The sequence below is a fragment of the Paenibacillus alvei DSM 29 genome (assembly GCF_000293805.1).
Taxonomy (GTDB): domain Bacteria; phylum Bacillota; class Bacilli; order Paenibacillales; family Paenibacillaceae; genus Paenibacillus_B; species Paenibacillus_B alvei.
Genome location: NZ_AMBZ01000022.1, coordinates 1 through 110,849 on the forward strand (window position 1 = coordinate 1; position 110,849 = coordinate 110,849).

Sequence of the window (110,849 nt, forward strand, 5' to 3'; positions counted from 1 at the left end):
TGTTTTGAGTATTAAGCAATTGTCTGTGGAGAGTTACAACAAGGAAGCCATGTTGGTGGGTATCCTCTGGAACAATCCTGATATGTTCGATATTTACAACGAAGAGAAGCTTAACAAGAAGACTTTCGGGTCTGTGATATGGGCTTTTTATATGGGTATCGCAAGGAAGCTTTACAGAGATAACTATACGGTTTTTGATGATATCACAGTCCAACAGGCAGTCACAGAATTGAAGTTGAATGAGAAATATGAAAAGTACGGCGGCTACGCCATAATCGAAGAGTTGATGGAGGAAACGAAGGAGTCGTCTGAAAACTTCGAAGGTTACTACGATGAAGTGAAGAAGTACGCATTACTTCGAGAGTACTACAAACTTTTTGGAGATAAGGTTATCGAACAAAGAGACAACTATGATTACAGGAAGCTATCTCGAAATGAAATTTCGATGTACTGGAATGACAAGATAAATAATATCGATATTCAACACAATGAGACGAGCATCGTAGCCTATAATCTATTGGCTAACCTTGAAGATTTCATCAACAAGTTGGACATAAGTCCTGACTTGGGTATGCCATTTTATAAGGGTCGAAAGCTTACTGACATTATAAATGGTTGGGCAACAGGTACATTATCCATTATCGGAGCCTTCTCTGGTAATGGTAAGTCGTCATTCGTCATGGAGAAGCTGATTATGTCTTGCATCCAAGAAGGCGAAAAGCTTGCAATCATTGCAAACGAGATGGACTTAGAGCAGTATCAGAAGATGTTGCTTATTACCATCATGGGCACAGAAATGTACGAGACGTTTAAGGATTACTTTGGCGATAGGGTTCGATTTAATCGAAAATCTATCAATAAAGGTAACTTTACATCGGAAGAGAAGATGAAACTTGAACTTGCTGTTAAATGGGTTGGCGAGAAAATCGGTGACAATAACAGTTTGATTAAGTTGATCCCACTAGAAGAATATACGATGGATAACGTCGAGAAGGTTGTTAAAAAGTTCGCTCGTCGTGGATATCATCGTTGGATTGTTGATACAGCAAAGCCTTCTGAGGGTGGACGCAAAGAACGTTGGCAACAATTCGTAGAGGACTTTGACAGATTGTATAAGTTAGCACGCAAGGATGGTGGTGGTCTAAACCTTGCAATGTTCGCAACAGTTCAGCAAGCAGACAACTACGTAGGAAAGTACTGGCTTAATGAACAATGTCTTGCCGATGGAAAGAAAATTAAGAACGTTGCAGACCTTGTATGGCATTTACGTCCAGTGCATCCACAAGAATATGAAGGTGGAGCGCATGAACTTGAAGTCATCAACTGGATTCGTAAGAGTGAGGATATGTTCAATCAGGACGAAGGTGTTGATGATGATGTATCGTTCATAACGGATGATGGAACAACGCTCATGAAACAGAAGGTTACATTGAAGCAAGGCAAGGTGTATTACTTGCTATTCACCAGTAAAAATCGGCGTGGCATGACCAACCTTACTGGTCTTGATGTTTTAGTGTTGGAAGTTGATTTCAACAGCAACAGATGGAAGGAAGTAGGTTGGTGTAAGAATGTTAAGCGTGATGACTTCATGTAAAATGCTGAAAAAAGTATGGTGATGAAATAGTGAACGTAAACGACTTGCCGATAATCAAAGAAAGAATATATGAAGAAGGTTTGATAGAGCAGATTCTTGAAGCGCTAGAATGTGAATATGTCAAACCAATAGGGAACGTAAGATATGAAGCTATGTTGCCAGTTAGATTTATGAAAAGTAATAAGAGAGCTGTGCAAGTGAAAAACACACCCTCTTTAGGCTCTCATGTTTATAATACAGGAGTTAGTGGAGATATTTTTATTTTGGTTGGTTACATTCTTTATGGAGTAGAATCACAAGATGAGCTTTATGATTTTTTATTTCAATGTAAGGCTTTTATTTGTAATTTGTTCGGGTGGCATGAGTATATCACTCACGAGCAAGGAGACGACTTCGAAGAGATTGTTGAGAAGAAAGATTATCTAGCATTCCTAAGACCAACTCAAAAAGATAGGAAGAAGAGAAAAAGGCTTAAAGTAATGCGAGATAAAGAAAACCAAGTGTTGGACAAAAATTCTGTTTTCAGTTGGTATCGTGCGACTCCGCACGAACACTTCATCGAGGATGGAATCAGCGTCAAGACACAGCGGTTATTCGAGGTAATGTTCGATGAAACAACTATGAGGGTTGTATTTCCAATATACAACTCGCAAGGAGAGTTGGTTTCAATTAAAGGTCGATACGTTGGTACAGACGAATGGGTTCTTGACGAGATTAAGTATTTATACCTGTACAGTTTCGATAAGAGTATTGAACTATTCAACTATCATAGAGCACTACAATATATCAAAGAATCAGGTGAAGTAATTGTCTTTGAATCCGAAAAGTCCTGCATGAAAGCATATCAATATGGTTTCAAGAATTGCGTAGCAATTTGTGGCTCTGAATTGAGTCCAGTACAGGCACACATGCTCATAATGCTTGGTGTTTTTATAACCTTTGCATTCGACAATGATATGGATGAAGAGCATGTAAGAAAGCAAGCGAAGCAGATAAGAACACGAAAATGCTTCTGGATTAAAGACACCCTCGGACTTCTCGGTGAGAAGGACGCGCCTGTCGATAAGGGGAAGGTAACGTGGAAAAAACTAATAAGCGAGTGCCGAAGCGTCTTGTGACGATTCCTGCACTTGCCATTCTGTTAGCGACTCTTGCTACTACTGGAAGTAGTCATGGTCATGAAGCAAAGGCAAAAAATGTTGAGCCACAGTCAGTAATGTATTATAATCCTTTGATGGATAAGGCTCTGGAAGATATGAAGAAGAAGGTTGAAGAAGAGAGGAAGAGAGAAGAAGTAGTTATTGCGGCAGAGGCAAAGACAGTCGAAAACCCTTTAGTTAAACCAGTCATAAAAGAGAAGAAGAAAGAAGCTCCAAAGTCAAAGAAAGTTGATCCAGACGATGGAGATTGGGAAACTTATAGACTTACCTACTATGGTATGGACTGTAATGGATGTAGTGGTGTCACAGCGTCAGGAATCGATGTTGGTGATGCTACAGAATACGATGGATATAAAGTTCTATCCGTTGACCCGAAGAAAATCCCACTTGGATCAATTGTTAGAATCAATGATGGAGATAGCACATTTGAAGCAATCGCTATTGATACTGGCGGTGCGATCAAGGGAAACAAGCTTGATCTGCTTGTCGGTAGCGAGAAAGAGTCATATAAATATGGTGTTAAGAAAATTAAGTTAAAGGTTGTGAGAGAAGGATGGCAAGGAAAAAGAAAGTAGAAAATGAACCAAGTCAGGCAGAGACAGTAGTTGCTTTTCTAAAAAGATGCTTTAAAGATGGAGAAGTAATGTGCATTCATCCTATTTTCAATGAGACGTATACAATCAATGGTGTGGAGTATAAGTTCACAGAATCCGTCTTAAAAGATATGCTGGATAGCGGAAAGGTACGAGTAACATCTCGTTCAGATAAAGAGGTAAATATTATGGGAGTAATCTCATAATTCTCTCCTTTACACATGCCATAGAAAGTACTATAATAATGGAGTTGATTGAATGGCAAATTGGACTAAGAGAAACAAAATCAAGGTCAAAGATGATTTGTTATTGATTGAGAAGTTGGCGATGGTTAGAGGGATCAAGAATCTCGAAGAGTGGATGAATCCTCCTTCAAGTTTTGTGAACAGTCCTTATAGTCTCTTGAATATGGATACGGCAGTCGAGATGATCCTTAAAGCTATTCACAAGCAGATGAAAATTTGCATTGTTGCAGACATTGATACCGATGGCGTTTGCTCTACAGGGATTATGTACAATTATCTTCGCGAACTAACTCAAAACGTTGTCTACATTCATGCACAGCGCAGTCAAGGTCATGGTCTGGAAACGGTTCTCGACAAAATTGAAGATGATGTTGACTTGGTTATCATTGTTGACTCATCATCAAACTCTGTTGAAGCTTGCAAGGAGCTTCATGATAAGGGTCTGCCAATAGTAATCATTGACCATCATGAGGTCGATAGAGAGAATCCATATGCTACAATTGTCAACTGTCAGTTGGGCGACTATCCAAACAAACATTTGTCTGGTAGCGCGATGTGCTATAAGGTGTGTCAGGTTATTGATGAATATCTAAGCATTGAGCTAGCTGATGACTTCCGCGATCTATCTGCAATCGGAATCGTTGCGGACATGATGGATGTTAGAAATATGGAGAATCGATATCTTATCTATAACGGAATCAATAATATTAACAATCTTGGCATTAAAGAGATTTTAAAGCAAAGTAAAATCGACTTTAGTGAGGGGATTAATTCGACGAATATAAGTTTTAAGATTGCTCCAATCATCGGTGCATGTTCTCGTTTCGATAAAATTGAGTTAGCTCTTGAGCTGGTTACGTGCGACGACGAAGTTCGTGTGAAAGAACTGGTCAAAGAGATGATTTCAATGAATGAAGAACGAAAGGCAAATCAAAAAATATGTTGAAAATGCCATAGAAAGTATAGACGATTCTAACAATATCATTATCTATGTTGACAACAATATTGACTCTGGCTTTCGTGGATTGATTGCAACTGAGTTTGTTGAACGCTTTAGCAAACCTGTTCTTGTCTTAGCGGAGTTTAAGGATGATGAAGGAAATGTTATTGAATATAAAGGTAGTGCGAGAAGTGTTGGAGTACTTCCGTTGAAATCTATGTGCGAAAGTACAGAATTATTTAAGCTTACTCAGGGGCACGAAGGAGCATTTGGTGTAGGATTTACTGTTGAAAACCTACAAGCGATAATTTCCTACTTCAATGACACTTTAGATAGTACAGACCTCCAGAAGAGTATCGTATATGACTTGGAATTGGAAGCTAGTGACATTGAAGAGATGGACATTAAACAGGTGGAGAAGTTTTCTAAGATTGTTGGACAGGGATTCAAAGAGCCAAAATTCTTAGTAAAAGGCTTGATTGTAGAAGAAGAGGAAACAAAGAAGCTTGGCAAGTATGTACGAGCTGTCATGGGAAGTAACAACGATACAGTTAAGATCCCATGTGAAGATGGATTTGCTCTGATGAAATTCCGCACACAGGATACCTACGCAGAGGATATTGAAGCTCACTTCTATGGTAATTTCGCAACCGAGATTGACGCAATCGGAAGTCTTAACTTAAATCGATTCTATCATGGTGGTCATAAGCGGTGGATTACAACGAAACAAGTCTTCCTCGAAGACTATCGTATCGCTGATTAATGCTTATCGTTTATGCGTCTAAGACAGGGCAAGTTCAGCGTTTTGTAGATCGCCTTAATATGAAAGCTATCAAAATCGACGATACCATTGGTATCGTCGATGAGCCTTTCGTGCTGATTACTTATACAACTGGATTTGGTGAAGTTCCAGCGGAAGTATCGGAATTTCTCAGACACAACAAGAAGAATCTTGTAGCTGTCTGTGCCAGCGGGAATCGGAATTGGAAAGAGAATTTTGCAAGAGCCGCGAATAAAATTTCTTACCTGTACAATGTTCCCATCCTTCTCAAATTCGAGTTACAAGGAGACGATACAGACACAGAGAATTTCAAGGAAAGGGTGCATAAATTAAATGAAGTATATCGAGCTAAATAATAAGATGGCAAACCAATTTAAGGAGAACTTTGACTTTGAAGCATTGCTTCTTGACAAGATTGCAGTCGAAGAGTTTCTTAAAGAGGTGGAAAGCAAGTCTGTAAAATTCGCATCACTGAAAGAACGCATGGAGTTCCTTATCCATAACAGCTACTACATCGATTTCTACGAAATGTATAGCTATGAGCAAATCGAAGAGATTCATGATTTCTGCTATAGCTTCAACTTCGAGTTCCAATCCTTTATGGCAGTAAGTAAATTCTATCAAGATTATGCTCTGAAAAGTGACAATGGTCTTAACTGGTTAGAGAGTTATGAAGATCGTGTAGCGATTGTGGCTCTGTTCTTGGGTAACGGTGACTTCAAGAAGGCTAAACGAATCTGTCACGATATGATGTTGCAGAATCTACAACCAGCAACACCAACATTCAAGAATGCAGGACTTGTACGTGCAGGAGAGCTGGTTAGTTGCTTCTTGCTGTCACTCGATGATTCACTTAATTCTATCGCATACAACGCTAATTCTTCTATGCAATTGTCTAAGATCGGTGGCGGTGTAGCTACAAACTTCACTCGCTTGCGCGGTCGTAACGAAGAAATTAAAGGCATAGATAATTGCGCTTCTGGTATTGTTCCAGTATTGAAGATTTGGGAAGATATTTTCTCATATGTTGACCAATTAGGACAACGCAAGGGTGCAGGGGCAGGGTATTATCACATCATGGGATGGGATATTGAAGAGTTTCTTTCAACGAAGAAGATCAATGCCGATGAGAAAGCACGTCTTCAATCCCTTTCGATTGGCGTTATTGTTCCAGACGTATTCATGAAGAAGGCTTGGAAGGGCGAAGACTATTATGTATTTGCTCCGTACACAGTCTACAAGACATTCGGAATCCATCTGGACGATATGGATATGAATAAGTGGTATGACAAGCTTGTTGCTTCTAACACAGTCAAGAAGAGAAAGATTAACGCACGTAAGATGCTGGACTTGATTGCAGAACTGCAAATGGAATCTGGATATCCTTACATCATGTATGTTGACAATGCAAACAAGGTTCATGCTTTGAGACACATTGGCTCCATTAAGCAATCGAATCTCTGTACGGAAATCATGCAATTGCAGGAAGTGTCATATATTGACGATCCGAATGACTCCAACAGATTGAACGAATATAAGCGTGATATTTCTTGCAATCTTTCATCTGGTAATATCGTAAATATGATGAAAACAAATCGAATCAAGGAAACTTCGTATTCAGCAATGGATGGTCTAACGACTGTAGCGAAGTTGACTAATATTTCTCAGGTTCCTTCGGTTGCTCTGGCTAACGACACGATGAATAGTGTTGGATTCGGTGCAATGAACCTTCATGGATTCTTTGCGAAAAATCAGATTGACTATGAATCTGATGAAGCAAAAGACTTCGTAAACGTATTTTTCATGATGGTCAACTACTACACAATCGAGCGGTCGATGCAGATTGCACTCGAAGAAGGGAAGACATTCCAAGACTTCGAGAAGTCCGATTATGCCGATGGTTCTTACTTTAAGAGGTACATCGAGAAAGATTACCTTCCTAAATTTGAGAAGATCGCGAAACTGTTTGAAGGAATGCATATTCCTACGAGAGAAGACTGGAAAGGTCTTATGAATGCAGTAATGAAGAATGGTATGTATCACAGCTACCGATTGGCTATTGCTCCAACTCAATCTATTTCTTATGTGCAAAATGCAACACCAAGTATTTCACCAATTGTAAATGTGATTGAGTCTCGTATGTATGGGAAATCAAATACATACTACCCAATGCCATTCCTGTCTATGGATACTTATTTCTACTATAAGTCTGCATATGAGACTGACATGTACAAGATGATTGACCTGATAGCTGTCATGCAGGAGCACGTAGACCAAGGAATTTCTACTATCCTGTACGTAACGAGCAACACACCGTCTAACGAACTGGCAAGTATGTATGCATACGCATGGGCGAAGGGTCTAAAATCGTTGTACTACACTCGAACCAAGACATTAAAGATTGATGAATGCGAGTCCTGCGCTGTTTAATCAATATGCCAAAGAAAGTATAGGAAAGTTAAACTTTCTCTAATATCAATTAGGAGGTAATAGAATGGCAAGAAAGGCTGTAAACTGGAACGAATTGACAAAGGATAGTGTGGGGCTTAGATTTTGGAATCAGAACGTTCAACAGTTCTGGCTACCAGAAGAGTACCATCCAAACAATGATAAGGCGACATGGGACTTGTTGTCTAAGCAACAGAAAGATGCATATAAGAAAGCTTTGATTAAGCTTACACATCTCGATACCGAACAGTTCGGTCAGGGTATGCCATTGTTGGTACTTCATACAAAGAATCAGCACATTGCTTCCGTATTCTCATTTATGCAGATGATGGAAGCTGTACATGCCAAGTCTTACTCGAACATCTTCCAGTCTCTTATCACTGATAAGAACGAAGAAAGAGAGCTGTTCGCATGGCAGGAAGACAATCAATATCTGCAACGTATCGCTGAAATTATCGTCGACAGATATCACAAACTGTTTAATATGGAGCCAAGCAAAAAGGATTTGTATATGGCTATGGTCGCTTCTGTATTGCTTGAATCGTTCCTATTCTATTCTGGATTCTTCTATCCGCTTTATCTGGCTGTAGGGCAACAAAAAATGATTCATTCCGCTGAAATCATTTGGGCTATTATTCGTGACGAATCCATTCATGGTGTGCTTGTTGGTCTTGAAGCACAGAATGTTTTCAATGAATTAACACCAGAAGAAAAAGCAGAAGTGGATGCAGACGTTCGTGAACTGCTTATTGAATTGTTCAATAATGAAGTCGAGTTCACCAAAGAGGTATATGAGCAAGTTGGATTAGTTGATGAGGTTGTTGAGTTCGTTAAATATAACGCGAACAAGGCTCTAGCTAATCTTGGCATTGCACCTTACTTCGAGAATGTATCTGTTAATCCAATCATTCTGAATGGCATCGATACAGAGACAAAGAACCATGACTTCTTTAGCACTAAGGGTAATGGTTATGTTCGTTCGATCAATTTGGTTCCTATCGGAGATAACGACTTTGCAAAACTCGAAACTATGCTTGGAAAATCTATTATTTAATTGGAGGATGATTTTTAATGAAGATCGTTAAGTTTGTACAACCAGCTTGTGTTCAATGTCGTATGGTGGATGGTCTGTTGAGCCATCTTGGACTACAAGTAGATGAGGCATTGGATATCGCTATTGACGATAAAGCTTATGAATTTGCAGTAAGTCATGGTGTTCAGAGTACACCAACATTGATGTTGTTTGATGATGAAGGTAATGTTGTTGATCGCGTATCTGGCACGAATCAAGAAGCAATCAAAGCATTGTTCGCAAAGAAGAACTAAATAGACGATGTGGCTATGGAAACGTAGCCACAATATTTTTTTGGAGGGAGAGTGTGAAATATGTCACACAGCTTGATGGAGCAATTTGGGGAGATCGTATACAGTAGCAATAAAGATTTGATTCAGGAGAATGCGAATACTGATGGCATGAGTCCTATGGGGATGCAATCGCTTTTTGCATCTACCAGTTCAAAGTATTTTGCGGTTGAAAACTTATTGTCAGACGAAGCGAAAGAAGCTTATCTTGGTGGATACATACACATTCATGATCTTGATTTTTACGCAACTGGAACAACAACTTGTTGTCAAATACCTCTAGCAAAGCTACTAAAGGGTGGATTTAATACTGGTCATGGTCATATGCGTGAGCCAAACAATATTATGAGTGCAATGGGCTTAACTTCTATCATTTTACAAGCGAACCAGAACCAACAGCATGGTGGTCAATCAATACCAATGTTCGATTATGATCTGGCTCCATATGTGAAAAAGACATTCAACAATTTCTATTCGGAAGTCTCAGCAGAGATGCAAGAGGATGGAGTTATTGAATGGGAAGAAAAAGCAGAGGATAGAGCATGGAAGAAGACCGAAAGAGCAGTATACCAAGCATGTGAAGCATTTATTCACAATAGTAATTCTATGCATAGTCGTGGCGGTTCCCAAACTCCATTCGTCTCCATTAACTTGGGAACAGACACTTCAATTGAAGGTCGTATGATTACAAAGAATCTTCTACTGGCTACTCAGGCTGGATTAGGAGATGGTGAAACACCTATCTTTCCTATCATTGTGTTCAAGATCAAAGAAGGAATCAACTACAATCCTGATGACCCAAACCATGATTTATATCGTCTGTCACTAGAGACGACATCTAAGCGGCTTTTCCCGAACTATGTGTTCATCGATGCTCCATTTAATCTGAAATACTATGATGGAACACCTGAGAGCGAAATTGCAACTATGGGCTGTAGAACGAGAACAATCAGCAATGTTCATGGCAAAGAAACACCTATTGGCAGAGGAAACTTGTCGTTCACTACGATTAACCTTCCACTGTTGGCAATTGAATCAGAGGATGTATCAGACTTTTTCCGTAAGCTGGACAAGTATGTTGATATCTCAATTAGACAGCTTTATGACCGATACCTGTATCAAGCACAAAAGACTGTTGCCAATTTCAAATTCCTTTATGGTCAAGGACTTTGGGCGAATGGAGAAGATCTTGATATTAACGATCATCTGGCAGAAATATTGAAGCAAGGAACATTATCTGTTGGCTTTGTTGGATTGGCAGAAGCGCTTGTGGCTTTAATTGGAAAACACCATGGCGAAGATGAAACAGCATGGAGCCTTGGATTCGATATTATTAGATTCATTAGAGACAAAACTGATGTGGCTACGATGAAACATAACATGAATTACACGACACTTGCTACACCAGCAGAATCTTTCGCTGGTAAGGCTTTGCGTCAAACGAAAAAGAAGCATGGTGAAATCAGAGGGGTAACAGATAGAGAGTACTTCACGAATGGATTTCATGTTCCAGTTTACTATAAGATCAAAGCATTCGACAAAATAAAAAGGAAGCTCCATTCCATGAGCTGACCAATGCAGGGCATATTACCTACATTGAACTTGATGGTGATGCATCGAAGAATATTGACGCTCTTGATGCAATAGTGCGAACCATGAAAGAAAGTGGAATTGGTTATGGTTCTATCAACCACCCTGTAGATAGATGCTTGGAATGCAATCACAAGGGCATTATTAACAACGAGTGTCCTAAGTGTGGAAACGAAGATGAACACAGAATAGAGCGTATTCGTAGAATAACTGGATACCTTGTTGGCAGTATGGGTAAGTGGAATACTGCCAAGCAAGCAGAGGAACGAGATCGGGTGAAACACTCATGAAAGTAATGAACATCATCCATGACAGCATCGTTGATGGTGATGGTTTAAGGGCAGTCATATTCTTTGCTGGCTGTCCTCATCGTTGCCCTGGTTGTCACAATCCGCAATCTTGGAACATGATGAACGGCACAGAGATGAGTGTTGATGAGATATTTAATAATGTAATGAGCAACCCAATGAGTAACGTCACTTTTAGTGGTGGAGATCCATTTATGCAATCCAGCAGAGAACTTGCTGAGTTAGCAAGAAAAATTAAAGATGCTGAGAAAAGTATCTGGTGTTTTACTGGATACAGCTTCGACCAAGTTTGCGACTTAGAAGTAATTAAATATATTGATGTTCTTGTCGATGGGAAATTTGAAATAGATAAAAGAGATTTAGATTTAGCCTATAAAGGCAGTTCAAATCAAAGAATCATAGACGTACAACGAAGTCTGATTGAAGATAAGATTATCATATGGGGGTAATGAGATGAAGGGATATTTAGCAAATGGATTATTTACGATTGGTGATAGAATGGTCAACGAGGAAATTGCATTATCACTGAGAACAGCTTACGTTGAGACAACGGGAGGAGTCTTAGACTTGTTTGTTCCGCAGGAACAAGGTATCAACGATAAGTCTACGTATGCTGATAGCGTGTTGATTGCACAGCTTGATTCAGAAGCGCTTATGGCTAGTGATTTCTTAGTCGCTGTCATTGATGGTGTTGAGATTGATTCTGGTGTAGCCGCTGAGATTGGAATGTTTGCGACGACAGGCAAGCCTATCTTTACTCTCTATTCGGATATTAGGCAAGAGGGAAGATCAAATGATATGAAAATTCAAGCATTAGTTGAAGACGGGACAGAGAATCAATTTATGTATCGGAACCTATTTGTTTTAGGCTTAATCAAGAAGAACGGTTCTGTGTATTCGTCTATTAATTCACTTGTTGAAGATTTTGTAAAGCACATCAACGAAAAATAGGTGCAATCTTATCATAAATGAGCAATCAAAGTCAACTATTTTTTCTTGTCAAAACCTAAGCAACATGTTATATTGAATGTAGAATCTGGAATATGAAAATACACTTTACTTCTGAATAATAAATGCACTTTATACCGATGATGTATGTTGGGGGTGCATTTATTATGAAAAAAACGGAGAAAAAGAATACAAGGAGGCTGAGTAGAATGAGTACTGTAGCCGAAAAATTGGGCGGTAACATTGTAATAGATTTTAACGCATTTACCGACAAAAAGAAGATAATTAATGCACTCAATAAGAAGCCTGTTAAATTCAGCGAAATGTCCGAAAAAGATCGGTATGAAACTATGCAAGCTATGCGAGACGAAGATTAAACCAACTTTAGATAAGGGGTCAGCGAAATGAATGCATTTTCTGATTATGATAAGTGGTCTGAGATATGTAAACAAGGAATCTTTGAAGCATGGGTTCCATGGGTTTCGGACAGACCACTTGAATTTTTTATTCCTAAACATGACAATCCAAAAGAAGGCATTCTTACCGATGTTATTTCCGACAAGACCGAAGAGTCACAGCAAAAAATTATTACTGATTTAAAGAGAAGAAAGGTTGTTGTTTTAACGTCTGACGATCAATGTCAAGATACATATTTCTCTGATGTTTTGGTTGCAAAGATAGTTTCAATCAAAGACCATCATAGAACGCAAGATTGGTATAAAAATTATCTGCTAAATGACATACATCCATTCTATGTACATATTCCAGCTAATGGTGTGTTGAAGGAAAGTTACATAAATATTGCTCAACCGATGACGATTGGCAAGAAGATGCTGATTAAGAATCACAATATGATTCTTCCTGCTGATCGTATGGTTCTAGTTGAAAAAAGATTTACTGAAATGATTGATTTGGGAGTAATTAAAGTAAGTGGAAATAACCAAGTTGTCAATGAATAAAATACGGTGAAGGGCAAACGCCTTTCACCGTATTTTTTGTTTATTCAGTATAAAATATTACAGGCTGACTGTAACTGCCACTATGTACGATGGTGGTAACGTACCGTCCATGATGGGACATTACTTGAAATTCTTTAAAAGTATTATAAAAAGGTTGCTGATAAGTGTTGACAGATACTAAAGAAAGTATTATTATAGTAAATGTAAGGCGAACGCAAACAACGAAAACAACGAATGAGGTGAACGAAATGTTAGCAGTTACATGTGCCATGGAGGACAATAATAACACCAATGGCATTTACGATGGGAACAACAAAGTAGTTAAATCAGAGGTGATTGATGTTGGGCGTAACAGCTCTGGCGAAAAACACAACTAAAACTAAGTCAGTTGCCAAAGAAAGTATAACACTGATAATATCGAAGTTGAAGGAACGCATAAAGAGTTCTGGATACGAAGTGTACGAGGATTATGTAACTGAACGATATATGCCGACAGATAAGCTGGTTGGAACGATGTACATGGTCGAACGTATGGATTACGGTTTTCACATCTATTATATTCATGAGCCTAGCGAAACAAATAGGATCGCTGGCAAAGATGGAATTGTAACAGAAATGTACTATGACCTTAGAAACAAGGTGTATTGGATCAAGCGGAATACAAAAGATGTTAAGTTTAGTGAAAGAAACGTTGATAGTATTTTTCCGCAAGATCGTGTGAAGCGCAAGGAAGTGTTTAAATTCCTTTCGACAAAAGGAAATACTGGATTGTATGAGTCAGCATATCGGTATCTTGGAGCAATGGGGATGGAGCGAACAGAAATGTTCGGAAGATTCTTTCATAGGCTCATAACAGAATATAGCTACTACGAATTACTGCATAAAGCAGGGATTCCGGTAGATGGTAACTTGTTAATCAGAAACAGTGATGGCAAATCACCAATGGAGATTCTTGGATTGTCCAAAACACAATGGAAAATCGCAAATAAGTTCGGTGTTTCCGTTAATGAGTTACAGGGATACAGGAATAATGAAGCTGGCGACAATAGGCTGATAAACTATCTTAACTACATTAAGTCTCTTGATCTAGAGTATGGGGTTGAGAAGATAAGAGAGTTTGTTTATAGCGAAATATCGTACATATATTCTCAACATACGTACTATAACTCAGCACTATCAATTGCAAAGAGATACAACTTGCCTGAGAAATACTTAATTAAATACATCTACTTCGAGTGCGATGTTTCCCAAGGTCTTTCTTCTAGTACAGCCTTATCTCAATATAGCGACTATATCAGGATGGCTACTGAAATGGGGTATGAGCGGTTTGACAGATATCCTAAGTTTCTAAGAACATATCATGATATTGTTGCAAGAAACTATAAGGTAAAGCTCAATGAAGAAGAACAAAAGCAATGGGATGAGGTCTGCGAGGGTAATACGGTATTCAAATACGCTATGGATGGCTACAGGATTTTCACTCCAATGAAGACAGAAGAATTGGTTCGTGAAGGAAATGTCTTGGGTCATTGCGTAGGAAGCTATGTGGGTAAGGTGAGACAAGGAACATCAGTAATTGCATTCTTACGTGATGCCGATGATATTGAAAAGCCGCTTGTCACCATAGAAATACAAGGTAAATCTATTATTCAGGCAAAAGCGAAGATGAACAATCCTCCTACGAGGGAACAAAAAGACTTTATCGAAAAGTTTGCTAAGAAATTCGAATTAGAAATTAAATCATATTAAGGGTGATGTGTGAATGGTAGCAATCAAAGGTCAATCATACGAACAAACAAAGGCAATCGATGGATTTCCATACAATGCAGTAGGGGAAATATGGTGTGTCAATAACATGCAGGGGAAGTACACTATTCTAAAGCATGAAGGCATTGGATTGGGTGTTGATGAGAATGAGCTGAAAGAGCACTTCAAACTTGTTGGATACTCTTACTCTAACGACAATGGCGAGGAAGAGTGTGATGAGTATGAAGAAGAAGAGGAAGAAGAATACGATGATGAAGATCATCAAGATGAAGATGCTGACAACAAGCAAATAAGCAAATTCAAGTCGTTCTTGCGTAAAATAGGGTTTAAATAATACTTGACCTTATGCTAAAGAAAGTACTATAATATAGGGGGAAATAAAATGCTAAAAGACCTTCGTAGTAACCCAATTATGCTTACAGATGCTTATAATCTTTCTCACCAGCGGTTGAAGATCAATACCGATTGGGAAGTATCACACATGTACAATCGCTCGAAACCAATGTTATTGTTCGGACTGTTGGAAATCGCCAACAATATCTTGAAGACGCAAATCACAATCGAGATGATTGACCAAGCAGAAGCACAAGCAAACCGCATGGGATTGATCTTCCCTCGTGAATTGTGGGTACGAGTAGTAAACGAATGTGATGGATGGATTCCAATTGAAATCCAAACGCTTCCAGAAGGAACATGGTGTCCTGTAGGAACGCCATTTGCACAGATTCGTAATACAATCAGAGGTTTTGGTGAACTTGTAACTTGGTTCGAAGGCGAATGGATGCATGGTTACTTCCCATCAACTGCCGCAACACAAGCATATCGTATGCGAAAATATCTTGAACAGAAGCAACGCCAATACGGTTATGATGACAGCTTTATGCTTCGTCTTCACAGCTTCGGATTCCGAGGTCATCGTAGTCTTGAAGATGCGTATTGGGCAGGAATTTCGTGGAACTTGTTCTTGTATGGTACTGATGATTTCCACACAGCAGTCCATACTCCGAGTGCGAAAATTGTGAGTATCGCGGCTCTGGCACACAAGGTGACACAACAGTTCGATAACGAATATGAGGGCTACAAACATGCGATCAAGGCAACAGCAGATGCAGGAGAGAAGGTCGTTGCAATCGTAATTGATACATACGATGCACATCGTTTCCTTAATGAGTACCTGATTCCTCTCGCAAAATATGCCGCAGAACTTGGTGTTCACATCGTAATTCGTCCAGACAGTGGAGACACATGGGAGCAAGTAGTTATTGCTTACCGATTTATATCGCGTCACTATCTGCCAATCACGAATGTTTCGGCAATCATTGGCGAAGGAATGGATTTCGAGAATGTGAAGAAAGCAGATGCATACTTTGAGCAACATGGTGTACCGCTTAACTTTGTATCTTACGGTGTTGGTGGAGGATTCTACAACTACTCAAACCGCGATCTGCTTGGATGGGCAATGAAAACAGCGTTCTCAAACGGAAAGAGTCGCATGAAGTTCTCAGAGAATCCTATCAAGAGAAGCATTCCAGATGTTGTAGGACTTTATCGAAACTCCTATGGTGATTTGATTGTAGGAAAAGAGGACGATGTTCCAGAATCCGCAAATCTTTACCGCACGATTTACAGCTATACAGATGGTATGGATGTTCCATTCATGATCGAGTATGGTGACAGCGAATGGAAAGAAACTCAGGAACGTGCGCTAGCGGCGAATACAGAACAAGCGAATATTTATCTCAGTGATGAGATTCGCGCTGAAATTGGAGAGTTCCAAAGACGATACAGAAATCGGGTGTAAAAATGATAAGATGCCAGAGAAAGTACGACCTTGGATTCGTTATCGGAAGGTTTCAGATGTTACACGCTGGACATGAACACCTCATTAATTCCGCGAAAGAAAAGTGCGAGAACCTACTTGTATTAGTAGGTTCCGCACAAGAAAGTGGAACGACGAGAAACCCTTTTGATATTAAGAAACGAGTTGACATGATGGACAAGTTGTTTGGAGACAAACCAAACATTCATATCGGCTTTGTCGCTGATTACACCAATGAGAACGACCATTCGCACGAATGGGGAAGATATTTGCTTCGACAAGTTGATGGTTGGCGAAAGTTCCATGGTATAGACGCAAAGGTTGATTGCATGATCTATGGCAACGACGAGGAACGCAATGGTTGGTTTGACCCTAAAGATATTGAAGGAATCACACAGATTCAACTCGACAGGGCATACATTCCAATCAGCGCAACCCAAATGCGTGGATACATGGCGTGGAATCAAAAAGGTTTGTGGATGCAATATGCAAATCCAAAGCTTCATGTGTTTTATGAAGAACTAAGGCAAAAATTATTCGAGGTGAAACCATGACAGTAAAGCATGAATCTTTATATAAGACAAAATGGGTCGAACTGATGCAACGCACTTCGGATGAAGATGGTACATACATCTACATTCGTGAGCCATGGTTGATTAATGGCAAAGCTATCTCAGTTCTTCCACTCCGCAGGGACGAATCAGGATATATTCAATTCCTTCTTCGTGGCGAAATGGCTGAAAAACCTGTCTTTGGAACAGTTAAAGGCGGTATGGACAAAGAAAGCGAAACACCTCGCCAATGTGCAGTTCGTGAACTGCTTGAAGAGGCTGGATACATTGCAGATGAAACTCAAATGATTCCACTAGGAAAGGTTAGAACATCGAAGCTGAATACTACTGAAATGTATTTGTTTGCTGTTGATGTGACAGACCTTCCTTACGAGGAACCAAAAGGCGATGGCACAGCAAATGAAGCAAATGCTTACTGCCAATGGGTTTCTGAGCGTGACGCAATTGGATACGAAGACCCTGTGATTCATACATCGATGTTGCGCTTTTATAATTGGGTCAATGAAGAAGGAGAAATGTAAATGGGAATCGTGCTAGGTATTGTAGGTATCGTCGCAAGTATTCTGCTTGGTCTATACATGGGTGTTTATGTGTGTTTCGTTGGTGGAGCAGTTGATATTATTCATGAAATCGTTAATGCAGTCAATGGAGCAGATTTAAGTGTGTTAGCGATCTTGTGGGGAATTGTGAAGATGAGTATTTCTGGATTGGTTGGATGGATTTCCTTCTACGTGTTATTCATCCCATCAGCAGTTGTACTAGGACTCAAAAGCAAGTAATCGTAATCATACAAAAAATAACTAATCGAATGGGGAATGTAAAATGACAAAGGTATACGCTAACGAGGTAGGACACTTAATTATTGATGGTGAATTGGTAGATTTGATTTTGACGCTGAAACTCTTGCAACGCCAAAATGAAATGGTTTATCGTGCGGCTCTCAAAGAATTGAGCAATCAAGTGCGTGAAGAACTTGGAATCGACAATCTAATTAGCCTTATGATTGTTGACGAAGTTACTGTTGGAGTTCTTGTGTACAACATCATGGCTGGACACAACGATGTTTATATACAGGGGGAAGATGAGCGTGGAACGTATATGGCTTTCGGTGTAGAGGAAGTCGAAGAAGTCGAGTGCGGAGATTGCCTATGCTCATGCCTATGGGAGAATTAATCTGATTTTATAAAAATGCGGTATTGAAACACCTGAGAAAATCACATTTTAGAGGTGTGGTTTTCTCAATAAAACTGCGATTCTATTTAGAGTTAGAGGAGAGGTTTGATGAGAGTGGTAATCAGTCAAGCACATAATCAAAATGGTATCGTAATCAACGCAAATGATAAGGTTGTTTTCCGTAGTGGAAAAAAGATAGAAATTCCCTCGTATATCAGAGGAAACAATATCACTAATATTAACGGAAAAATTTATATTGATGGGTATGAGTTATTACCTAACGGGAAATGGAAAAGAACACTGAAAGCAATGTGGCACAAATTATTTTAGAATGGTGGGAGAAATAGAGTGAACAAAAATACTTGCCAATCATTCTGAAAGAGCAAGCAGAGATACTTGAAGCTAGTGGTTATACTGTAGCATTTATAGGTATCTATGGCTCTCAAAACTACGGATTGGATTTACATACAGAGGAATATCAGTCTGACATTGATATGAAAGCTATTATAGTTCCAACGTTAGACAATCTGATTCGAAATAGTAAGCCTGTTTCTACTGTGGTGGATACGAAGTGGGGTCAATGTGATGTGAAGGATATTAGAGTGTTTTTCGGAACTCTACTAAAAGCAAATCCATCGTTCATCGAAATTCTGTATACAGACTACTATTACGTAAATCCCAAATTTGAAGTGGAGTTTAATCAAATACTCTCGCTCAGAGATGAACTTATGGAAGCTTTGTCTCCACAATTCATGAAGGCAATGTATGGAATGATGTGCGAGAAGGCGAAAGCAATGTGTCATCCATATCCATCAATCGCACATAAGATTGAGAAGTATGGATACGATGGGAAACAATTATCACATGCGTATAGGTTGCTTGTGATGATTGATGAATATTTCAACAAGAAGAAGCCATTGAAAGAATGTTTCTGTCCTAGCGGTCATACAAAGGGCATCATCATAGAATTTAAGCTTAATAAAATTCCGCTAGAAATTGCTAAAGAAAGAATCGACGTATTTTTAGAAGATGGAAAGAAGGAAAGAGATAAATATCTCTCTAGCGTTGATATTAGCAAAATCGACTTTTCTATCAAAGATCGTTTCCTGATGTTATCGCAAGAAATTATCAAAAACAAAATCATTGAGGAAGTACAGAGAGGGCGATAAAACATGAATGAACAACAACTTCGTGAAATGCAGGAAAGCATAGTAAGACAGATTGGACACAAGGTTGATGTATATTACAACGAAAATAGTGGGGTTGTTGGGGTGTTTCATCATAACACGCCACCTACACCAGCAACGCTAATTCAACTAATTCATTGCTAGGAGAGTGGGAAACATGGCTGAACGTAAGTTATTGCTTGTTAAGGTTACTGAATCTGATGGTGTTACGGCGAAGGTAGCAAAACCAGAACAGAATTTTTCTTATGACGAAATTATCAATCAAACATTCGTTGAGTGCTATGAACCAGAATTGGGATATAGCGCGGCTTTTGCGCCTACATCTCCTAATGTTCTTAATGGACGAATCCTCAGTACATCAATCGTACATGGCATTGAATGCGATGAGGATGTTTGGATTGATACGCTTGTTATTACAACTATGAATACAATTTACTTCTTTGAAGTAATCGAATAGGAGCGAAAACAATGACAATCAAACAACGATTGACTGATGCAATGAAGGAAAGCTATGCGCAATAAAGATAAGGTAACTCTGACAACTGTTCGCATGGTCATTGACCGAGTTCAGAAGAAAGAGAAGGAAATGCTTCGTGAACTATCTGAGGAAGAAGTTATGCAAGTGCTTCAAACATTCAAGAAGCAGACTGACGAAGAGATGGATGCATTCAAGAGCGTGAACAACCATGAGAAGGTTGCAGAACTTCTTGTCAGCAAGAAGTTCGTTGAATCCTTCCTTCCTCAACAAATGAGCGAGATTGAAATTAGAAATCTTGTCATCAACGCAATTGAAAGCATGTATAGTGTCGGAAGAACACCGAATAAAGGATCGGTTATGAAAGAGGTCATGCCTTTGGTTAAAGGAAAGGCTGACAACAAGCTTGTCAATCAAATCGTCACTAATCTCTTGCAATCATGATGACATTGAGAGAACAATATCTCGCTGAAAGCAAGAGCGTGAAGGATTGTGTCAAATGGCTGAATAAGCGCATCAAGGAGAAAAAGGAAAACGTTTCTTATGATTACTATTCTCCCGATAATGCAATCATCGAAGAGATGGTGAATATAAAAATTGGCTTGGAGAAATACGCAAAGAAGCTGAAACATATGGCTAACGAGGTGTGAGCATGTTCTGGAAAAAGAAGAAGCCTTGTGAACATGAATGGACGATAGTTAAAGTCGGAAGTGGTTACTATTCTGAAATCTACTGTCCTAAATGCAACTGTAGCATGAACGTTCGGAAGAGTGAAGCAGATTCCTATGTAAAAAATCAAAGCTAAGAAAAGAATATCTCGAAAAAATCAAAGAAGAGAGTAGGGATACAACATGAGTATTCAAGTTCCTGTTGAAGTAACGAATTGTGACCAGTGTCCTTATGCAGAAGCTCGTAAGGTATGGACTGCTGATTCATGGGAAGATGTTCGGGCAATCAAGTGCAAACAGCTTGGAAGAGACGTTTACGAATACTTGGACTGGTATGATAAGTCACCTGTACCAGATGAATGTCCATTCAAAAGAAAGGGTTGATCGTATGAGTCAAGTAAGTCAAGCGGATATTGAGCAAGTTATTGAACGTATCAAGAGAGGTTATGACCCAGAGGTTTGCGGATTTACAGCAGAAAGATCGCGTGGTAATTCCAACGATGTATTTGAAGATGGACACGATGCAGGATATTCTATGGCTTTATATGAGATAGGTAAGATGCTTGGCATCGACCTACCAGAACCAGATGAACCAGAGTATTAATTAAAGTAAAGGGAGTTGGATTGCTTATGAGCGCATATGCAACGATTTATCTACGAATTGATGAAGGCAAGTATAAGACAAATGAGGGTATCTTTACTTTCCGCAATGACTTGAAGGAAGTATATGGATTACAAGCCAATCCGAAGTTTGATCTGTTGTTCAGCATATCTTGGGAACAAGGACACGCACATGGTTTGACAGATGTTCTTGGTGTGTTTAATGACCTTGTAGAACTGGTTCGATAAAACAAAAATGCTAAAGAAAGTATTGGAGGAAAATGGATGCAGAATATTATTGATGTATTCAAGCAAATCAAGGAAACATCGAGCAGAACAGGTAAAGAAGCCATCCTTAAAGCCAATAAGGATAATGAAGAGTTTCGTTTTATTCTCAAATTTCTTTATAACCCATTCGATCTGACTGGTATCGGAAAAAAGAAACTACAGAAGTTCGATGATTTTATTGCAGAGGAAGAAATTGTTGAAGAGTTTACAGATGTATTTGATCTTATCAGATGGTTACGTTGGAACAAAACTGGTTCAGATGAAGTTGTTAAGGCAGTTGCAAACTTTATAAATGAACATGATGGAGAGGTTCGTGACTTCCTGAAAGAAGTTATTACGAAGTCATATAAGTGCGGAATTACCGCTGGAACTATAAATAAAGTTTATAACAAAGGAACAATCCCTGATTTTGCTGTACTTCTAGCGAAGGCGTACAAAGATCATGGACACAAGCTTAAAGGACGATTCTTCATCACATTAAAGCTTGATGGCATCCGTTGTGTTGCTATCAAGAAAGATGGTGTTGTTCAGTTCTATACTCGACAAGGACAACCAATTGATGAACTGATTGACATCGAAGAAGAGATTGCGAAAAAGTTCCCTGACAACTTTGTTCTCGATGGAGAATTGTTGCTTGAAAATCCGAAAGGATTGCCAAGCGATGAGCTGTTCCGAGCTACACAGAAAGTTGTTCGTAAAGATGGCATAAAACAAAACTTGGAGTTTAATGTCTTTGATGGTCTTCCACTAGAAGAGTTTTTGGAAGGTAAATCCAAGTTGAAGTATGAAGCAAGACGTAATGAAATCGAAGACATATTCACTTATGCAAGACCACAGTTTATTCGTCAATTGCCTGTTCTCTATGTTGGCGAAGACAAAGAGCAAATCAGCATCATCCTGCAAGATGTGGTTGCTAAAGGTCATGAAGGACTCATGATTAACACCGCTAATGGTTTCTACGTAACTAAACGTTCTGATGTGCTGTTAAAGGTCAAGGAAATGCACTCAGTTGATCTGAAAGTCGTTGGTTATGAGGAAGGTAGCGGTAAATATACAGGCACTCTTGGGGCGCTTATTGTGGATTACAAGGGCTACGAAGTCAAAGTAGGATCTGGATTCACTGATGCAGATCGCAACATCATCTGGAATAAGATGTTGGATTCCATCGTTGGTCAAATCGTCGAAGTGCAGTACTTCGAGGAATCTACAAATCAGGATGGCGGTATCTCTCTACGATTCCCTGTATATTTGCGGATTAGAGATGATAAAGATGAGGTAAGTTTGCACTAATGAAAGCAGAGGTACGTAAAGAGCGTTTGAAACTACTGAGAGAGATTGACCGCATCGAGGAAGCATGTAACGGCTGTAGGACACGCGCACACTTCAATAACTTGAAGGATGCTACTGGTTTATGCAATGCTTGTAAGGCTTGTCCCGTTGGTCAAGAGTTGTCGCAATACGGTAATAAGCTGTTAAACCTGTTATAAAACTTCATACCTATGCTAAAGAAAGTATTTACTTTATATAGCAACAATGATAAGATAGTAAAGTAAGAAAGAAACACATCAGATAACGGCATAGATGCCAAAGAAAGTATAAATAATGGAGGAATGATTAATGCAGAAACGAACGACAGACAAGCGGTACTATAAGGTGGATGAAATGGTTTGGGTCAAATCTGAGAGCACCCTTGGGGTAATCAAGGAATTGAACATCAAGCCTGACGAAAACATCTACGAAGCAATCGTAGAAATCAAAACAGAAGAACAATGTACTTCGACTCTGAAAGTCAATCTATGGGAGATTGATAAGAATAAGAAGGCTCAGTTCAAAGGGAAGCCGAAGGCTGTTGCGACTACCGCAAAGAAACCAACGATTCTATTTGCGAAAGTAGCCGATGATGCAATCATTCCATCCAAGCTAGAAGAGAATGCTGGATATGATATCTACGCTAACTTCGAGCAAGAATTTATTACATTTGCTCCACATGAGACGAAATTAGTTCCTACAGGTATCGCGTCCAGCGTGACGAAAGAATATGCGCTAATCGCAAAGGAACGTGGCTCTACGGGTAGTAAGGGAATGGGATTACGAGCAGGAGTAGTTGACTCTGGTTATCGTGGTGAAATCTTCATTGGTCTGACCAATGAGAACGACAAGACTCTAGTTATCGCTAAGAATCCTGAACTGTTCAATGCAGAAAAGAGTATAGTGTATCCTTACACGAAGGCGATTGCTCAACTGCTTCTTGTACCAGTTATTGATGCAAACGTTAAGGAAATTCCTTATGAACAGCTTAAAGCAATCCCGTCCGTTCGCGGAAAAGGTAAAATCGGTTCTTCTGGAAAGTAAGCACCGATGCCAAAGAAAGTACTGCATAGGGGAGGAAACTCCCCTTCAAGATAAAGTATGAGGTGATTAAATTGTCCACAGCGACGATTACGAGAAAAACGCAAAGAGACTCGTATCACGTTATCAAGAAGACATTAGGTGAAAGACAATCACAAGTATTTAGTGAATTGTGTGAAGTGTCCAGCGAAGGGATTACTGCTAGTGAATTAGCGCTTCGTATGTGGGAAAAAGGATGCTTTGCTATGCCAGATCGCAACAATGTACATCCACGATTGACTGAACTTGTTGAACTTAGGCTGGTTGGAATTATTGGAAAGCGAAGATGTAAAGTTACCAATAAAACAGTCGCAATATATCGAGTTAGGGGAGATATTTAAAATGGCGAGAGTGACAAAGAAGTCCAGAGGAAACAGATATAAGATCGACTTGAACGAAAAGGAATTGAATACATTGACGATTTCACTTGCATTGCTTGACATCCCTACGATGGAACAAGAGTTGAAAGAGCAAGGTTTACCTTACGAAAAGGCTGAGTACGATCATTTAACTCTATTCAAGACATTGACTGATGTTAATGGATTATATCGGCAAGTACAACTACCTGACGAAAATCAACAGGAGGATGAGACAGCATGAAACTCTGTGGAGTATGTAAGGGCGAAGGTTACGTAAACTTTGAGGTCTGTGAAACCTGTGATGGCGAAGGAATCGACAATCGTGGAACTTTCACAGTAGGTAAGATTCAACGCCGAAGAAGCGCTGAATATGAAGTCGAACAGAAGAAAATCAAGTTCGATAAGAAGAATGCAAGCAGAAGCTTGTAGTTGAGGTGAAGGATATGGTGCTAGGTGCTTTATTTATCATCGCTCTTTTTCTGATCTGGTTGTTCTTGGTTGGTAGTGTGAAAGCACATGACAAGTTGGCAGATAAGGTTGAGAATTTTAAAGAAAATAACTTTAAAGACAAAAAGGAGAATGAAGAGAATGAATAACAACAAACGTATCGCTTGGGCAATTGGATTGGGTGCAGTAGTTTTGGTAGTAGGAAGTCTTTTGGTTGCTTCCGTTACAACGGTAAAGCAAGGTCATGTTGGGGTTGTGTTCTCGAAAAATGGTGGCGTGATTCAAGAGACATTGCATTCTGGATGGCACTTAAAAAATCCATTGCACGAGGTAACGCAATATCCTGTATCGTTGGATTCCGTTAGTTATGCAGGAATGGAATTGACGACAAAAGACGGTAAACCATTAAAGATGGACGTTGAATACGATTATCAAAACGATTTGCAAAAGGTTCCACACATCTTTGACACATGGAAAGGGCAAAAGCCTTCTGATATCGAAGATAATTTCCTTCGCTCCCGCGCAAAAGAGTCTGCAATGTCTGTAACATCTCGTTATACCATTCTTGAAATCTTCCAGAACTATGAGAAGATCAAAGATGAAATCGGAAACTCCTTTGCTGAAAATGTTAAGCCACATGGCTTCATGATCGAGAACTTCGTTCTTGGCGCACCGACTCCTGACGAAAGCACAAAGAAAGCTATTCAGGCTGTCGTAGACGCTCAACAGCAACTTGAAGCATTGAAGATCGAGAAGCAAAAGGCATCAGAAGTAGCCGAAAAGCAAAAGATCGAAGCAGAAGGTAAAGCGGCGGCGGCAATCGCAGAAGCGAAAGGTGAAGCAGAAGCTAACCGACTGATGCAACAATCCATCACTCCTGAACTTCTGAAAAAGATGGAAATGGAAGCACGTATGAAGCATGGTTGGGTTGAGATTAATGGTGCAGGTGCTGTAGTAACCAAATAAGGAAGGGTGATAAATATGGAAGAGAACGTACAAGAAGTGGTTGACCCGATTATTTTCCTCAGTATTGAAGGTGAAAATGGAGACGAATTAGGTATCTCCGTTGCCGAAGGAATTGACGATGAGACAGCAATTTTCTTACTACAACAAGCAATTGATGCTCTAAAATCAAACGCTTAACATATGCCAAAGAAAGTCCACATGCATATTGTATGTGGACTTTCGTAAATAGGAGGGTTTTTCTTATGAAGAGAAAGTGGAAGAAAAGAATATCGGAATTTATGTATTACATTATGGTTGTACAAATTTTTTGCGGAATACATTATCCTCCTGCAATTTTGGAGGAATCGAGAGACTATGCACCTCATCCAAAGGTTGTGAGACGTAAATGATTACTGTATCAAAGTCTTTACGTAATTACTGTATCTCATGCTGTGACAGAGAGCCAGTACAAGCTTATGAGATTCGTTTTGGCAATCCAAAGTTTACGAACACAAGTGTTATGACCATTTGTGAAGTTTGTCTTTTACAAATGAAGAAGGCGATTAGAGAGCTAAGTCCAAGTGAATAAAAACCGTCTAAGCAGGGGGAAATTCTCCTGCTTTTTCTTATATAATAGGTTGACTACTGCTAAAGAAAGTACTATAATAAGTACATCAAGCAAATACAACTGAAAGGGGCAACCAAGATGAGCAAAGATAAAATATATCGCTATGCAAAAAGTAAGGGAGAGTATGAGAAGCAAGTAAATATTCATATTCGCGAAATGATTGAAATGATAAAGTATGAAGAAGTGAAGAAAAATCTATACGTCAAAGGCATCAAGCTATCCACTCATGCATTTAAACGTATGAAACAACACTTCGATTTAGTTGATGTCGCTGTAGCGACACGAAAAGCTAAAGAGATGCTTCGACATGCTGTACGCCTTGGCACAGTCCTGTCTTATGATGGGCGTATCAATGTTCTTTATGCTTACCGTCAAACGGCATTCTTCTTGTCTCCTGACTTGAAGACAGTTGTTACTGTGAACAGATTCCACGAAATAAGCTACAAGCCAGTGCTAAAAAAAGTACATGATGGTCTTGATAGAGAAGAATTACTTGAACTACATATCAGTCATCTCCGTGAAATTGAGAGAAAAGAAGAAGAACAGATGCGCTTGATTCTCTCAATCGAACAGAAGGTGAGAGAAGCGACAGAACAATGCGCAACAATGCTCCGTCTAGTCAGAGGTGGAGGACGCAAGAAGGAAATTAAACATTTGATCTCCGAACAGAACCATCATCTAAAGATGGAAGGTAGAAAGCTTTTCGAATTGAAGGTTGAGAAGCGTCATTTGTGCAAGTCTCTTGTCTCATTATATTGATGCCAAAGAAAGTATTCTAAAGGAGAACAAACATGATGGACAAACGAAAAGAAATAAGATTGTCAAGGTTTATATCAAAAATACTTAGACACGATGCAAAGCGATTTGGTTTAGATCAGGACGATGATAACTTTGTCCAACTAAGCAACTTCATTAATGTTGTGTTAAGCGAATTTGAAGGAAGTATATCTCTGACTGATGTCGTTTATGTTCTGGAAAACAGCAAGAAAGATGGTCAAAACAGGTTCCAAATCGTTGGCGACAGGGTGAGAGCAACATACAATCACACTTGGAAAGCAAAAGGAGATGTATAAATGGAACACTTTTTGTTCTTCTTTGTAACGAACTTATCAGTATTCTTCCTTCTTTTCTGTGTATTTCAACTTGATGAGAAGTACGCAGATGGAACTTTGAGGGCAATTTTAGCAGACTGGTGGATTGGATATTTAATTCTCAACATCATACCTATTGTTAATCTTATTGTCTGCTTGTTAAGCATTGTTCTCTTCGTCATCACAGCAATTATTTATCAAATAGATGAGAGAAATCTCACTGGTGACGATATTTTCAAAAAATCTTCTTCATAAAGGATGGAAAGTAAAAATGACAACTTATAAACAAGAACGTATTGGCGATTATATTCAAGTGAACTCTGGACGACAATTCTATGTACTCGATCCTCGACCAGAAGATATCACGATTAATGACATCGCGCATTCGCTGGCTAACATTTGCCGATTCACTGGTCATGGCGACCGATTCTATTGTGTAGGAGAGCATTCAATCCAGTGTGCGCGTGTGGCACGAAAGCTTGGCTATTCCACACTTATGCAACTATATTGCTTACTTCACGATGGAAGCGAGAGCGTAGTCAACGACTTGGCTCGACCAGTAAAACAAAACATTCCACAGTACAAAGAAGTTGAAGATCGTATTATGGCTGTGATTTGGGAAGTCGCTGGACTGCCGAAGCCGACAGAGGAAGACTACAAAGTCGTTAAAATCATTGACAACACGCTACTTGTTAATGAGATGGAACAGTTGATGAAACGTAGCGACATTCCAGATGTTGAATGCGAAAGATTCTTTGTTGACCTTTCTATTGGATACAATGCAGGAGAGTCTAAAGCGCCATTTTTGACGATGTATAACGCTTTGATGGAGGAATTGAAAGATGAAAACAATCTATAAGTTTCCATTGTACACTGAGAAAGAAGTGATTAGCCTTCCTTTAAGAACAAAAATTCTTTCAGTAAAAGTGCAACGAGGACGAGCAGTTGTCTACGCTTTGATTGACACTAGCATCTTAGATAAGGAGGATTATGAGTTTGTTTCCATTCCAACTGGCAGAGATACAAGGGTGTATGCAGAAGGAATTGAGAACTACACCTTCCTTGATACTGTGCTTTTTGGAGAAAATCAAACATATGTAGATCATGTATTCTACAGAAAGGTTGCGAAATAATGAGCAAGCAAATGACAAAGAAGCAAGCTATTGATTTACTGGCGACACTTACATTCATCTCAGTTAGCAAGAATGGTGAACAGGTTATTGAGAAAATCGGTCTAACGGAAGAACAGACAGATAAGATGATGCGTGTCGTAGTAAGTCTGTTCAATAATGACGAAGTAGAAGCCAATAAGTTCATCATTAAAGAAATGAAAAAGCTTTTAAAGAAGCTCGATGAACATGATGATTCAGATGCCAAAGAAAGTACATTTAAAAGGACTGGTGATGGAAAATGAAAACATACACAACAGCAGAGATGATCGACAAGATTGATATCGCACAAAAGGCTGAGATGGTTGAGCCTTTGCAAGACATTGTTGTTCAGAAAAACCAATATGGAATTATCGTTTTGAAAGATGGGCTATCTACTAAACATATTGGACAACCATTACCGCTTGGAAATATAGCTCTAAATGCAAAATGGAAGTTTGTACGCAGACCAATTACATTCTTACAAGCTACAGACTATCTTCGTCAAGGAAAAGTTGTTTCTTGCGAAACAGATGGAATGCTACCAGTAAAATACGACAGTTTAGAAGATGTGATTCACATCTATGAAGTTGTCGATGGCAAATGGTACTTGGAGGACTCTAATCAATGACAAAAGAAATCCACCTTTGGGGCGATGGATCTAGCGTCAATAATGGCGAAGAAAAAGGTCTTGGCGGTTATGGTTACATTCTCTTATTCGGTGAGTTTGATGGTGCAGATACAAAGACCGAATATGGCGATAAAACAAAGATGCTTACTGGTTGGGATGGATTCGAAAATACGACCAATCAGAAGGAAGAAATCAAAGCAATCATCAATGGGTTGAAGCGAATCAAGCCAAATACAAACTATCCAATACAAGTATTCTCTGACTCAGCATACCTTATCAATTGCATGAAACAACGATGGTATGAAAACTGGCGAACAAATGGATGGAAAAACTCCAAGAAAGAACCTGTCGAGAGTCCAGAGTTGTGGAAAGAACTTCTCCAAGTGATTGAGGATGGTTTCTTTAAAATCACTTGGAATAAGGTGAAGGGTCACTCAGGCATCTTCTACAACGAGGAATGCGATAAACTGGCTCGTCAAGGGCTTGAAAAAATGAGAGCAATTAGAAGAGGAGAAGATTAAATGAAATTTACATCTGAGTTGAAGAAAAAACATGAGTTTGTTTTAGAGGTCGGAGATTTCTTCCAGTACGATGAATCAACATTCGTAATTGTACAACCTCTCATCAAGGACAATTATGACTATAAGAATGAAGGCTACACTTATGTAAATCTGACATACCATTCTCTAGTATATCCTAAGTTCGAAACTCTCGAAGAGTTGAAGGATTATCTTACAGAGAAGAAAGAAGTCAAGTTTTATAGAGGTGGTAATGTTGTCGTAAATCTTGGTTCACCTTTCTATGAAATTTTACAAGAGGGGTGACTTCTGATGTCAAAAGAGAATCCGCTATTTACACAGAAGCAACTCGAAGAATTTGATCGATTGACTGCACTCGAATCCTCTCCTATACAAATGGATAGGATTCGAGCAAGATGCGACTATCCCAAGTGGATTGCAGACAACAATCTGACAAAAGAAAATACTGATGCTATGAGAGACGAACTTATTCGTCAAGGGAAGTGGTAAACATATGAGAAAATGCACAATACATGAGGCGTATAACGCTGTTGATGTAAAAACAGGAATAGCGATACTTTATACAAATCAAAAGGGCTTGAAGCAAATGATGGAGGGAAACTCTTTTTACGTGTGGACTCATGAACATGCAACTATAAATGATGTGAAGCTTCGAGTATTTGAGAAAGACTTAGCAGAAGACAGCGAAGGGAATGTATATTGCGTGGATGGGTTGGATGTGATGGTCGTTGATTAAAAGCGACTTCTTCCCAATGCTTCTACTAATGATATTCGCAGTAATGATTTTAATACTTGGTGTGATAGGGCTATGTGCTTATGGCATTTAATAATCTTTGAGAGTGAGGAAAATTAATATGTGGTATAGCAAACCGAAACAACAGGCAGTCTCTGTTGATGAATACATTAATCGTTTTACCATCAGACATGCCGCATGTGACTCTACTAAAGTAATAGAAGTTGACAATATTCGATTCACAATGAAAGCGTACTATGGATACTCAGTGAAAATTCATCTAGTTGATGGCGAAGATGAATTATTGGTTTATGATGCAGATTACAGTGGAGTTAAGCGAGGTACATGGCATCACAAAGGCTCATGGTGCGATAAAATTCTTCAAATTGTTCTTGATGATTGCGAGAAATATGAGCGAATTGTACGAGCAAAAGAGAAGGCGATTGAAGATGAGTTAAGTAGATTGAAAGACAAATTTGGCAAGCTGTTCAGTGGTGATAAAGATGCCGCCAAAGTTTAGTGCGAAAGATGTTGTTGAAGTAACTTTATACGACACAAGTAATAATAACAAGCCAGTCTTATCATTAGGAACACTTAAACTTTCTTCCATTCAAAATGAAGGTGGAGTTTATGCATGTGGCGGTAATGGAAGTAAGACGATAAAAAGGATTGGTGATTCGAATGGCAAAGCTGATATTTAAGTATGGCTCCATGAATGCCAGTAAATCTGCAAACCTCATCATGGATTGCTATGGTCATAAAGCTAATGGAAAGAGTGTCCTAGTGTTTAAGCCTACACAGGACACTAGAGATTATGGCTATGTTAGTTCTAGGGCGACTGCGACAAGGATTCAAGCAAACCTAATATCTCCTGATATAGATGGTGCAATGTTCAACATGACACAGTTGTTCATGCCGCGCATGGTCTTTGTAGATGAGGTGCAATTCTTTACCGCTAAACAAATTGAGGAATTAGCAAGCATCGTGGACAAGCTTGGCGTTACAGTTCAAGCGTATGGGCTGATGACAGACTTCAAACGTGAATTGTTCGAAGGAAGTAAAAGACTTGTTGAACTTGCTGATGTTGTTGAGCGTATTCGATCTGAATGCACAGAATGCTCTAATGAAGGCGTTCTGAATGCACGACTTGTTGAAGGTGTATTACAGACCGATGGAGAGACAGTCGTTGTCGGCAAAGAACAAGACGACGATTCGAAGAAACCTGTTTACAAGGTATTATGTCGAAAATGCTATGGAGAACGCTTATGAATCGATGGCTATTGACAGAAGAAGTCAAGCAAAAGTATACACCGATTATACAGGGCTTCATTGATAAGCTTGAAGCAATGAATCCAGATGAGCAGGAAGACTTGCTAGAAATCAATTTGAGCGATACTGGACTCAATCCATACACATTGCAGGAGTTATTAGAGAGTCTTGGCTATGAGAAGACTGATTTCGACGATAACGGCTGGCAAATGGACTTTTGGATTACAATGGAAAAGAATGGATGCAAGTCGATTGTGATTGAAGGTACAGGCATCATTTTCGAGTTGAAGTTGAGGGAAAATGAATAATGACCGTCCGAAGGGGAGACAAAAGTCTCTCCTTTTTTGCCATATACACTTGACCATTGCCAAAGAAAGTACTATAATGAGTATATATCAAATGAAAGGGAGATGTCGATGAAAGCAGAAATTGAACAGATCATCAAAGACCTTGAATATGAGCGTGAGGAATATGGGGAACGTATTGTTTCACTGCACTATGGTTACGATAGCGCATTGGAAAAACTCTGCAAGCTAGTTGGGAAAGAGTTTACACCTTATGAATAGTGTTATATACGAACGGATCAAAGTTGTTGTCTTGGTAAAGAGCAAAAGAGATGTTGGTCTTTACTTTCGACTGTTCAAAATGATGTTGAAAGAAAAATTGTGAAAGAACAAGAAACTTCGGATTATGCTAAGTTCGCAACTGACAAATTCGAGATACGATTTGTGATTGCAGGAAAATCAATGCTTGGCAAGAGAGCGCATTATGTGATTAACATGTATCCTGATGAACAATACGACAACGAGGTCGCGATGCCAATGATGGTATTACACAATCACTTGAAAGAAGATCCTAAATGGAGTGAGTTGTTTGAGGATGGCAAACACAGTTGATTGCTATCAATGTGGAGTAAAGGTCAAACTGACAAAGCATATAAACAAATGTAAGTGCGGAGCTAGAATCAAGGTTCTGCAATACTAAAGGAGCGATATGATGAAGGCTTTCAGAGTAAGATACAATACTGGCGATATGGACAATGAAATGATTGTTCTTGCACAAAGCGAAGAACACATTGAGGAAGCATTAGCCAACAAAGAAGATGAGTTCTATGTTGATGATGAATGGTCAAAAATAATTCGAAAAAGAGAAGTTCCTTTGTCTAATGTGATGGTTTCCGACCTTTCTGTTACTGAATTATCAAAATTGCAGAGATGGATGGAGATAAATAAAGAAAAAGAAAAGCCTGTTCAAATGGAATGGGAAGAGTTTGCTTGGATTATGGAGAAAGTAAGTACTTTAGTTGAACGTGGTGATGGTTGGGCTTTTCAATTCCTCGATTCTTCAATTTTTGTATACAAAGGCGATAATATCATTCGCTTTTGTGACAACATACAAGAGTTTGCCGATTTCATCCAAAGTGTTTGCAGTGCATCATGAGTCAAACATTACGCGCTGTGAAGGCGACTTACGAAGAACAGATTCAAAGATTAAAGCAAGCTAAGAAAGATGGTAATGTTTGTAGCAAGCAGTATAAGATTCAATTGAGCATTTGGGAGAAAAGAGTCAAGCAATACGAACAAATGATTCGAGATACGGAAGGATTGTGATAGAAATGATGATACTGCCATCTTTAGACGATGAAGTCATCAACACGATTAAGTATGGGTTGCCAAGCAAACAAATAATAGCCTACGCAACAACATTAGTTGTACGTCACCCCAAAACTAATGACCTGATAATCTTGAAGTGGAGATTACCTTGGCATAAAACAGAAGCGTTAAAGGAAAGCGACTTCATAGAACTTAACAACGCGAGAACTTGGGATGCAGATTGGTCGGATTTAATGGGTAAGCATATCATTGTTAATCCAGTAATATTAAATCTGAATGCACGTAAGGCGTTAGCAAGTCTGTAATAACAAATCTTCAATTGGGAGTGATGAAATATGAGTCGTTGTTGTGGCAACTGCTTCAAGAACAATGTAGACGAAGCAAAACAGAACTTCTACTATCGCGATTGGATAGGAAACAAGTGGGATGCAAGTTGTCGTCCAGTATGTGACCAGTGCATTGAAGCAGGAGAGTACAAGGAAGAGGTTAAAGGAGAAGTAACTATCCACAGACTATATCTTGGGACTTCAAGATTGTATATTCCCGAAAACAATCATGGTTGGGGATGGTTCGATGAATAGTAATCATGAATTAGCTGAGTACATTGCAAGCCATTTGCCCATCAGCTTTGAGGATGCATTGGATTTTGTCGAAGGATCATTAAGCGGCGGTATGTTTACTGATAAAATCAACTTTACTATTGCACTGGGTAATAGGGACAGAGTTATCATGCAAATGAGTAATCAACTGAATGCTATTAGAAGCTTACTAGAAAAGTATAATATTTGAGCTTCAAGGCTAAACAAAACAAATCTTCTATTTAGAATGGGTGGTAAAGCAAATGGATACTGAAAATAACAAGATAAAGGTTCAGTGTGGCGTTGGTAGAAAGGATTCATTGACGTTTAATGATGATGACGATGGATATTATGTTGTTGACATGATTTATTGTGGTAAATTTGCGGGAACCATTATTGTCGATTACGATGAAGCAATAAAATTAAGGGATTTCTTGAATGATAATTTGGGTCAAGACTGAATAAAATAAACGTTCCATTTACAGTTAGGAGACGAGAGTATGCTGGTGAATCAAGACTTCACCTTCACCCTTGATTCAAGAGTCCAACCAAAATTCAACACAAAGATTTACAATCAAATTAAGATGTGGGAACTCTATGGGGATTATATGATGCTACAAATCGAAATCATGGAGATGATTTAAGGATGTACGTTTATGATGTAGAGATTAAGTTAATAGGTAAGCGCGAAGCGTTTGTAACCGTAACTCAAAGAGAGATGGACGTAAGTAGCAATGGAAGTATGATTGAAGGATTTCCGAAGCTTGGTGTGCAAAGAAGGGCGTATGTCACAGCTTTATTCAGAAACATTGAAACCAAAGCTGAGAAGTGTGCCGACAAGATTGTAAGAAAGTGGAGGAAAAAGAAACCACTAAGTCAATTAGTTATAGATGCTTGTAAATTTGAAGGAGGATTAACATGCTAAAGAAAGTACTTTTGTCGTTTTTATCTCTTGTGGTCATTGTTGGTTGTTCTGGTGCGACAGTTAAGGGAGACGAAGAAAAAGCAACATACATTGAGTCAGTAGATGAGTATAACACATTTACTGCCTTGAAGGTTGTCGATAAAGAAACAGGATGCAAGTACTTAATCATCAACACTCCACATAACAATAGCAATTATCCAATGGGTATGCAGATGTATGGTGCAGATGGGTTGCCAGTATGCAAATGAAGGAATATTTTCATTATTGCCCTGATTGTAAGGCAGAAGGTGTAAAGACAACCGAAAAGGAATTAAAGTGTAGCGTACTTGACACAGATGGATATGGTCAACCAGTCCAATTCACTGAATGCGAATGTGGAGGTATCCTGAACGGTTTCCTCTACCTTTCATTCTACAAACGTAAAGGTGAGACACTAGACGAAGGATTCTTTAGTTATCTCAAACATCGTATTAATTTTTACTATGAAGACTTCAAAGAGCATGAGGAAGACATTCGTGCAAAGTATTATAGAGTGCGACCTAAACCAACCAAGGAAATGATTGAACAACGATTAAAAGAATTGAGAGGGGAATGCTAATTGACAGACACTACACAGATGCCAAAGAAAGTATGTTACGAGGAACATCTCGAATTAATTGTTGCAGGATGCCCTATTCCTGCTGATACTCAGACCATCAAATTATTCAAGGGTAAGCAACTGTTTGCTTATCAGAAGCTGGCATTAGCCAAGCGCGATATGGAACAGTTCAAGATTTGTGTTGAAGAGATTGAGATTCGCCTTAACATATTCGATGGTCTGATGGAAAGAACAGCACTTCATTTTGGAGGTAATGCCTAATGTTTGTACATCTTACACACTCGCACTCAGGAGAGAAGATTTTGATTCGTGCTGATGAGATTCACACAATTCGAGTAAAAGAGGGTAGAACGCTTGTGATTGGCAAGCGTGGTTACTACGTCAATGAAGACCCTTATCTCGTTGAACAATTGGTCGAAGCTGTTGTTTCCAGTATGCATACAATCACTATCGGAGAAGGCGAACGAATCGAATAGAAAGGATGATGTTAAATGGAAAGAAATACAGACATTAATATTCCTAAACCACCACATGGGGGTTCGTCGATTATGCGTCCAGAAACACATTGCTGTCATTGCGATTTTATGGCGAAGCAAATGGCAAACGTAATACAGAACGTAGAGCAGTTGAAGATGAATCCTAACATCAACATCACGATCAATACTACTGCATCAGAATTTGATATGCAAGAGTTTAAGAAAAATCTTGATCTACTCATTTCTCAACACGCTAAAAGAGGTGTTACAAGTGTCTAAGAAGTCTAAGTCGAAGTATGGAAATCTTTCACCTGAATACTTGGAGAAGATTCGTGTAAAGCCAGAAGATACAGCCGCACGATTGGCTAGACTTCCTTACACGATCACACCAAGACCAGACGAGAAACCACCAAAAGGTATGATGTGGTGTCCGTATGAAGCAAAGTGGAGCAAGTTCATTTCGCCTAATCCACTATCTCCTATGTCAACATACCTTCGTTGCGAAACATGTGGCATCTCAATTGAGGATTACTACACAAAAACAGTCAATAAGCTTTGGGGAGACAAAGACGAGAGGAAGTAATGAACATGAAAGGCTGTATAGTCTGTGATGTGAAACATCAAGGGTTTTATGTGTCTTCTGATGAGGTCTACATGTGTCCTAGACACAAGAAGATTCTGTCGGAAGAAGATGAAGAACTGTCAAGAAAATTTAAGAAGAATCGTTTTGTAGTTGAAGGCAAGACAGCAAGAATGTCTGTTTACAACAAGCAGTTCAAAGAAAAACATTATAAATTCATCGTTGATACCGAAGATATACCACTTCTCGAAGATATCCGTTGGAGAGAAGACGAAGATGGTCACGCAGTTACAAGCGTAAAGAAAGGGAAGAAAGTACTTTCACTAAAGCTTATGGACTATCTAATGTATCTTCGACATGGCATAAAATCCCCATCATATCACCCTAATTGCAACAATTACGATTGCCGAAAGTTGAACATAAGAGTCATGAAAGACAAGCGAAGAGAGCGTTCAACTGTCAGGAATATCATTTAGGAGTTGATTATGAATTGTGTCTATCTTGCGGTAATGTCTTAATCAATCATGCTGTACCAAAGAGTTACGATGGATTTGTAAACCTTCATCTTCACACAGCTTACTCATTGCTTGATGGCATGAGTAAGCCCGAAGATGTAATTAAAAAGGTTGCAAGTCTCAATCAAACTGCTGTGGCTGTCACAGAGCATGGGAATGTTTTCTCTGCTGTGAAAGTCCATAAGCTTGCAAAGAAAGCGAATATCAAACACATCTATGGGGCAGAGTTCTACGTCACTGAGGACAGGTTCGTCCAAGATAAAACAAAGAAATACTATCACTTAACTGTTCTGGCTAAGAACGAACAGGGAAGACGAAACATCAATAAGCTTGCATCTCTTGGTTATCTTGAAGGATTCTACTTCAAGCCACGTATTGACCATGAATTGTTAAAGAAGTATGGCGAAGGATTGATTGTCCTCTCTGGTTGCATGGCAAGTGAAGTTCAGCAAGCACTTGCAGGAGGAAAAATCGGAGATGGTGACATTGAGATTACTGACGCTAATAGAGAAAATGCCAAGGCAATTATCAGAGCCTATCGTGAGATTTTTGGTCGTGATTATTATTTGGAGGTACAAGCCCATCGCGACTACAGGCAACAACAACTTAATAGGGCGATTGTTGATCTGTCTGTGGAATTGGGTATCGAATATGTAGCAACGACTGATTCTCATTTCGTAGAGGAAGATGACCTTGAACTGCATGGGATTTTCATTCAGATCGGTACGAACCGCGAAGCAGGGGAGACTTATCAGGACACTCATATCATGGATGCTGGTGAGGTAACGAAGAAGCTTCTTGGTTCCATGACATATGATGAAGCTGAACTAGCTGTACGTACATCTCTGATTATTGCAGATAAATGTAATGTTGATCTTCCGTTATCAGAGCCAATCATCCCTCACGTTGATATTCCAGATGGGTTCGACGATGAGATTGCATACTTGAAGGAATTGATTAATAAGGGATGGAAGCGTAGAGAAATTAGGAAGAAGAAAGATGTTCAGAAATACAAGGAGCGCCTTAACTACGAGTTTAATTCCATCACTAAGATGGGGTTCGAGGGATACTTCTTGCTTGTAGAGTCATATGTAAACTCTGTAAAACGTCGAGGTATTGCGCGTGGTTCTTCTGGTGGAAGCTTGATTGCTTACTTGTTAGGCATCACTGAGATTGACCCGATTCCATATGGCTTGTACTTCGAGCGATTCATCGACGTTGGCGCACTTGATCTGTTGGAGAATGGAACAATCACTCGTAAAGAGCTAAAGATTCCCGATGTCGATAGCGACTTTGGAACGACCGATAGAGACAAGGTTGTCGATGGTATCGTTAAGAAGTATGGCGAGGATAAGTTCGCGGCTATCGGACAATTCGGTTACATTTGGGACAAATCAGCAGTCAAAGACGTTGGTCGAGTGCTGAACATTCCTTTCTCTGTGACCAATCAGATGACTCAACAAATGGGCGACCTCACAATTACATACATGCGCGAAGCAGGATTGTTCCAGCATTGGTTTGAGGAATATCCAAAACTGTTCGAGTATGCAGAGAAGATTGCAGGATTGCCGAAAAGCTTTGGTGTTCATCCATGTGGAAAGATCATTTCCATCAAAGAGATTGACTACTACACAGCCATTGCATCGAACGATGGAACGATCGTTTTCCAAGGAGATATGGACGACACTGATGATCTTGGCTTGGTGAAGGTTGACTTGCTTGGTCTGAAATCCATTGACGTTATCTACGACACATTAGAGATGATTGGCAAGGATTACGACTACATCAATCCCGATAAGCTTGACTTCACTGACATAAATATTCTTCGACTCTTTCGAGAAGGAAGAACAGATGGAGTATTCCAGTTCGAATCAATCGGTATGAAGGAGACGCTTCGACAGGTTCATCCTGATGGCATTGAGGACTTGGGAGTGTGTAATGCGCTATTTCGTCCTGCATCCATGAAACATATCGAGCATTACGCTAAACGTAAGAAAGGCTTGGAGAAATACTCGTATTTGCATCCAGACCTTGAAGCAGTTCTCAAAGCAACAAAAGGTATTATGACGTTCCAAGAGCAATTGATCGAGATTGGCTGGATTGGCAAGATGAAAAATCCTGACAAAATCCGCAAAGCAACAGGCAAGAAGTCGATGCAATTAATGACCGAATGTAAGACAGAATTGTTTAAAGGATTGGGACGTAGGGGATGGACACAGGAACAGCTTGAAACACTGTGGGAAACGATGATCGACTTTGCTTCTTATTCCTTTAATAAATCACACGCAATGGCTTATGCAATTATCGCATGGCAAATGGCAAAACTTAAACATTATCACCCTGTCGAGTTCATGACTGCACTACTGAACAGCAAAATCGGAAAAATCGAAGAGTTGTCTCACTATCTTAGTGAGTGCAAACGCATGGGTATCCAAGTGAATGTTCCAGATATCAACGGAAGCCAAGGAAAGTTCTCAGTGAAAAATAGCGAGATTGTATTCGGACTTCTAGCGATTCGTGGTATTGGTGAGCCAACTGTTGAGTTGATCGATAGACTTCGGGAAGCACATGTTAAACCATTTACATCTTTCTCTCAGTTTTTAGACTTTAACACTATGTTGTACGAAGAGAGCAAAAAAGTGAGTGAGATTGTACAGCAAGACATTACAATCGACATGCTTCCATCTGATGCGATAATCAACCTCATCAAGTCTGGTGCATTTGGAACAAACAAGAATGAGTGTTTGACTGAATTTGCTAATGCGACATACATTCCATTGAAGTGGATTCCGAAAAAGCCTATCCCAAGCAAATCTGATTTTGCGAAGGCTGGATATCCGATTTCTGACGAGCAATTCGCAGACAAAATGGTACGTAGAGATGTGTTCAACGAGTACAAGTATCAGGACTACTTGAAGAAGGATACAGATCGTAGACAGAAGCACATCGACAACTTCTTCGAGAAATACGTTGGTGACATTGAGTTCTATGAGTTCGATACGATGGGTGCATACCTCACAATCAGTCCTTTCGACAAGTATATCAAGTCAATCAAAGACTTTTACACTTACGAGGATGGTACAGATAAGGTTTTGGTTGTTGGTACTATCATCGGCAAGGAAGTAAAGAAATCATCCAGAGGTGGGCAATACGCAAAGATTCAAGTGCTGACTCCACATGGAGTTGTACAAGCAAAAGCCTATTCTAATGCATATAGCGAGTACAAACACATGCTGGACAAAGGTTCTACTGTCGTCATGCTAACGAAGCGAAATAAAGATGAAGCAATCATTTCTAAGATGAAGACATTCCACGATTGGAAAACTCTCATCGACAGAAAGATGGCTAAGAAAATACAAGATAAAAATAAGGGAGTGTTGTAAGTGGAAAAGCAGACTTTTACACAATCAGAGATGAATATTATTACCGCAATTTTGCTAGATAATATGATGGAAGAATTGAACATTCCAAGTCCATTAACGGAACAGATGGTTGCTGAAAATTTGTCTATTCTTTTCGGCGCTTACTCTAAGCAAGAAATGAATGAATTTCTTATCAATACCATGAATGAATTGATTGAGAAGATCAAATTGGAGCAGTCAAATGAGCAAGCTGTACAGGATTAAATCAAACGAAAAGCTATTCAATGAGTGGATGAGGGTTTCTGCAAGCCCTCATTCCAAGCTTGGCATTGATACATGGGCAATCGTACAGAATGACGTTGAGATGACAGGCAACGAATTAAACGAGTGGTACAAACATGCAGGGAAGATGATCAAGGAAACTGAAAATCACTTCGCACAAGTCATTGAAGAGATGAAGAAGCTTCGCACTCGAACAGTAAATTACATCAAGCTTGAAAATGATTAGGAGTGGTTTTGTTGTCTAGGTTATGGAACTTCATTGCACATGCACTTTTACTTACATTCATCTATTGTGTCACATTTGTAGGCACACTCACACTATTATTCCATTTTGGAGGTCTGTTCAAATGAGAGAGTATTTCGTTGTCATCGTAAATGTTTCATGTGGGAATCGTCAATTGGACGTACAGCATGAAGGCTATCATCACTATCCTAGTACGGAAGAGATTCACAAAGCCATGAAATATTATGAAAACTACCAAGGCTTAACCGAAGTAGTAAAAGCTAATTATGCTAGAGTCGAAAAAAGATATACATTGGAGGAGATATAGAATGGGAGAACATATCGAGCAAGGGAGTATTGTTGCAGTGGTTGACACAGGGGAGACTTACACACAATTCACAGAATTGTTCAATCACGCAGTGAGTAAAAGTGGAGTCAAAGGTATTACACATGCATATAACAAAGTGCCTGAAAAACATGAGGCATTCATTGTTCTTGCTGTAGTAAGACATTTTGATTCAAATGCTCCAATTGCCTTGATTCAAAACGACAATCAGAAAGCTTACCTGATTGGAACCGCTGGACTCAAATTGAATTAGGTTTTACCTCCTAGTATTTTCTTGGCTTCTTACACTCCTACATAGCCAAATGAAAACTAGGAGTGGTTATAAATGGAACTGAAACTTGAATTGCCTGTACCAACATCAATCAATAAGCTTTACATTAATGAATATCAATGGGATGCGCGATTAAAACAGCGCGTACCATCTGGTCGAAGAATCCTTTCTAAAGATGGTCGCAATGTAAAGGCTCAAATTCAAGGTAGAGCAAGGGTACAGCTTAACGAACAGCCTGATTGGGATTATGAATGGACGAAGGAAAACTTCGTTTATCAAGACACAACGATCTACTTTGCTCGTCGGGGAAGTGACGACAACAATATCTACAAATTACTTAACGATTCGCTTGAAGGGATCACTTACGACAACGACTCTAGGGTGCTTGTGCGTACTCAGCGTATCGTATATGACTCAAAGAATCCTCGTATCGAGGTTACAATCAAGCCTGTTGCCTTCATTGGAATCTTTGAGAATCAAGATGTGCTTGAACGATTCCAAAACATTTGTGAAGGGTGTTCTAAGTATCGAAAGGGTAGCTGTTCAATATTGAAGGACTCCATAGCAGGAACAGTTCGCGAAGAAATCGGAAGCATCTACAGCCCAATCTGTGCGGCGTTTAAGGAAAAGAAATAAGGATTAGGACTACCGTCACTGGTAGTCCTTTATTACTATGTTTTGGTTTGACAAGCAATTAAACCAAAGGTATAATCTAGTTACTATAGTAACTATGATAACTATATATAATCTTTCGAGAATAGAGGTGAACCTGTCAATGATGGCAAAAACCGTGAAGAAAGATATTAAAACATTTCCTCTAAGATTAGAATATAATTTTTCAAAGGAAATAGATGCACTGGTCTTCTACACCGATTCGCCTTCTAAACATCAATACATTCTTGACGCTATTAACGAAAAGATGTCAAGAGACAGGAATAGCCAGAAGATGAGAGAAAGACAAGCTTAAAGGAGGTATGGAAGAGTCACATGAAGGAATCCGAAATTATGCGAATACTAGCAGAAGAGACAGAAGAAGACGAAAATTACGGTTCGCCTGTTCATCAAGACAAGGTGTTTATAATAATGTGGCAATCCTCCAAAAGCGGTGGAACTTACACCGAATTACGTAAGTCTCTGCGAGGTAAAAATCGCTTCTTGAAAGGTTTGAGTTTCCATGGTGTTGACCTAAGAGAAATTCAAGTCATTGAACAGCCAAAGATATGGGTTCCAGAACGTAAAACAAAAGTCAAGAAGAAGGGGAGTTATTAATGGCTCAATTCTACAATAAAGAAGAAGATGTTATAATTTTAAGTGTGGGACGAGAAGCAGAACAAGAAGGTACTCCGCTTAAAATTGCCTTCATGAAGATAGCAGATGAAATGAATCGCAAAGTGGATTCAGTTTATGGACGCTATAAGAGACTGTCAAAATCTTTAAAGAATGGTGACGTTAGCACCCTTTCTGATAGTGAAAAAGTAATTCTTAAACTTAAAGCTCTTAGTAGAGAGAAAGATAGAAATGCCGAAAAGGTTGATCTGTATAAGGATAAATTTGAAGCTCTGCAAAAAGAACACGACACTCTTAAACGTAAATACAGAAATCTTCAACTGGAACATCAGACACTTGTAGATACTGTGAACAAGGTTCTTGGCGATGACATTATTGTTGGAGATAACGAACTCGAAGTTGGGTAGACTACTTGTATGCAACAGGTTGCTAAACAAAGGGGATTAAGATGAACCAAGAAATAGAATTTGTAGACATAAGGGTTGGTAAGAAGTTTCCTCTTTTCTCAGAAAGTCTTGAAAAGATGAAAGGAATAGATGGAGCGTTTTTTGAAGCCATTGATTTCAACCAAGGATACTACTTTTGCATACATCTAACCAATATTGACTTTATGGACAAGCATACATTTCGTAATGAGAAGATTTCAGTGAGGGTTTTACAGGGTGATGGAGGTATGGTTTTGCCAATCATCAAATTCGGAAGGTCTATGATATTCGACATCAACTTCGACCCTACATTATATGGCGATCACAGAGCGTTCCAGCTTGTTGACACAAACAATATCCTTACTATCTTCCTAATAGAAAGTAACAACGGTGAACTTAAAGCGATTCGTCAATGTAATCTTCCTTTGAAGATGATTCAAATTTGTCGAGAAGCTTGGGGTAGAGCTGTGCTTGACGTTGGATTCTCCGATAAATTCAATGAGTGGATAAACCGTTTGAGCAGATACTCTCTTCAATCACTTTGGGATAGAGCGACTAAAGTGGGAGAGATGGGAGAGACTTTTGATTTACAGGAAATTAAGACACCAAACCAATACAAACCACAGGAAGATATCTTATGAAGAAAAAGAAAATACTTATTATAGCTTCTGCACTTTCGCTTCTCTTGATTTTTCCTGCTTGCGGTAAGGAAGAATCGTCTACTGGACAGACTCTTGATTCTAAAAGTGAAACGAGAAGTCTTCTTAGCAAAAAGGATGAGAGCAGTCAAGACCTGTTTGAATGGCTTGGATATGAGGAATTTGAAATCAAGCGCGAACTAAACAAAAGCGATAGAGCTACTGCTAAAATTACTAACCATTCCAGTTACGATCTTGAAGGTCATATTGCATTAGTTGTGTATGATGAAAATATGGCTATCCTCGACACACAGTATGTAGGTCTTCCTAAAGTTGGTCTTAAACCAAATGAGACATTTGTTGTTGATGAAATTATACATAAAGACAATTACAACACCGTTAAATTTGCTGATGTCAACATGCTTCGTCATAAATAATTTTAAATATTTTAAAATTATTTGATATTTGCTTAAAACTTTATAATGACTGTCCAATCATTGAGTAAAGAGGATGAATAAATATGAATAACAACCTGTATGTAATCCAAATACCAAGGTCAGAAGTTGAAAGCAAAGATATTGGAACTATCACGCACTACATATCTCAGTTAGAAAAAATAAAAGCTCCAAGTCAATGCGTAGAAATAACCTTCTCAGGATTTGACGATACGACAGAGGAAGTATTCGAAATCAAAGATATTCGAGACTGGACAACGATTGCTTTGAGAGAAGCACCAGAGATTCTGTACTATACGTCACTGCCAATTGGGACAACTACACGGTTATTATCTTGCGTTTATGATATTGAGACTGTTTCCTCAAAGCGGATGGATGCCTATGAAGCTGTTGAGTACGCCGCAATTCATGGTGACCTCCCACAGCAACCAGTTATCATAACTATCCCAGATGATGAACGTTCAAGATTGTATGGAGCTATTAAGAGTTACGGCATAAAGCGAAAAGATTCGTTCGGCGCAGGAGTGATCGTTAAATCGTTGAAGGAATTGTTTGGCGATTAAATCATTCTCAATTTACACACCCATAAATAACATGGTCAAATATAAAAGGAGTAACCACCAAACAGTAATTACTCCTTTTATTACTTATTTGTTTATTATCTTATCTAGTACAGCCGAAAATGAATTGTATTCTTCTAAATCGCCTCGCTCATTCTGTACACAGTAAATCACGCTTACATTATCAATGATCTCCAATCGTTTGCTTTCCTTTTCAATACTATTTTTCAGCTCGTTAATTTCTCTTTCAACTTTTGCAACCTCATCCTCAGACGATGAATAACAGGATACACCACCAATCAATCGTGCGCCACTTTCACGCAACATTATATTAACTTTTTTGCGATTTGCTTCGTCAAATAGCCCAAATACCGTGAAGCACCCCATGAAATTTAGTTTGGCATCTGGTACATCAAGAGTGAATTGTAGATTTTTGTATGATGACATATGTTTTACATTTGTATATGAGTTTCCATCATTATTCTCAACATATGAAGAAGAGGTCACATTGAAACCAAGCTCTTTAAAGAATCTCTCAAATTCGACAGCAGCTTCATTTCGTCGTTCCGAAACTTTCTTATCAATAACTGCATAACTCTTCTTTCTGATTCCCGATAGCTTTTCGGTCAGATCTTCTTTTTCCATCATCTTCTTCAACATTTTAAATGACCACCTTTGTCAATATATTGTATGTCTTATTAGTTTCACTACCTATATGTAGTTCCCTACTAAATCATAATATTCAGAACCGATGCTTGTCAAGATTTTTATCATAATAATTTCCTACATTAACAATTTTATTTTTTCTCATTTGAATACGGTAAATAAGTACTTCTTTGAATTTGCAAAAGTAGTATTTATATTAATTTATTTACATCGTATTATTCAACAACAATTTACATGCCCTTCACAACATGGTAAAATATAGGTGGTGAATGTTAGAAGGAGGGATGGTATTGGATGCAACAATCATTAAAACAATTGGAGAGCTAGTCCAAGACACAAGGCGCTCATTAAATATGACGATCACTCAATTATCAGAATTGTCAGGTGTCTCTAGAGGGATAATATCAAGAATCGAAAATGACGAAGTAAAGCGCCCTGAGTTTTCGTGTGTACATTCGTTAGCAACGGCATTGGAGATCCATTTTGAAACGTTGGTTAATTATTACGTCGAGATCGAGAAAAAGGCTGAGACATTGTTTAATATGCTCCAAACAACGATTGCAGAAGGCAGTAGTACTGAACTAATCAAGAAAGTAGCCACAAAATACCTCAACGCTCCGAATGAAGACAGCTTAGATTTAACCGAAAAGCTATATCACTATATCAACTCCTTAGAAGACACCTCCATTAAATTATCACTGTATAACCTCATCATTGACTATTCACGATCACATGGGATCATGCCCTATATTGCAAAAGGATTGTATCAACGATACCTAATTGAGCGGTACGACTTTTCCAAGTTAAAAGAAACCTATCAAAATGGGAAATACGTTCTCCAATATGTTGATTTCTTATCGTCCGAAGAGCGAGTATGTCTATATTACAAGTTAGCTATTCATGCATATACTCTAAATTATCACAATGAATGCATTGATTACTGTAAGAAAGTATTGAAAAACGGAGATAGTCATTTCAAAGCAGATGCACTTGGCGTCCTTATCGATGCGTATTTCAGCATTGGAGCATACACTGAATCAGAACTGTACCTACTGCAATATAAAGACTTTTCTTATCCGCATACAAAAGAAAATGTCGTTCTTATGGATGCGTTTTACATGGTTAGAAAGGGAGAAACGGCAAAAGCAGAGGAGCTACTGTTATCTTTTTTACAGACGTGCAGCAATGACTCAATTATTCCTGCATCTAAACAATTACTTCAATTGTACTTACAGCAGAATAATATTGAAGGAGCAAAAGCTATTCTGGAAAATGAAAGGGCAACAGCATCTCTCGTAGACAAAAGAAATGCATTAGTTTGTGCTACATATGCTGATTATCTTTGGATCAAGGCAGAGTATTATAAGACTGTGGGCGACGTAGACAAAAGTATTGAACACATGGTAGAATGTGCCTTATGGTACTCCAAAATAGATGATGCGTCAAAGGAAAAAGAAGCTTTGAATACCGCAATGCATCTCCATTTTATGAATAACGTTTCACCTCAGTCTACACTTGATAAATTAAGGGATTACTATCAGCGAAGCTCTAAATTGGAGGGATTGTCATGAAAAACAAATTTAGTAAATTGGTTTTTAACACCCTTCTGGTTGCGGTTCTTGTTTCCGAAGCAGTAGTCCAGTTTACTGGTGGCTCTGGAAGTGTTCATCCGTTTTAGGCAGTGAAGAGAGTAGCACCCAATATGGTGTTACTCTTTTTCATTTTTCGACAATGTGTTGAAGTGTAATATTTTCACATATCTTACTAGAACGTGCATTATACTCAGAAAGAAGAGATAGTGTACGCGAGGTGAGTGATTATAGACTCTTTAGAGAATAGAATTATTGAACTAAGGAAGAAACTTAAAGAAATTGTTCAGATTAAAGGTGGCTTTATAGACGAAGAAGTAGTTGAAATTAGCCGACAACTGGATGAATTAATACTAGAAATGCAGAAGAAACGATCAAGAAGTTAACACTTGTTACTAACAATATCCGAACGAACGTCTTCCTGGCACAGCTCTAATCTCTCTTTAATTACGAACGTTAGGGTTGTGCCGGCACAGATAACATACGTGTATTTAAGTAATTCCGACTGGCCGAGGTTGGGATTGTTTTTGTTTATATTGATAGAAAACAGCCTATTAGTCGGGCTGTTCTCTACAGGATACCAAGACATATGATATAATATAAATACCATGCTATTTCTAAAGTTGAAAAAGGGGATTATACAAATGGCATTTAAAATTACTAACAAAGAAGAATTTGATGCATTAAAAAATAAGCCAGATGTCAAAAAAGTAGAATATGGCGCACAGTTTGATACACTGCTAAGTGAAGGTGAATTAATCTTCTTTGAAATGTCAGATGGTTATGGATCGTTTAGAATTAAAAAAGGTTTTGGGCTTAGTAAGCCAAAGGGTGAAATTTATATGCTAAAATTTGAGGAAAAAATTCCTCAAATATATGAGAACAAAGATATCAAAAAACTTAAAGGTATCTTCGATAACTTTTTCAAAAAAGAAGTAGATATGTTCTACATAGAAGGATTAAGATAAATCATCAACAATACGTACAGCCTTATCATGATTTGGTGAGGCTGTACGCGGTGAATACCATTATATATGTATTTTTTACATATAGACTATTTCATCAAAGTCGTGTTTTGTACTAATGTCTTTGACCTTGACTATCTTTGACTTTAAGTCTCCTATCATGCGTTAATCGACACAAAGTTGCGCTTTTTAATAAAAAAACCCTTATTCTGAATAAGGGAAATAAATTTGGATTTTCCATCCTTATGTCAGCCAACTATACTAAAATCATGTTATGAGGTCAAGATGAAGAACTGGACTACGCCAAAAACAATTAAGAAGATGACAAGAATTAAAAGAACTGCAACGGTTCTAAGAATAAATTTCAAAATTTTCTTAGTGTCCTGATCCATAAATACCACCTCCTACATTAAATATATTAAATAACGGACAACATTATGAGTTGTCCGTTATTTATTTTACATTAATGACCAATAATTAACAACAACTAGCTAATTTGTACCCCAAAACATGTCGTGTTCGATTTCTTTTGTTAAAATGTCTCCGACTCCTCCAACTTCAATCCTTACAGTCAGGTCACCTTTGATTTGAGCACTTCCACCAGTTTTCTTGCTGTTGATTTGAACTGTCGATTTATTACTGCTGTGTTTGTATGTGTTCATTGGATGAAACCCATACAATCCACTGTCCGTGGTTGGAGTGCCGATTACTTTATCGTTTTTATCATACTTAGCGATGACAAAGGCTTTCATCCACCAGACTCCCCAGTCGTAAAATTTCGACTCATCTGTCTTTGTGTATTCCCCATCTGCCAGAATCTCGATTGTTGTTGTATTTTGTACTTGCATGGAAGTGTTATGTGTGGAAAACTCGCTGAAATAGTTAAGTAGGGCGGCGTATTCATCAACCGAATTGATTTTAATAGAGTTTGTGCCTACGTCTGAAAGCAATTGTGGCTCCCCGCCTCTTGTAAATCCTGTTGCTTGCTCAACTTCTGCATACGTGCTAAACTTCCCTGCATATTTCGCAAAATACTCTGTCGGAACAATATCACGTACTGTTACTGGTGACTGTGTTACGACTCTCTGATCAGGTGATTCAACTGGCTTTGGGCTTGCGGATACTGCCGACATGAACAAGCTGCAACTAAGAAGTAAAGTCAAAGATGCAATAGATACTTTTTTCATCTTCTAATTCCTCCTATAATTTGATACATTTAGGAAATACCCTAAATGTTGATCTTAATTTACCATATGCCAAAATACCTGTCTGTCGAAAATTGATGCTATAAAAAATATTTTTTAGAACTATGTAGTCAAATTGTCGTTTTATGTAATTCTTTTTAGTTCTTTATTATATCTAAAAAATAAAAAGATGCCTTATCGGGGCATCCAAATTTTTTATAACATCTATCTATTCTTTAAGTTTAAGCAAGGTTTGATTATGCATGACGCATGCTTCCTCTTCTGAACTCCAACGTCCAACCATTTCAGTGGAGCCGTCAGGAGGGAAGATTACAGTCTCAAAAACCTGTTTAGAATTATTTATGCTATTATCTATCCCCGTCCAAATTGTTGAGACAAGAGTTTTATCCTCTAAAGTAGTCTGTTCTACGACACGATAATTATCATCTTCGAGTAGATTTGCCCATTTCTCAAATTCCAAAGGATTTCCTTGGCGATCAAAGTGTAGATGCATGTGATATTACCTCTCTTGTACGTGTTTTTCTTAATTATACCACACGACAAAAAAATAAGCACCTTCTCAATAAGAAGGTGCTTATAGTCGTTGTGTTATTTTCGTCCGAAAATGTCTTCTACAATACCAATAGTGAATCCTACAATTTCAGCAATAGTTTTAGAATCTACCTTGTTTTTTATGTTGTCAGGAAGCTTGTTATACAGACCGTAAACAATCTCTCCTTCCTTGTTCCGAAGCGTCTCAATCAAGGAACTGATCACAACGTCATAAACCTTGTTCGGTTGTTTAAAATAAAGAATAACGATTAGAGCGACAACCAGTAAAGCGATTACGTATTCCATGGTATCATCTCCTTATTTCATTTGTACGAGGATTTTCTGCAACAATTGAACATAGTCACGCAAATCAGATTTGCTCATCGTATGAGCAATAGAGAACGCTACAGACTCATCGACGCTTTCTAGCTTGATAGTATTAGTATCAGGGTCAACGACGATGAGGTTGCGTCTATCTGCGTCAATAGGAATCTGAACCTCTTTGATTACTTCCGAAAAGTCGGAATAACGAACTACTACTTCCATTGACGTTCACCTACCTTATTAGATTTTCTGCAATAGCAAGAATAGCTTAGACACAAGACCTTTTTCTGTAAGCCATTCATCACCTTTGTCTTCGAGAATGCCAACCTTCTCGCCTTTTTCAATTGCTTCAAGGTTTGTAGTGGCGATGCCAAACATAATCGGCTTCGATTTTTCCTCAACAACTACTTTAGGTTCCACCTCAATAGAACCTTTACGTCTGTTCTGTACTTTCTCTGCCATTATAAGCCCTCCTTTATTTCTGTGTTCTACTCATGATAGTGAACGTTAAACTAGCCAATTCGCCAGCGGTGAGCGTACCAGATTCAACTTTCTTCACCCAAACTTCTGGACTATTGATGACTGGTTCGCCATTAGTACCAATGACTTTGTTGTACTTGCGTACACCATTAATGATTTCATTTTTCTGCCATGTTTCCATTTTCATAGGCTCATCATCCTCATCTTTCTTTTCAATATTTGACCAAACCCAACTACCATCACTAATCTTACGAATATTAGCATCAGTCCACTGTTCAGCGTATTTAACAGCATCAGCATACGCTATGAAGTCTTTAAGATACTTATTGCCCTGATATACAGCGTAAAGTGGTTTAGGCGGTTCTGTAGCTTGGCAATCTGCCAATTCATTAACAACATCTTGAATGAACTGCGCCTTACTGATACCCATGATCTTCAACGCATTCTTGAATGGGTCTACCTTACGATCAGGGTCAAGTTCATCATGACCAACAATTTTCTTGCGAGGGTCAATATTAAACTTGTAGCAGAGATACGCATGATACCAAACATAACGCTTGTATGCTTCTTTATTATTGATACTACCTTTTTTGTTTGAATAGCAAAGCTCAACACCAATAGCAACATCATTTGCATCTGCACCAAACAGCTTGTTATCTGTAGGTACGTTGTACAATACATGCCAAGCCTTCTCTGGTGCGCCTGTGGTTGCAGGAATGCATTCGATAATATCATTGTGGTCAATGAACGTATGTGCCGAAGCAGATATTTCATTACGAGAATTTTCGTAGTATCCTACATTTCCTTTGGCTGTACTTCCATCGTTCCCTGTGTCGTGAGACACAATAAACCCAACGTATGGCATCTTAATACCAGAGCGCCTTTTAGAATTGGGTGTAAGGTACTGCTTCTTGATATCGTATTTCATCTTGAATGACATACCATTACCTCCTTTAATATACTTTCTTTGGCTTCCGAAAAATACTTACGGAAGCCTTGGTTCTCGCCTGTCTTCTTGCTTGTGTTCATCATCTAACTGTGGTACATTCGGGTCATCGTCCTCGCCTTCACGCTTGTACGTGGTAATTTGCTCAACTACCTTCATGCCTGTAAATGCTCCCAATTCATAAGTGAGTAACATAAGCATATTTCCAGAAATATCACCAACTGCGATTGCTTGATACAAAGCAACACCTAACGTAATGAAGAAAGAGACGATGATTGCTGAGATTTTTGTTTCATCAAACGACAATCCATCCTTTACCCACTTCATCACCCATCACCCATCCCTATCCCTAAACAATTGAAGTTCTGTACGCAAATCGTCAACCTTAACTTGTAGACGCTTGTTCTCCAATGTCAATTCCAGATTGATTTTATGAAGTTGCGCCACTTCTTCGCTCAAAGTCCTGATTTCCTCTCTTGCTCCTTCGAGGTCTGTTTTGTATTCAGTGATTATCTCCCTTAGCTCCTGCCTAAAAATCTTTTCATCTTCTGATAATGCTTTTCTGTCGCTCATAGTTATGTCTTTTCTGTTGGTATTCTTTGTCGCCCATAGCGTGCCAAGAGATCCTATAATTGCAGTTATTGCAGGAACGACAATTTGCATAACCTCTGGTGTCATCGGGAATCACCCCTTTTCTACAAGAAAAATAGTGTCACTCCCTCTCTTTATATAAAGTGATGAGAGTTATCCAAGTTCGATAAATCGACAACTTACAAAAAATAAGGGAATGTCTTTTAGACATTCCCTTATGGTATTACAGAACTACTTCTGTAGAGCCTGTGAAGCCATCACTCTTCGCTTTGAGAGCGGTGATAGCTGTCTCGATGCGTTCTTGAACTGTGTCGGAGAAGGCATTCGCTACATCTTCTGCTTTCGCACCATACTGCGCTTGCGTAAATACGCGAGTAATTGGGAAATCAGTTGGCAAATACTTGAACGCATCACCAATAGTTGCTTCTGCCGTAGTGCCACCCTTCTTCTTCAATTCGCCACCGATATTGATGGACAATTTTCCGAAGTCGGAGAACAATTCTGTTTCTACATCCTGTACGTCAGCGATAGAAATAGCAACCTCATAATTGTTGCTTGCCAACTTCTTATCAATAACCAGTTTCATATTATCAACCTCTTTCTTCGTCATAATTGGGGGAGTCACTATAGAAAGTGTTATTGAGGGTGAATATTCTCATTTTTTCACCATCAATGTTTTACTGCATTTTTCATCCTATCATTCTGAATAAAATCCAGATTCAATTTAGAGTTCTTAATGAAAATTATATAGCCCTACAGCTATGAGCTATAGGGCTATCTTTTACATTATGAAGGCATAACCTTCGTCATCAACTGGCATTCTGATTGTAAGCGTTGTCGGCATATCGCTTGCCCACCATACTCGTACATTCATACTTGATTTGATCTCTTTAAACTCTCCATATGGAATAGAGAGACTACATTTCAAGTAACCAGACAAGATGTTAATACTACCCTCAATCGCACTCGCACCAATAACAAATACCTTGGACTGTAAATCATTTCGATGTGGAACAATAATTTTGGATTTGATCTGAATGTGGTCATTTCCCCTTACGTTAATATTTGAGTCTACTGAACTAGAGAATACGACACTTAAACTACAATGTAGAGTATCATTGCTGACGGATAGACTACCGCCAATTTCATCTTCTCTGTATCCTCTGACCACGAACGTCGAATATAGATCATGTCTATGCAAAACAAAGACACTACTTGGCATGTCAGGCTTAGATACGCTAATGCTACCTTCTACCTCACTGTCGTCTAATTGTATGACAATAATGTTAGATGGAACATCTTCTCTATTCAGAACGTATACGCTCGAAATAAGGTCTGGAACACCAACAAACATCGAACCATCGATTTCATTAATGTCTGATCTTCTTACTGTGACGTTCGATTTAAGATCGTCATCATCTGTTTGAGTTACAATCACACTACAGAATACGTCTCCCTGATTAATGAACAAACTTCCCCAAATCGAATCTTTGTCCTTAATCTTGATGTTTGATGGTAGGCTTTTGTCAATGTTGTAGAACGGAACTTTCAAACTCGACTTTAAATCACTTCTATAAAGAACGAATGTGTTTGAAGGCATGTTACTGTGACCAAAGCTACTATTCACAGGATTGTAGTATTCAATTTCTAATACTGGTCTTACATTGCTAATACTTGCTTCTCTAGCGTAGAATTGTAAGTTCTCATGTTCATGTTCGTCAATGAACTTCAAAAGCAGTCCTTTATTTACACTTGGATCAAGATACCATTCATTCACAATATCTATGATGTCAAACTCAACATATCCTACAGTCTGACCTATTGAACTCGTTGTCACCAAGTCGAATGTTTCCTCATGGTTTTTCCATGTGACACTTGTTTCATTCCAGTCAAACTTATTCTTAAAAGCACCAACTCTATAATTATCTGTTTTGGCTATGCTATTATACAACTTCATTTTAGCCTTAGTAATTATTTGATCTTTTGGAAGAGCGCTAATATCGAATTGCACCAACGAACGATATAACTCATTGAATACAGTTGAATAACCAACAAGCATCGACTGTTCAACACCGTAGTTAAATGTTGGCGCTCCTTCGCGAACGAATGCATCTTGAATAGGATTAAATCCTACAACTGTTCTTGGTGGAGGTATTACATCCACTATACCTTGCGCTCTATTGTAGAACGGAATTTTGATTGTGGAAACCAACTCTGATGTAACTTTAACGACTACACTAGATGGTATTGAAGAATATGCTACTGGCGTAATGTTCACTCGTCCTTGGGCGCGGTTGTACAGATTTACATATAGATTAGATGATAAATCAATTCTATCTTTAATATATAAAGATGAATAAAGCTGTGATCCGTACACTTCTTGGACACCTATCAATTCAAGTTGACCAATGTTAACGAAATTAAAATAACTTTCCAGAACTACCAATCTATAATATCTAAACTTTTCGGCAGGATTCCCTAGTATTGTATAACTTCTAACTTCGTCTGTTCCCCACGAAGGTTCATTTGTTCTCTTGTCAATTTCAATCCAATTAACTTCATCATTACTAGCAAGTAATCTGAAAGATTTAATAACTCCGTTATTTGTAAATGCAGAAATTTTATACGAAGAAATATACTTTTCATTCCCTACTCCATAATCTATTTGTATCCATTCTCCTGATGTTTTTCCAGTAGAGGTCTGCCAATAGCCCGAAGTGGATTTATTGAATGCTCTCCACGCATAGTTAGTACTACTAAAAGATGATGCAGATATAACGTAAGGTGCTGGCGTATTATTAGAAGTCATTGCTGGTATATCTGTAAAGTTATCTTTAATAATAATTACACTTGTACCCTTTACGTTAATGTTACTCGTTAAATTACTTCGATGTTTAACATAAACCTTAGTTTCGATTTGTGATCCATATACTGTTGTCGGGCCAAATAGTTCCAACTGATTTACTGTAAGCATTCTATCGGCTTCTCCTTCAATAATATGTAGCCTATAGAACCTAAATTTTTCAGTTATACTTCCCTTATCAACTTTATAAGATCTTCGCTCATATGCTGTCCAACCAACTTCATTCTCTCGGCTGTCAAACAAGTACCAGTTTATCTCATCATTACTAGCAAGCAAATTGAATTTCTTGGGTGCATTCTGTGTGTTGCTAGGAAATTTAGAATGTGTAATTGCATACGATGACACAAATTTCTCATTTCCAGAGCCATAATCGATCTGTAACCACTCATTATTTTTCCCTGTAGATATCCAGCAATCATTAACAACATCAACAATTTTGTCAAAAGCTTTCCATGCAGGATACGAATAAGAGTAAACCGATGATGCCTTTGCGACATACGGAGCAGGAGCATTGTCTGCTGTCATTTTAGGTATTTCAACATTGTAGTTGTCATCAAAGATTATAAATGTGGCTCCACGAATGTTTATGCTACCTGAAATATCTTTTCTTTGTGGTATTATAATACTAGACCGCAACTGAGATGCCATATGTGGAGCGTTTTCATAGTATTCTATCTCTGCTATATTGAAATTAGTAGGATTATATCCGCTATGGAATGTAAGTCTATACTTAGTATATCTATTTAAGTTTATAAACTCATAGCTTCTCTTTTGTCCATCACTCCAACTTGGTTCATTAATTCTCTCATCAAGCAGTTTCCAATCGTAACCATTGTTACTTGCATGGAGCGACCACGATTTTGGCATTGATGAGTTATAATTAGAATTTGAAGTTTCAAGATTGAATATTGCATATTTGTTGATGATCTTTCCATTATTGTCACCAAAGTTAAATGTGATCCATGGTTGAAGTTCTGGAACAGTATATATTGCTCCAATTACCTCTCGCCAAATATAGTTATATTTTGAAGAAGAACCATCAAACGCCTTATATGCTTCGTAGCCAACATTATCCCCAAAATTAGACGTCACTTCATAATTTCCGTTTTTTGACGAAGACATGTTTGGTGTAACATCAATGTTAGTATATCCTGTAGGATTAAGGAGAATATTGTTTTCACTTCGAATAGTCATAGATGATCTAATATCGCTGTTAGATCGAACGTTTATAGAACCTGCAACTTGATACCCATATCCTTCACCAGCAAGTAGAAAACGAATTTCATACATACTATCACCGTAAGGAGTGTTATAGCTATTAAACACCAATTTATAATATCTGTACGGCAATTTATTCGTTTCTAAATCTAATCTTTTTGAGAACTTTGTAATATTGCCCATATTAGGTTCTCTGCTGAGAGTTACCCAATTTATATCATCTGTACTGCCTTCCAAAGATGCATCAATAGGATAATATATACCACCTCTATAATACTCATACCCTGCGATTGGCTTATTATTATCTTCTCCTAAGTCTATCTTAACCCACGAGCCATGACCTTGTACTCTCCATGCAGTAGTATTTACATTTGTAGCATCTCCATCAAACGCATAGTAAATAGGATTATTTGTTTCATTAACACTTCCACTAGCTGTTAATACATATGGAGAAGGAGTTGTATTAGATGTCATTATTGGATGAATTGTAATATCAGTAAGCTTTTGATTTGGAATAACAATATAACCATCATCTAATGAGTGATCGTTATCAAAGTATAAGTTGAAGCTAGAGAATCTAGGAGTATTAATATTTGTGGTTTCGATATATGTTCTAACTTTCAGCTTTGCATTTGACAAATCTGTTCCAATCGGAACTCCACCAATTGACCCGAGTAGCTCTAAATCATGCCACGAACCCCAAGTTGAACCGCTATCAAGAGAAATAGATGTTTGTACCCATGCATTTGTTCCTAAAGGCAAAAATTGATTCCACGTTGCATATGATCCTTTATAAACACCAGCACTAGAGATGTCATGTATAGATTCACGATAGCCTTTGTAGAGCTGACCAAGATAAACTTCCCCTTCATATACAGATATAGGATATGGATCATTTCTTTTTGCTCTAAATCTAACATATCTTGCAAGCGTCCCTTTAAAGGTATTTAGATACTCATCCTGTCTATTTTCTCCATTCCCTACCTCTCCTAACGACACAAAGTTCGTACCATCTGTACTTACAAAGGTTTCAACATAATGAGCATTTGAAGCACTAAGACTAAATCCAGTCCAACTCGTTCCACCAATCATAGTTGGACTTCCAAGATCAACAGTAATATCTTCTAGCATAGTATTATCATATCTAAAGAATGCTGATAAAGCCTTGATTCCATCCGTAAACATTTTATCCCCTGCATCAGCAGTCGTTAGTTTTGAGTTAAGAGTCTTTGTATAAGGTTTATTTAAAGCTATATTCTGCTTATTCTTGTTATCAATCGTCAGTACGCCTTTGTCATCAACAATTAAAAAAGGGTCACTAAAGTAACCCTTTTGCATCTGAACTTTTGTCTGCTCATATATTCTAAACATCTACACACGCCCTCTCATTGTATTGAGATTTTATATTATTACGCTTCATTGTACTTCGCTGTCAGCTCAAACATTCCACCCGCCAACGACTGATCGGTTGTGGTTATTTGAATGTAGAACTCAACAGATTCTTTTAGATTTAAGGAAACTGTTCCAAAATCCAAATCCTTTTCTGACACAAATGGTGATTCAGTTTTGCTTAAAACTACATTGAAGTTAGGATCATTATTGTCGTTTATCAACCGAATATCTTTAACTGCAAAATCATTGTTATTTTCAAGAAGAACTTTCTTTGGAAGACTATTTGTTCCTGCAATCATATTTCCAAAGTCAATCAATAGTATTGTTTTCCCTTTATTGTCAGAGTAGTAATCATTTGTTAGAGGGTCTTTGAAATATACATTATCATGTGGGTCATGAAAGAACTTATAAATAACCAAGGCATTATTATTGGGATCATTGCTATTGTCTAATGTGAAATAAAGATACTCTCCATCATCACTGAACCCTAATGCTCTGCATTGAGCAACACTAGTTTTTTGTTCTTCATAATGTTTACTTTCAATTTGACCATTAAGTTTATCGAATTTATAAATGGTGAAAAGTGGAGCGACTTTGTTGCTAACCGTTTGATTTACTACAAGGAAATTTTCCTTTTTAGATAGAGAAACATTCCTCACGGTTATATTTTGAGATAAGATTAATGAATTTTGAGCTATTGGCACACCAAAATCCCCTGTATCAGCGTCAAACGGACATACAATGAGGTATGGGCTTTGTTGAAGTGCAAATATAACAAATTTTTCATCTTCGGTTAACGCAAAATCCATAATGTAATTATATGGTATGTTGGCAGGTGCTGTTTCTGCTCCAACTAATCCGTTAGTAAATGTATGAAGCCTGAACCATGTGGTTGAATCCGTCAAATTGGATTGTATGTGTAAAATAAACTTACCGTTTTTTGTAACAACTGTTTTTAAAGGTCGATAGCCACCATAGAAGTCAGACACTTTTTTTAGTGTCCCATTATCGTAGTCAAATTCGTAAGAAATTAAATAATAGTTATTTGCTGCAAGTACATACTTTCCATCTGGTGAAAAAGAAATCGCTGATACAAAATCAGAAGAAGTATATGTTTGAATATCATAGTCTTGCGTTTTTTGTTGAACCTATATATATTAAACGCAGAATATCCTCCATATAAGAAATACTGGTCATCAGGTGAAAAACAAACTGCATATTCTGCTCTGCTTCCTGGATATCCTTTTGCCGACATAGGCATTTCATCAATCCTTTTCAGTTGATGGTTTAATTTAAACAACTGTGATTTATTTCCGTTGTAAGTGCTTATTGCAAAATACTCCCCACTATGAGAAAATGTTGCACTCTTAATTCGTGTTATCAAGTTGCTAGTAGCCATAACCTCTAAAGTTGGGTCAATTGCAATCGGATAATTTCTAGCTGGATTCTCTAGCCATTCGTAAGGAACGATTATCTTTAAGCTTATAACGCTCCCATCTCTTTTCACCTTATATCTACACTTTATACTTTCATGTTCATTAATCTCGTATGTGATTGGTTCTGGCAAAGTGAAAACAGTCTCATCATTCTCATTCTTAAAAACGATACTTCCATACGTAGTAAAATCACCTGTTTGAATTTGATCGTTTACAAACATCGAAATCTCTGACGAGAAGTCCATTTTTCCATCTACAACAAAACCAATATCCTTTCCAATTAATGAATCATCGTACATTGGCAAAGTATTTAGAATAGTGTTGTGTTTCAGTTTTCCATAATCAACGACAAATTCCTCATCAATGCCAGTAACGCAATCTCTATAAACAACCTTATTTACATCGACCACATCGGCAACAATGTCATTGACTCTACCAAGCCAAAGTTCATTTTCATATTCATCTTGAAATCCAACACCAAACGGTGTCCATTCAAAATATCCTTTATCAGTAACAACCTTTATCGGAGAATAATCACAAATATGATCTTTGAAGTAAGTTTTAATTGAGTTTGTAGTATTTTCATATTGATAAATAGGATTAACACTTGTTCTCACTGCCAGATCAATTGTCTGCTCATTTCCATTTTCATCTATATACATCGGAATAGGAATGTCTATAGACTCTTCTATTACATTAATGCCTAACGTCATAATCTATACCTCCTATTGAATAATCCAATTTATTTCCCCACCAACATCAGCAGTCAATGGTGCTTTAATTTCTTCAACAACTCTTCCATTTTTACGAATCTGAAATACACCATCTAAATCTTGATCTGCAACGAGCCAGAAGTTCATGTATACTGGTTGATTGAATGGAAGTTTGCAAATCGCCTTAAAATTAAACTTCACATCGTCTATCACAAGTTCAGATTTGTATCCGAAATTAAACTGCGTGATTGTACTTGTGCTTCCACCACTTCCACCCATCAAATTAATTGCGGCTTCTGCATCTTTATAGCTAATTAGATCGTTGTACATTTTTTGCTGTCCAGTAATCCAATACTCTTTATCTCCAACCTTATAGACAATCTCAATCATCTTTCCTGCAACATTGAAGTAGCCACCAAAAACCTCATAGCTTAATTTCATATTGTGTCCTACTAGACTATAGCGAAGCATCTGTTTCCGCTGAATGTTATAGTAGTTATTTTCTTTTTTGTTTGAAAGTCAAACTCAGAAAGATATGTTCCATCAATATATTCTGCAACCCAAATAAAATCTTGTGCTACTGGTGATACTCTAGGTATTTCATACATCATTTTACATTCCCCCATTGTATTGAAGTTGTGAACAACAAAAAGCCCAACCAGAATTAGTTGGGCTTTTTTACAATTGTTAATTAGTTATACTGATAAGCAACACGAGTCAAGAAGTCTACATTCCCTGCTGTAGCAGTTGGTGGAATATTTGCATGTAATGTAACTTGGGCAAAGTTTCTTTGTGTTGCTGTAGTTGCTACATTTCCATCATTAACATCACCATGAATATAACTTGCAGAAGCGTTACCGCCAGCCTTGATTGCTTTTGTTGTAGTACCACCGATAGCAGTGAAGTTATTTTCCTGCATAGTGTCAACTTTAACTTCGATCCACTTGTTCAAAACCAATTCACCTGTGTTACCACCAGTAGCATCTTTAGTTGTAATTGTGCAGTTGAACATGTCTTGTACAGGCGTTGTTCCACCGCGATTGTTCCAGATGAGGAAAGTAGTTGGCTGTGAAACAGTACCAGCATCTACAGTCTGAACATCCCATCTCGAAATTGGATTAGTATTCGTAATATCGTACCAAGTAACTTTAGGTATTGCCATAATAAAACACTCCCTTTATATAATAATGTCAATTTGGATCGTGATGCCTTTTAGCGTGTCATCCACATCTGTTACATTAATGCGGAAGAAATCACCTTCGAGAACTTTGTTGTTTATAATTTTATTATTTGTACTTTCTTTAGCATTGGGATCAATGTCAAAGCTTGCACAATCACTCCAAGAGTTCCCACTTAAAAAATCTGATTTACTTACCTTCTCTATTAAAGTCTTTGTTGTCACTGAATTTCCTATTTCTGAGCAGTAAGCATAGACTTTCTCGATTTCACCATCCATTGGGAACTTAATTATCGGTTTCTGTATTCCAAGCTGAAATTGAGGTAATACAAAGAGAATAGATTTCCTGTTTAGCTTCTGATGCATTTTAGTGAAATCCTCTTTCCTCATCAATCCATTAATCTGATCGTTTACAACTGGAATAGATCCACCAGCATAATTATCAATCAAAACCCATGCCTTTGTGATAATCCCATCGTATCGATAAATATCGCCAGTAGATGTAACCATAACCCTATTACCATTAACAGGGTCTGGATATGTTTTTTCGATATCATCATATGTTGGCACAGGATTGAGATAAAGCATAATCGTTGAGTTGTACGCATCGATTGCATTCTCAGTAGCATCAATAGCATCCTTAGTAGCTTCTTCTGCGATCTGAATTGCTCTATTTGTATCCTCTGTTGCTTTCTTTGAAGCAAGAGTCGCATCGACCATTTCGTCTCGAACCTTTTGATAGTCTGAAATTTTTTCATCAACATCAATCATCTTCTCGTTTGCTTTTTCGATGATGTCATAGAGCGCTTCTGCTACATCACCATTTTGATGGTATATTCGGCTCGATGGATACATAATCAAACCCTTACCAAAATAAGAGACATTAACATTCAACGTTTCTTTAGATGGATGAAATTCTATAATGCCTGTGGAATAAATTACAGAAAATTCATCTTCTGCGATACTCTTCTTTGGCAAGCCATCATAGTTAATTTCTTTCATCCCTGCGATCTTAACCCTAGCAGTTCTATCAGGAATTTCAGCAAGAACAACTTTATTCTCAATAACCATCAAGTATTCATTCAGCGGAATGAATGGATCATCTACTGTTCCCTTGCGCCATCTAATATGCATAGGATCTAAATATCCATAATTAGAGTATGGCATTCATATCACCTCCTTAAAATCATCCTCCAATAAACACGTTACTGCTACTTCCCCCATTGATAGTTGTTCTCGTCTGAGCATGTGTTGTCACTGTTGAACCACTAATAGAAACTGACTTTCCACCAATAAATACATTTTTTCCATTCCCACTTGAAACCCTTCCATTTGCACTACTGTGATTTCCTCTTACGTTGAAATAATCGGAATGAGGAATAGAATAAGCATCCTGTTCTCTCGTACTATCTCCTTGTAGTACTGGATTGGAGCCATTCACGAAAACTCCATTGGAAGTGGCGTTACAAGTGCCATCAATGTCAGCACTGGTAGAGTAGCCATAGTAATAATCATACCCACCAACACAATCACCATCTGAATCTGTGTGATGGCAACTATCCCACCGTTTCCAATCATAAGTGATATGACTTGAAGCAGTACTTCTTGCGATTGAAGCATTATTTAATGCTACTCCTGCCATCCCTTATTCACCAACCTTTAGAAAGTAAAGACCACTAATCACATGATTAGTGGTCTAGTATTCTTGACTTATTTTAATTTATAATTACTTTTTGTAGACAGTGATCTTTCCACCATCGTCGTAATCCATCGTATACAACAACTCATCATTACTGTTGTAATAATATCCAACACCAATGTTTTCATTGTTTTTCGATGTGAAGATTAAATAACTTTCTCCGTAACCTAAATCTTTTAAATAACACTTAAACCATCCTTGCTGTTTACCATCTTTAAAAGACCCTGTGCTACCATCTTTAGTGTAAGGTTCTACATAGACGCTACCATCGTTGTTGTATATTTTACCATTCCCATTAGGGATAAACTTTTCTCCCTTTAGAGTGCCATCACCTTTATAAATGTGAACTGGACTAATTCTAGTTTCCCCTATAGTGTTTCCCTCGATAATAAGATCACTTCCATTCGCATGCTTTTTGTTAATAGTTAGTCCTGTACCCTGCTTACTAACGTAATTTGCTGGAACATAAGTGACTCCACTCTCAACAATCGCTGGATCGGCTGTTTGCTTAACTCCATTGATCGTTACTGAACGTTCTCCTGACTTAAAACTAATAGTAAGATCATTACGTTTACCAGTAGTTTCTTTAGTTTTTGCGTCATATGAGATTTCAAGAGAAAGAGCAGAGAAAATGTCTCTAAACGGTACATATGTTCTTCCATCTCTTACAAACCCCGATATTTCCTTTAGTTTTTCACCAGCAACAAAAACTGTTACTTTAGTATCTGTGCTTTTAGCAAATGATTGACCTGATGCAACTGTCATCGAACCGAAAATTGACATCGTTGCTATTGCTAAAATAAGTATTTTTCTTCTCATCCTCAATTCCCCCTTATGTTATGCATGTACTTATTTTACCACGCGAGGGAATTGAGAACAATGAATAATTTGTTAATTCAGGTCAATTCTTGTACTACTGATTTTAATTCCGCTAGGTGTCATTGTAATAGTAGATGATCCACAAACAAATGTTATTTTCATGTCAGATTCAACCTTTACTTCGCCACCAACAGTATAAACTTTCACAGCATCGGTCTGAGAAAAACTTAAATCAACAGCTCTGATATTACCTAAGTCATTAGTGTATCGGAAAAATAATCCAGTATTATCTTTCTTTATTGTACCTATATTCCCACCAACGCCATTACCTTGACCAAAAACCATCTCAGGATAACTATCGCCATTTCCTCTTCTTAAATGTAACATAAACTTTGTTATATCGCTTTTTGAAGAGTTGCCAGTATTCAGCTTTATGAAATTATTTCTGATATAAACATAGTCTTGGGACACACCATTTTTTTCAACAGTCTTCAAGCTATTGACCATAAGATCAGAAATGTATCCATCAGTTTCTTCATCGAGAATCAATTCGCCATCCATATCAGGCTCAATAATCAGCTTTCTCGCTCGAAGTGTTCCATCGTTATGAATCCACAATCTTTTATCATTATCTACATCAATAGCAATTCCTTCATTGGCATTCAAACGGATTACTTCCTTGTGTCTTCCGTAAATTGTGATACCTTCTTTCCAGTCAAAAACGATTGCATCACCAAGTTCAGCATCAAGGATTCTAAGTCTCTTCGTACTCATGTCTTCTGCGAACAAGTTGCCATCAACGTCAGCATAGAAAACTTTATACCAGACAGGAGACTGTGCTGTGCCATCATTTCGTTCAATTTTGATTCCATAGGTAGCATTGAGAGTTGTTTTATTCATCATGTTACCTCTGGTAACTACAACACCATTCTCAGCGTCTATGACAGTGTTATTGTAGTTTCGTCCCAACTGCAAAGAAGACTTCTCTAAGAAGTCTGCTAGTTTCGCTCTTGCACCTTCATAAGCTTTGTAGAAGTCCTCCCATTTTGCATGGAAGATAAACCTTGTTGAATGCAAGTCTCTAACAATATGTGTTGTTTCGTTCATATTAGCAAATACAGGATTCATATATGAAGTCAATGCGTTATAAGTGCTGGTAAGTTGATCTCCTGCACTAACTAGTTGATTCTTTGCATCATCCAAACCATAATATGAAGAATCCCTGTCATTATAAATAGTCGTTACGTACCTATTTATTTGCTCTTTTAGTGCAACGTATTGTTTTGTAATACTCTTATATTGATTAGCTAAATTAATCTTTTCTAATGACGTAATTACATCATCGAGAATGATAGAGTCTAGGATAGAAAAGTCAAAGTTGAGTGCATCTGCATCTAACAATACATCGCCAAACTTAGTTTCGATACGTAAACGCTTCGCTACCAAGTCCTCTGCAATGAGCGTTCCATCCTCATACGAAGAGTTGCCAATTGCACCATAGACTTTATTTACCCATCTACCTTTCTCCCATTTTTGCAAGGCTAGTCCATTTGTTGCATTTAGAACAGAACGATACTTTCCATCGTTACGTAGCGCAATGAATCCATATGATCCAATAACAACATTATTGTAGAACTCACCCATGTTTAGACCAGAATAGAACTGAGCATCTTCGATCATGTTTCTCAGGTTCTTCTCTTCGTCATAGTAAGTCTTAAACTTCAAGATAAATTCTGCTCTGTCTGGAATCTCACTTGTTTGATCTGTCTTAGGTGAGTTGATATTGATGTTCAATGGCTCTCTACCAACAATATCTATATATTGGCTCATATAATCTAGCAAGTCGTGATAGGCTTTTGTTAGTTCTTTCGTGGAGTACAAGTCGATTGTGCTTGGAGTCTTAGTGAAAAATTGGGCACTCATATCAAAATCGTCATCGCGCTGAGAGCGCTTATACTCTTCTGCCTGTTCAAGCATCCGATGATATCCAGATTCAATCTTGTACAGTTCTGTGATGATTTGCATCTTCTCCATCGTAGTAAGTTTGTTGTCCATTACGATTGTGTTGAAGTCTCCGATATCGAGATAATTATTCTCTGAGTCTATAATCACATCGCCAACATTATTGACAACCTTGATATTTTGAGCAACCATATTAAGTGAATATAAAGTTCCATCTTTCGGGTCTGCCCACAAAATCTTTTCCCATCCATCAGGATGTTTGTTTGTATCAGTTGTTGCTCTATCTATTACGAATCCTTCGATTTGATCTAATTTCACTCTCGTAACATCATTAAAAGACCACAGCCCGAACTTATCTGGATTCTGATCGACAAGACCAAGCTTCATTACAAGTCTTCCATTACGATCAAAGATTTCACCTTTGGAACCTTGGAATTTCAGGACACCATCTTCATCTTCAAGTGCTAAGTTTACACCCATGAAGATTTTCCCATAGATTCGTTCGCCTACGATGCCAGTAGAAGTAATAGCATGTTTCCATGTGTTACCGCCATCATTCGTAATGGCAATCATCGAATTAAGACCTACAAGGTAGTTTTTAGGGTCGTTAGGGTCACGAATGATAAGACCTCTATCAGAAATCTCAATTACTTGATCTTTTGCTCCCAAGATTGCTTGCTTATTTGCATCCCAAACGTTATTGATGATTTCATTAATTGAGCCTTTGTTCTCCATTGCCAAATCCCATTTCCAAGAATCAATAGATACTTGTGTGGATGTGCTATAGGATTTATACAACATATCAAGGAATTTATCTTTGTTCGCGTATAAGTCTTTGACATTGCTTACTGTAATGTTGATTCCAGAACCTTCAAAGTCGTATTCTATTTCAGTTAGCTTTGCCTTGAAAAGAACTTGCAAACGTTCATGTTCGATATTGATCGTATCGCCAAGACCTAGCTTGTCCCAATTCCGTTGTTCCGTAATCATAGACAGGAAATTTGCGATATCAACTTTAATCGTAATCTTCTGCTCTTTGAACTCGTTAAATGCTTTAATCCCCTCTGCCAACAAGTCTTTAGGGTCTTCAATATTAGAGTCCTGCCATTCTTTCTCTATGATGTATTGATTTCTCTCCGCAAGTAGTTCTGCTGTGAAGTTATTTCTTACATCAAGAAGTGTTTTTAGTAAGTCGATTTCATGTAAAACACCTTGTGCATTCTGCTCTTGAACAATGATTTCGGCTTCCTTCATTCTGATTTCTGATTCTTTTGCTTTGATTTCTATCAACTTTGCATTAAGTTCAACCAACAGTGCATCGCGGTCGCCAATAAGAATCGTCTTATCTTGGAAAGTGTTATCTGCATGGTCAATATCATCATTCATCTTTGCGATACGAGTGTTTAGAACATCTCTCTCATCAAGGAGAATTTTTAACTCTGCTTTCAATGCGGTAAGTTCATTTCTCTTTACATTCAGAACTCCATTAAATGCCTCTCTTTTCGCTACCAATTCAGCAAATTTATCCTTATTCCCTTGCAATAAAGCATCATACTCGATGATTGTATGGCAAAGTTCATCGGACATATAATCACTGTGGTCAAGAACATCATGCTCTTTGTTCTCTACGATAACATTACTAATCTCAAATGCTTGACTATCACTATAGAATCCGTATCCACCATATTCATGTGTACTATCTTTGGCGCTTATTGCAAGGTGATTATCAATCCACACTTTGACGCTATCGTTGTAGGCTTCTATAGCCATGTCATAATGAACATTCATGCTCCATCCATCAATATGGCTAGTCTTTGCAATCAGTGTAGACACTCCATTTTCAACCTTATAAATACGTAAATGGTCTGCACCCCAACCAATGCCACCATTGATCTTTCCTGACTCCCAACCAACAAAGTAATAGTTTTTAGCATCCTGACATCTTACAACCATACCCATTACCTTATCGCCACTGGTTGCCTTTAGCGTAGATGTAACCTTGTAGTTTCTATCAGAAGTTGCAGAAGCATTTGCGATTAATGTTTTGCTGTTCGCATTACATACAAGAACTCCGTTTCTATCTGCCCAATCGGAAGCAGTATGCTCCCAAGAGTGTTTAATATCTGTACTGCTGTAATTTTTCATAGAGTATTTTCGAACCTCTTGATACGGGTAGACGAAGTAATTGAAGTCTTCGATATACGTTGTACCAGTTGGGTTAATTTCTCGAATAGATATATCTTCTTTGCCGTACATCTTTAATCTAGTGATAATTTCTTCCGCATTATCGTCTTGATTAAGCTGTTCAAGATACTTTCCATACCTAATCTTAAACCCCTTATTCAGACCAACCAAATCAGGCTTCTGGAAGCTTACAGTACGTTTTAATGTGTCCCATACCACCAAGGCGTTAAACGTCTTAGCCACCTCAAAGACTTGTTCTAAGACGGTGCTGGATGACACTTCAAGCCCTCGACGTTTCAGATCAAACTCAGCATCTACATATCCAACTTTCCAAATCGTATCAATCATAATTTCGTTCAGTATTTCTGTAGCTGTCTTTGATACTGCTGTATAATCACGAAGAATTTTGTCATTCATCTCGAACCCTAAAGATAGTGCTTGAATTTCCAATTCTTCACCGCTGTCCTTGCCACTTTTGTTTAAATTCGTGATAACGAAGAACTCTGTGTAAGAACCCAAGACAAGCTTAACAAGATATCTTCCTTTAATCTTGTCTGCATTTTCGTTTCGATTTATTGAATGATGCTTTTCAATGTACATAGGCAATGTAAAATTAAGTTCATTCAAAGTACCAAGCTTCTGACTAAATCGAATATTGTATGCTTCACTCATCTTAGAAATTGATTGTTTGTTAGGCTTACACATAAACAACTGTGGCGTAACTGGTTTCCTATTAAAATCAATGTCGCCTAATCTCAACATTATGAAAGCACCCCCATTTATCCTTGTAGAGTCTTAAACTGACATCTTATATCAAGATCGAACTCTCCCTCGCCAGTCAAGATATTCTCTCCCACCTCTAATTCCAAAAAAACATCATTATGACTGTCATATCTATATGTCAATGGCAAATCTGTCATAATGTCTTGATTTTCACAATCGATATATACAGTTTCATTATTATTCAATCCTTTAAACTCCAAAATTTGTCCATTCGACTCGTTTATAATTCTGACATCTCCGCTAGAACTTCGTTTTTTATCCATAATTCAGGCTTGCAAACAACATCGCCAAGATTATTAATTAAGAATCCACCACTTAAAGATGCAGAGAAGCTAGAAAATGTAGGGCTATTCCCACGGATATAACTCATCTCAACCTTATATTGAAATTTGCAGGATTCAAGATTGTAAAAATCGTCAACAAATAATCTGTCGTAAGCTACATCATTTATTTTTGTCCATTCTCCCCATGAAGTGCCATCGAAAGATAGCCTTACATAAACATTTACTTTTCCATCATTTGTATTATAGTTAAAATGAAATACAGATTCGTACAGTTCATACATAGATGAAACATCATACACAGGAGATATGTATGTTCCAACGTTTGTATACAAATCAGACCACTTCATAGAATCACCTCTCTATATAAAAAATAAAAAGCTATCTTTAAAAAGATAGCTTTTCGTATTAACCAATCACTGTTATTCTATACTGATCGAGCTTTGGTGGAGAACTAAAAATCACTCTGACATTATTCTTGTCAATAATCTCTGTCTGCACATCAATACTCTTCATTGATCCTGTTCTTTCTCTGACATTCACTACAATATCAATAACACCTAGATTGTGATTAACGACTATTTTATCATTTACCCCATCTCCAATTGTTTCAGAATACTTAGTTACCTTCTGCCCAACTATGCCAAAGGGAACAAATTCACAACTTGCACCTGATTCTCTCCATTGTGCTGTTTTATACACATAAAAAACTGCACCACCATCTTTTACTGTATCACCAGCAACCTTCTTCCAAACTGGCTCTGTAGAACCAGAAACACCATCGGTAATGCAACGATAATAATAAGTCATATCTCCGTTTGTAGGGATAATAATATCATTTATGTTATAATGATTATTTGGCTTCCACACTGTATATCCTCTATTGTCAAAAACAACTGCATTAGACATTGTATCAAATAAAGGTTCAGTTAATGTAGTTGTTCCAGATACAATGCACTCATAATAATGACCATTGTTTTTATCTGGCATTACTTTCTCACCTACTTGATAAGTAGTTGATGCAAGCCATCTTGGAGCATAAGTGCCTGTACGAATATTTGTCCAACCTACGAATCCACCAATCTCAGACATTTGATTCCATATCTTCTTTCCTCTTTGATACTTAGTGCCAATGACAAGATTAGAAAGAATATTTGGTACAGTCTCATCATAACTATCGTCAATTTTCTGCATATTCTTTGATAGTTCATCAATAGTATATTGAATATCATCATCAACGCGCGGCTGATAAAGACTCAATTTCTTTGTCGGCATTATAAATCACTCCATTTCTTACCTGCAAATGATCTCCAAGTTTTAACTGTTGGTTGAACAGTCATTTTTCCGTTCACGACTTTAATATCAGTCATACTTCCTGTCCCACTACTAAAAGTGTCTTCTACAATGGTTTTTGTTATTTTTGAACCGTTGAACTCCATTTGATTTCTTATATATTCTGGCGTATATGAATATGCATCCTCACATCTCATTTGGAGAGTTATATAACCTTGCTTCCATCCATTATGAATAAGTGTAGAATCGCCATCGACCATACAATAGAAAACTCGATTTGGGTTATCAACTGTGTAAAATGGTTTGTAGTATGGCTGGAATAGCCATCTAGCAACCTCGCGGATTTGTCTTTCGGTGTAGTTATTTTCGAATGCGAACGTCAATTCAAAAGTAAGAGGTTCCATCTCAATAGATTGAAAGTATGGTTTATCTCTTCCTGCCACCTTAGTCTCCACGATACTTCTTGATGGAAGGAACGTTTCTTCAAACATTCCCCCATCAATTTTGCAGTTGAGAAGACCCATGTCTACCGAGTGAACACCATCGTATGAAAAGTGAATACCCTCTAGCATTAGAATCGTCCTCCTTTAGTACGCTTGATTTTGTTGATGATTTGGTCAGCAACAGTATCAGCAACTTTTCTATCTGCATTTCCATTAATGTTTACTTCAATGTTATATTCGTTGTGTTCTGTGTTCCCTGTAGAGGAAGCAACTGGTTCAGATGCTGTTGGAGTTGATAGATTTAAGAGAGAAGGAACAAACGACTTCATACGCTCTACGATACGAGCAGTATCAAGAATGTTTTGTGTTTGATCTTGGTTAAGAACAAGCTCCTTTTTGTGGAGTACAGCAAGCTTTCCTCCATCTCCACTCCAATCGCCTGTATAGCCACCACTTCTCAACTCGTAAAGTTTCTTACCATTTTTATACCAGCTACCATTTTTGTACTCTGCTCCAATGCTTTTACCAAGTTCTTGGTTAGCTTGATAGTACATATCACGTTCTGCATCTGTTTTAGCATTTTTCCATCTGCCACTATTTCTTCTCATCTCATCGATTACATCTTTATCGCTTAACTCATTGTTCTTTGGAGGTGTTGAAGTTTCTTTCAAGTCTCCATCTTTATTTTTTGTTCCAGTATTTGTTTGAGAGTCACTGAGAGATTTGATTTTCATGTCGTTAAGTTGTTTGATAGAATCAATAGCTTCTTTCACTTTTGTTGTGAAGTTCTCAGTAACTTGATCTCCGAGCAAGCTCATCTTAGAGCCAACGTTATCAGACCAAGTTTCGATTGTTTCTTGCATTTCAGTAAAGTTTCCTTCGAGAACTTTCTTACGCATTTCTGCAAATTTCTTCTCGTTAATCAACTCAGCTTCCCAATATTCCTGTTTCTTCTTAGCTTCTTTTTCGAGGGTTTCAACATAGTGATTGTAGTCATCCTCGTACTTCTCTTTCCTATTTTCCAACTTCTCTTTCTCAGCGTCCAAGTCATCTTCTAAGTTATTCTTTCTCAACTCAGTTTCTCTGTTATGTTCTAGTTCCGCGAGTTGCATTTCTTTTTCTGTTAACTGTTTAACCAGTTCAGACTTCTTGGCTTTGGCTTCGTAAGAATCGTCCATAGAAAGAAGGTCGATTTGCTTTTTCAGTTCATCAGCTTCTTTTTGAAGCTTAGACACATCATTATCATGTGTTCTTGCGGCTTCCGCTCTGTCAATCATTTTCATTTGTTTGGCATACGCTTCCTCTAAAGCCTTCATCTCTTTATCGAGTTGCTTCATACGTTTTTCATGGTTTTTAGCTTCTGCTTCGAGCTTATCGGCGTAATACTTTTCATCAGCCTGTTTCATAAGCTCCAATTGTTCTTTATACATATTGACGTAATCGTCAGCCATTTTTTTATACAGGTTTTTTATTTCAACATTTGAATCTTTGATTGCGTTTCTATTATCTCTTAACTTATCTTTCCAAGATTCAAGTTCGCTTGAAATTTTTTCTACAACTTCTTTGTTGTCTCTGTGTGCTTCAAGTTGGTCTTCCAAATACTTTATGTTACGTTCGATATCTGCTTGTTCGCCTTTACGCAAAGCGATAATTTGTTTTAGGTAGTCGATATGTTTACCCATATCCTTATCTTCTTCCAAATCGTACTTGATACTGTCTTGAATATCAGCAATCGCATCGGAATATTTTTTTGTTTCATCAGCCATTCTGTTCAACTGCTTGTCCAGTTCGGAGTTGATGATGAGAGTATTCATCTCATCAATCATCTTTGCCATATCCCAAATAGCCATTTTCTTTTCACGAATCAATTGGTTCAAATCTTCTATTTGAGAATTAGTAAGATTTTTGTTTGTTTCTTTTTCCTTCAAGAGAAAATCAAGTTCTTGTTTGTTGTACTTTTGTTGCTCTTGCATTATCTTTAACTTCTCTCTCGCATGTTGACGATAACCTTCTGTCGTTTCATCATAAAGACTCATAGCGTACTCTTGGTACGCAATATCATCTGTTAGCATCTCGCGTTGGATGTTGAAGAACTCAGTCATCGTTTGAACTTTCAGCATACGAAGTTCGTTAATTCTCGTAGCAACACCATCGGAATCAGAGTAAAGACCTCTCAGTCTGTCTTCTGCTTGGTCGATCTCCTGTTGAAGTTCAGCGGCAATCATTCTCTGTGTTTTGTTTTCATTTGCTTTAGGGTCAATACTAATCATGCCAGTTTTAAGGATTTTTTCTTTTTGATTTGGTCTTCCAATGAAGTAATTTCAGCATCAATAGCTTTCTTCTTCTCCATTGTCTGGTACGTCTCTTCATTAAGCGCTTTTTTGTAAGCGGTAGTCCAAGTACTATTTTCACTTTGAATCTTTTGTTGTTTTTCGATTGATCTGTTCAGACCATCAATACGTTTCTTGTACTTATCAACAACATAGATAGCGTCTTGTATTTCTTTCTCTTTTTTTCTTTATCTTCTTTAGGGTTTCCAGTAATGCTACCGAGATTTGCGCTCCAATCTTGTTCAAGGAACTTATCAATTCCAGCAATTGCATCTTGATAATCTTTCTTGTTCTTTTCATTTACTGCCGCTTTCTCTTCTTCTGCTTTTATTTTTGCATTCAATCTTTCCTGTTCTTTTTTTGCTTCTTTCTCTGCAAGCTCTCTAATTCCTTTTGGCGCTCCTATCAATGGGTCAAAACCATATGGCTGAGGTTTCGGGTCTTCCATAGGGTTTGTGCTTAATCCGTTTACTGTATTAAGAATATTTAATTTTTCTCTCAGAACTTTCATTTCACTTTTTGCCGCTTTGATATTTTCATTAGCTGTATTGATGGCTTCTATGCGTTCTTGTTTCATACGACGAAGATTAGCCTTAAATTCTTCTTCACGAATCTTAGCCAAGTCTTTAAGAGCATTTCCTGTTAGAGTAAGAACACCATTTTCCATCTTCATGTTCTTAATTAATGCAGGATGCTTTGTTACTAAATCCATAGTTGTTGCTAATGTAAGCTTCTCTCCATCTGCCAACGTTCTATATGCAGAATCAAGGTCGCTTAAATCACCAATCATAGAATGTACTTCGCCCATGACATCCTTATTAAATTCAAATGGTTTAATTGGAGCATTTTCGATTGCATTCTTTGCGGCAAGATGTTTTTTCATTAGCGCATCATAGACTTCAAGAATAGGGTCTTTTTTATCTACGACTGCTTCTTTAAGTTCTTCCAACTTAGCCTTCGTTAATTCGAAGGTTTCGTAGTTAGGTTTAATGATTTCATCGATCGTAATTCCTTTACTTTCAACGTTCTTAATTGCTTCATCGATATAATTAAAACTATCGTTGATCGACTTTTCCGCATCATTTCCGAACGTCTCCAAGTTTTCTTGCATATTTCTTTTCAGTTCTTCGATGAACACGAATTTATTGGAATCAGCGGAAATATTGTTTTTTCTTGTATACTGATTAAATGCGGTATCGATGAGTTTCATAACATCATCAGTTCCAGTTCGTAAAGAAGATTTCATCTTTTTATTTTCTTCTATATAGTACTCTCTCATTTTTTATTATCTTCGATAAAAACATTAAGAATATTAAGAGCTTCACTTTTGTTTTGCGCTTGTGGAATCAGAGATTTTAATGCTTGCATGGAAGTAAAACCATAATCTTGTTGTTCTTTTGACATTTCAGAGAACGCCTGTTGAACTTTATCATTAAATGCATTCAGTACTTCGAAATAGTTAGAATCGTTTATTTCATCAACTTCGTTTTCGAGGAATTTTTTTGCAACGCTTTGAACGTTTTCCATACCTTCCGATGAAGAGATTTGAGCTTTCATTTTCTGTATTTCTCTGAGTTTTTTGTTTACATCCTTAAAGCTTGTATCTTCCATAGTTTCCTTGAATTGTTCTTCTTCTTTAACCAAAAGGAGTTCTTCTTTCGCCTTAGTAAGTGCGCGAATCTCTCCTGCACTCTTAATAACAGCTTCGTTTTTATCATTATAGTATGAAATCAACTCTGGCATCTCTGTTTTTATTTTTGAACTATACCAAGGTATTTTTCTTCCTCTTGTGATGTTCTGTTAGTACCTTTGGCTTGAAGGTCGGCAAAATCATCAAGTTTGAAGTCTTTCTGATTGAAAGTTTCTTCGTAAGATTGCTTATAATCTTTCAGCTTGCTAATTTCAGCATCAAGAACTTTCAACCTCTCTTTTCTTGCTCTTGATTCAGCAGTAAACGCCTTAACAACGACTGTCGCCGCTGTACCAATTGCAAGAAGAACAGCAACGTATGGAATAAGTCTAGGTAAGAAGCTAACAAACTTCATCACAAATCCACCAAGACCTTCAAAAGCTCTACCTAATGCGCCAACTGTTGTTACGGAGTCTCTGAGTGGTTTGCTTGCCATGACAGCAACAAGACCAGACATAAGTACAATAATGTTAGTTGCACCGAAAGTATCTACTATCGACGTAATTCCATCAACGATAGATGTGAGGACATCAATAAACCATTTAACAGCATCATCGTCAACTATAGTTGTCCAGAAATGTTCAATAGCATTTTTAAGTTGTCCGATTTTATATTCGAATCCATCCATATAAGCACTAAACTCTCGTGAAGCAGAACCAGCAGAATTACTAGCGGTTTCACTAGCTTTCTGAGCATCTTCCCAGTTCTGGATGATTGCAGATACAACGACACCCTGATGTTTTCCACCCATTGTTTCAACTAGATTTGCTCGTTCCAAATCAGTTAGTTTGTCCCATACTTTTGCAACACCTTCAAAGATTTTGTATGTTGACTTAAATGTAACTCCATCTTCCTCCATAACACTCAAAATTTCGTCATTCATTAACCCAAAATCTTTATTAATTCTATCGAATGTTTTTTGAAGCTGTGGAACAAGTTCTTCGACTCCATCTCCTTCTTCTTTGACTCCACGAAGACGCATAGCAATGGTCTTCAATCCATTACCTACTTTATCAGGGTCTTGCACGACAGAGTTTGCGGCTGTAACCAGACCTACAGCATCTTGAATACTGGTTCCTGCTTCATTAAATACAGCAGACGAACGTTTTAATGCTTCTCCGATACCTTCTGAGGAAATCGCAAAATTATTACCAACTTCATTGAACATATCTACAAGTTTACGAACATTATTGCCCTGTGCATCTACCTCTACGCCAAATCCTTTAATTGTAGATACAAGGTTTGAACTTGCATCTTCGACACTCATATCACCAACGTTAGCGTACAAGATACTGTTTTTACCCAGAACAGTCGCTTGCTCTAAAGAATAACCAAGGCGCTGGAACTCTGTAGTAGCCTTAATAACCTCTGTAGCCACTACACCTAAATCTCTACCCATTGCAGAAGCCGTATTCTTGAATGCATCCAGTTGCTGTTTACTCGCTTCTGATACCTTTGCAAGATTAACCATTTCCTTGTCAATATCAAGTATAGACCGAAAACCGTTCTTGACTTGCTGAATAGTTCCATAAACAACGCCCATCGCGGCAGTCCAAACAGGAACTTTTCTGAGCGCATTCACAAGTTGACCACCCATAGAACCTCTTCTGCGCTGATCTTCGTCACGAAGTCTGCGAGATTCAGAGTTGAGGTGATTCATGGATTCTTCGATTTCTCTAGTAGCCTGATGGAACTCGTCTCCAACCTTCCCAGAAAGACCATTTACCTTCGCTTCGACATCTTCGATGATCCCTTTAATTTTTCTCGCTTCGGCAGAGTTTTCACTAAACCCTCTCGTCGCACGATAACTTGTACTATTAAACTTATCTCTAATCTTTTGTTCTTGAATGTCTCGATTACTACCTGACGAGTTAGAGTTTCTTTGAATTTGAGAAAGCTGTTTGAGAGCCGAAATCTTTTGTTGAATTTCTCTTTGTTCATCATACGATAATTGAAGACCACGCTCTTTAAGTTGGTTAATTTCTCGTTGAAGTCGAGCGGCATCTTCTTCGATTTTGTTTTGCATTCCTTGGTTCTCTCTTTGTTCTTGTGAGAGCCGAGAAAGAGTCTGTCTCTTTTGTTCTAAAGCTTTTTCTTGTTGTTTTGTTTTTTATCGTTATCTTCCAATTTTTTATTTCTTTTTGAAGACGAAGCAAGTCTTGTGCAATTCTTTTTTGTCTCTCATCAACAGCGTTCTTTTTGTTGGAGTCTTGAACAATAGAATTAATGATGTCGTTATATTTGTCTACTGACTTTACAGCACTCGCTTGATGGTCAGCAATAACTTCACGAATCTTTTCTTCATCTCGTCCAGCCTTCTTAATATCTCCTTCAAGTTTAACGAGCTTTTTCATTTCGTCTTCGATAAAAGCAATGTCCCTTTTGGATGATGTAAAATCAAGTAGATTGTTCAAGCCTTTAACTTCATCGAGGAAGCTGTCTGGAACAGCACCTCTCATACTTTCAATCTTCGCATCATTACGACCCTTCGCAATGTCTCGCGTTTCTTTTCTTTCTGATCGTTTTTCTGACACAGTATTCATACGAGCGATCTGCGTTTGGATGCGCTTCAAATCCTGCTCATATGTTTTAGAATCAGCGCTAAGACCGCGCATAGATTTGCGAATATTTTCAAACTCACTCTCATTCACAAAGCCACCAGATTTGATTCGATCAATCTCCTTATTCCATTCGTGGGTGCTTACGCGAATTTTACGTTGCTTTTCATCCAGTTCTTCATAACGAGACGAAATTTTGGACATTAGATCATCGATTTTGTTTAACTCTTTATCAACATTAAGGTCGTCAATATGAATGTTAGAAGCCATCTTTTTAATTTCATAAAGTCTACGTTCAACCTCAACAAACTCTTTGTTGTCGATAAATCCAGAACCAACCATCTTTGCCTTTCTGTCATAGATATCGTTTTCCTTAGAAGAGATTTTATCTTTCCGCTTGTTAATAGTGAATTTCTCCACTTTGTCTTCATGCTTACGGTTAGCCTGTTCTGTTTCCATGTCTTTCAGCTTTTCTTGTATTCTCTTTTTATCCTCAATAGCCTGTGCGTCCATTTTACGCTGTTCAAGAATCTTCTTTTGCTTATCAAGCATTTCATCGTATAGATTGTTTACGCGCTTTACAGCGCTCTCAAATTGCTTAATAGACTTAGCATTAAACACTTGGTGTATTTGCGAAGCAAGAGTTTTCATGGATTGTTTGCCAACCAACTCTGGATCGATATTAGCCTTTACGCGTTTTTGATGTTTTTCTCCAACTGTAGCCTTTTTGTTCTTAAACTTCTCTTTTTCTTCCTGACCATTGATAATTTTCATTTGGCGTTCGATAGCAGAAAACTTACGTTTCGCATCGTCGAGATTGGAGAAGTCAGCATTAGAGAAAGTGTCCATAAGGCTTTTGAGATTAGTAACAGACTTATTGTCTGCAATACCCTCACGCTGGATTTTTGCAAGTTTATTATTCAAGTCAATAACTTTTGTAAGCTGGAATTGTTCAGCCGCACCCTTTTGCTTAATCTTCTTTTCTAATTCGTCGTATTTAAGAATTTGCTTCTGAATATCTGCAAGAGCCTTATCAAAAGCCTTTCCTTCTCCACTTGCGAGAAGTTTCGGTAGGTTGTCGATACTATTCTTGATTTTATCAACGCTATTCTTGTGCGTACTATCTTTAGATACATTCTCTAATGAGTCTATTTTTGCTTTTGCTTTCTCCATATAGTTATTAAGAGAAGCGAAATCTCTTACACTATCAACAGTAGTACCTTTCTTCGAGTCCTCAGAAATGGTTTTATTGTTAAATTTGTTTCCTACTTTTGTGGTTTTAACAGTATCCTTGTTAGGTTTTAGCTTATTGGAAGCCTTCATAAGCTGGTCATATGATTGTGTTAGATCATCCGTGGCTTTCTTTGCGGCTTTCATGTCTTTTGCAAGCTTTTCGCCAACATCATCAAGATTAGTGTTTGAAATTTCGTTCAAGTATTTCATGATATTTTCAAGGTCTTTTGAATCATCCTTCAATCCGAAATGTACATCCAATTTACCGAGTTTCAAAAACAAATCTTGGATAGTCCTTATTTGTTTAAAGAGCTTATCTTTATTCCCAATGATAAGATTCAACTTCAACTTGTGTGTGTCACCGATACTTTTGATAGACTGCTGTATTTCATTCTCAGCATTTGACATATCCACGCCAATTAAGATATCAAAATCTGGATTACTCATTAATAAACACTCCTTTTTATGCTAAGATAAAAAACAAAAAGGAGCGTTTATTAACGCTCCTTCTGTTCTATTCGTATTTAATTTCGTCAGCAATGTCGCACCATCTATCGTACTCTAGTGCTTCTCTACCTTTAAAAGTCTTATCACAGTTCAAAATTACATCTTTTATAAACAGCAACATTTCCTTACGTTCTTCGTTCTCTTCAATGACAAAATCCTCATTCAGAAGAAGGAAATACTCCTTATTGAAGGCGGTTCGATCTGGAACATCATAAGCCTTCTGTCCATCAATCTCTACGATGATAGGTTCACCATTCTCATCGAATCTAGCGTACTGACGAATCAATTCCTTGTGTTCTTCATTTACAAGTTCAACTCGCTCTGCGAGTAACTTAACGAATCGTGTACGCATACGCGATTCTCGCCCCTTCAACTCAAACGTCATTAGGAAATTAGCAAAATGTTGTACCTCTTCGTTTTTCATTCTCATCATGTAAACACTCCTTTATCTCTTATAACTCGAATTTTTTCTTGGCATCTTGAAGTTTCTTCATATCACGCTTAATGTAGTGCTTCAACGTTGTATCAGGACTTCTGTGGTTTAGAAGTTCTTGAACATCCTCCAAAGACATCCCCTTGTTAAACAGAAGCGAACTACCGCTGTGTCGGAAATCATGAGGATGAAGCTCTGGAATATCGATAATCTTACCGATCTTCTTTGTCCATACAGTCTGCAAGGTATTCTTACTGACCTGTTTCCATTCACCAGTGTACTTGGTGACGAATAGGTACTCGCATTCAATGCCATTCTCTTTTCTATATTCAAGCCATTTCTTAATCAATTCCATTGTCACATCTGAGCAATAACCATCAACGATATAGCCCTCTTTCTCTTTGATTCCAGTAATCATGCCTGTTTCGAGGTCAATCTGGTCAACCTTTATATTTGCTACTGCATTTACCCTCAACATAGTTGAAAGCGATAACTCGAAGTAAAGTTCAAGCTGTAGGTCATCAGCATTCTTGAAATACTTTCTAATCTCATCTAACTGTGCTTGTGTCAAGTATGTCTGCGTAATCTGTGGTTTTTCTCCTGCACGTACAGAAGGTCTTTCAATGTAGTCCAGAGGGTTTGATTTGATTCTTCGCTTTTTGAGAAGATACAGGAAAAAAGAAGATATGGAACTAAGCCTTCGTTGAATCCTGCGCTCATTATTGCCTAAGACTGTGACACAGAAGGCAACATAGTCCTCAATCAAATCAACCATATCCTCAATTCCATCTTCATCTTTAAGCATTTTAAGAATATCTTCCGTAACAAGGCTTCCCTTGCTATACTTATCGTTAATGAAGACTAGCCACTGATTGAAGTCGGATTCATAACTAGCCTTAGATGAATCACTAAGGTTCATATTCTTGTAGTTGAAGTACTTCTGAATATGCATCTTATTTTCGTCCGATACTTTTTCTAGCTTTTCTTTCGTTACGTATCGAACGTACTTTCTCTTTGCACTCATATAATCACTTCCAATCGCTAAGTCTTTCTCATGTAGTTATCAAGCTTTTGAGCAATTTTACTCTTGTCAAGATTATTCTTCGTCTCGCCAATGAAGTCTCTATCTTCTCCGTAAGAATATATTTCTGCTCCTTGCCAATAGTTGTATCTAGCAGGAACATTTGATTTATCTATATTTTTTTGCCCATTATGACAAGTGGAGCAAGATATATTCTTGGAGATATTGCACTTTCAAAATTTGTTCGTGCTATGTTCTCAACCTTAAATGTGAATCCATTACTTTTGCTTTTGAGAACTTTGCCACGAATATTATCCCTATCTAAAAGACCGCCATTTTCTTCTCTTCGCTTATATTTGGTTGGATTCCAAACGTCATAAACTTCTTCTTTTGTCGCCTTCCACATTAAATCTTCGATATAATTCGGTAGGACTTCTTCCTTCATTCCCTTTTTCGTTTTGGCTAGAATAGCCTTTCTTAACGAATCAAAATTCTTATGTGACATTATTCATCACTCCAAAAGGCTTTTATCTACAAGTTGTTCGCGAATGATTTTCTTGAACTCTTCCACTTGATCTACGTTATTATTGAAGTTATCAACGACGAACGATACTTCTTCTTGAATCAATGTGATTTGTTCTTCGTCCATATTCATAAAAATCTGGAACATAGTCCCTGTGTTTGTCATGTGTTCGATTGCTTTCAATTGCTGTGGGAAGCTGTTTGGTAATGTGAGCGTAGTAAAGTGTTTGATGATAAGGAAGATCATATAAGGAACGATAATAGAATTTACCTCTCCTTTATTGTGTGCCCGAACATGGTCAAGCTTCTCGACCAATTCCTGTACACACATCTTTATTTGAACTGGACTGAAATGCTTGTAAATCTCAACTATAAAACTCTCGATCTTGCCATCCACTTCCATTTTGACAACTACCTCGCGCAAGTTTTCGTATTTTTCACTTGCTCTTTCGATTGTCTGAAAATCAAGTGTCTGCAATTGCTCTGTCATTGATTTTTCCTCCTTTAATCTAAAAAGATGAAATTTTTGTTTTATTTAGAAGACAAAAAAATAATGGTGAAAGGGACTATAAACCCCTCTCACCATTAAAGTGTTTTGTCGATACTTTCTTTAGCATTTTAGTGCTATTAGTAACGGACGATTTTGACCATATCAGTACTGGATGGATCTTTAAAAACATCCAGATTTAGGTCAAATACTGATGGGTCACCATCAGGTTGCATTGTCAAGGTAAATGCACTGGAAATTTTAGCTTTAGGAATGACGATTTGAACTTTCTCATCCTTACCTGTAGCTTCCGAACGCCAGAACGTTTTACCTACTACTTTGTAGAATCCACCGAACTTATCGGATTTGAGAGTGATAACTTCCGAATCAGATGTAGACTGATAAGTGAAGTAAACAATTACTTGTGTGCCTACAGCAAGAGACGCGGAAGGGACAGTAACATCACTACCCGTTACAGTAATAGTTTGCTTGTCTACTTCTTTATCCTGACCATAACCATCAGTTGTCTCGTAGATTTCTACAGAACCAGCATCAGGTGTATGTTCCAGAGTGAACTTAGAGTTACCAGAACCATCGTCAGTTGTCATAAGGACAACGCGCTCGTAAATCGTCTCTACCTTCTTCTCCAATTCTGTACCAGCTTGCATTGCGATTGATTTCGGGTTAAGCAATGCATCCTGAATATTAAATGTAGCTGTACGACCGAAGTCCCATGATACTAGACGAGGTGCGCCCTTACCACCATTCGCGTATACTGTTTCAGCCGCATTTTCTAGATTGGACAACTTCAATGTATCCAAGAATAGGTCAACTTTGTTGGTCAACAGATTTATCAACATTACATCTGCTACTTCTTTAACACCAAAACGTGCCATGTGCAATCCTCTCCTTTTGAGAAATAATATTTAGTGCGCTCAATATTAATAGTGGTTAGCGCATTGAAACTTTGTCATTTTTGGATACAGAAACTAATCCTTGCTAGACCAGTGCTTAATTTTTATATCCTTTGCTCCTGCCAAAATTGATTTGATGCTGATATCATATTGGTCAATAATCTCCATGCGTTTGAATTTCCGATATACTTGGTACACCGTCAAGTCAAGAACATTTAATTCATTGATTCCATACGATTTTGATGATATAGCTGATAGAATATCGTAGAAATCAATATCGTCCTCATCCTTGTCTGAATCAGATTGATTCTGCTTTCTCTTTAATTCATCTCTTCGCTTCGCGACAGCATCCATTTGCTCTTTTAGCTTCCGAGTTTCCTCGTCAGCAGGATCAAAGTTACTGTCAAGCTTCTTCTCATCAAAGTTATTGATATAGTTCTGCCACTTAATAACCTCTTGGATTTCGCGATAGTTCTCTTTGTTTACAATGTAGATTTCTTCATTGCTTACCTTCACAAAGACGCGCATATCCTCCTTGTCAACAACTATCTCTCCTTTTAAAAATAGAGATAAAGCCTGTTCGAAAACATGCTCAATCTCTTCTCCACCATATACGAGAAGTAGGTCAAGGATGCTGATGTCATCAGGCTCCTCATCCAAGAAGTCTTTTGTAGTCAAAGTCATGATATTTAAACACTTCATATATTCAGAATAGCCAACATCAACTATCTCTCGTATTGTAAGTGGTTCTATATCACCATAGCCTTCCGCTGTCATTGCTCTACCAGAGAATAGTTTGAGTTTCAAATCAATTTCCTGCATTGATAATCACTCCTTAAAACTCTGTTGTAGTGGCAACAAGACGAAATCCTTCAAACTGCTCATTGACGACTGTATGCTCTCCACTAACAAAATGAATTTCTCCTAAACCATCAACTTGCTTATCTTTGAATGCATTAAGAATTAATTTCATAATTTGATATGGACGAATTACTTTTTCTCCATTATCTGTGAGCAACCAAATGTCCTTATGAACCACAATGTCAAAAAGAATAGCCGCCTTTCCTGCATTGCCATTATTCTCGAATCTCAGTTGCGGATAATAAATGTGCAACTGAGTACGAACATCATCTTTAAATGTAGTGTCAAATGGATACGGAAAGATTCTCTCAGTTGAACCCTTGGGGGCAACTAATGCAGGATTAATTTTTTGAGTAGAAGGATCATCTCCATTCCAACCCAAATAATTAACTAGTGTCTGGTTTTTAAGAACTTCTCCGATAATTGCGATGATGTTCGACGATAATCTATCAAAGTTCATTACCATCCACCCCATCCTGAATTGCCGCTAGAGTCAGCAATTTGATTATCTTTATCATCAGTACTAGTCGTGTTCGTAAACGTCATTCCAAGTTTTAGAACACCTTTGCCATTGTAAACGTTTGAAACATTGTCGATTGAAGCAACTTCATATACACTCTCGTCGAATATGAACCTCGTCTGTGGTTTGATTGTCTTTGTATCATCGTTATACTGAACGTAAACAATCAACTCACCATTTGATGTGTATACAGTTTTCATCTTATCTTCTTCGTATGTTGCCCCTTTGACGAAGCACTTGTATTCTTTTATGTCTCCATTGGATAACTTCCACTTTAAAATTCTATTACATAAAGAAATACTTGCCTTTGGATAGATTTCGTTATCAACGAAATCCAGAACGATAAATGTATCTTCTTTGAAATCGACATATGAACCTTCGCTTACGATGGTACTTGGTCTTAAAAGCAAATCCATCTGCTTTGATTTTTTTCGACTAATAATACAATCAGAATCGATACCATCAATCTTTGCTTGTCTGTAAGAGGGAGACTTGCTAAACATCTCATTTACATGAGTGATGGTGTCGTTGATATACGCCTGTGTGATATTAGAGTTATTTGTACCAATCATCTTTTGATATAGAGTCAAGTCCATTTACTTCACTCGCTCTCTTGCTTTGTCTATAAGCTCTATTGCCTTAAATACATCACTCTTTAACAACCTATGGTCATTGTAATCAAGACCATTTAGTGTTCCGCACACCGAAAGCAACTCTTCTCCAAGGAATACTTTCGAATTTCCAACAATTTCTCTCAAAAGAGAGTCCACATACGCTTCTAGTGTGCTTACCTGTTCCTCATTCATTGGAATAATCTTAAAGACTCTTCCAATTAACTTCGACATGTAAGCATCTAGCTGATTTCCGCTGATTGTTCCGTATTGTGTCTTCACTCTAAAGCGTCTAAGCCATTCCGATAAGAATAGCTAACCATTAGATTAGAAGCTTCAAGGTTCAATTCTTTTTTCAGGTTAATCAGTTGTCCTAAAAACGAACGTGTGGAATAGATTTTGTATTCTTTGTCGGAGAGTATTTGTTCCATATTTCTAATGTGCGTTATTTTGCTAGTAGTGTAGCTAATGGTCATTAAAGTAGCGAGTATTTCTTTCTCGAAATCATCGAGAGTTGACACAAACTGTTGCTCTCTTGTATCAACTGTCAGGTCTTTAACTGAACTTGTGAATCTGACAATTGCACTTCTTAGATGCTTGTACAATACAGACTCCAAATCACCAGTCTCATTAAGACTGATAAATGTATAGTCAGTAACTTTCGTTAAGAAGAAGTCATAGACTTCTATTAAGGGAGTAGCCATTTGAATTACCCCCTTTGACCGATATCTGTCTGGAATCGACTATTGATGTAGTTAATCTTCTTAACCGAATCCAATTCTCCACTGTCGTAAAGTTTCTTTGCTCTGGAAACAATGAGATGTTTAATTCCTTTTGGTGACTTCTCAACGATTTCTTCAAACTCACTTTGGTTCATTCGGAAAATAACGTCAATCTGCTCTGGATTACTGATATTTTGATACATCTTAGTGAGTCCAAGATGTTCAACTGCTCTATCATCCATAACCAGAAGGAAAGGCTCATCAAAGAATCGACGTTGAGAACTACGCATTGTAAGAAGTTCTTGAAACTCCATGTACTCGATATCACCATAATCAGTAAAAATCCACTCTGCACCAGTTTTGCGAGATGCATAAACTAATGTGCCATTAGTGACATTCATAACTGGAATTTGCTCAAATCGGTCAATCTCTTCGCGATTAATTACGCGTTTTTGAACTGTACTTTCTTCTGACTTTGCGACATGTTTTTCTTTCTGCTCTGCTTCAACTTCTTTACGCGCTTGCTCCAATAGAGTTGGCATCAACTCTCGCTTCATCTGCTCCATAAGGGCTTGCATGTCCACCTGTGTGGCTGTCTGTGGCGTTGTTGGTGCTTCTGGTGTGGAATTGACCAGATCATCCTCCAACTCCGCTAATAGGGCTTCAAGCTTGGCTAGAGACAACTTCATGAGGTTCGATTTCGAATCAACTGCCTTGATGCTCAAAATCTCTTCGATCAACTGTGCCTTTGTTTTCATTGACAAACATCTCCTTTGACTCACATTTAATAAATAAAAAGGGGAAACCGAAGTTTCCCCTCCATAATGAAAAATCAACGCTCAATCGCATGGGGTGCTTAGACCCAAACTCCTAAGATTAGGAGATACGGTAGATACCGTACTTAGCCGCCGACAACACCGCGATACCAGCCTTCTTGATGAAGGTGTACTCACGTTGCATGTCTTTGCGGTTCGTGCCATCTCCCTCGATAATCATCGAGTCGCCTTCGATGACCAATTTCACGAATTTGTCAGGAGACTTAGGAACTACCATGATGAAACCATTGTCAATCGCAAACTCGTTGGAACCAACTTTATGCGCTTGCTTAATCATCATCATTTCGGTTCCATGGAAGTTACCATAGAAACCGAAGTCATTCCGACGTTCTTTGTTCTTTTCAGACTCAGAACCAAACGTGATCTTAGCCAACGCCGACTTCGTACCAATAATCATAGCCTCCATACCAGTAGCGGCTTCAACGTGAGCAATCAATTCATCCAATTTAGATTCGCTGAACGTACCAGAGATAGCGTAAGTGGAACCCAATTGATTGTAGCTGTCATACACAGCGTTGTAGATGAGATCCTGAATTTTGTTCTCGTAAGAACGAGCTACATTCTCAACCAATTTAGCGAAGTCTTGACGACCAGCCAGCAAGCGAGACAACTCTTCATAGACAGCTACACCCATGATGTATGTCTTAACTGTCAGTTCACCAACATCCAAACGGTCACGACGAAGGTCGCCATTACCATCAGAAATGATAGCTACGTCAAACAAACGATTTTCTTCGATGGTGAATACTTTAGCGTCACCATGTTCAATTACTACAGTCTCAACAAATGTATCGAATTGACCTTTCAGCCCTTCTTCTACTAGAATGTCGAGTGCTTCTTCCAAGATTGCGAACAACTGAGGGTTGTTACGGAACGATTTAGGTGTCAATTTTTCAGAACCACCGTTTGCTTCCACAAGTTCCTTCCGAAGAACTTCCATTGCGTCTGTGCGAGAGAACTTAGTTGCTTCGCCCTGATTCTTATATACGTCAATTGCCAATTTAGCGATTTCGCGCATCTTTATTTCCTCCTTAAATAAATCAAATTATTTTTTGTGCGGCATTCAAGCCATGAGAAATAACCCTAAGTCGAACCAATGTGCGAGTTAGGGTTATTATTTTTTATGGTACTTTCTTTGGCATTAAGCCTTTACTACACGAAGCTGGTATGCATCATCATTGTCAAAACCAAGTGTAGTCTTGCGAACTACTTTAAATACCAGACTCGTCTCATCAGTACCTTGAAGACCGTCAGGAGATGCTTCAAGCTTCATAGAGTTAAGTTGAGGTACAGCGAATTGATTTTCGACAGGTGTACCATCAATCAGGTCTGCTGTCAGTGTGATAACATCACCTTTTACCAAGTGATAACCACGACCTTGGTCGCCTTTGTCAACTTGGAAGTGTTTCAGTCCAGCTTGACGAGGGTCAGGCATAACTTCTGGTGTAGCGTGAAGGATAAACTCCTTCTTCAAGTCTTCTGCTGTCTGTGCCAGCGCAACTTCGTACAGTTCAGTCTCACCACTCACAAGAGCGCCGAGTTGAACAAAATAACCATTCTTCATTACTTCGGTGTGACGGATAGATTCAAGGTGTCCACCAGAGATTTTATCCAAACGAATAACTGCCATTGTTATTTCCTCCTTTAGAAAATAAAAATTAATTTGTATTAGGAAAGCCCATGCTTTTTAAAGAGATGAGCATAACCACTTGGATCAGGAGAGTCTTGGTTTGCATTAACACCAATTTTCACGCTGTATGTGGTTTTTGGTGCAGAGAATTTTGTAGTCTTACGACCAACCAACTCGAAGCACTTCGATTCGATTTGTTCCAGAGTGAAGTTGTGAATATTCTCTCGAATCTCAGCAACATCGGCATCTGAAAGCTTATCGAATTGAGAGATAACACCTTCTGCCAAAGCTTCATGCTGTTCTTTAAGAACGTTCGCTTGGAACTCTTTCAGTTCAGTGTTCTCCTTCTCATACTGCTCGAAGCTGTTACGCATCAATTCCAGCGCACCCTTTTCATCTGCTGTCAAGAACATTGGATGAACTTCTACTACATCATTGAAGGAAATTACGTCATTCTCTTTCCCATAACCAACTTTGTAGAATTTATTGCCCCAATCGTTCTCAACGATTACGTGCGAATCATAGACAGTCAAGATGTAAAACCATTCATCTGTATGTCCATTAGAAGCCATATGGGAATCAATTTGATTCCACATTTGACTGCGAATGTCGTCGTGAGACAACTCGAAATTCAGAGCGAACTTCTCAGGTGTAGACTCGCCGCCAGTGCCATCCTCTTGCGAGAACTGCTCTACTTCACCGCTTTCGTCACCTTCGTCTTTCTCATCGGAACTTTCTTCGCCATCGGAACCTTTATCGCCATTTTCTGATTCTGCTTCCATTTGCGTTTCAGGTTGCTCATCTTCTACTTCTCCTTGATCTGCAAATACTTCTGCAAGCTTTGCATCCAAGCCCTCAATATCATAAGTGTTTACGTCCACACCTTTTTCCACTAATGTGTCAATTGTAGTGGAGTACTTAGCCAGTAATTCATCAAGCGTCATTTTTTGTTCCACCTCCTTGTCTTGCTTTTTGCTGAAAGCAAGCTGAAATTCTGCAAGCTTTCTAGCAATCTCTTCTTGGTAAACATTAACATTTGCCGAGAACGATACCTCGACACTTGCATTCTGCATTGCAGGAAGAACATCTTGTCCAAGCAAACAAGCACCATAGAAAGCGAATTTCGTAAACACGAATACGCCATCTTCATTAAAGTAGCCATCATAGTCATCGTGAAGTTCCATAGACTGAGATACTTCACCATGAGTGTTTAAGATGTTGACTCCATCGTCAAATTTCGTCCACATCAATCCATCAACTACTAGGTACTCCAATTCATTATCGAAGTCACCTTTCTTCGTCTCGAATCGAGGATTGCAGTTTTCAGGAATTACTCCAAATGCTTGTCCAATATACTTGGATTTAAGTTCTCCACCTTCAACAACAAGCTCAACTTCATGTCCTCTAAAGTCTTTATCGCCCAATCTGGACTCTTCAATATATCCTAAAATTGGTGTGTTCTTTAGAGTGCTCATTGCTTCTTCAACAGCTTCCTTTGTGAAGATACTGTTATTGTAGTTCTGCCCTAAGTGCATAAGCCAAATCTTTACCTTCTGGAAACGTGTATCAATTTGGTCAACACTCTCAAACAGTACAGGAATAGATTTGAGTACATTCTTCATCTTTCTCACCCCCTTTAAGCGTTGGCATTATCATTATGACTTCCATCTCTTTGTGCTTCGCCTTTTGCAGTCAATTGGTCATCTTTCATTGGTGGTCTTCCACCCTGATCGTCTTGACCGCCTGACTGAGTGTGCGAAGAAGATAATGGAATGAAGTTACTCGTAAGCCCTAAGACTTGTTCTTCGAGGAAATTCATTGATATAACAGCACTAGGGGAAACACCAAGACAAGCACAAAGCATCAACTTTACAGGAAGACCATACTGAGCATTCTTTAATAGCGTTTCAGCATTTTCTTTCTTATTGAATATTGTGTTATCTAGTATTTTGAGCCTAAACTTAAAGGAGCCACTTATCTCATTTTTGAGTTTTCCAGTCCCAATTCGTTCAAGCTGTCTGAGAACACCGAATACTTCCGACTCATCAACATTGATAGATTTTGCTAGGGTAGCAGAAGAATTACTGTCAGGGTTAAATAATTGTTTTGCTGTTCCTGCCGCTGTATAGAAAGCATTTTCGGAATTTGAAACATTATCAACCTCAGACTTATCTTTGCTAAACTCAACGGTATCGATCTCGAATGGAGTACTAAAGATACCTATTTCGTCTGGAAGAAGGCTTGCAGTTTTGTTATGAAACATTGAAACCGTTTTCAAATCAACCATAAAGTCATTATTTTTGTCGGAAGAATCCCTAAGTGGAATCTTCTCAATGATGAATTTGTAGTTTCCAATTACTGCGCTTGCCATACGCAAAGCCTTATAATCTTCGATATCGAAAATATCTCCAAACAATCCAGCAAACGGTGGCATATCATAATATGTTTCCTCATTTACCTTAATACAAATAGACCTTGCAGGGTCTACTTCTTGCCACTTCGGTTTTCCAGCTTTATAAGAGTTAAACATCTTTTTAAACTCTGGTGGATATAAATCCAACTCGACTGGATTTTTGTCGAAGAAGGAGCAATCAAAATTAAAAGTGTATACGCCATCGGCAATTCCACTAATTTGGCAGAACTCAAATGGTAGTTCTTTAATAAAGTACGAGTCCTTCGTATACAACTCAAAACCATAGAAAGTTCCAAGCTTCCACGCTGATACAAGAGCCTTGCCAAATTCATGACGAACGTTCATAAGTTCAACAAAATCAAGAGCTTTTAGGTAGTTACTACGTAGAGTCTTTTCATTGACTGACTTGGATGTATCTAAGCCATACAATTCTACGTAGTAATCAAGCGTTGGCATCTTAGCGTAGTAGTTTACAAGTCTTCGATAATGAGGACTTACATCATACAAAAACGCACTCATCCCCTGTAGTTCTTTGGAGTATCGCTTCGGATTTCCTAGCCATGTAGAAACATTATTCTTACTATATGTTTTCGTAGTTGACGAAGTATTTTTGCTAAGGTCTTTGATTACCAGTTCAGTCAACTTAGCATAATCCAATACAACGCTGTCACGAACAAACATATTTTGCGGATTTTCGCTCATGGAAAATTCCCCTTTCATCGTGATGGTTTTTTAACACCCCTTCCCATAAAGAAGGCTGAGATATCGCCAATATCCTCTTCTCGCAACGTCTTATTGCGTTGTTCTTCGAGGTAGACCCAAAATAGCCCATACTCTAAAGCAGAGAATCTATCTTTCTGGATAGATCGAGAAACTTGCTTTACTTCCGTTCTGTGACCAGACTGCTTGTACTCCAAGTTCATAATTTCTTCTTGTAGGAAGTCCGTCATCATATGAGGACGCAACAGTTCTGCAAGCCTATCGACATCTTTGTTCTTCATCTTCGCTTTAGCTTGGGATTCCGATTCTAGGAACTTAACTTGATTGTTAGCCATCCATTGTATAAACAAGTTATGGATATCACTCGCGTTAGTATCCTTTGTCTGCGACTTAATCGCGAATATCATCGGTACACTATTAGAAGTCTTAAACTTGGCGTATCTTTCGTCATTCACGACTTCGTAAGGAGGATTAGAGTCAATTTCAAGTATTAATTGGTCAATCAAGCCCTGACCCAAACCATTGGCATCGACTACAAGTATTCTTGCTCGGAAATCATTTACTTTCTGCTTTAAGAACAATGCTTGTTCTCTAAAGTGACTGCCTTCAAACGTGTAGATATTAACTACATGTTTGGAATATTCGCCATTCCCCTTCGGAATGAGCTTAATGACAACCAATGCTGACTGAGCGTTTGCATTACCCTCTGAACGTGCAACGTCATATGCAAGTACATATTCAACTGTCTTGTCAGAAACAGCTTTTTCTTCTGCATGATTCAACACTCTTGCTTTACGGAACGTTTCAAGGTCAACCAAAGAGTTCTCTGAGCTTCCAGACCAAACGCTACCATACTCTCTCTGGAATGAGATTGGATTGAAGTTCGGAGACTCTTTTAAGTCATTAATGTAGTCCAGAGACAGAAGTCCGAAACCTGTTGCTAACTCATATCCTGCACCCATTACATAAGCAGATTTCTTAGGGTCTGTAGAAACCATGTCGTACAAATACTCTTTTAATAGATTAAAAGCGAATGATTGCTTTGTCCCTGCTGTTGTTACTATTGTGATTTTCTTATGGAGTTCATAAGGGTCTTCGCCCCCAAAAGGACTGAATCTTGTATTCGCCATAATCGGAAGTATAACTGTATTGAAATTTTCCTCATCAAATCGCTCATGAATAATCTCCTCCACTGATAGACCAGTTCTACGTAAACCCCGCGAAGATTCAGAGTTAGCTACAACGTCAAGAACTGAGCCATTATGAAATATTAATTTCGTGTAATCCTTCTCAAATCGAATATCTCGCAATTCATTTTTTAAAATCGGCATAAAACTCCAAATCGACTCGATATTTTGTTGAGCGATTTGAGAAGCCATCTGTTTCTGTGGTGCTGTAATCATGATTTTGCTGTTCGGGTAAACGATACATTCGATATACTTTCCAAGCACCTGAGTGAACGACTTTGCACTACCGCGTGTATACGTAAGGAAGGTTTTACGATATCGGAACATTACTCGAAGCATCATTCGTTGGTAGAATAACAACTTAAACTTTGAATCTTTGGGAAGTATGAAGTCAATGAATAGGTCTGGATAAGACCTAAACAAAGCTAAATACTTCGCCCAATCCGTTGACATTTGCTCGAATGATTTAGCTCTTTGGTCTTTAATCATTCGTAATCACCCCTGTCAGAAGCCAACGTTCCATTTGCTTCTTCGAGTTGGTCGTGCAACTCGTCAGGGATTTGGGTTAATTTTTCGTGACCAAGTAACTGTCTGATATAATTGATGTGAACCAAGACAGCCATATCAACCAAGTCCATTCGTTCTTCGATTGGCTTTGGTTCCACATAGCCTTGTTTCTCAACTTCTTCAAATACAACACCGAAGGAACGCAAGCCACTTGCTTCGCTTGCACTCTTTCTATCAATAGGTCGGAAACCAGACGATTGCAGAATCTTCTCGTAGCGGTCATTATAATTTTTAAATGCTGTACTATCTTCAAATGACCTATCTTGCCAAACTTGAAGCTTGCATAGATATATCAATTGCTTTTTCAACTGTGGAGTGTTAATGTCATGACTGTAGGACATGTCCTGATAAAACTTCTCCATCGTCAAGTATTCGCGGTTCGTATAGCCAGAACCAAACTTCATAGCGATATCTTTCGACAGCTTAATTACGCCTTCATCTGTCATGATTTCGTCCATATCTTCGATATCATCGAATTTATGCTTGTAGATATCTGTCTGATTTTCTCCTTCGAAATCACTGTCAGCCCAACTCGAATTTTTATATTGCTGTAAAGAATTAATCATTCGGAAGTATGTGCCTACTGTGTCGCTCTCATTTTCTTCTGCTGATTTCCATACCTTCGCAATAAATGGCTTGTCGATACGTTGCAATGTCGTCTTTACGGATTCGATATCGTTTTCATCAATCATATCTTTCAAGCATTTTTTACATAGTGGTACATGACCATCGAACATGATGCTAGTTGATGTATAGAAATCGCTTAACAACTTGCTTTTACCACATTCGCCTTTACACACTTTTCTTGTTGCCATTTAATCACCTCTTTCAAATAAAAAATGACTGCCAACATATTTGTTGACAGTCATTTAATATCAGTAATTCACAAATCCAGTTACAACTTTGAATCCATCTAAATTGTCAGGATTAACGCCTTCGTCAAAAACAAGCATCCATTTTGTATCTCTAAGCGTATCAATATTATGTTGAGATACAACTGGAACACACATATCGAAATTATACTTAATACACCTCACTTGGTATTCGTTAGGAACAACTAAAGCAACTTTCGCCATATTAGCAAATTTAGCTATTGCAGTCGTTTTTCCTATGCCACGAAGGTTGTTATCAATGTGAATATGTTTTCTCTTTACTGCACTCTCGATAATATAATCACTCAGCCACAACTTTAATTTGTCAGCAATAAACTCTCGGAAATCATCCATTATTATCACTACTTTCTTAGGCATTTTAAACATTTTGTAATTCAATTCGTTTAATTTCGATATCTCCATATGAATTTACAACGATTACGCCTTGTGAAGCATTTGATAAGAACTTGCCTTTCATTGCGTAATTGTTTGCACCTTGCAATGAGCCTACATATACTTCATATTTGTTCTGCCCAACCTCTTTTACAGAGTGGTGATGCAAATGCCCCATTGCTAGAACATTGTAACTTGTGTTGTCAATGTCAGCATGGCTTGCAAGCTTCTTGCTACCCTTTTCGTTGTCACCATGAACAAACTTCATTTTGTATCCTGCTACTTCAAACGAAGTACTGTAGTTGATATCATCAACTTCAACATAAGAAATTCGTTCTGATCCAGCATTCTCGACAAATTCTTTAACCATGAAGTTGATTACGAAGATTGTAGAATCTCCGTCTATATTGTCACCTTTATCACCATTCATGCGATCATGATTACCGCCGATTCCGCGATATGTTACATTAAATTCATCTGATAAATTGACAATAAAATCACGAATCAACTCGTAAGCTTTGACAATTTGCACAGCGAGTGGAAATTCAGCTTCATGTGCCTGATTAACTTTACGCATACTTACGTGTTCTGTCATGTCACCCATACATACAACATCAATATCAGTAATACATTCGTCATGAGCAATCTTCTTGATTCGATCAAGATACTTCTTAATGCGCTTCTTGGCGATCTTATAGTTATAAGAATTGCCTTTTACATTATCAATAGTTGCTCCGATATGCCAATCAGACAATAGGACAACCATGCGTCCTGCACTTGATTCCAGTCGTTTTTGATAGACATATGTAGGAATGATTTCATTCAATTCTACCAGCAAAGCTTCTCGAACCTGTTCAGCGATTACACCGAGTAAAGTGATTTCTCGCTTCAATCTTCCAAGTTTTAGGTTCTCCATTTGTACTTCACGTTTTGTATAGTACAAATCACCAACAGCCTCTTTAATTGAATTAAGCTTGGAATCAGCTACTAGATCAGCTTGCTTTTCACGACTCTCAATAGTTCCTGTAGATACTTGATACGACTTAATCATCTGACGATAGTTTTCGCTGGATTCACTATCAAAGAATCCTTCTGCTTCCATCAATTTCTGATGAGTAACCCAATTGGTTCGATGGCTAGGAGAAGCCATTTGAAGTTCGCGTTTGATCTGGACTGCTACGTCCAAGTGTTCTTGCGAAACAAAAATAACTTCTCCTTCCTTATTAGTATAGGAGCGCATTATTATTCACCTTCCAGCTTGTCTTTCATGCTGACTGTGATAGACATTTCTTTTTCATCGTATTCAGAAAGAATTGCCGCTAAATCATGAACTACTTCTTCTCCTGTTTCTGCATCAAGAACTTCAACAACCTTCATATCTTCCAGATTAAGATAGCCCTTTACTGCGTGACTCAATGTGCGTGTAGATTTCGGTTCTTTTGCCATCGAAAACATCTCCTTTTATACTCGTATAATTATTTTTAAAAGATTTTAATATTGTTTTATACTATTTTAAACTTTTGCCTTTCTCCAAACCCATGCGATATCCATGCTGAAACCCTTCATTGTATACAATTGCTTCACGCGCCTTCTCTGCATCGCGAATATACTTCGGCTTTTTGCGCTCCCTCTTATTCTTGTTTTCCTTCATAAGAAGTCACCTCCATGAGATTTGAAAGTACATACAACAAAAAGGGCAAGCCACTCAAAGTGACTTGCCCCATCGTTTATTGAAATTAAGCCTTCACAGCATTTTTGAGTGTAGCTTTCACGCTTGCATTGACTTTGCGAGTCTTGCCCTTTTGAACTTCTTCGCCTGTCTTTGGATTGCGTACTGTACGAGCCGATACATCCTTAACCTTAAAGGATACGATACCAGTAATATCAAGCTTCTCACCATCTTGAAGCGTAGGAACTACTTCTAGCACATGGTCAAATACACCATTTACTTGCTCACGAGCCGCCTTAATAGAAATACCTTGTTTTTCTGCATACGAACGAATGAATTGATCTTTAGTCATTTCGAAACATCTCCTTTTAGGGGTACCGCCAACAAAACGCGGAAAACGTACGCTAAGGGGAAAAATCCAGTAACATCGCTGATTTTCCGTACGCTAAGGAATGCAGCACAAAGTCAATTGTGTTGTATTAGTCCGGGTATTCATGCGGAACCGTTCCCTCTAACGCAACACAATTTAGACGTTCTCGGCTGGATCACGATGCAACACAATTGTTAGCGTACGATTTTCGCGTTTTGCTGTCTCTACCCCTTTTATCTCATAGATATTATTATTCGAGTTTAAGAATCTCCTGTACTTTCTTCGGCTTTCTTACACTCCTACATTACTAATAGAGTTTAGCTACATACTTTTTATACATTTTTGGCAACACTATCGTTTTGGTACTTATCTTTCCTACAGTTTTTGCAGATAGGTCGTAGCCCTGACTTCGATCTCTTATTAGGGCTGAAATACTTTTTAGTAGCAAGGTAGTTATTTTTACAGCAGTTGCAAGTCTTGTACTCGCCTCGAATGGCATATGTATAAACCCAATCTTCTCGTTGTTGCTTATACGTTTCTGCGATCATCGTAGGAAGTGTTTCTCGCGTAATCTTACTGAGACGAGGTTTTGTCATCTTGATGTTATACTTATCTTTGAGTGCTTCTATCATCTCATCGTATGACTGACCTTCTACCTTCCATACTAAAATGTCTTTCATATAGTCCTTAATTTCAGTCTTATCGATCAGTTCCTCGAATGCGAACATAATAATCTTCAAGTATCCAAATGTATCATCATAAGAGTATTCTTTAAGTTCTGCATAGTCTTCCAACAGGACTCTCATTGTTTCTACATCATCAAAACGTATAAACTCTAATTGGTGGAAGTCAGGATCAGATTTCGTTATATTCTGGAACCTGATATATCCTTTCAACTCATTCTTAACAGCAATCTCATCTTTCTGAATGTCTGTCCGAATCCACTTCAACTTCTTTATTTCTGAAATTGAGAGCTTTCGCCCTTTGGAGTCAACTCCACTGTTAATGTGATGTGTAATGCGTTTAATCGCAACGCCTGTCTCTTCAAGTTCTTGATAATTCACTCTGTCTTTGTCACACACTTTGATTTTTGGAGTCTTGATGATGGAACGATTCGTTTCTTTGCGAACCTCTCGTACTTTCATTAGCTTTTCAATAGAAGCTTCCCTGTTGTTGTTTCTCTTCTGACGATAGTCTGTAATCGTATCTTCACTAGCATCACTGTCTTTTGCATATAAAAGGTAAGATGCCAGAGTTTCTAGGTCTTTCGCAACTCTTGTATTCTCGCTCAATAATCCTGTTTGATTGATATGAGGATTGTAGTGATTATCATAGTAATCAACAAGTTCTTCATCGTTATCTTTAACAATTTTATCAACGAGTTCCATTCTTTCTTCTATTGTAACGAGCGAGTAGTTTAGTGAATCCGATAGTTTATTCATATATTCAGCACCCCTTGGTGTATTATTTGTTCTCTACATTTATAATTATAGTACTTTCTTTAGTACCCGCAAACTACCTATTTTATTTTTTATATGCCAAATAACCGCTATTTCTAGCGGCTACTTTCTTTAGAAATTATGCGCTTTTAAGCATCTCTGGCAGGAATGTTTGTCGCTTAGTGGACTTGTTTGTTTCGATAGAGAATTGTAAAGCTTTCAACTCTACTGGCATAAACAACGCCTTACTAGCCCTTGTCATAGCTGTGTATGTCAACTGTCGATTCAGAAGCACATATGATGAGTAATCCATTGCAAATACAACGTAATTCCACTGGCTACCTTGACTCTTATGTACTGTAATTGCATAAGCCAAGTCAACCCTGTTCATTTCAGATTTGGCGAATCTGATGTCACCAACACCTTCGAAATCAATTACGATTTCTCCTGTGGCTTCTCCATCCTTATTGATATAGGCAGAGTTGATATACTTGATAATACCAATCGTTCCATTGAAGACACCTTTGTCGTAGTTGTTACCATTGAGGATAATCTTATCGCCTTCGATGAAGGTAACGTTCTTCTTTTCTATTTTGTATATTGGGTCTACATTCTCAGGGTCTTGGTTAAATAACTTTTGACATGCTTCATTAATGCTCTTAGCACAATTCTTACCTCTAGTCTTCATCGGAACTATGATTTGGAAGTCGAGAATGTTACCAGTTCCAAATTTCTTTGCGATACCCATAACCTGATTAAATACCTTGTCTCCATCTTCATAAGAGTAAAGATATAAATCCTGTAATTCGCCAAGTCTCTGATACCCAAAGTCTTTATTAGTTACGAACTTTTTACCTTCACGAACTAGATTTGCACAAGATAAGATACCAGACTTTTGGGCTTGTCTGTGAACAATCGTCAACTCAACCTTCGGAACCTTATTGCTTTCTAGTAAATCTACAAGCACGTTCCCTACCCCAATCGGTTCAAGCTGTGCTGTATCGCCAGTTATAATCAACTTGGCTCCATCCTTGATCGCTCTCATCACATAATAGAACAATTCAGAATTAACCATAGATGCTTCATCAAGGATGATGATGTCTTTCTCCAAGTGATTATATTCGTCGTATATCCATCCCATTTGAGGATTATATCCATATAGTCTGTGAATCGTGTAAGCGTCAAGTCCTGTTGATTCCTGAATACGCTGGCTTGCCTTGCCTGATAGAGCGCACGTAGCATATTCAAGTCCTTTAATAGTTCTGAGAACTTCGACGATACCTTTAATTACTGACGTTTTACCTGTACCAGCTTTACCATTAACGATCAGAATATTATGCTCAATAGCATAAACAATCGCTTTCTTTTGTTCATCAGTGAAAGGGAACCCTTGCTTTTCTTCAACATGAGCAATGATCTCATCCAAATTCTCAACCTCATGCTCAAATTTGGCATTCAGTAGACGGAAAACATTCTCCTTAATTTGCAATTCGTACTTATGGTATTCTCTGAGATAAATAATGTTTTCTTCCTCGTCTATAACGTACTTTCTCGTTTTTGCTTCTGTAATCAATGCATCCTTAATACTGCTAATACTTAACTCTAGAAGTTTAATAGATTCATTAATCAACCTCGTTAGCTTCATCCAGCAATGACCATTACCAGACTCTTCACTAAGTACATATTCAGCACATGAAACTATTCGATGCTTAGAATCTTTCGCCACACCCATCTTTAATGCCATTTCATCAACCTTCTTAAATCCAAATCCATCCAGTTCTGTTAGGATGTACGGATTTTCGTTGATCTTATCAATGAGCATATCTGGTGAACCGTACTTATCAGAAAGCTTTTTGACTGAGCCGTATGGTATTCCATATTCCCCTGTCAGCGTTATGATCGCTCTCTGGTACTTCTCATTAGCCAGTATCTTATCCTTGATCTTAGCTAGTGTAGCTTCGCCTATCCCCTTCACAAGAGACAGATCAAGCTTATCATTCTTGATTAAATCTACAAGATTCTCATGAGGATAAGCGGCTGTAAGAGCGCTCGTCTGGAACTCACTCAATATCGAAGATAAGAATGTAAGCTGTTCTTCGCGAGTGGTGAACATCTTCATATAAATCTGCCCATTAACCACTTCGTAACCTAATCCGAATTTCGGATCTTTCTTGCGACATACCATAGCCGTATATGTCTTACCTATTTGTAGATCAGGCATCCCACCCTTAATCGTTATGTTTCCATAAGGATTAAGTTCTACCAAATCCCAATTCTCCGAATCTACTACATTAACACCGAATATACCAAAATCATTGTAATCCGCAAACGGCTTCGGAAATAGCCTTCTCTGTGGAATTACCACTATCTCAAACTGTTCATCAGACATAGTTTCCCTCCAAACATAATTGTATACTGTAATAGTATAGTACTTTCTTTGGCTTGCATCAAGTGTTATTTATTTGTTTTTTCTTTTGTAACATATGAAAGCTTTTAAAGGTTTTAAATTCTTTTAAATGTTTTTGTTGACTCCAACTCTTTCCAATGATATATTGTTCACATAACCGATATGTGAAACGGAGGAATTAATTATGAGTAACCTTTCATTGGCAACAGTAAATAACGTGGCGTATACATATGACCAGAAATTTGTATCATTCTATGAGCAATTTATCAAGAGTCAACGTGCTGAAAATACGGCAGATGCATACAGAACTGACTTAACTCAATTTTTTAAGTTTACTTTTAATAGAGAACCACAATTCGTTAGGATTTCCGATATTGAGCAGTTGACAAGCGTTGATGCAATGGCTTATCACAACCACCTCAAATCAAAGAAATTAAAGAATGCATCCATTAAGAGAAAAATTTCATCTGCCAGAGAGTTTATAAAATCATTGAAAGTAGATTACCCTGCTATTAACGAATATATTTTTGATAATGTTAAGCTGGATAGCGTAGACCTTGATCGTAAAGGTTATGGAAATCTCGAATGGGATGAAGCTTTTCTTTTTATCGAATATGCTTACATCGAACAGATGGAAGGTAATCAGATGGCTATGCTTCTAAAGCTTGCTTCCATTACATCTATTCGTCTTGAAGCACTTCTTACATTGACTTGGGAAGATGACTTTAGAACTAAAATGGAAAAAGGTGTTCTGGTTAATTACATAGATAAGGTTGATAAGAAGACTAGACACCAGACTCCTATTTCAGACAAGTTTTATAACGAATTAAGACTTATGTTAGGTACTAGTGGAAAGCTATTCCCTAACTTGTATAAACATAAGGTCGGCTTATTCTTAAAGCAGATTCGTGAATATTTCGAGATCGACCCTAATAGAAATATTCGTTTTCATAGCTTTAAGAAATGTGGGGTAAATAGAGTTCTTGAAAAGACAGGAGATCTAACGAAGGCACAAATACAGGGGAAACATAAATCTATCATCACGACACAGAACAGTTATGTGGCACTTAAAGATGATTTAACGTTGAAGCCATCCTATACACTCGATCAAGATATCAATGTCGTAGATGAGATTAAACACCTATCTAGTGACGAACTGTTGAATGCGATAGCACAATTGAGCGACAGCGCACAGTTTGAATTGTTGAGAATTATTAATAAAGGGTAGCTCGTGGCTACCCTTTCAATTTAGTTTTTCCTAAAAGTATCACTTTTTTCCCATCAGATATAATTAGTAAAGTATTATATAATACTCTTTTAATATATATTATATATATTATATATTCTATTTATATAAGAGGGGAAAAATATGATACTTTTAGGAAAATGAATGTAAATGTCAAAGAAAGTACCGTCATACTATTTTAATGCATTTAAAGGCGCTTTTGAGCGACTTTTATCCTCAGACGAACAACCAGTCGGATTAATGTCTGCGACATCACCTTGACCCATTACTGGCTGTCTGAGAACCAAAAAGCGATAGCCATGATCTGTGCCATGAACTATCGCTTAACAGAATAGATCTTTTGAAGAAGCTTATTGTCGAAGATTCTCCTTGTGCTTTCAAGAAAGCCCATCTCTTCAAGTCGAAGAATGTAAGTCTTTATCGTTCTATCGCTACATCCTACTATCTTCCCTAGCTCGACATACGTAATTTGATAAGCATTAGAATACTTGTCACACATCATGCTAATGTATCCATAAATAAAAAACCAACATGTCCAAGCTTTTCGTCGGAAATAATATCAATGAATCGCTTAATGTCGATGCTATGTGTATTCTGAAAAGAATAGAATGTTCCAGTGTAGTCTTCATTGTTAAATCTCTTCATGCCTTTAATTGGTTCCTTGATGGAGAACCTCGGACTATGATTCAATTCCAAGTTAGGCATCCTCTTACGTAATTCTTTAATTAATCCAAATTCCAATATGCCATTGTCCATATAACATCCAACAGGATAGTCAGTAGTTGTTTTTGTGTACCCTATCTGGTCAAGCAATCCACCATTCTTCGTTATGTATGAAACTAGAGTCTTGTTACCAGCAAACAACTTGATGATATTCTGTTGACTGTAAGATTCAGTATTGCCACCATATAGCGTGTTTCTGTACAGGTGACTTATTAGATAATAGTACGCATACGCAAAGCACTTATGATTAAAGCTTTTGAACACAGCTTTGTCTAAGTCTTCGAATATTTCATTTGGCATTTGGACATTTATGCAATCATTCGAGTTGAGCCACGATTCTAAACTAGCTTTGTCCACGCCGATACCTCCATTCTTCATACGGTATAATAGTACTTTCTTCGGCGTTAATAGTCAAGTCTAAAAGTATCACATTTTTCTGGTATCATACTTTTAAAGACTTTTAACTATATAAATCTTTTTAAACCTTTGAGTTTCTTTTATTATCTTTTAACCGTTTAAAAGGTTTAAAATTTTTTCATAGTGTTTAATATGATGGCGATTGCTGTCGAACTTTGAATCTATTTAAAGATGTTTTAAAGGTATTGCCAAGTTGTGTTTCTCTATGTTATATTACTATACAGATAGACAATCACACAAAGCTAAATAGATGAAAGGATGAGACAAAGTGGCAAATCAAGTTAAAAGAGCAGGACAAGCACAATCCTCCGCTGTTGTGGTAGAGGAAACTGAACCAACAGTAGGTATCATTTGCATTGATAATGGAGGATTCAACACTAAGATTTTTTCACAAGACATGGAGTACCCTGTTGTGATCGACAGCAAGAAGGCTTTTGGTCACAATAATTACAATAACTTTGGAAGTTCGAGTAACTATCCAGAGGGTACATACAAGATTAAATGGAAGGGGAAGTACTATTTCTTTGGATTACTAGCCCTTCGTTCGAGAAATCAGTTAAGTGGTTACACTGCTACAAAGTCAACTGATTATTTCATTCTTTCTGTGCTTCAAGCTTGTGCTTTGTATGGATACGATATTAACTATATTATGACTTCTACACCATACCTCAGATACAGTGAAGAAGAACAAGAGCTTATCAATTCGAGACTTCGTGGCGATCATGAACTTGAAATCAACAATAAAGAATACAAATTCACGATTGCAGAATCCGTTGTCGCGCCAGAAGCGCTCATTGCTTCCTATGCTGTGAAAAAACAAGGCATTCATAGATGGCTTGACTTAGGAAGTAGAACAGTTGGATATGCTTCCACTCAGGTTCATGGTGATTTCTTTGAGTCTGTTGGTGGTGACTCATGCGGCACAATTGAGAAAGAAGGATTAGATATAAGAAAAGTACTAGAAGACAAAGAAGGAGACGAATTACGCGAGTTCTTGTCTGAGTACGTTGAGAATATTTACAATTACCTTTCCCCTATTTGGGAAGATAATGATAACATTACTGCTTTTGGTGGTGGAGCATTGGTTCCAGAACTGGTTGAAGAGTTGCAATTCCGTTATCCTAACCTTTTACCTGATGAAGACCCTCTTACTCTCCAAGTTCGTGGTATGATGGCGTATGCACTGACACCAGAAGTATATGGAAGTGAAGAAGAATATGACGAAGAAAATTAGCAGAAAAGAGAAATGGAGAAACCAATCTCTTAATCCATCTAATATCGACGAATATTTAACTGACCTGATAGAAGACACAAAAGGTCAGTACATCACGCAAGGAGTCTCCTTTAATAAGGATGACTCCTACCAGATAGGACTTCTCAAACAAGCCCTATTGCAACATAGTACGTTTAGTGGTCTTGTGAAGCATTTGCTGACTCAATATTTTTCTGGTCAACAGGCGCAACAAATGATGGTAAACCCAAACTTTGTTCCAATGCCATTTAGTCATACACGCGAGATTCAACAGCATGAGTCTGCACCTATTGCTCAACAACAGCAACAGGAACAGGTTGCTACAGAGAAACAAGCTATACCTGTTGTGAAACAAGAGAATAACAAACCGCAAGCACCTAGACAACCACAGCAGAAAAAGCAGGAAGGTCAGGGAGGTCGCAAGCGAGTAACACCTAGTCGTCCTGCTGGTGGTGGATTATTAGCACCCAATCCAAATGCCAAGTTGCCATCAGACCCCTCTGCTAACTAGCGGAGGGATTTTTTTTAAACATTACCTTTTAAACCTTTAAAAGTGTTTTATATGATTTTAATTACCATTAAACGTTTCAAACATGTTTATATAGTTTTATAATTATATAAAAGAAAAAGTATTTTTCGTTAGATATTTACACATTTTTGAGACTGTGGTACAGTTAAAAGTAGATTTGAGAGCAAATATTATATCATTTTGGCACTATGCCTATCACCGTCTCTGTGATGGATTCTAATTGAGAATGAATTGAGAATCAGAACTTTGGCATTCATCAACAGAACATACAACCTTTAAAAGATTATAAAACTTTTTTAAATTGTTTTAAATAGGGGTGATGGGATGGATTTTGTTCCACACGAAGTATCGACAGCTTTGTATAATGGCATAAGCGATATCATAAGAAAATTACGTTCAACGCACAATAGAAATAATTGGAGCGATTATGAATCGCACGATTATTTGAGTCTGCCTGTAGCTATCGAGTGGTATAAAGAACATAGCGTCCTATCTGCAACGCTTCTTGAAAAGGATTACAACAAGCTCGCAGAAGAAATTCAGGGGAGATACTTTCTATACGATTGGTACAAGCATTACAGGTTTACACTTAGATATCAGTCCATTAATGGCGATATAATAGAAGAAAAGAACCGCCTGATGGACAGAGAAGTGGTTAATAGAAAAGATATTACTATCGGAAAGATATACAAAGTAGATGGGTTTTACATAAGAATAATAGAGACATTCGAATTGATCGACGACGATCATGGATGCTTTATAGCACAAGCTCTAACAGTGCCAGAACTAATTCAAATGAAGAAAGGAGAACATTAGGCAAAAAAATAGCCCCTATCGTATTACCAGTACGATAAGAGCAACAAATAAGGTAAAGCCTATAAGGGTCGTCCAACCCATAATTGCGATTCATCACACAAAGCTACTGAAAGGCTCGTCAAAGCCATAACTGTAGTCTTGTTTAGCTATTTCTTATTATAGCAGAACATGATGAAAATGCAACCCCTTTTAAACATTTTAAAGTCATATTTTTCAAATATTTTTATCAAACCTTTTAAACATTTTAAAATGACTTTAAACTCTATTAAATTACGGGTTCATAATCGCGTTATAAAAACCTTTTAAACCCCTTAAAAGCGACTAAAAATCGCTAAAAAATGGCTAAAAATCGCTCGAATTGGGTCAAAATTTACAAAAAACAGCCCAAAACGACCGATTTCCTGTTTGTATTTGGTAATTATACGCCTAATTACATCAATATGAGTAAAAATCGCAAGATTTCAAGCCTAGAGTTCGATTATTTGGCTAATATGAAGCCATATATACCAGAAACAGATAAAGACAGCTATAAAGCGCTCAAATATACCATGCTTAACAGCATTGAAGCTGTTTTTGGCGACAAATGGTTCAATTTAAAAGAAGCAACCAGACAGGCGATAGATTACATCTGCTTCCTGTCTATTGAGCGTGGTTTCGTTTATGCAAGCCCTGACCATATTGCTACTCGCTTTGGTATTGGCAAATCTACTGTATATGAAGCGTTAAAATTGTTGCGTGAGGAAGATATCCTGTTCAAAGCAAACAGATGCTCCCGTAAACAAAACGGATTGGGATGTGCTGTACACTTTTTCACCATCCATCCTTATTTTGCTCATATTAATGGTTATTTAAACCTTGATTGGAAAGCTAAAGAGAAAGCTGACTGGAAAGCTAATATCCCTGAAATCCCTTGTGAGACAAGCGTTCCGAGCGATTTGGAGACTCCTACCTTGTCTTTACCTTCTTACGACCTTAAAGAAAAGATTTACATACTAATGTTCCATCATCGTCATCGAATACATCTATCGTTAAGTGTGTTCCAAAAGAGATTAATGAATTATATGCGAAACTCTTCGACTTTAGACTAAGATTTATTTGGGTCAAGATTACGCAAGCATGGAAGACGATCAAGAACGATACTCTTGACCGAGAGTTCCAGATTGAGATTGGTACGAAGATTATTAAGCGCATTTATCAGATTTGGAAAGAAAAAACGCACAATAACTCCGATATGACTATCGATGAGATGTGCGCGTTCGCTTACAAAGCAACAAGAGATATGGTTTATGGTATTCTTGCAGACGAGCATCTGGAAGTCTATGATGCAGAAGAAGTTGCAATTATGGGTGAAGCTGTACGCACTATTCCTAAATACGAAGAGATTTGCTTAAATGTTTATCCTGAATACGACTACGAATCTGTCAAAGATTATGTATCTGCATCTCTGGAATGGGGATTCAGTATGATGAGTCCAGAAGCAATGAACAGAATTTTGGATAATTATGATAGATACACAACGATACCTATTGCGAGTAGATTAGCTTTATGTTCATGATGCACATCTTAACTTGTTTTGATGTCATTGCTTAACAATAAGCATTCATGCAGGATGTTATTCGCTTTACGCATTACTTCAACAGTATTGCTAAATTCGAGAATACCAATAATATTAGAGCAAATTTCATTGATTTGAGAGATATTATATCCTGATTCTCGCATAGCTACAGATACAGTTCCGATGAATATTTCTTTGCTTGTAAGCTTGATTCCTGATCTATTCATATTTACACCTCCTTTGGTAATATCAATTATTTACAACAATGATTGCTTTTATACTAATCCTAGTAATATTTTTTTAATTAATTTTAAAAGCAACACGAATAGCCAGAAATCCGTCGATTTCCAGCCAATTATCGGCTCCCCATGGGATGAAACCAGAGCAAATAACGAGGGTATACACCTCTGTTCGTGGCATTATGTATGAGCCTGTCGCGCAACAGCTAATGCTATTATCTAGTATATCCAACAGAAATTGATAGTATACATTCGGTAATAGATTGCTCTGGAAGGACGTTTGGATAGCTTTATCGGAGATGATGTGGTTTTGCTACACGATAAGCGATGCTGGATCGTAATATTATCGCCAGAGAGACTAGGAATACCCTGTGAGCCGTTAGGGAGTTATATCGTATATTTGTGCTAGATTTACGAGAGAGCCTTATCGTGGCTACGAGAGCGTCCGTGGGTCGTAAATTGAAGTCGGAAGTGTGGGTGGGTGTGTACACTCATTGTGAAATGGAAATGATTTGCTTTCATCTGTAAACCATCCCCCGCCCTTCTGTCTATCCTTTTCACATATTTTTAGTTATGGGGAAACGGACGGTAAAAAGTTATCAAGAAGAAAATTATTTGAATCGAAAAAAGTATTTTTGCCGTGTTCTAAAATGTTTCCTTATTGCAACTTAGTTACCCTGTTTCAAAATAATTATTATCTATTTTAATATTTCTATCGCAAAATTCTTTTTCCTTCCTATCAAATAGTTTCCCAGATGCAAAACTATTTGGATGAAGAAAAACTTTTTCGACTCGTATTATAATTAGTGTAGGCGTGAGGCTTGCTTACTACTTCCCATCAAAAACCAAACCACGACACCACCAAAAACCCACCAACAACCAACGCAACGCGCTACCAGACGCAACAAAACGCCCTTTTCAGCGTGTTTTCCTTGTGTAAGTCCTATTGTCCACCTATTGCCCAAAAACGCCTTACAATCAAAATTCAAAAAAACAAAATTATTTTGCAAAAAGCGTGTTATTTTCTAAAATAATGCTGTACTTTCTTAGGCATGTATGGTATATTTAATACATCGGAAGGGAACACAAAATACTAACCACTGAATGGGAGGAACTACCAATGTCACTACAACAACAATTTGAAATGATCTACGCGCAACGCAAGCAAGCAGAAAAGGCGAACAACAAAAAACGCATCATCATGCACAACGTTATCCTTGACAAAGGAGAAAAGTCCAAGCTTTACAATAAGAATGTTTATGTAATGTAATCAACGTGTGGGATTCTCTAGTCCACTTTTGTACAATCGTAACGAACACGAACGGAACGAAACAAACGCATTTGAGGGAATGCGAAAAACCAAACGGAAAAGGAGAAATAATATCATGAATAAATTCAAATTGGCTCACGCTATCGCAAAAGTTTTGAAGGGCGACTATTCCGCACGTATGGCATACGCTTGGCAGATTATTAAGGCAGACCGCTTGCATGAAGTATCAGAACTGCTCGACGTTGAAACGCTCACGCCTAAAATGTATGTATCTGAATACCCATACGCGACAGCTAAAAAAGCTGACCAGATGCCTAAGAAAGTACGTATAAAATCAAAAACACAAAAAATCTAAGAAGGTTCAACCAATCGAAGAACCAGCGCAAAAAATCGTACATACCGCAATTCCTGAAAACCTTGCAACAGTGTTCACCGCTCAACAGTGCGCGGCAATCGATGAAATTATCACGAACTATGTATATGGCAAGATGGACAAGAGAACAGGCAAACGTAACAATGGCGCGAATGAGCTAGAAGGGGAACACATGGACATGGCGCGTTTCCGCTATAATGACGGAATCGAAGCACTCAAAAATATCAAGGGTGCAACGTTCCCAATGTCCTACACAAACGCAAAAGGCGACGAAGTGGAGTATGATTATACGCCTTTCATGCAACTGCAAACAGCAATGGTTACTTACTTCCTACGCGACTATGTAAAAATGACTGTAAAGCGTTTCTTAGATATGGGCTTGAATTTCAAGCAATTAGAACAAGTACAAGCAATGGCAAGCATTGAAGCGAAACAAAGCTATATGATGGCTTCAAGCAATCGCGGGAATATTGTAGCGTTTGACATTGACGACATCATGGACGAATTTGTATTCGATTCTATGCGCCTAACTTTTAGCGAAACAATGTTCGATAGTGCAGATGATGCGGTTAAAGTATGTTTTATGAGACTTAAAAACGTTATGAGAGTTCAACTTCGTAAACTCCGCAATCAAACACTAGTTGTCACAGAGCAACAAATGTATGTGCAGGAGGAAGGAGTTTCACGCTCTACAGAAGAAGAAGCGTTACAAATGGCTAAGGAAATGGGAATTTTCAGTGATGCAGAAATGGAAATTATTCGCCTACGCCTTGAAGGGTTCAAAAAGGTTGAAATTGATAAGCAAGTGGGCAAACGTACTGACCGCGATTTCAAGCGCATCGAAAAAGCATACAACGCCGCTGTATAAGCGGATTAAATAGAGGAGGGCGCAAAAAGCGTCCTTCCTCAGAAATAAAAATTTCCTAGTGTGTGGTTCTCATAGACTTTTATACTAATACATATGAAGGAGGGAAAAGGCATGAAACAAAAATTATTCGCATATATCGCGCAATTTTTCAAACACCAGCATACAGCACCAGAACGCCGCGAATATACGCCACAAGAACTATATGAAATGGACTTACTGGATTCAGCGGAAGGAATAGCATAGGAAACGCAAAAAATAAACCATTATCGGAGGGCTAAAACATGAAAAAACTTATTACATCCATCATTATTGCAATCATCTTTTTCGTAGGGGCAGGGGTGACGAACGCGAATGCAACCGATTTAAACACTTGTGAAATACAACTTCAAAAGCCTATTCATCATGCCGAAATTGTTATGACTACTGAAAAAGTAAAGAGCGTTTTCTATGAAAAAGGTTGGTACTACTTGGAGACATACGCTGATGACGAAGGCGGTACATGGGTTTTAGAAATTGGGAAAGAACCAAAAAGCGCGGCAAAACTAGACAAGCTGAAAAAGCAATATACAGGAAAGCTTGTAGATGTTCAATATACAGGTGATTATGAATATCTAGGATGGAACATCCACAAATGAGAGAGGGGCGAAAGCCCTTCTTTTTGTTTGGCTTGAAAACGTCATGCAAAAATATTTTTATTTTGCGTGTGGTTTTTGTCTCAAACTGTACAAATACATATGAGGGACAAATCATATAGAAAAGGTGAAAACGATGGAGTTATTTTTTAGATGTTCATGCGGTAAATTCGAACAAGCAACGAACGCGAATTATGCAAGTACAGAAGACGCGAACAAGGAAGAAAATCCTTTATGTTGGGATTGTTTCGATGGGAGACAAGACGCGAAAGCATTCCATGAAAGCGGTGGAATTTTCCGCAACTTTGAAGACTGGATGGAGGACAAAGGCGCGACAATTATAGATGATAGTCATTATATCATACGCGAATATTAATTTTTTCAGTGCGTGGGATTCCGAAAAACTTTTGTACAAATATAATCGAGAGACAATATAAACGGAAAAGGATGATAAACATGAAAACAGTTCAAACATTGGTAAACGTAAAGAAAGACACTAAGGCAGGCAATCATAGAGTTTCCATTTCACAAGGGAAAAGAGATTTTTATTACTATGCTACTGCAATTTGCAAGGTTGACGACACAAAAGGAACTTTTGTGATTGATTCAAGTTATGGCACACAGTCCACAACTCGTGCATGTAACGCATACCGCAAACATTTTGTAGGGATTGGATACCGCGAAGCAAATTAATTTCATATAGGCGTGTGGTTTCGCCATGCGCCTGTACAATTATATATGAGGGACAAAAACAAACGGAAAAGGATGATTAGACATGGACAAAAAGACATTGATTGAGAAGTACAACAAAGGTGAAATTAAGCCTATCGGGGTTACACATATCACGAACACAAGCGGTGTGGCAGTGTGTCATGTTGAACATGGTATCAATGATAAGGTTTTCGGATACATTACGATGGGCGAAACTAAACAATTCTTTTTCGTCACACTTAAATATTTGACTGAAAAAATTGTTTTCCAAGTTGGGAAAATGCGCTTTGACATAGGCGAATTTATGCGCGTTTAGCTCCATAGGCGCGGTGTGAAGTGGGTGGGCGAATGCCTACCCACTTTTTAATTTCAAGCGTGAAAACATCCATCGAAATATTTTTGTTTCGGTGTGGGTTTTTGTTTTTGAATTGTACAAATAAATATGAGGTGATAATCATGCGAAACTTTAAACATAAAGTTGACGTTTACTTTGACTTAGATGGAAATATTGAAGGTCAATTCTTATATTATGGCGCAATTGGAACTATGGCGTTTTCGATGATTGTTGGAACGATTGGAGGGATTTTTTCATGAGCAACAAAGGGATTACAAATGTAGGCAATGGATGGAAATGCACTTGTGGTATCCATAGAAACGCGTCAACGGAAGTTTGGCGCGATTGCGTATGTCGAATTGAACATACAAAAGAACAAGTCGAAGCGTCGAATATTCTATATTGGAGAAAGTTTTGGAATATCGTGTGATTCTATAAAAGTTCTGTACAAATACATATGAGGGGAAAACGAAAGGGGAAATTAAAATGGCAAAAATTTTAATCTTTGAAGGTGCAGGATGGGATGTTGCAGAACATAATGGCGTTGGGAATTGCCGAATCCGCACACGAATCAAAAATATAGATGGAGTTTCCATCTATCTGGAAATGAGCGGCACAAAGAA

At 38.0% G+C, this 110,849-nt stretch carries 156 protein-coding genes and 1 pseudogene (1 of these 157 running past the window's edge); 103 read left to right on the forward strand and 54 right to left on the reverse strand.

The features are described from left to right. Positions 1–4: 4 nt before the first annotated feature. From PAV_RS30320 to PAV_RS30690, 84 genes and pseudogenes are all read left to right on the forward strand, one after another. Positions 5–1,594, forward strand: a complete 1,590-nt coding sequence (locus PAV_RS30320) for a replicative DNA helicase (RefSeq protein WP_005552293.1) — start codon at positions 5–7, stop codon at positions 1,592–1,594. Positions 1,595–1,623: 29 nt separating this feature from the next. Continuing rightward, positions 1,624–2,712, forward strand: a complete 1,089-nt coding sequence (locus tag PAV_RS30325) for a toprim domain-containing protein (RefSeq protein ID WP_005552294.1) — start codon at positions 1,624–1,626, stop codon at positions 2,710–2,712. Beyond that, positions 2,673–3,329, forward strand: coding sequence for a 3D domain-containing protein (locus tag PAV_RS32930; protein ID WP_051135252.1), 657 nt, complete (start codon positions 2,673–2,675; stop codon positions 3,327–3,329). The genes PAV_RS30325 and PAV_RS32930 overlap by 40 nt, the downstream gene beginning before the upstream one ends. After that, positions 3,308–3,553 carry a hypothetical protein gene (locus tag PAV_RS30335; RefSeq protein ID WP_005552296.1) on the forward strand — a complete coding sequence of 82 codons (246 nt, stop codon included), beginning with the start codon at positions 3,308–3,310 and terminating at the stop codon, positions 3,551–3,553. The genes PAV_RS32930 and PAV_RS30335 overlap by 22 nt, the downstream gene beginning before the upstream one ends. A gap of 52 nt (positions 3,554–3,605) precedes the next feature. Next, positions 3,606–4,538, forward strand: a complete 933-nt coding sequence (locus tag PAV_RS30340) for a DHH family phosphoesterase (protein WP_005552297.1) — start codon at positions 3,606–3,608, stop codon at positions 4,536–4,538. Next, complete coding sequence (locus tag PAV_RS30345; RefSeq protein WP_005552298.1) at positions 4,504–5,295, forward strand: single-stranded-DNA-specific exonuclease RecJ; 792 nt, start codon at positions 4,504–4,506, stop codon at positions 5,293–5,295. Before PAV_RS30340 ends, PAV_RS30345 begins: the two co-directional genes overlap by 35 nt. Then, complete coding sequence (nrdI, locus tag PAV_RS30350) at positions 5,295–5,669, forward strand: class Ib ribonucleoside-diphosphate reductase assembly flavoprotein NrdI (protein ID WP_005552299.1); 375 nt, start codon at positions 5,295–5,297, stop codon at positions 5,667–5,669. Before PAV_RS30345 ends, nrdI begins: the two co-directional genes overlap by 1 nt. Continuing rightward, positions 5,647–7,743 (forward strand): class 1b ribonucleoside-diphosphate reductase subunit alpha, encoded by a 2,097-nt coding sequence (gene nrdE / locus PAV_RS30355; protein WP_005552300.1) that lies wholly within the window; start codon positions 5,647–5,649, stop codon positions 7,741–7,743. The genes nrdI and nrdE overlap by 23 nt, the downstream gene beginning before the upstream one ends. Before the next feature lie 64 nt (positions 7,744–7,807). Next, positions 7,808–8,815, forward strand: a complete 1,008-nt coding sequence (gene nrdF, locus PAV_RS30360; protein ID WP_005552302.1) for a class 1b ribonucleoside-diphosphate reductase subunit beta — start codon at positions 7,808–7,810, stop codon at positions 8,813–8,815. 17 nt (positions 8,816–8,832) lie between these two features. Next, the gene (locus tag PAV_RS30365) at positions 8,833–9,087 is read left to right on the forward strand and encodes a thioredoxin family protein (RefSeq protein ID WP_005552303.1); all 255 of its coding nucleotides are present in this window, start codon (positions 8,833–8,835) and stop codon (positions 9,085–9,087) included. Between the two features lie 60 nt (positions 9,088–9,147). After that, positions 9,148–11,003, forward strand: a pseudogene (locus tag PAV_RS30370) (anaerobic ribonucleoside triphosphate reductase). After that, positions 11,000–11,470 carry an anaerobic ribonucleoside-triphosphate reductase activating protein gene (nrdG, locus tag PAV_RS30375; RefSeq protein WP_005552305.1) on the forward strand — a complete coding sequence of 157 codons (471 nt, stop codon included), beginning with the start codon at positions 11,000–11,002 and terminating at the stop codon, positions 11,468–11,470. Before PAV_RS30370 ends, nrdG begins: the two are co-directional and overlap by 4 nt. 4 nt (positions 11,471–11,474) lie before the next feature. Continuing rightward, positions 11,475–11,972, forward strand: a complete 498-nt coding sequence (locus PAV_RS30380) for a nucleoside 2-deoxyribosyltransferase (RefSeq protein WP_005552306.1) — start codon at positions 11,475–11,477, stop codon at positions 11,970–11,972. A 206-nt stretch (positions 11,973–12,178) separates the two neighbouring features. Then, positions 12,179–12,346 (forward strand): hypothetical protein, encoded by a 168-nt coding sequence (locus PAV_RS35075; protein WP_005552307.1) that lies wholly within the window; start codon positions 12,179–12,181, stop codon positions 12,344–12,346. 27 nt (positions 12,347–12,373) lie between these two features. After that, positions 12,374–12,928 (forward strand): hypothetical protein, encoded by a 555-nt coding sequence (locus PAV_RS30385; protein WP_005552308.1) that lies wholly within the window; start codon positions 12,374–12,376, stop codon positions 12,926–12,928. Between the two features lie 339 nt (positions 12,929–13,267). Continuing rightward, positions 13,268–14,677 (forward strand): PcfJ domain-containing protein, encoded by a 1,410-nt coding sequence (locus tag PAV_RS30390; RefSeq protein ID WP_005552312.1) that lies wholly within the window; start codon positions 13,268–13,270, stop codon positions 14,675–14,677. Positions 14,678–14,690: 13 nt separating this feature from the next. Next, positions 14,691–15,029: a hypothetical protein gene (locus PAV_RS30395; protein ID WP_005552313.1), complete on the forward strand. Its 339-nt coding sequence runs from the start codon at positions 14,691–14,693 to the stop codon at positions 15,027–15,029. A 48-nt stretch (positions 15,030–15,077) separates the two neighbouring features. Continuing rightward, positions 15,078–16,496, forward strand: coding sequence for a nicotinamide phosphoribosyltransferase domain-containing protein (locus PAV_RS30400; protein WP_005552315.1), 1,419 nt, complete (start codon positions 15,078–15,080; stop codon positions 16,494–16,496). 2 nt (positions 16,497–16,498) lie between these two features. Beyond that, entirely contained in the window at positions 16,499–17,068 is a 570-nt protein-coding gene (locus PAV_RS30405) for an adenylyltransferase/cytidyltransferase family protein (RefSeq protein WP_040737396.1), read from the forward strand. Then, positions 17,065–17,607 (forward strand): NUDIX domain-containing protein, encoded by a 543-nt coding sequence (locus PAV_RS30410; protein WP_005552317.1) that lies wholly within the window; start codon positions 17,065–17,067, stop codon positions 17,605–17,607. Before PAV_RS30405 ends, PAV_RS30410 begins: the two co-directional genes overlap by 4 nt. Next, on the forward strand, positions 17,608–17,865 hold the full coding sequence (locus PAV_RS30415; RefSeq protein WP_005552318.1) for a hypothetical protein: 258 nt from the start codon (positions 17,608–17,610) through the stop codon (positions 17,863–17,865). A gap of 43 nt (positions 17,866–17,908) precedes the next feature. Further along, positions 17,909–18,259 carry a hypothetical protein gene (locus PAV_RS30420; protein WP_005552319.1) on the forward strand — a complete coding sequence of 117 codons (351 nt, stop codon included), beginning with the start codon at positions 17,909–17,911 and terminating at the stop codon, positions 18,257–18,259. Positions 18,260–18,367: 108 nt separating this feature from the next. Further along, positions 18,368–18,589: a hypothetical protein gene (locus PAV_RS30425; protein ID WP_005552321.1), complete on the forward strand. Its 222-nt coding sequence runs from the start codon at positions 18,368–18,370 to the stop codon at positions 18,587–18,589. 32 nt (positions 18,590–18,621) lie between these two features. Further along, the gene (locus PAV_RS30430; RefSeq protein WP_005552323.1) at positions 18,622–19,428 is read left to right on the forward strand and encodes a DNA polymerase beta superfamily protein; all 807 of its coding nucleotides are present in this window, start codon (positions 18,622–18,624) and stop codon (positions 19,426–19,428) included. A gap of 3 nt (positions 19,429–19,431) precedes the next feature. Continuing rightward, complete coding sequence (locus PAV_RS35080; protein WP_005552324.1) at positions 19,432–19,590, forward strand: hypothetical protein; 159 nt, start codon at positions 19,432–19,434, stop codon at positions 19,588–19,590. A 13-nt stretch (positions 19,591–19,603) separates the two neighbouring features. Next, entirely contained in the window at positions 19,604–19,903 is a 300-nt protein-coding gene (locus PAV_RS30435) for a hypothetical protein (protein ID WP_005552325.1), read from the forward strand. Between the two features lie 54 nt (positions 19,904–19,957). Further along, entirely contained in the window at positions 19,958–20,365 is a 408-nt protein-coding gene (locus PAV_RS30440; protein ID WP_005552326.1) for a GatB/YqeY domain-containing protein, read from the forward strand. Next, a complete protein-coding gene (locus PAV_RS30445) occupies positions 20,365–20,571 on the forward strand; it encodes a hypothetical protein (protein ID WP_040737441.1) in 207 nt (68 codons plus the stop codon). Before PAV_RS30440 ends, PAV_RS30445 begins: the two co-directional genes overlap by 1 nt. A 201-nt stretch (positions 20,572–20,772) precedes the next feature. Beyond that, on the forward strand, positions 20,773–20,973 hold the full coding sequence (locus tag PAV_RS34055; RefSeq protein WP_005552329.1) for a hypothetical protein: 201 nt from the start codon (positions 20,773–20,775) through the stop codon (positions 20,971–20,973). A 4-nt stretch (positions 20,974–20,977) separates the two neighbouring features. Continuing rightward, the gene (locus PAV_RS34060) at positions 20,978–21,193 is read left to right on the forward strand and encodes a hypothetical protein (RefSeq protein WP_005552331.1); all 216 of its coding nucleotides are present in this window, start codon (positions 20,978–20,980) and stop codon (positions 21,191–21,193) included. 26 nt (positions 21,194–21,219) lie between these two features. Next, positions 21,220–21,438, forward strand: coding sequence for a hypothetical protein (locus PAV_RS30455; RefSeq protein ID WP_040737401.1), 219 nt, complete (start codon positions 21,220–21,222; stop codon positions 21,436–21,438). A gap of 36 nt (positions 21,439–21,474) precedes the next feature. Further along, entirely contained in the window at positions 21,475–22,767 is a 1,293-nt protein-coding gene (locus PAV_RS30460) for an ATP-dependent DNA ligase (RefSeq protein WP_005552334.1), read from the forward strand. Next, positions 22,767–22,964 carry a zinc-finger domain-containing protein gene (locus PAV_RS30465; protein ID WP_005552335.1) on the forward strand — a complete coding sequence of 66 codons (198 nt, stop codon included), beginning with the start codon at positions 22,767–22,769 and terminating at the stop codon, positions 22,962–22,964. The genes PAV_RS30460 and PAV_RS30465 overlap by 1 nt, the downstream gene beginning before the upstream one ends. Positions 22,965–23,094: 130 nt before the next feature. Beyond that, positions 23,095–23,829, forward strand: a complete 735-nt coding sequence (locus tag PAV_RS34065) for a dUTP diphosphatase (protein ID WP_005552336.1) — start codon at positions 23,095–23,097, stop codon at positions 23,827–23,829. A gap of 62 nt (positions 23,830–23,891) precedes the next feature. Beyond that, a complete protein-coding gene (locus tag PAV_RS32935) occupies positions 23,892–24,206 on the forward strand; it encodes a hypothetical protein (protein ID WP_268633317.1) in 315 nt (104 codons plus the stop codon). 1 nt (position 24,207) lies between these two features. Beyond that, positions 24,208–24,465, forward strand: a complete 258-nt coding sequence (locus tag PAV_RS30480) for a hypothetical protein (protein WP_005552338.1) — start codon at positions 24,208–24,210, stop codon at positions 24,463–24,465. Then, positions 24,462–24,653, forward strand: coding sequence for a hypothetical protein (locus PAV_RS30485; RefSeq protein ID WP_005552339.1), 192 nt, complete (start codon positions 24,462–24,464; stop codon positions 24,651–24,653). Before PAV_RS30480 ends, PAV_RS30485 begins: the two co-directional genes overlap by 4 nt. 14 nt (positions 24,654–24,667) lie before the next feature. Continuing rightward, positions 24,668–24,820, forward strand: a complete 153-nt coding sequence (locus tag PAV_RS35085; protein ID WP_005552341.1) for a hypothetical protein — start codon at positions 24,668–24,670, stop codon at positions 24,818–24,820. Continuing rightward, on the forward strand, positions 24,813–25,637 hold the full coding sequence (locus PAV_RS30490; protein WP_005552343.1) for a prohibitin family protein: 825 nt from the start codon (positions 24,813–24,815) through the stop codon (positions 25,635–25,637). The genes PAV_RS35085 and PAV_RS30490 overlap by 8 nt, the downstream gene beginning before the upstream one ends. A 15-nt stretch (positions 25,638–25,652) precedes the next feature. Then, positions 25,653–25,814, forward strand: coding sequence for a hypothetical protein (locus PAV_RS35090; protein ID WP_005552345.1), 162 nt, complete (start codon positions 25,653–25,655; stop codon positions 25,812–25,814). Positions 25,815–26,322: 508 nt separating this feature from the next. Beyond that, a complete protein-coding gene (locus PAV_RS30495; protein ID WP_005552349.1) occupies positions 26,323–27,003 on the forward strand; it encodes a hypothetical protein in 681 nt (226 codons plus the stop codon). Positions 27,004–27,035: 32 nt separating this feature from the next. Next, positions 27,036–27,317, forward strand: coding sequence for an RNA 2'-phosphotransferase (locus tag PAV_RS30500; RefSeq protein WP_051135253.1), 282 nt, complete (start codon positions 27,036–27,038; stop codon positions 27,315–27,317). Further along, positions 27,318–27,590, forward strand: a complete 273-nt coding sequence (locus tag PAV_RS30505) for a hypothetical protein (RefSeq protein ID WP_005552351.1) — start codon at positions 27,318–27,320, stop codon at positions 27,588–27,590. It abuts the gene before it with no gap. Between the two features lie 16 nt (positions 27,591–27,606). Further along, positions 27,607–28,194: a hypothetical protein gene (locus tag PAV_RS30510; RefSeq protein ID WP_005552352.1), complete on the forward strand. Its 588-nt coding sequence runs from the start codon at positions 27,607–27,609 to the stop codon at positions 28,192–28,194. Further along, positions 28,178–28,468, forward strand: a complete 291-nt coding sequence (locus PAV_RS30515) for a DUF7352 domain-containing protein (RefSeq protein ID WP_005552353.1) — start codon at positions 28,178–28,180, stop codon at positions 28,466–28,468. The genes PAV_RS30510 and PAV_RS30515 overlap by 17 nt, the downstream gene beginning before the upstream one ends. After that, entirely contained in the window at positions 28,468–28,749 is a 282-nt protein-coding gene (locus PAV_RS30520) for a hypothetical protein (protein ID WP_005552355.1), read from the forward strand. Before PAV_RS30515 ends, PAV_RS30520 begins: the two co-directional genes overlap by 1 nt. Further along, the gene (locus PAV_RS30525) at positions 28,746–29,114 is read left to right on the forward strand and encodes a hypothetical protein (protein WP_005552358.1); all 369 of its coding nucleotides are present in this window, start codon (positions 28,746–28,748) and stop codon (positions 29,112–29,114) included. Before PAV_RS30520 ends, PAV_RS30525 begins: the two co-directional genes overlap by 4 nt. Further along, positions 29,111–29,635 (forward strand): ribonuclease H family protein, encoded by a 525-nt coding sequence (locus PAV_RS30530; RefSeq protein ID WP_005552359.1) that lies wholly within the window; start codon positions 29,111–29,113, stop codon positions 29,633–29,635. The genes PAV_RS30525 and PAV_RS30530 overlap by 4 nt, the downstream gene beginning before the upstream one ends. Next, positions 29,636–29,938 (forward strand): hypothetical protein, encoded by a 303-nt coding sequence (locus PAV_RS30535; RefSeq protein ID WP_005552360.1) that lies wholly within the window; start codon positions 29,636–29,638, stop codon positions 29,936–29,938. It begins immediately after the preceding gene. A 6-nt stretch (positions 29,939–29,944) separates the two neighbouring features. Beyond that, complete coding sequence (locus tag PAV_RS30540; RefSeq protein WP_005552361.1) at positions 29,945–30,142, forward strand: hypothetical protein; 198 nt, start codon at positions 29,945–29,947, stop codon at positions 30,140–30,142. A 4-nt stretch (positions 30,143–30,146) separates the two neighbouring features. Next, complete coding sequence (locus PAV_RS30545) at positions 30,147–30,389, forward strand: hypothetical protein (RefSeq protein WP_005552362.1); 243 nt, start codon at positions 30,147–30,149, stop codon at positions 30,387–30,389. 118 nt (positions 30,390–30,507) lie between these two features. Further along, complete coding sequence (locus PAV_RS30550) at positions 30,508–30,906, forward strand: hypothetical protein (protein ID WP_005552363.1); 399 nt, start codon at positions 30,508–30,510, stop codon at positions 30,904–30,906. Beyond that, a complete protein-coding gene (locus PAV_RS35095; protein ID WP_157267421.1) occupies positions 30,890–31,087 on the forward strand; it encodes a hypothetical protein in 198 nt (65 codons plus the stop codon). The genes PAV_RS30550 and PAV_RS35095 overlap by 17 nt, the downstream gene beginning before the upstream one ends. Beyond that, positions 31,068–31,655 (forward strand): thymidine kinase, encoded by a 588-nt coding sequence (locus PAV_RS30555; protein WP_005552364.1) that lies wholly within the window; start codon positions 31,068–31,070, stop codon positions 31,653–31,655. Before PAV_RS35095 ends, PAV_RS30555 begins: the two co-directional genes overlap by 20 nt. Continuing rightward, on the forward strand, positions 31,652–31,963 hold the full coding sequence (locus tag PAV_RS30560) for a hypothetical protein (RefSeq protein WP_005552366.1): 312 nt from the start codon (positions 31,652–31,654) through the stop codon (positions 31,961–31,963). The genes PAV_RS30555 and PAV_RS30560 overlap by 4 nt, the downstream gene beginning before the upstream one ends. A 108-nt stretch (positions 31,964–32,071) precedes the next feature. After that, positions 32,072–32,221 (forward strand): hypothetical protein, encoded by a 150-nt coding sequence (locus PAV_RS35490; RefSeq protein WP_005552367.1) that lies wholly within the window; start codon positions 32,072–32,074, stop codon positions 32,219–32,221. 99 nt (positions 32,222–32,320) lie between these two features. Continuing rightward, a complete protein-coding gene (locus PAV_RS30565; protein ID WP_005552368.1) occupies positions 32,321–32,551 on the forward strand; it encodes a hypothetical protein in 231 nt (76 codons plus the stop codon). A 100-nt stretch (positions 32,552–32,651) separates the two neighbouring features. After that, positions 32,652–33,095: a hypothetical protein gene (locus PAV_RS32940; RefSeq protein ID WP_005552369.1), complete on the forward strand. Its 444-nt coding sequence runs from the start codon at positions 32,652–32,654 to the stop codon at positions 33,093–33,095. Further along, a complete protein-coding gene (locus PAV_RS35100; RefSeq protein ID WP_005552370.1) occupies positions 33,092–33,265 on the forward strand; it encodes a hypothetical protein in 174 nt (57 codons plus the stop codon). Before PAV_RS32940 ends, PAV_RS35100 begins: the two co-directional genes overlap by 4 nt. Before the next feature lie 5 nt (positions 33,266–33,270). Beyond that, positions 33,271–33,573, forward strand: a complete 303-nt coding sequence (locus tag PAV_RS30575; protein WP_005552372.1) for a hypothetical protein — start codon at positions 33,271–33,273, stop codon at positions 33,571–33,573. Between the two features lie 30 nt (positions 33,574–33,603). After that, positions 33,604–33,849 carry a hypothetical protein gene (locus tag PAV_RS30580; RefSeq protein ID WP_005552373.1) on the forward strand — a complete coding sequence of 82 codons (246 nt, stop codon included), beginning with the start codon at positions 33,604–33,606 and terminating at the stop codon, positions 33,847–33,849. After that, the gene (locus PAV_RS30585) at positions 33,842–34,057 is read left to right on the forward strand and encodes a hypothetical protein (protein WP_005552374.1); all 216 of its coding nucleotides are present in this window, start codon (positions 33,842–33,844) and stop codon (positions 34,055–34,057) included. The genes PAV_RS30580 and PAV_RS30585 overlap by 8 nt, the downstream gene beginning before the upstream one ends. 52 nt (positions 34,058–34,109) lie before the next feature. Continuing rightward, positions 34,110–34,307 (forward strand): hypothetical protein, encoded by a 198-nt coding sequence (locus tag PAV_RS30590; RefSeq protein ID WP_005552375.1) that lies wholly within the window; start codon positions 34,110–34,112, stop codon positions 34,305–34,307. Positions 34,308–34,346: 39 nt separating this feature from the next. Further along, the gene (locus PAV_RS35105; RefSeq protein ID WP_005552376.1) at positions 34,347–34,490 is read left to right on the forward strand and encodes a hypothetical protein; all 144 of its coding nucleotides are present in this window, start codon (positions 34,347–34,349) and stop codon (positions 34,488–34,490) included. A gap of 2 nt (positions 34,491–34,492) precedes the next feature. Beyond that, entirely contained in the window at positions 34,493–34,771 is a 279-nt protein-coding gene (locus tag PAV_RS30595) for a hypothetical protein (protein WP_005552377.1), read from the forward strand. After that, on the forward strand, positions 34,765–35,019 hold the full coding sequence (locus PAV_RS30600) for a hypothetical protein (RefSeq protein ID WP_005552378.1): 255 nt from the start codon (positions 34,765–34,767) through the stop codon (positions 35,017–35,019). Before PAV_RS30595 ends, PAV_RS30600 begins: the two co-directional genes overlap by 7 nt. After that, complete coding sequence (locus PAV_RS30605; protein WP_040737405.1) at positions 35,010–35,369, forward strand: hypothetical protein; 360 nt, start codon at positions 35,010–35,012, stop codon at positions 35,367–35,369. Before PAV_RS30600 ends, PAV_RS30605 begins: the two co-directional genes overlap by 10 nt. After that, positions 35,370–35,630 (forward strand): hypothetical protein, encoded by a 261-nt coding sequence (locus tag PAV_RS30610; RefSeq protein ID WP_005552382.1) that lies wholly within the window; start codon positions 35,370–35,372, stop codon positions 35,628–35,630. Beyond that, a complete protein-coding gene (locus PAV_RS30615) occupies positions 35,630–35,845 on the forward strand; it encodes a hypothetical protein (RefSeq protein WP_005552383.1) in 216 nt (71 codons plus the stop codon). Before PAV_RS30610 ends, PAV_RS30615 begins: the two co-directional genes overlap by 1 nt. Positions 35,846–35,860: 15 nt before the next feature. Next, positions 35,861–36,124 (forward strand): hypothetical protein, encoded by a 264-nt coding sequence (locus tag PAV_RS30620; protein ID WP_005552384.1) that lies wholly within the window; start codon positions 35,861–35,863, stop codon positions 36,122–36,124. Continuing rightward, positions 36,117–36,428 (forward strand): hypothetical protein, encoded by a 312-nt coding sequence (locus PAV_RS30625; RefSeq protein WP_005552385.1) that lies wholly within the window; start codon positions 36,117–36,119, stop codon positions 36,426–36,428. Before PAV_RS30620 ends, PAV_RS30625 begins: the two co-directional genes overlap by 8 nt. Positions 36,429–36,433: 5 nt before the next feature. Then, entirely contained in the window at positions 36,434–36,901 is a 468-nt protein-coding gene (locus tag PAV_RS30630; RefSeq protein WP_040737407.1) for a hypothetical protein, read from the forward strand. A gap of 14 nt (positions 36,902–36,915) precedes the next feature. Beyond that, complete coding sequence (gene dnaE, locus PAV_RS30635) at positions 36,916–40,323, forward strand: DNA polymerase III subunit alpha (protein ID WP_005552387.1); 3,408 nt, start codon at positions 36,916–36,918, stop codon at positions 40,321–40,323. Continuing rightward, the gene (locus tag PAV_RS30640) at positions 40,324–40,566 is read left to right on the forward strand and encodes a hypothetical protein (protein ID WP_005552388.1); all 243 of its coding nucleotides are present in this window, start codon (positions 40,324–40,326) and stop codon (positions 40,564–40,566) included. Then, entirely contained in the window at positions 40,544–40,810 is a 267-nt protein-coding gene (locus PAV_RS30645) for a hypothetical protein (RefSeq protein ID WP_005552389.1), read from the forward strand. Before PAV_RS30640 ends, PAV_RS30645 begins: the two co-directional genes overlap by 23 nt. Before the next feature lie 121 nt (positions 40,811–40,931). Next, a complete protein-coding gene (locus PAV_RS30650) occupies positions 40,932–41,135 on the forward strand; it encodes a hypothetical protein (protein WP_005552390.1) in 204 nt (67 codons plus the stop codon). 1 nt (position 41,136) lies between these two features. Continuing rightward, positions 41,137–41,406 (forward strand): hypothetical protein, encoded by a 270-nt coding sequence (locus tag PAV_RS30655; protein WP_005552391.1) that lies wholly within the window; start codon positions 41,137–41,139, stop codon positions 41,404–41,406. A 72-nt stretch (positions 41,407–41,478) separates the two neighbouring features. Beyond that, the gene (locus PAV_RS30660) at positions 41,479–42,060 is read left to right on the forward strand and encodes a RusA family crossover junction endodeoxyribonuclease (RefSeq protein ID WP_005552392.1); all 582 of its coding nucleotides are present in this window, start codon (positions 41,479–41,481) and stop codon (positions 42,058–42,060) included. Positions 42,061–42,199: 139 nt separating this feature from the next. After that, a complete protein-coding gene (locus PAV_RS30665; protein WP_005552393.1) occupies positions 42,200–42,391 on the forward strand; it encodes a hypothetical protein in 192 nt (63 codons plus the stop codon). 20 nt (positions 42,392–42,411) lie between these two features. Beyond that, complete coding sequence (locus PAV_RS30670; protein WP_005552394.1) at positions 42,412–42,693, forward strand: hypothetical protein; 282 nt, start codon at positions 42,412–42,414, stop codon at positions 42,691–42,693. Next, positions 42,693–43,118, forward strand: coding sequence for a hypothetical protein (locus PAV_RS30675; protein WP_005552396.1), 426 nt, complete (start codon positions 42,693–42,695; stop codon positions 43,116–43,118). The genes PAV_RS30670 and PAV_RS30675 overlap by 1 nt, the downstream gene beginning before the upstream one ends. A 41-nt stretch (positions 43,119–43,159) precedes the next feature. After that, complete coding sequence (locus PAV_RS30680; RefSeq protein ID WP_005552398.1) at positions 43,160–43,777, forward strand: hypothetical protein; 618 nt, start codon at positions 43,160–43,162, stop codon at positions 43,775–43,777. Further along, positions 43,774–44,211 (forward strand): hypothetical protein, encoded by a 438-nt coding sequence (locus PAV_RS30685; protein WP_005552399.1) that lies wholly within the window; start codon positions 43,774–43,776, stop codon positions 44,209–44,211. Before PAV_RS30680 ends, PAV_RS30685 begins: the two co-directional genes overlap by 4 nt. 83 nt (positions 44,212–44,294) lie before the next feature. Next, entirely contained in the window at positions 44,295–44,792 is a 498-nt protein-coding gene (locus tag PAV_RS30690) for a hypothetical protein (RefSeq protein WP_005552400.1), read from the forward strand. Between the two features lie 84 nt (positions 44,793–44,876). On the opposite strand, the gene PAV_RS30695 is transcribed toward PAV_RS30690, so the two are convergent. After that, complete coding sequence (locus PAV_RS30695; protein WP_005552401.1) at positions 44,877–45,449, reverse strand: hypothetical protein; 573 nt, start codon at positions 45,447–45,449, stop codon at positions 44,877–44,879. Positions 45,450–45,739: 290 nt separating this feature from the next. On the opposite strand from PAV_RS30695, the gene PAV_RS30700 reads away from it, so the two are divergent. The 3 genes from PAV_RS30700 to PAV_RS30705 all read left to right on the forward strand — a co-directional run bounded on the left by PAV_RS30700 (position 45,740) and on the right by PAV_RS30705 (position 48,012). Continuing rightward, positions 45,740–47,026 carry a helix-turn-helix domain-containing protein gene (locus PAV_RS30700; protein WP_040737413.1) on the forward strand — a complete coding sequence of 429 codons (1,287 nt, stop codon included), beginning with the start codon at positions 45,740–45,742 and terminating at the stop codon, positions 47,024–47,026. A gap of 242 nt (positions 47,027–47,268) precedes the next feature. Beyond that, the gene (locus PAV_RS34075; protein ID WP_238555955.1) at positions 47,269–47,430 is read left to right on the forward strand and encodes an aspartyl-phosphate phosphatase Spo0E family protein; all 162 of its coding nucleotides are present in this window, start codon (positions 47,269–47,271) and stop codon (positions 47,428–47,430) included. 258 nt (positions 47,431–47,688) lie between these two features. Further along, positions 47,689–48,012, forward strand: coding sequence for a hypothetical protein (locus PAV_RS30705; protein ID WP_005552404.1), 324 nt, complete (start codon positions 47,689–47,691; stop codon positions 48,010–48,012). A 488-nt stretch (positions 48,013–48,500) separates the two neighbouring features. Here the strand turns inward: PAV_RS30705 and PAV_RS30710 are convergent, their stop codons facing one another. The 51 genes from PAV_RS30710 to PAV_RS30955 all read right to left on the reverse strand — a co-directional run bounded on the left by PAV_RS30710 (position 48,501) and on the right by PAV_RS30955 (position 99,243). Further along, the gene (locus PAV_RS30710; protein WP_005552406.1) at positions 48,501–49,196 is read right to left on the reverse strand and encodes a hypothetical protein; all 696 of its coding nucleotides are present in this window, start codon (positions 49,194–49,196) and stop codon (positions 48,501–48,503) included. 226 nt (positions 49,197–49,422) lie between these two features. Beyond that, positions 49,423–49,707 carry a hypothetical protein gene (locus PAV_RS30715; RefSeq protein WP_005552407.1) on the reverse strand — a complete coding sequence of 95 codons (285 nt, stop codon included), beginning with the start codon at positions 49,705–49,707 and terminating at the stop codon, positions 49,423–49,425. A 95-nt stretch (positions 49,708–49,802) separates the two neighbouring features. Then, on the reverse strand, positions 49,803–50,051 hold the full coding sequence (locus PAV_RS30720) for a hypothetical protein (RefSeq protein ID WP_005552408.1): 249 nt from the start codon (positions 50,049–50,051) through the stop codon (positions 49,803–49,805). 12 nt (positions 50,052–50,063) lie between these two features. Continuing rightward, positions 50,064–50,291, reverse strand: coding sequence for a hypothetical protein (locus PAV_RS30725; protein ID WP_005552409.1), 228 nt, complete (start codon positions 50,289–50,291; stop codon positions 50,064–50,066). 18 nt (positions 50,292–50,309) lie between these two features. Beyond that, positions 50,310–50,531, reverse strand: coding sequence for a hypothetical protein (locus PAV_RS30730; protein ID WP_005552410.1), 222 nt, complete (start codon positions 50,529–50,531; stop codon positions 50,310–50,312). A gap of 13 nt (positions 50,532–50,544) precedes the next feature. Then, on the reverse strand, positions 50,545–51,489 hold the full coding sequence (locus tag PAV_RS30735) for a peptidoglycan recognition protein family protein (RefSeq protein ID WP_005552411.1): 945 nt from the start codon (positions 51,487–51,489) through the stop codon (positions 50,545–50,547). 45 nt (positions 51,490–51,534) lie between these two features. Further along, positions 51,535–51,822, reverse strand: a complete 288-nt coding sequence (locus tag PAV_RS30740; protein WP_040737415.1) for a hypothetical protein — start codon at positions 51,820–51,822, stop codon at positions 51,535–51,537. 6 nt (positions 51,823–51,828) lie between these two features. Continuing rightward, a complete protein-coding gene (locus tag PAV_RS30745) occupies positions 51,829–52,173 on the reverse strand; it encodes a hypothetical protein (RefSeq protein WP_005552413.1) in 345 nt (114 codons plus the stop codon). Between the two features lie 136 nt (positions 52,174–52,309). Continuing rightward, positions 52,310–52,672: a hypothetical protein gene (locus PAV_RS30750; protein ID WP_005552414.1), complete on the reverse strand. Its 363-nt coding sequence runs from the start codon at positions 52,670–52,672 to the stop codon at positions 52,310–52,312. A 195-nt stretch (positions 52,673–52,867) separates the two neighbouring features. Next, the gene (locus PAV_RS30755; RefSeq protein ID WP_005552415.1) at positions 52,868–57,538 is read right to left on the reverse strand and encodes a DNRLRE domain-containing protein; all 4,671 of its coding nucleotides are present in this window, start codon (positions 57,536–57,538) and stop codon (positions 52,868–52,870) included. A gap of 38 nt (positions 57,539–57,576) precedes the next feature. Continuing rightward, positions 57,577–58,548 carry a hypothetical protein gene (locus tag PAV_RS30760; protein WP_005552416.1) on the reverse strand — a complete coding sequence of 324 codons (972 nt, stop codon included), beginning with the start codon at positions 58,546–58,548 and terminating at the stop codon, positions 57,577–57,579. 41 nt (positions 58,549–58,589) lie between these two features. Further along, a complete protein-coding gene (locus PAV_RS30765; protein WP_005552417.1) occupies positions 58,590–59,708 on the reverse strand; it encodes a hypothetical protein in 1,119 nt (372 codons plus the stop codon). 12 nt (positions 59,709–59,720) lie between these two features. After that, complete coding sequence (locus tag PAV_RS30770; RefSeq protein WP_238555956.1) at positions 59,721–60,149, reverse strand: hypothetical protein; 429 nt, start codon at positions 60,147–60,149, stop codon at positions 59,721–59,723. Positions 60,150–60,399: 250 nt separating this feature from the next. Then, complete coding sequence (locus PAV_RS30775; protein WP_005552420.1) at positions 60,400–60,870, reverse strand: hypothetical protein; 471 nt, start codon at positions 60,868–60,870, stop codon at positions 60,400–60,402. A gap of 15 nt (positions 60,871–60,885) precedes the next feature. Next, positions 60,886–62,052: a hypothetical protein gene (locus PAV_RS30780; RefSeq protein WP_005552421.1), complete on the reverse strand. Its 1,167-nt coding sequence runs from the start codon at positions 62,050–62,052 to the stop codon at positions 60,886–60,888. 19 nt (positions 62,053–62,071) lie between these two features. Beyond that, on the reverse strand, positions 62,072–62,527 hold the full coding sequence (locus tag PAV_RS35110) for a hypothetical protein (RefSeq protein ID WP_157267425.1): 456 nt from the start codon (positions 62,525–62,527) through the stop codon (positions 62,072–62,074). A gap of 84 nt (positions 62,528–62,611) precedes the next feature. Then, positions 62,612–63,403: a copper amine oxidase N-terminal domain-containing protein gene (locus tag PAV_RS30790; RefSeq protein WP_005552424.1), complete on the reverse strand. Its 792-nt coding sequence runs from the start codon at positions 63,401–63,403 to the stop codon at positions 62,612–62,614. A gap of 72 nt (positions 63,404–63,475) precedes the next feature. Continuing rightward, positions 63,476–68,311: a phage tail spike protein gene (locus PAV_RS30795; protein ID WP_005552426.1), complete on the reverse strand. Its 4,836-nt coding sequence runs from the start codon at positions 68,309–68,311 to the stop codon at positions 63,476–63,478. A 17-nt stretch (positions 68,312–68,328) separates the two neighbouring features. Further along, positions 68,329–68,595, reverse strand: a complete 267-nt coding sequence (locus PAV_RS37840) for a phage tail domain-containing protein (protein WP_005552428.1) — start codon at positions 68,593–68,595, stop codon at positions 68,329–68,331. Next, entirely contained in the window at positions 68,553–68,963 is a 411-nt protein-coding gene (locus tag PAV_RS30805) for a hypothetical protein (protein ID WP_005552430.1), read from the reverse strand. The genes PAV_RS37840 and PAV_RS30805 overlap by 43 nt, the downstream gene beginning before the upstream one ends. A gap of 58 nt (positions 68,964–69,021) precedes the next feature. After that, the gene (locus tag PAV_RS30810; protein WP_005552431.1) at positions 69,022–69,888 is read right to left on the reverse strand and encodes a hypothetical protein; all 867 of its coding nucleotides are present in this window, start codon (positions 69,886–69,888) and stop codon (positions 69,022–69,024) included. Then, positions 69,888–70,478, reverse strand: coding sequence for a phage tail family protein (locus PAV_RS30815; RefSeq protein WP_005552432.1), 591 nt, complete (start codon positions 70,476–70,478; stop codon positions 69,888–69,890). Before PAV_RS30815 ends, PAV_RS30810 begins: the two co-directional genes overlap by 1 nt. Then, positions 70,478–72,619: a coiled-coil domain-containing protein gene (locus tag PAV_RS30820; RefSeq protein ID WP_005552433.1), complete on the reverse strand. Its 2,142-nt coding sequence runs from the start codon at positions 72,617–72,619 to the stop codon at positions 70,478–70,480. The genes PAV_RS30815 and PAV_RS30820 overlap by 1 nt, the downstream gene beginning before the upstream one ends. Before the next feature lie 175 nt (positions 72,620–72,794). Next, on the reverse strand, positions 72,795–73,958 hold the full coding sequence (locus PAV_RS30825) for a hypothetical protein (protein ID WP_005552434.1): 1,164 nt from the start codon (positions 73,956–73,958) through the stop codon (positions 72,795–72,797). Further along, a complete protein-coding gene (locus PAV_RS30830; protein ID WP_157267427.1) occupies positions 73,955–74,422 on the reverse strand; it encodes a hypothetical protein in 468 nt (155 codons plus the stop codon). The genes PAV_RS30825 and PAV_RS30830 overlap by 4 nt, the downstream gene beginning before the upstream one ends. Before the next feature lie 8 nt (positions 74,423–74,430). After that, positions 74,431–76,395: a phage tail tape measure protein gene (locus PAV_RS30835; protein WP_005552436.1), complete on the reverse strand. Its 1,965-nt coding sequence runs from the start codon at positions 76,393–76,395 to the stop codon at positions 74,431–74,433. Continuing rightward, positions 76,346–78,607 (reverse strand): hypothetical protein, encoded by a 2,262-nt coding sequence (locus PAV_RS30840; RefSeq protein ID WP_005552437.1) that lies wholly within the window; start codon positions 78,605–78,607, stop codon positions 76,346–76,348. The genes PAV_RS30835 and PAV_RS30840 overlap by 50 nt, the downstream gene beginning before the upstream one ends. A 67-nt stretch (positions 78,608–78,674) precedes the next feature. Then, a complete protein-coding gene (locus tag PAV_RS30845) occupies positions 78,675–79,100 on the reverse strand; it encodes a hypothetical protein (RefSeq protein ID WP_040737419.1) in 426 nt (141 codons plus the stop codon). 19 nt (positions 79,101–79,119) lie between these two features. Then, positions 79,120–80,124 (reverse strand): tyrosine-type recombinase/integrase, encoded by a 1,005-nt coding sequence (locus PAV_RS30850; protein WP_005552439.1) that lies wholly within the window; start codon positions 80,122–80,124, stop codon positions 79,120–79,122. A 169-nt stretch (positions 80,125–80,293) separates the two neighbouring features. After that, the gene (locus tag PAV_RS30855) at positions 80,294–80,626 is read right to left on the reverse strand and encodes a hypothetical protein (RefSeq protein ID WP_005552440.1); all 333 of its coding nucleotides are present in this window, start codon (positions 80,624–80,626) and stop codon (positions 80,294–80,296) included. A gap of 6 nt (positions 80,627–80,632) precedes the next feature. Continuing rightward, positions 80,633–81,133, reverse strand: coding sequence for a hypothetical protein (locus PAV_RS30860; RefSeq protein ID WP_005552441.1), 501 nt, complete (start codon positions 81,131–81,133; stop codon positions 80,633–80,635). A gap of 137 nt (positions 81,134–81,270) precedes the next feature. After that, positions 81,271–82,026, reverse strand: coding sequence for a hypothetical protein (locus tag PAV_RS30865; RefSeq protein WP_005552442.1), 756 nt, complete (start codon positions 82,024–82,026; stop codon positions 81,271–81,273). A 93-nt stretch (positions 82,027–82,119) separates the two neighbouring features. Continuing rightward, complete coding sequence (locus PAV_RS30870; protein WP_005552444.1) at positions 82,120–82,866, reverse strand: hypothetical protein; 747 nt, start codon at positions 82,864–82,866, stop codon at positions 82,120–82,122. A 13-nt stretch (positions 82,867–82,879) separates the two neighbouring features. Next, positions 82,880–83,365: a hypothetical protein gene (locus PAV_RS30875; protein ID WP_005552446.1), complete on the reverse strand. Its 486-nt coding sequence runs from the start codon at positions 83,363–83,365 to the stop codon at positions 82,880–82,882. Beyond that, positions 83,365–84,021: a hypothetical protein gene (locus PAV_RS30880; protein WP_005552447.1), complete on the reverse strand. Its 657-nt coding sequence runs from the start codon at positions 84,019–84,021 to the stop codon at positions 83,365–83,367. Before PAV_RS30880 ends, PAV_RS30875 begins: the two co-directional genes overlap by 1 nt. Further along, positions 84,022–84,318, reverse strand: a complete 297-nt coding sequence (locus tag PAV_RS30885) for a hypothetical protein (RefSeq protein WP_005552448.1) — start codon at positions 84,316–84,318, stop codon at positions 84,022–84,024. After that, positions 84,315–84,740, reverse strand: coding sequence for a hypothetical protein (locus PAV_RS30890; protein ID WP_005552449.1), 426 nt, complete (start codon positions 84,738–84,740; stop codon positions 84,315–84,317). Before PAV_RS30890 ends, PAV_RS30885 begins: the two co-directional genes overlap by 4 nt. 5 nt (positions 84,741–84,745) lie before the next feature. Then, positions 84,746–85,516: a hypothetical protein gene (locus PAV_RS30895; protein WP_005552450.1), complete on the reverse strand. Its 771-nt coding sequence runs from the start codon at positions 85,514–85,516 to the stop codon at positions 84,746–84,748. A 118-nt stretch (positions 85,517–85,634) separates the two neighbouring features. Further along, entirely contained in the window at positions 85,635–86,612 is a 978-nt protein-coding gene (locus PAV_RS30900) for a hypothetical protein (protein ID WP_005552451.1), read from the reverse strand. 123 nt (positions 86,613–86,735) lie between these two features. Continuing rightward, the gene (locus PAV_RS30905) at positions 86,736–87,224 is read right to left on the reverse strand and encodes a hypothetical protein (RefSeq protein WP_005552452.1); all 489 of its coding nucleotides are present in this window, start codon (positions 87,222–87,224) and stop codon (positions 86,736–86,738) included. Positions 87,225–87,262: 38 nt separating this feature from the next. Then, positions 87,263–88,846 carry a hypothetical protein gene (locus PAV_RS32945; RefSeq protein WP_005552453.1) on the reverse strand — a complete coding sequence of 528 codons (1,584 nt, stop codon included), beginning with the start codon at positions 88,844–88,846 and terminating at the stop codon, positions 87,263–87,265. 14 nt (positions 88,847–88,860) lie between these two features. After that, entirely contained in the window at positions 88,861–90,339 is a 1,479-nt protein-coding gene (locus tag PAV_RS30915) for a hypothetical protein (RefSeq protein ID WP_040737423.1), read from the reverse strand. Between the two features lie 14 nt (positions 90,340–90,353). After that, complete coding sequence (locus PAV_RS30920; RefSeq protein WP_005552455.1) at positions 90,354–92,033, reverse strand: hypothetical protein; 1,680 nt, start codon at positions 92,031–92,033, stop codon at positions 90,354–90,356. Further along, entirely contained in the window at positions 92,030–92,926 is an 897-nt protein-coding gene (locus PAV_RS30925; protein ID WP_005552456.1) for a hypothetical protein, read from the reverse strand. The genes PAV_RS30920 and PAV_RS30925 overlap by 4 nt, the downstream gene beginning before the upstream one ends. A gap of 60 nt (positions 92,927–92,986) precedes the next feature. Further along, entirely contained in the window at positions 92,987–93,337 is a 351-nt protein-coding gene (locus PAV_RS30930) for a hypothetical protein (RefSeq protein ID WP_157267429.1), read from the reverse strand. A gap of 25 nt (positions 93,338–93,362) precedes the next feature. Further along, positions 93,363–94,616 (reverse strand): metallophosphoesterase family protein, encoded by a 1,254-nt coding sequence (locus PAV_RS30935; RefSeq protein ID WP_005552458.1) that lies wholly within the window; start codon positions 94,614–94,616, stop codon positions 93,363–93,365. Positions 94,617–94,618: 2 nt separating this feature from the next. Beyond that, positions 94,619–94,822: a YonK family protein gene (locus tag PAV_RS30940; protein WP_005552459.1), complete on the reverse strand. Its 204-nt coding sequence runs from the start codon at positions 94,820–94,822 to the stop codon at positions 94,619–94,621. A gap of 61 nt (positions 94,823–94,883) precedes the next feature. Continuing rightward, positions 94,884–95,027: a hypothetical protein gene (locus PAV_RS35115; protein WP_005552460.1), complete on the reverse strand. Its 144-nt coding sequence runs from the start codon at positions 95,025–95,027 to the stop codon at positions 94,884–94,886. Between the two features lie 85 nt (positions 95,028–95,112). Further along, the gene (locus PAV_RS30945; protein WP_005552461.1) at positions 95,113–95,397 is read right to left on the reverse strand and encodes an HU family DNA-binding protein; all 285 of its coding nucleotides are present in this window, start codon (positions 95,395–95,397) and stop codon (positions 95,113–95,115) included. Positions 95,398–95,747: 350 nt separating this feature from the next. Continuing rightward, positions 95,748–96,857, reverse strand: a complete 1,110-nt coding sequence (locus PAV_RS30950; protein ID WP_005552462.1) for a hypothetical protein — start codon at positions 96,855–96,857, stop codon at positions 95,748–95,750. Positions 96,858–96,993: 136 nt separating this feature from the next. Continuing rightward, entirely contained in the window at positions 96,994–99,243 is a 2,250-nt protein-coding gene (locus tag PAV_RS30955; RefSeq protein WP_005552463.1) for an AAA family ATPase, read from the reverse strand. Positions 99,244–99,445: 202 nt separating this feature from the next. Here PAV_RS30955 and PAV_RS30960 point away from each other — a divergent pair, with 202 nt between their 5' ends. After that, positions 99,446–100,489: a tyrosine-type recombinase/integrase gene (locus PAV_RS30960; protein WP_005552464.1), complete on the forward strand. Its 1,044-nt coding sequence runs from the start codon at positions 99,446–99,448 to the stop codon at positions 100,487–100,489. Between the two features lie 516 nt (positions 100,490–101,005). Here PAV_RS30960 and PAV_RS30970 read toward each other — a convergent pair. Further along, positions 101,006–101,587: a hypothetical protein gene (locus PAV_RS30970; RefSeq protein ID WP_005552466.1), complete on the reverse strand. Its 582-nt coding sequence runs from the start codon at positions 101,585–101,587 to the stop codon at positions 101,006–101,008. Between the two features lie 328 nt (positions 101,588–101,915). Here PAV_RS30970 and PAV_RS30975 point away from each other — a divergent pair, with 328 nt between their 5' ends. The 5 genes from PAV_RS30975 to PAV_RS30995 all read left to right on the forward strand — a co-directional run bounded on the left by PAV_RS30975 (position 101,916) and on the right by PAV_RS30995 (position 105,799). Further along, complete coding sequence (locus tag PAV_RS30975; RefSeq protein WP_005552467.1) at positions 101,916–102,881, forward strand: ParM/StbA family protein; 966 nt, start codon at positions 101,916–101,918, stop codon at positions 102,879–102,881. Further along, positions 102,865–103,410, forward strand: a complete 546-nt coding sequence (locus PAV_RS30980; protein ID WP_005552468.1) for a hypothetical protein — start codon at positions 102,865–102,867, stop codon at positions 103,408–103,410. Before PAV_RS30975 ends, PAV_RS30980 begins: the two co-directional genes overlap by 17 nt. A gap of 342 nt (positions 103,411–103,752) precedes the next feature. After that, a complete protein-coding gene (locus PAV_RS30985) occupies positions 103,753–104,244 on the forward strand; it encodes a hypothetical protein (protein ID WP_005552469.1) in 492 nt (163 codons plus the stop codon). 338 nt (positions 104,245–104,582) lie between these two features. Continuing rightward, positions 104,583–105,332: a hypothetical protein gene (locus PAV_RS30990; RefSeq protein ID WP_005552470.1), complete on the forward strand. Its 750-nt coding sequence runs from the start codon at positions 104,583–104,585 to the stop codon at positions 105,330–105,332. 143 nt (positions 105,333–105,475) lie between these two features. Then, positions 105,476–105,799 carry a hypothetical protein gene (locus tag PAV_RS30995; RefSeq protein ID WP_005552471.1) on the forward strand — a complete coding sequence of 108 codons (324 nt, stop codon included), beginning with the start codon at positions 105,476–105,478 and terminating at the stop codon, positions 105,797–105,799. 8 nt (positions 105,800–105,807) lie between these two features. Here PAV_RS30995 and PAV_RS31000 read toward each other — a convergent pair whose 3' ends face one another. After that, a complete protein-coding gene (locus tag PAV_RS31000; protein WP_005552472.1) occupies positions 105,808–106,026 on the reverse strand; it encodes a hypothetical protein in 219 nt (72 codons plus the stop codon). Positions 106,027–107,158: 1,132 nt separating this feature from the next. Between PAV_RS31000 and PAV_RS35120 the strand changes: the two genes are divergently transcribed. From PAV_RS35120 to PAV_RS31035, 10 genes are all read left to right on the forward strand, one after another. Further along, positions 107,159–107,308: a hypothetical protein gene (locus PAV_RS35120; RefSeq protein WP_005552473.1), complete on the forward strand. Its 150-nt coding sequence runs from the start codon at positions 107,159–107,161 to the stop codon at positions 107,306–107,308. A gap of 115 nt (positions 107,309–107,423) precedes the next feature. Next, entirely contained in the window at positions 107,424–107,663 is a 240-nt protein-coding gene (locus PAV_RS31005) for a hypothetical protein (RefSeq protein ID WP_005552474.1), read from the forward strand. A 190-nt stretch (positions 107,664–107,853) separates the two neighbouring features. Continuing rightward, a complete protein-coding gene (locus PAV_RS31010; RefSeq protein WP_157267431.1) occupies positions 107,854–108,549 on the forward strand; it encodes a hypothetical protein in 696 nt (231 codons plus the stop codon). A gap of 111 nt (positions 108,550–108,660) precedes the next feature. Further along, entirely contained in the window at positions 108,661–108,792 is a 132-nt protein-coding gene (locus tag PAV_RS37105) for a hypothetical protein (protein WP_005552476.1), read from the forward strand. Positions 108,793–108,830: 38 nt separating this feature from the next. Then, positions 108,831–109,184 carry a hypothetical protein gene (locus PAV_RS31015; RefSeq protein ID WP_005552477.1) on the forward strand — a complete coding sequence of 118 codons (354 nt, stop codon included), beginning with the start codon at positions 108,831–108,833 and terminating at the stop codon, positions 109,182–109,184. A 133-nt stretch (positions 109,185–109,317) separates the two neighbouring features. Continuing rightward, positions 109,318–109,557 carry a hypothetical protein gene (locus PAV_RS31020; RefSeq protein ID WP_005552478.1) on the forward strand — a complete coding sequence of 80 codons (240 nt, stop codon included), beginning with the start codon at positions 109,318–109,320 and terminating at the stop codon, positions 109,555–109,557. An 80-nt stretch (positions 109,558–109,637) separates the two neighbouring features. Beyond that, entirely contained in the window at positions 109,638–109,874 is a 237-nt protein-coding gene (locus PAV_RS31025) for a hypothetical protein (RefSeq protein WP_005552479.1), read from the forward strand. A gap of 82 nt (positions 109,875–109,956) precedes the next feature. Next, complete coding sequence (locus PAV_RS31030) at positions 109,957–110,208, forward strand: hypothetical protein (RefSeq protein ID WP_005552480.1); 252 nt, start codon at positions 109,957–109,959, stop codon at positions 110,206–110,208. 140 nt (positions 110,209–110,348) lie between these two features. Continuing rightward, complete coding sequence (locus PAV_RS35125) at positions 110,349–110,486, forward strand: hypothetical protein (RefSeq protein WP_005552481.1); 138 nt, start codon at positions 110,349–110,351, stop codon at positions 110,484–110,486. A 226-nt stretch (positions 110,487–110,712) separates the two neighbouring features. Then, positions 110,713–110,849, forward strand: the 5' end (the start) of a protein-coding gene (locus tag PAV_RS31035) for a hypothetical protein (RefSeq protein WP_005552483.1). Its footprint extends 145 nt past the window's final position; the window shows 137 of its 282 coding nt (coding positions 1–137); its start codon is at positions 110,713–110,715; its stop codon lies beyond the right edge, outside the window.

Bases quoted from the DNA above. Each gene is read 5' to 3' on its own strand.
- PAV_RS37105 (WP_005552476.1), top strand. From the start codon at position 108,661: ATGAAACAAAAATTATTCGCATATATCGCGCAATTTTTCAAACACCAG.
- PAV_RS30590 (WP_005552375.1), top strand. From the start codon at position 34,110: ATGGATACTGAAAATAACAAGATAAAGGTTCAGTGTGGCGTTGGTAGA.
- PAV_RS30650 (WP_005552390.1), top strand. From the start codon at position 40,932: ATGAGAGAGTATTTCGTTGTCATCGTAAATGTTTCATGTGGGAATCGT.
- PAV_RS35075 (WP_005552307.1), top strand. From the start codon at position 12,179: ATGAGTACTGTAGCCGAAAAATTGGGCGGTAACATTGTAATAGATTTT.
- PAV_RS30340 (WP_005552297.1), top strand. From the start codon at position 3,606: ATGGCAAATTGGACTAAGAGAAACAAAATCAAGGTCAAAGATGATTTG.
- PAV_RS30740 (WP_040737415.1), bottom strand. From the start codon at position 51,822: ATGAAGTGGGTAAAGGATGGATTGTCGTTTGATGAAACAAAAATCTCA.
- PAV_RS30405 (WP_040737396.1), top strand. From the start codon at position 16,499: ATGATAAGATGCCAGAGAAAGTACGACCTTGGATTCGTTATCGGAAGG.
- PAV_RS30805 (WP_005552430.1), bottom strand. From the start codon at position 68,963: ATGAAGTGGTCTGATTTGTATACAAACGTTGGAACATACATATCTCCT.
- PAV_RS30720 (WP_005552408.1), bottom strand. From the start codon at position 50,051: ATGGAATACGTAATCGCTTTACTGGTTGTCGCTCTAATCGTTATTCTT.
- PAV_RS30845 (WP_040737419.1), bottom strand. From the start codon at position 79,100: ATGATGAGAATGAAAAACGAAGAGGTACAACATTTTGCTAATTTCCTA.
- PAV_RS30730 (WP_005552410.1), bottom strand. From the start codon at position 50,531: ATGGCAGAGAAAGTACAGAACAGACGTAAAGGTTCTATTGAGGTGGAA.
- PAV_RS31005 (WP_005552474.1), top strand. From the start codon at position 107,424: ATGAATAAATTCAAATTGGCTCACGCTATCGCAAAAGTTTTGAAGGGC.
- PAV_RS30835 (WP_005552436.1), bottom strand. From the start codon at position 76,395: ATGCAAAACAAAATCGAAGAAGATGCCGCTCGACTTCAACGAGAAATT.
- PAV_RS30675 (WP_005552396.1), top strand. From the start codon at position 42,693: ATGGCTCAATTCTACAATAAAGAAGAAGATGTTATAATTTTAAGTGTG.
- PAV_RS35125 (WP_005552481.1), top strand. From the start codon at position 110,349: ATGCGAAACTTTAAACATAAAGTTGACGTTTACTTTGACTTAGATGGA.
- PAV_RS35120 (WP_005552473.1), top strand. From the start codon at position 107,159: ATGTCACTACAACAACAATTTGAAATGATCTACGCGCAACGCAAGCAA.
- PAV_RS30840 (WP_005552437.1), bottom strand. From the start codon at position 78,607: ATGAGTAATCCAGATTTTGATATCTTAATTGGCGTGGATATGTCAAAT.
- nrdG (WP_005552305.1), top strand. From the start codon at position 11,000: ATGAAAGTAATGAACATCATCCATGACAGCATCGTTGATGGTGATGGT.
- PAV_RS35110 (WP_157267425.1), bottom strand. From the start codon at position 62,527: ATGGCAGGAGTAGCATTAAATAATGCTTCAATCGCAAGAAGTACTGCT.
- PAV_RS34060 (WP_005552331.1), top strand. From the start codon at position 20,978: ATGAGTCAAGTAAGTCAAGCGGATATTGAGCAAGTTATTGAACGTATC.
- PAV_RS30960 (WP_005552464.1), top strand. From the start codon at position 99,446: ATGAGTAACCTTTCATTGGCAACAGTAAATAACGTGGCGTATACATAT.
- PAV_RS30745 (WP_005552413.1), bottom strand. From the start codon at position 52,173: ATGACACCAGAGGTTATGCAAATTGTCGTTCCTGCAATAACTGCAATT.
- PAV_RS30825 (WP_005552434.1), bottom strand. From the start codon at position 73,958: ATGAGAGAGTACTATATAGAAGAAAATAAAAAGATGAAATCTTCTTTA.
- PAV_RS30580 (WP_005552373.1), top strand. From the start codon at position 33,604: ATGAGTCGTTGTTGTGGCAACTGCTTCAAGAACAATGTAGACGAAGCA.
- PAV_RS34065 (WP_005552336.1), top strand. From the start codon at position 23,095: ATGCAGAAACGAACGACAGACAAGCGGTACTATAAGGTGGATGAAATG.
- PAV_RS30815 (WP_005552432.1), bottom strand. From the start codon at position 70,478: ATGCTAGAGGGTATTCACTTTTCATACGATGGTGTTCACTCGGTAGAC.
- PAV_RS30400 (WP_005552315.1), top strand. From the start codon at position 15,078: ATGCTAAAAGACCTTCGTAGTAACCCAATTATGCTTACAGATGCTTAT.
- PAV_RS30655 (WP_005552391.1), top strand. From the start codon at position 41,137: ATGGGAGAACATATCGAGCAAGGGAGTATTGTTGCAGTGGTTGACACA.
- PAV_RS30585 (WP_005552374.1), top strand. From the start codon at position 33,842: ATGAATAGTAATCATGAATTAGCTGAGTACATTGCAAGCCATTTGCCC.
- PAV_RS30550 (WP_005552363.1), top strand. From the start codon at position 30,508: ATGTGGTATAGCAAACCGAAACAACAGGCAGTCTCTGTTGATGAATAC.
- PAV_RS35105 (WP_005552376.1), top strand. From the start codon at position 34,347: ATGCTGGTGAATCAAGACTTCACCTTCACCCTTGATTCAAGAGTCCAA.
- PAV_RS31020 (WP_005552478.1), top strand. From the start codon at position 109,318: ATGGAGTTATTTTTTAGATGTTCATGCGGTAAATTCGAACAAGCAACG.
- PAV_RS30865 (WP_005552442.1), bottom strand. From the start codon at position 82,026: ATGGCACGTTTTGGTGTTAAAGAAGTAGCAGATGTAATGTTGATAAAT.
- PAV_RS30765 (WP_005552417.1), bottom strand. From the start codon at position 59,708: ATGACGTTAGGCATTAATGTAATAGAAGAGTCTATAGACATTCCTATT.
- PAV_RS30990 (WP_005552470.1), top strand. From the start codon at position 104,583: ATGGCTAAAAATCGCTCGAATTGGGTCAAAATTTACAAAAAACAGCCC.
- PAV_RS30380 (WP_005552306.1), top strand. From the start codon at position 11,475: ATGAAGGGATATTTAGCAAATGGATTATTTACGATTGGTGATAGAATG.
- PAV_RS30595 (WP_005552377.1), top strand. From the start codon at position 34,493: ATGTACGTTTATGATGTAGAGATTAAGTTAATAGGTAAGCGCGAAGCG.
- PAV_RS30860 (WP_005552441.1), bottom strand. From the start codon at position 81,133: ATGACAGAGCAATTGCAGACACTTGATTTTCAGACAATCGAAAGAGCA.
- PAV_RS31025 (WP_005552479.1), top strand. From the start codon at position 109,638: ATGAAAACAGTTCAAACATTGGTAAACGTAAAGAAAGACACTAAGGCA.
- PAV_RS30920 (WP_005552455.1), bottom strand. From the start codon at position 92,033: ATGATTAAAGACCAAAGAGCTAAATCATTCGAGCAAATGTCAACGGAT.
- PAV_RS30365 (WP_005552303.1), top strand. From the start codon at position 8,833: ATGAAGATCGTTAAGTTTGTACAACCAGCTTGTGTTCAATGTCGTATG.
- PAV_RS30905 (WP_005552452.1), bottom strand. From the start codon at position 87,224: ATGGCAGTTATTCGTTTGGATAAAATCTCTGGTGGACACCTTGAATCT.
- PAV_RS30930 (WP_157267429.1), bottom strand. From the start codon at position 93,337: ATGGATGATTTCCGAGAGTTTATTGCTGACAAATTAAAGTTGTGGCTG.
- PAV_RS30810 (WP_005552431.1), bottom strand. From the start codon at position 69,888: ATGCCGACAAAGAAATTGAGTCTTTATCAGCCGCGCGTTGATGATGAT.
- PAV_RS31015 (WP_005552477.1), top strand. From the start codon at position 108,831: ATGAAAAAACTTATTACATCCATCATTATTGCAATCATCTTTTTCGTA.
- PAV_RS30695 (WP_005552401.1), bottom strand. From the start codon at position 45,449: ATGTTGAAGAAGATGATGGAAAAAGAAGATCTGACCGAAAAGCTATCG.
- PAV_RS30415 (WP_005552318.1), top strand. From the start codon at position 17,608: ATGGGAATCGTGCTAGGTATTGTAGGTATCGTCGCAAGTATTCTGCTT.
- PAV_RS30735 (WP_005552411.1), bottom strand. From the start codon at position 51,489: ATGTCATTCAAGATGAAATACGATATCAAGAAGCAGTACCTTACACCC.
- PAV_RS37840 (WP_005552428.1), bottom strand. From the start codon at position 68,595: ATGGATAAAAAACGAAGTTCTAGCGGAGATGTCAGAATTATAAACGAG.
- PAV_RS31010 (WP_157267431.1), top strand. From the start codon at position 107,854: ATGGACATGGCGCGTTTCCGCTATAATGACGGAATCGAAGCACTCAAA.
- PAV_RS30510 (WP_005552352.1), top strand. From the start codon at position 27,607: ATGACAACTTATAAACAAGAACGTATTGGCGATTATATTCAAGTGAAC.
- PAV_RS30420 (WP_005552319.1), top strand. From the start codon at position 17,909: ATGACAAAGGTATACGCTAACGAGGTAGGACACTTAATTATTGATGGT.
- PAV_RS30575 (WP_005552372.1), top strand. From the start codon at position 33,271: ATGATGATACTGCCATCTTTAGACGATGAAGTCATCAACACGATTAAG.
- PAV_RS30515 (WP_005552353.1), top strand. From the start codon at position 28,178: ATGAAAACAATCTATAAGTTTCCATTGTACACTGAGAAAGAAGTGATT.
- PAV_RS30980 (WP_005552468.1), top strand. From the start codon at position 102,865: ATGACGAAGAAAATTAGCAGAAAAGAGAAATGGAGAAACCAATCTCTT.
- PAV_RS30525 (WP_005552358.1), top strand. From the start codon at position 28,746: ATGAAAACATACACAACAGCAGAGATGATCGACAAGATTGATATCGCA.
- PAV_RS30705 (WP_005552404.1), top strand. From the start codon at position 47,689: ATGGCATTTAAAATTACTAACAAAGAAGAATTTGATGCATTAAAAAAT.
- PAV_RS30545 (WP_005552362.1), top strand. From the start codon at position 30,147: ATGAGAAAATGCACAATACATGAGGCGTATAACGCTGTTGATGTAAAA.
- PAV_RS30385 (WP_005552308.1), top strand. From the start codon at position 12,374: ATGAATGCATTTTCTGATTATGATAAGTGGTCTGAGATATGTAAACAA.
- PAV_RS30925 (WP_005552456.1), bottom strand. From the start codon at position 92,926: ATGGCAACAAGAAAAGTGTGTAAAGGCGAATGTGGTAAAAGCAAGTTG.
- PAV_RS31000 (WP_005552472.1), bottom strand. From the start codon at position 106,026: ATGAATAGATCAGGAATCAAGCTTACAAGCAAAGAAATATTCATCGGA.
- PAV_RS30690 (WP_005552400.1), top strand. From the start codon at position 44,295: ATGAATAACAACCTGTATGTAATCCAAATACCAAGGTCAGAAGTTGAA.
- PAV_RS30485 (WP_005552339.1), top strand. From the start codon at position 24,462: ATGAAACTCTGTGGAGTATGTAAGGGCGAAGGTTACGTAAACTTTGAG.
- PAV_RS30435 (WP_005552325.1), top strand. From the start codon at position 19,604: ATGGCTGAACGTAAGTTATTGCTTGTTAAGGTTACTGAATCTGATGGT.
- PAV_RS30520 (WP_005552355.1), top strand. From the start codon at position 28,468: ATGAGCAAGCAAATGACAAAGAAGCAAGCTATTGATTTACTGGCGACA.
- PAV_RS30535 (WP_005552360.1), top strand. From the start codon at position 29,636: ATGAAATTTACATCTGAGTTGAAGAAAAAACATGAGTTTGTTTTAGAG.
- PAV_RS30440 (WP_005552326.1), top strand. From the start codon at position 19,958: ATGCGCAATAAAGATAAGGTAACTCTGACAACTGTTCGCATGGTCATT.
- PAV_RS30855 (WP_005552440.1), bottom strand. From the start codon at position 80,626: ATGTCACATAAGAATTTTGATTCGTTAAGAAAGGCTATTCTAGCCAAA.
- PAV_RS30955 (WP_005552463.1), bottom strand. From the start codon at position 99,243: ATGTCTGATGAACAGTTTGAGATAGTGGTAATTCCACAGAGAAGGCTA.
- PAV_RS30725 (WP_005552409.1), bottom strand. From the start codon at position 50,291: ATGGAAGTAGTAGTTCGTTATTCCGACTTTTCGGAAGTAATCAAAGAG.
- PAV_RS30780 (WP_005552421.1), bottom strand. From the start codon at position 62,052: ATGCCATACTCTAATTATGGATATTTAGATCCTATGCATATTAGATGG.
- PAV_RS30915 (WP_040737423.1), bottom strand. From the start codon at position 90,339: ATGAGCGAAAATCCGCAAAATATGTTTGTTCGTGACAGCGTTGTATTG.
- PAV_RS30335 (WP_005552296.1), top strand. From the start codon at position 3,308: ATGGCAAGGAAAAAGAAAGTAGAAAATGAACCAAGTCAGGCAGAGACA.
- PAV_RS30645 (WP_005552389.1), top strand. From the start codon at position 40,544: ATGAGCAAGCTGTACAGGATTAAATCAAACGAAAAGCTATTCAATGAG.
- PAV_RS30490 (WP_005552343.1), top strand. From the start codon at position 24,813: ATGAATAACAACAAACGTATCGCTTGGGCAATTGGATTGGGTGCAGTA.
- PAV_RS30880 (WP_005552447.1), bottom strand. From the start codon at position 84,021: ATGGACTTGACTCTATATCAAAAGATGATTGGTACAAATAACTCTAAT.
- PAV_RS30670 (WP_005552394.1), top strand. From the start codon at position 42,412: ATGAAGGAATCCGAAATTATGCGAATACTAGCAGAAGAGACAGAAGAA.
- PAV_RS30870 (WP_005552444.1), bottom strand. From the start codon at position 82,866: ATGCAGGAAATTGATTTGAAACTCAAACTATTCTCTGGTAGAGCAATG.
- PAV_RS30620 (WP_005552384.1), top strand. From the start codon at position 35,861: ATGGAAAGAAATACAGACATTAATATTCCTAAACCACCACATGGGGGT.
- PAV_RS30540 (WP_005552361.1), top strand. From the start codon at position 29,945: ATGTCAAAAGAGAATCCGCTATTTACACAGAAGCAACTCGAAGAATTT.
- PAV_RS30500 (WP_051135253.1), top strand. From the start codon at position 27,036: ATGATGGACAAACGAAAAGAAATAAGATTGTCAAGGTTTATATCAAAA.
- PAV_RS30995 (WP_005552471.1), top strand. From the start codon at position 105,476: ATGACTATCGATGAGATGTGCGCGTTCGCTTACAAAGCAACAAGAGAT.
- PAV_RS30410 (WP_005552317.1), top strand. From the start codon at position 17,065: ATGACAGTAAAGCATGAATCTTTATATAAGACAAAATGGGTCGAACTG.
- PAV_RS30345 (WP_005552298.1), top strand. From the start codon at position 4,504: ATGAAGAACGAAAGGCAAATCAAAAAATATGTTGAAAATGCCATAGAA.
- PAV_RS30830 (WP_157267427.1), bottom strand. From the start codon at position 74,422: ATGCCAGAGTTGATTTCATACTATAATGATAAAAACGAAGCTGTTATT.
- PAV_RS30945 (WP_005552461.1), bottom strand. From the start codon at position 95,397: ATGACTAAAGATCAATTCATTCGTTCGTATGCAGAAAAACAAGGTATT.
- PAV_RS35095 (WP_157267421.1), top strand. From the start codon at position 30,890: ATGCCGCCAAAGTTTAGTGCGAAAGATGTTGTTGAAGTAACTTTATAC.
- PAV_RS30985 (WP_005552469.1), top strand. From the start codon at position 103,753: ATGGATTTTGTTCCACACGAAGTATCGACAGCTTTGTATAATGGCATA.
- PAV_RS30950 (WP_005552462.1), bottom strand. From the start codon at position 96,857: ATGAATAAACTATCGGATTCACTAAACTACTCGCTCGTTACAATAGAA.
- PAV_RS30895 (WP_005552450.1), bottom strand. From the start codon at position 85,516: ATGAAAACAAAGGCACAGTTGATCGAAGAGATTTTGAGCATCAAGGCA.
- PAV_RS30555 (WP_005552364.1), top strand. From the start codon at position 31,068: ATGGCAAAGCTGATATTTAAGTATGGCTCCATGAATGCCAGTAAATCT.
- PAV_RS35100 (WP_005552370.1), top strand. From the start codon at position 33,092: ATGAGTCAAACATTACGCGCTGTGAAGGCGACTTACGAAGAACAGATT.
- PAV_RS31030 (WP_005552480.1), top strand. From the start codon at position 109,957: ATGGACAAAAAGACATTGATTGAGAAGTACAACAAAGGTGAAATTAAG.
- PAV_RS32940 (WP_005552369.1), top strand. From the start codon at position 32,652: ATGAAGGCTTTCAGAGTAAGATACAATACTGGCGATATGGACAATGAA.
- PAV_RS30605 (WP_040737405.1), top strand. From the start codon at position 35,010: ATGCAAATGAAGGAATATTTTCATTATTGCCCTGATTGTAAGGCAGAA.
- PAV_RS30460 (WP_005552334.1), top strand. From the start codon at position 21,475: ATGCAGAATATTATTGATGTATTCAAGCAAATCAAGGAAACATCGAGC.
- PAV_RS30755 (WP_005552415.1), bottom strand. From the start codon at position 57,538: ATGTTTAGAATATATGAGCAGACAAAAGTTCAGATGCAAAAGGGTTAC.
- PAV_RS30495 (WP_005552349.1), top strand. From the start codon at position 26,323: ATGAGCAAAGATAAAATATATCGCTATGCAAAAAGTAAGGGAGAGTAT.
- PAV_RS30875 (WP_005552446.1), bottom strand. From the start codon at position 83,365: ATGAACTTTGATAGATTATCGTCGAACATCATCGCAATTATCGGAGAA.
- PAV_RS30465 (WP_005552335.1), top strand. From the start codon at position 22,767: ATGAAAGCAGAGGTACGTAAAGAGCGTTTGAAACTACTGAGAGAGATT.
- nrdE (WP_005552300.1), top strand. From the start codon at position 5,647: ATGAAGTATATCGAGCTAAATAATAAGATGGCAAACCAATTTAAGGAG.
- PAV_RS34055 (WP_005552329.1), top strand. From the start codon at position 20,773: ATGAGTATTCAAGTTCCTGTTGAAGTAACGAATTGTGACCAGTGTCCT.
- PAV_RS30795 (WP_005552426.1), bottom strand. From the start codon at position 68,311: ATGTTGAGATTAGGCGACATTGATTTTAATAGGAAACCAGTTACGCCA.
- PAV_RS30820 (WP_005552433.1), bottom strand. From the start codon at position 72,619: ATGATTAGTATTGACCCTAAAGCAAATGAAAACAAAACACAGAGAATG.
- PAV_RS30425 (WP_005552321.1), top strand. From the start codon at position 18,368: ATGAGAGTGGTAATCAGTCAAGCACATAATCAAAATGGTATCGTAATC.
- PAV_RS35115 (WP_005552460.1), bottom strand. From the start codon at position 95,027: ATGAAGGAAAACAAGAATAAGAGGGAGCGCAAAAAGCCGAAGTATATT.
- PAV_RS30665 (WP_005552393.1), top strand. From the start codon at position 42,200: ATGATGGCAAAAACCGTGAAGAAAGATATTAAAACATTTCCTCTAAGA.
- PAV_RS30660 (WP_005552392.1), top strand. From the start codon at position 41,479: ATGGAACTGAAACTTGAATTGCCTGTACCAACATCAATCAATAAGCTT.
- PAV_RS30560 (WP_005552366.1), top strand. From the start codon at position 31,652: ATGAATCGATGGCTATTGACAGAAGAAGTCAAGCAAAAGTATACACCG.
- PAV_RS30600 (WP_005552378.1), top strand. From the start codon at position 34,765: ATGCTAAAGAAAGTACTTTTGTCGTTTTTATCTCTTGTGGTCATTGTT.
- PAV_RS30395 (WP_005552313.1), top strand. From the start codon at position 14,691: ATGGTAGCAATCAAAGGTCAATCATACGAACAAACAAAGGCAATCGAT.
- PAV_RS30505 (WP_005552351.1), top strand. From the start codon at position 27,318: ATGGAACACTTTTTGTTCTTCTTTGTAACGAACTTATCAGTATTCTTC.
- PAV_RS30630 (WP_040737407.1), top strand. From the start codon at position 36,434: ATGAAAGGCTGTATAGTCTGTGATGTGAAACATCAAGGGTTTTATGTG.
- PAV_RS30775 (WP_005552420.1), bottom strand. From the start codon at position 60,870: ATGGCAATACCTAAAGTTACTTGGTACGATATTACGAATACTAATCCA.
- nrdF (WP_005552302.1), top strand. From the start codon at position 7,808: ATGGCAAGAAAGGCTGTAAACTGGAACGAATTGACAAAGGATAGTGTG.
- PAV_RS35490 (WP_005552367.1), top strand. From the start codon at position 32,072: ATGAAAGCAGAAATTGAACAGATCATCAAAGACCTTGAATATGAGCGT.
- PAV_RS30700 (WP_040737413.1), top strand. From the start codon at position 45,740: ATGGTATTGGATGCAACAATCATTAAAACAATTGGAGAGCTAGTCCAA.
- PAV_RS30900 (WP_005552451.1), bottom strand. From the start codon at position 86,612: ATGCGCGAAATCGCTAAATTGGCAATTGACGTATATAAGAATCAGGGC.
- PAV_RS32945 (WP_005552453.1), bottom strand. From the start codon at position 88,846: ATGAAGAATGTACTCAAATCTATTCCTGTACTGTTTGAGAGTGTTGAC.
- PAV_RS35090 (WP_005552345.1), top strand. From the start codon at position 25,653: ATGGAAGAGAACGTACAAGAAGTGGTTGACCCGATTATTTTCCTCAGT.
- PAV_RS30790 (WP_005552424.1), bottom strand. From the start codon at position 63,403: ATGAGAAGAAAAATACTTATTTTAGCAATAGCAACGATGTCAATTTTC.
- PAV_RS35080 (WP_005552324.1), top strand. From the start codon at position 19,432: ATGAATGAACAACAACTTCGTGAAATGCAGGAAAGCATAGTAAGACAG.
- PAV_RS30615 (WP_005552383.1), top strand. From the start codon at position 35,630: ATGTTTGTACATCTTACACACTCGCACTCAGGAGAGAAGATTTTGATT.
- PAV_RS30710 (WP_005552406.1), bottom strand. From the start codon at position 49,196: ATGAAAAAAGTATCTATTGCATCTTTGACTTTACTTCTTAGTTGCAGC.
- PAV_RS30715 (WP_005552407.1), bottom strand. From the start codon at position 49,707: ATGCATCTACACTTTGATCGCCAAGGAAATCCTTTGGAATTTGAGAAA.
- PAV_RS30850 (WP_005552439.1), bottom strand. From the start codon at position 80,124: ATGAGTGCAAAGAGAAAGTACGTTCGATACGTAACGAAAGAAAAGCTA.
- PAV_RS30445 (WP_040737441.1), top strand. From the start codon at position 20,365: ATGACATTGAGAGAACAATATCTCGCTGAAAGCAAGAGCGTGAAGGAT.
- nrdI (WP_005552299.1), top strand. From the start codon at position 5,295: ATGCTTATCGTTTATGCGTCTAAGACAGGGCAAGTTCAGCGTTTTGTA.
- PAV_RS30530 (WP_005552359.1), top strand. From the start codon at position 29,111: ATGACAAAAGAAATCCACCTTTGGGGCGATGGATCTAGCGTCAATAAT.
- PAV_RS30770 (WP_238555956.1), bottom strand. From the start codon at position 60,149: ATGAAATTAAGCTATGAGGTTTTTGGTGGCTACTTCAATGTTGCAGGA.
- PAV_RS30685 (WP_005552399.1), top strand. From the start codon at position 43,774: ATGAAGAAAAAGAAAATACTTATTATAGCTTCTGCACTTTCGCTTCTC.
- PAV_RS30480 (WP_005552338.1), top strand. From the start codon at position 24,208: ATGGCGAGAGTGACAAAGAAGTCCAGAGGAAACAGATATAAGATCGAC.
- PAV_RS30680 (WP_005552398.1), top strand. From the start codon at position 43,160: ATGAACCAAGAAATAGAATTTGTAGACATAAGGGTTGGTAAGAAGTTT.
- PAV_RS30390 (WP_005552312.1), top strand. From the start codon at position 13,268: ATGTTGGGCGTAACAGCTCTGGCGAAAAACACAACTAAAACTAAGTCA.
- PAV_RS30940 (WP_005552459.1), bottom strand. From the start codon at position 94,822: ATGGCAAAAGAACCGAAATCTACACGCACATTGAGTCACGCAGTAAAG.
- PAV_RS30890 (WP_005552449.1), bottom strand. From the start codon at position 84,740: ATGGCTACTCCCTTAATAGAAGTCTATGACTTCTTCTTAACGAAAGTT.
- PAV_RS30750 (WP_005552414.1), bottom strand. From the start codon at position 52,672: ATGAAACTGGTTATTGATAAGAAGTTGGCAAGCAACAATTATGAGGTT.
- PAV_RS30455 (WP_040737401.1), top strand. From the start codon at position 21,220: ATGAGCGCATATGCAACGATTTATCTACGAATTGATGAAGGCAAGTAT.
- PAV_RS35085 (WP_005552341.1), top strand. From the start codon at position 24,668: ATGGTGCTAGGTGCTTTATTTATCATCGCTCTTTTTCTGATCTGGTTG.
- PAV_RS30935 (WP_005552458.1), bottom strand. From the start codon at position 94,616: ATGCGCTCCTATACTAATAAGGAAGGAGAAGTTATTTTTGTTTCGCAA.